95 protein-coding genes, 2 tRNA genes, 1 pseudogene and 1 riboswitch (1 of these 99 cut by a window edge) are annotated in these 115343 nt (G+C 67.2%); of the genes and pseudogenes, 35 read left to right on the top strand and 63 right to left on the bottom strand.

The features are described 5' to 3' along the window. Window positions 1-208: the 3' end of a carbonic anhydrase gene (locus tag BHE75_RS11500; protein ID WP_070933947.1), read on the top strand. 428 nt of this gene lie to the left of the window's left edge; 208 of the gene's 636 nt are visible here — the last part of the coding sequence; its start codon lies off the left edge, out of view; the stop codon is at window positions 206-208. Window positions 209-287: 79 nt separating this feature from the next. Continuing rightward, window positions 288-686, top strand: coding sequence for a hypothetical protein (locus tag BHE75_RS11495; RefSeq protein ID WP_070933946.1), 399 nt, complete (start codon window positions 288-290; stop codon window positions 684-686). A gap of 91 nt (window positions 687-777) precedes the next feature. Here BHE75_RS11495 and ettA read toward each other — a convergent pair whose 3' ends face one another. Next, window positions 778-2457: an energy-dependent translational throttle protein EttA gene (gene ettA / locus BHE75_RS11490; RefSeq protein WP_015456967.1), complete on the bottom strand. Its 1680-nt coding sequence runs from the start codon at window positions 2455-2457 to the stop codon at window positions 778-780. 375 nt (window positions 2458-2832) lie between these two features. Here ettA and BHE75_RS11485 point away from each other — a divergent pair, with 375 nt between their 5' ends. Together BHE75_RS11485 and BHE75_RS11480 are read left to right on the top strand one after the other, a co-directional pair. Next, window positions 2833-4206, top strand: a complete 1374-nt coding sequence (locus BHE75_RS11485; RefSeq protein WP_015456966.1) for a M28 family peptidase — start codon at window positions 2833-2835, stop codon at window positions 4204-4206. A gap of 154 nt (window positions 4207-4360) precedes the next feature. Then, window positions 4361-4600: a hypothetical protein gene (locus BHE75_RS11480; protein WP_015456965.1), complete on the top strand. Its 240-nt coding sequence runs from the start codon at window positions 4361-4363 to the stop codon at window positions 4598-4600. A 111-nt stretch (window positions 4601-4711) separates the two neighbouring features. Here the strand turns inward: BHE75_RS11480 and BHE75_RS11475 are convergent, their stop codons facing one another. After that, the gene (locus BHE75_RS11475) at window positions 4712-5638 is read right to left on the bottom strand and encodes a cation diffusion facilitator family transporter (RefSeq protein ID WP_070933945.1); all 927 of its coding nucleotides are present in this window, start codon (window positions 5636-5638) and stop codon (window positions 4712-4714) included. Between the two features lie 152 nt (window positions 5639-5790). On the opposite strand from BHE75_RS11475, the gene BHE75_RS11470 reads away from it, so the two are divergent. Together BHE75_RS11470 and BHE75_RS11465 are read left to right on the top strand one after the other, a co-directional pair. Then, on the top strand, window positions 5791-6318 hold the full coding sequence (locus BHE75_RS11470) for a hypothetical protein (protein ID WP_015456963.1): 528 nt from the start codon (window positions 5791-5793) through the stop codon (window positions 6316-6318). Window positions 6319-6480: 162 nt separating this feature from the next. Beyond that, window positions 6481-6717: a hypothetical protein gene (locus tag BHE75_RS11465; protein ID WP_015456962.1), complete on the top strand. Its 237-nt coding sequence runs from the start codon at window positions 6481-6483 to the stop codon at window positions 6715-6717. A gap of 108 nt (window positions 6718-6825) precedes the next feature. Here BHE75_RS11465 and BHE75_RS11460 read toward each other — a convergent pair whose 3' ends face one another. The 11 genes from BHE75_RS11460 to BHE75_RS11410 all read right to left on the bottom strand — a co-directional run bounded on the left by BHE75_RS11460 (window position 6826) and on the right by BHE75_RS11410 (window position 20332). After that, a complete protein-coding gene (locus tag BHE75_RS11460; RefSeq protein WP_070933944.1) occupies window positions 6826-7044 on the bottom strand; it encodes a hypothetical protein in 219 nt (72 codons plus the stop codon). Window positions 7045-7152: 108 nt separating this feature from the next. Then, window positions 7153-9744 (bottom strand): bifunctional lysylphosphatidylglycerol flippase/synthetase MprF, encoded by a 2592-nt coding sequence (gene mprF / locus BHE75_RS11455; protein ID WP_070933943.1) that lies wholly within the window; start codon window positions 9742-9744, stop codon window positions 7153-7155. A 5-nt stretch (window positions 9745-9749) separates the two neighbouring features. Then, complete coding sequence (locus tag BHE75_RS11450; RefSeq protein WP_070933942.1) at window positions 9750-10172, bottom strand: DUF2147 domain-containing protein; 423 nt, start codon at window positions 10170-10172, stop codon at window positions 9750-9752. Beyond that, on the bottom strand, window positions 10169-10918 hold the full coding sequence (locus BHE75_RS11445; protein WP_084653493.1) for an AcvB/VirJ family lysyl-phosphatidylglycerol hydrolase: 750 nt from the start codon (window positions 10916-10918) through the stop codon (window positions 10169-10171). Before BHE75_RS11445 ends, BHE75_RS11450 begins: the two co-directional genes overlap by 4 nt. A gap of 105 nt (window positions 10919-11023) precedes the next feature. Beyond that, window positions 11024-14377 carry a glycosyltransferase gene (locus BHE75_RS11440; RefSeq protein WP_070933940.1) on the bottom strand — a complete coding sequence of 1118 codons (3354 nt, stop codon included), beginning with the start codon at window positions 14375-14377 and terminating at the stop codon, window positions 11024-11026. 205 nt (window positions 14378-14582) lie between these two features. Next, window positions 14583-15419 carry an SDR family NAD(P)-dependent oxidoreductase gene (locus BHE75_RS11435; RefSeq protein ID WP_438830620.1) on the bottom strand — a complete coding sequence of 279 codons (837 nt, stop codon included), beginning with the start codon at window positions 15417-15419 and terminating at the stop codon, window positions 14583-14585. Window positions 15420-15427: 8 nt separating this feature from the next. Then, window positions 15428-16276, bottom strand: a complete 849-nt coding sequence (locus BHE75_RS11430) for an SDR family NAD(P)-dependent oxidoreductase (protein WP_070933938.1) — start codon at window positions 16274-16276, stop codon at window positions 15428-15430. 136 nt (window positions 16277-16412) lie between these two features. Further along, window positions 16413-16826 carry a MerR family transcriptional regulator gene (locus tag BHE75_RS11425; RefSeq protein WP_015456954.1) on the bottom strand — a complete coding sequence of 138 codons (414 nt, stop codon included), beginning with the start codon at window positions 16824-16826 and terminating at the stop codon, window positions 16413-16415. 69 nt (window positions 16827-16895) lie between these two features. Continuing rightward, window positions 16896-18581, bottom strand: a complete 1686-nt coding sequence (locus tag BHE75_RS11420; protein WP_070933937.1) for a long-chain-fatty-acid--CoA ligase — start codon at window positions 18579-18581, stop codon at window positions 16896-16898. Continuing rightward, window positions 18581-19879: an OmpP1/FadL family transporter gene (locus tag BHE75_RS11415; protein WP_015456952.1), complete on the bottom strand. Its 1299-nt coding sequence runs from the start codon at window positions 19877-19879 to the stop codon at window positions 18581-18583. The genes BHE75_RS11420 and BHE75_RS11415 overlap by 1 nt, the downstream gene beginning before the upstream one ends. Before the next feature lie 48 nt (window positions 19880-19927). Further along, window positions 19928-20332, bottom strand: a complete 405-nt coding sequence (locus tag BHE75_RS11410) for a DUF2147 domain-containing protein (protein ID WP_015456951.1) — start codon at window positions 20330-20332, stop codon at window positions 19928-19930. Window positions 20333-20513: 181 nt separating this feature from the next. On the opposite strand from BHE75_RS11410, the gene BHE75_RS11405 reads away from it, so the two are divergent. From BHE75_RS11405 to BHE75_RS11395, 3 genes are read left to right on the top strand one after another with little or no spacing between them, the layout of a single operon-like run. Next, window positions 20514-21650: a thiolase family protein gene (locus BHE75_RS11405; RefSeq protein WP_070933936.1), complete on the top strand. Its 1137-nt coding sequence runs from the start codon at window positions 20514-20516 to the stop codon at window positions 21648-21650. After that, window positions 21647-23971: a 3-hydroxyacyl-CoA dehydrogenase/enoyl-CoA hydratase family protein gene (locus BHE75_RS11400; RefSeq protein WP_070933935.1), complete on the top strand. Its 2325-nt coding sequence runs from the start codon at window positions 21647-21649 to the stop codon at window positions 23969-23971. The genes BHE75_RS11405 and BHE75_RS11400 overlap by 4 nt, the downstream gene beginning before the upstream one ends. A 58-nt stretch (window positions 23972-24029) precedes the next feature. Next, entirely contained in the window at window positions 24030-25820 is a 1791-nt protein-coding gene (locus BHE75_RS11395) for an acyl-CoA dehydrogenase C-terminal domain-containing protein (protein WP_070933934.1), read from the top strand. A 69-nt stretch (window positions 25821-25889) separates the two neighbouring features. Here BHE75_RS11395 and BHE75_RS11390 read toward each other — a convergent pair whose 3' ends face one another. From BHE75_RS11390 to BHE75_RS24980, 7 genes are all read right to left on the bottom strand, one after another. Next, window positions 25890-26750, bottom strand: a complete 861-nt coding sequence (locus tag BHE75_RS11390; RefSeq protein ID WP_070933933.1) for a sigma-70 family RNA polymerase sigma factor — start codon at window positions 26748-26750, stop codon at window positions 25890-25892. Beyond that, window positions 26750-27220 (bottom strand): carboxymuconolactone decarboxylase family protein, encoded by a 471-nt coding sequence (locus BHE75_RS11385; RefSeq protein ID WP_070933932.1) that lies wholly within the window; start codon window positions 27218-27220, stop codon window positions 26750-26752. The genes BHE75_RS11390 and BHE75_RS11385 overlap by 1 nt, the downstream gene beginning before the upstream one ends. 134 nt (window positions 27221-27354) lie before the next feature. After that, window positions 27355-27765, bottom strand: a complete 411-nt coding sequence (locus tag BHE75_RS11380) for a VOC family protein (RefSeq protein ID WP_070933931.1) — start codon at window positions 27763-27765, stop codon at window positions 27355-27357. 38 nt (window positions 27766-27803) lie between these two features. Next, the gene (locus BHE75_RS11375) at window positions 27804-28289 is read right to left on the bottom strand and encodes an SRPBCC family protein (protein ID WP_070933930.1); all 486 of its coding nucleotides are present in this window, start codon (window positions 28287-28289) and stop codon (window positions 27804-27806) included. Then, window positions 28273-28620, bottom strand: a complete 348-nt coding sequence (locus BHE75_RS11370; protein ID WP_254684431.1) for an ArsR/SmtB family transcription factor — start codon at window positions 28618-28620, stop codon at window positions 28273-28275. Before BHE75_RS11370 ends, BHE75_RS11375 begins: the two co-directional genes overlap by 17 nt. Window positions 28621-28767: 147 nt before the next feature. Then, window positions 28768-34329: an autotransporter outer membrane beta-barrel domain-containing protein gene (locus BHE75_RS24725; RefSeq protein ID WP_254684549.1), complete on the bottom strand. Its 5562-nt coding sequence runs from the start codon at window positions 34327-34329 to the stop codon at window positions 28768-28770. 92 nt (window positions 34330-34421) lie between these two features. Beyond that, the gene (locus BHE75_RS24980) at window positions 34422-40283 is read right to left on the bottom strand and encodes a beta strand repeat-containing protein (RefSeq protein WP_254684430.1); all 5862 of its coding nucleotides are present in this window, start codon (window positions 40281-40283) and stop codon (window positions 34422-34424) included. Window positions 40284-40447: 164 nt separating this feature from the next. After that, window positions 40448-40527: riboswitch (cyclic di-GMP riboswitch) on the bottom strand. A gap of 191 nt (window positions 40528-40718) precedes the next feature. Here BHE75_RS24980 and BHE75_RS11360 point away from each other — a divergent pair. Further along, window positions 40719-41750, top strand: coding sequence for a helix-turn-helix domain-containing protein (locus tag BHE75_RS11360; protein WP_070933927.1), 1032 nt, complete (start codon window positions 40719-40721; stop codon window positions 41748-41750). Between the two features lie 234 nt (window positions 41751-41984). After that, window positions 41985-49190, top strand: a complete 7206-nt coding sequence (locus BHE75_RS11355) for an autotransporter domain-containing protein (protein ID WP_070933926.1) — start codon at window positions 41985-41987, stop codon at window positions 49188-49190. A gap of 265 nt (window positions 49191-49455) precedes the next feature. On the opposite strand, the gene BHE75_RS11350 is transcribed toward BHE75_RS11355, so the two are convergent. Then, window positions 49456-49532: transfer RNA gene (locus BHE75_RS11350), tRNA-Met, on the bottom strand. Between the two features lie 140 nt (window positions 49533-49672). On the opposite strand from BHE75_RS11350, the gene BHE75_RS11345 reads away from it, so the two are divergent. Both BHE75_RS11345 and BHE75_RS11340 read left to right on the top strand, forming a co-directional pair. After that, window positions 49673-50899 (top strand): NAD(P)/FAD-dependent oxidoreductase, encoded by a 1227-nt coding sequence (locus tag BHE75_RS11345; RefSeq protein ID WP_070933925.1) that lies wholly within the window; start codon window positions 49673-49675, stop codon window positions 50897-50899. Window positions 50900-50999: 100 nt separating this feature from the next. Next, complete coding sequence (locus BHE75_RS11340; protein ID WP_015456933.1) at window positions 51000-51404, top strand: DUF3775 domain-containing protein; 405 nt, start codon at window positions 51000-51002, stop codon at window positions 51402-51404. On the opposite strand, the gene BHE75_RS11335 is transcribed toward BHE75_RS11340, so the two are convergent. The 6 genes from BHE75_RS11335 to BHE75_RS11310 form a co-directional block, all read right to left on the bottom strand. Further along, window positions 51373-51906: a 2'-5' RNA ligase family protein gene (locus tag BHE75_RS11335; RefSeq protein WP_070933924.1), complete on the bottom strand. Its 534-nt coding sequence runs from the start codon at window positions 51904-51906 to the stop codon at window positions 51373-51375. The genes BHE75_RS11340 and BHE75_RS11335 overlap by 32 nt on opposite strands. 38 nt (window positions 51907-51944) lie before the next feature. Further along, window positions 51945-53771, bottom strand: coding sequence for a M2 family metallopeptidase (locus tag BHE75_RS11330; RefSeq protein WP_070933923.1), 1827 nt, complete (start codon window positions 53769-53771; stop codon window positions 51945-51947). 63 nt (window positions 53772-53834) lie between these two features. Next, a complete protein-coding gene (locus BHE75_RS11325) occupies window positions 53835-54590 on the bottom strand; it encodes an alpha/beta fold hydrolase (RefSeq protein ID WP_070935778.1) in 756 nt (251 codons plus the stop codon). Window positions 54591-54674: 84 nt separating this feature from the next. Further along, the gene (locus tag BHE75_RS11320; protein ID WP_070933922.1) at window positions 54675-55124 is read right to left on the bottom strand and encodes a GFA family protein; all 450 of its coding nucleotides are present in this window, start codon (window positions 55122-55124) and stop codon (window positions 54675-54677) included. Beyond that, on the bottom strand, window positions 55121-55756 hold the full coding sequence (locus BHE75_RS11315; protein WP_254684429.1) for a DUF2238 domain-containing protein: 636 nt from the start codon (window positions 55754-55756) through the stop codon (window positions 55121-55123). The genes BHE75_RS11320 and BHE75_RS11315 overlap by 4 nt, the downstream gene beginning before the upstream one ends. 11 nt (window positions 55757-55767) lie before the next feature. Then, complete coding sequence (locus BHE75_RS11310) at window positions 55768-56793, bottom strand: aspartate-semialdehyde dehydrogenase (protein WP_015456927.1); 1026 nt, start codon at window positions 56791-56793, stop codon at window positions 55768-55770. 200 nt (window positions 56794-56993) lie between these two features. On the opposite strand from BHE75_RS11310, the gene BHE75_RS11305 reads away from it, so the two are divergent. Beyond that, window positions 56994-57710 (top strand): hypothetical protein, encoded by a 717-nt coding sequence (locus tag BHE75_RS11305; protein ID WP_070933921.1) that lies wholly within the window; start codon window positions 56994-56996, stop codon window positions 57708-57710. 33 nt (window positions 57711-57743) lie between these two features. On the opposite strand, the gene BHE75_RS11300 is transcribed toward BHE75_RS11305, so the two are convergent. The 8 genes from BHE75_RS11300 to ffh form a co-directional block, all read right to left on the bottom strand. After that, a complete protein-coding gene (locus tag BHE75_RS11300; protein WP_070935775.1) occupies window positions 57744-59957 on the bottom strand; it encodes a S9 family peptidase in 2214 nt (737 codons plus the stop codon). Window positions 59958-60071: 114 nt separating this feature from the next. Beyond that, window positions 60072-60452 (bottom strand): 50S ribosomal protein L19, encoded by a 381-nt coding sequence (rplS, locus tag BHE75_RS11295; protein WP_015456924.1) that lies wholly within the window; start codon window positions 60450-60452, stop codon window positions 60072-60074. A 3-nt stretch (window positions 60453-60455) separates the two neighbouring features. Beyond that, complete coding sequence (gene trmD / locus BHE75_RS11290; RefSeq protein WP_070933920.1) at window positions 60456-61196, bottom strand: tRNA (guanosine(37)-N1)-methyltransferase TrmD; 741 nt, start codon at window positions 61194-61196, stop codon at window positions 60456-60458. After that, the gene (locus BHE75_RS11285) at window positions 61193-61573 is read right to left on the bottom strand and encodes a type II toxin-antitoxin system VapC family toxin (protein ID WP_015456922.1); all 381 of its coding nucleotides are present in this window, start codon (window positions 61571-61573) and stop codon (window positions 61193-61195) included. Before BHE75_RS11285 ends, trmD begins: the two co-directional genes overlap by 4 nt. Further along, a complete protein-coding gene (locus tag BHE75_RS11280; protein WP_015456921.1) occupies window positions 61570-61845 on the bottom strand; it encodes an AbrB/MazE/SpoVT family DNA-binding domain-containing protein in 276 nt (91 codons plus the stop codon). Before BHE75_RS11280 ends, BHE75_RS11285 begins: the two co-directional genes overlap by 4 nt. Window positions 61846-61914: 69 nt before the next feature. Further along, window positions 61915-62385, bottom strand: coding sequence for a ribosome maturation factor RimM (gene rimM, locus BHE75_RS11275; protein ID WP_070935773.1), 471 nt, complete (start codon window positions 62383-62385; stop codon window positions 61915-61917). Between the two features lie 62 nt (window positions 62386-62447). Next, on the bottom strand, window positions 62448-62879 hold the full coding sequence (gene rpsP, locus BHE75_RS11270) for a 30S ribosomal protein S16 (protein WP_070933919.1): 432 nt from the start codon (window positions 62877-62879) through the stop codon (window positions 62448-62450). Window positions 62880-62928: 49 nt separating this feature from the next. Next, a complete protein-coding gene (ffh, locus tag BHE75_RS11265) occupies window positions 62929-64392 on the bottom strand; it encodes a signal recognition particle protein (protein ID WP_191225186.1) in 1464 nt (487 codons plus the stop codon). Between the two features lie 243 nt (window positions 64393-64635). Between ffh and BHE75_RS11260 the strand changes: the two genes are divergently transcribed. Further along, complete coding sequence (locus tag BHE75_RS11260; protein WP_070933917.1) at window positions 64636-66318, top strand: putative bifunctional diguanylate cyclase/phosphodiesterase; 1683 nt, start codon at window positions 64636-64638, stop codon at window positions 66316-66318. On the opposite strand, the gene BHE75_RS11255 is transcribed toward BHE75_RS11260, so the two are convergent. From BHE75_RS11255 to BHE75_RS11245, 3 genes are all read right to left on the bottom strand, one after another. Further along, on the bottom strand, window positions 66291-66896 hold the full coding sequence (locus BHE75_RS11255) for a photosystem reaction center subunit H (protein WP_070933916.1): 606 nt from the start codon (window positions 66894-66896) through the stop codon (window positions 66291-66293). The two genes, BHE75_RS11260 and BHE75_RS11255, sit on opposite strands and share 28 nt — an antisense overlap. A gap of 25 nt (window positions 66897-66921) precedes the next feature. After that, a complete protein-coding gene (locus BHE75_RS11250; RefSeq protein WP_015456915.1) occupies window positions 66922-68841 on the bottom strand; it encodes a potassium transporter Kup in 1920 nt (639 codons plus the stop codon). Between the two features lie 123 nt (window positions 68842-68964). After that, complete coding sequence (locus BHE75_RS11245) at window positions 68965-69450, bottom strand: Lrp/AsnC family transcriptional regulator (protein ID WP_236626827.1); 486 nt, start codon at window positions 69448-69450, stop codon at window positions 68965-68967. Window positions 69451-69585: 135 nt separating this feature from the next. Between BHE75_RS11245 and ald the strand changes: the two genes are divergently transcribed. Further along, window positions 69586-70680, top strand: coding sequence for an alanine dehydrogenase (ald, locus tag BHE75_RS11240; protein ID WP_070933915.1), 1095 nt, complete (start codon window positions 69586-69588; stop codon window positions 70678-70680). Window positions 70681-70804: 124 nt separating this feature from the next. Here ald and BHE75_RS11235 read toward each other — a convergent pair whose 3' ends face one another. From BHE75_RS11235 to ccmC, 7 genes are read right to left on the bottom strand one after another with little or no spacing between them, the layout of a single operon-like run. Next, window positions 70805-71434, bottom strand: a complete 630-nt coding sequence (locus tag BHE75_RS11235; RefSeq protein ID WP_015456912.1) for a cytochrome c biogenesis factor-like protein — start codon at window positions 71432-71434, stop codon at window positions 70805-70807. Beyond that, the gene (locus tag BHE75_RS11230) at window positions 71434-71841 is read right to left on the bottom strand and encodes a cytochrome c-type biogenesis protein (RefSeq protein ID WP_070933914.1); all 408 of its coding nucleotides are present in this window, start codon (window positions 71839-71841) and stop codon (window positions 71434-71436) included. Before BHE75_RS11230 ends, BHE75_RS11235 begins: the two co-directional genes overlap by 1 nt. Beyond that, on the bottom strand, window positions 71838-72377 hold the full coding sequence (locus BHE75_RS11225; protein ID WP_015456910.1) for a DsbE family thiol:disulfide interchange protein: 540 nt from the start codon (window positions 72375-72377) through the stop codon (window positions 71838-71840). Before BHE75_RS11225 ends, BHE75_RS11230 begins: the two co-directional genes overlap by 4 nt. Next, complete coding sequence (locus BHE75_RS11220) at window positions 72374-74299, bottom strand: heme lyase CcmF/NrfE family subunit (RefSeq protein ID WP_070933913.1); 1926 nt, start codon at window positions 74297-74299, stop codon at window positions 72374-72376. The genes BHE75_RS11225 and BHE75_RS11220 overlap by 4 nt, the downstream gene beginning before the upstream one ends. Beyond that, on the bottom strand, window positions 74296-74748 hold the full coding sequence (gene ccmE / locus BHE75_RS11215) for a cytochrome c maturation protein CcmE (protein ID WP_015456908.1): 453 nt from the start codon (window positions 74746-74748) through the stop codon (window positions 74296-74298). The genes BHE75_RS11220 and ccmE overlap by 4 nt, the downstream gene beginning before the upstream one ends. Next, window positions 74745-74876, bottom strand: coding sequence for a heme exporter protein CcmD (gene ccmD, locus BHE75_RS24075; RefSeq protein ID WP_139181710.1), 132 nt, complete (start codon window positions 74874-74876; stop codon window positions 74745-74747). Before ccmD ends, ccmE begins: the two co-directional genes overlap by 4 nt. Next, a complete protein-coding gene (gene ccmC / locus BHE75_RS11210) occupies window positions 74873-75589 on the bottom strand; it encodes a heme ABC transporter permease CcmC (RefSeq protein WP_015456907.1) in 717 nt (238 codons plus the stop codon). Before ccmC ends, ccmD begins: the two co-directional genes overlap by 4 nt. Before the next feature lie 124 nt (window positions 75590-75713). On the opposite strand from ccmC, the gene BHE75_RS11205 reads away from it, so the two are divergent. Then, a complete protein-coding gene (locus BHE75_RS11205; protein WP_015456906.1) occupies window positions 75714-76640 on the top strand; it encodes a DMT family transporter in 927 nt (308 codons plus the stop codon). 56 nt (window positions 76641-76696) lie between these two features. Here BHE75_RS11205 and BHE75_RS11200 read toward each other — a convergent pair whose 3' ends face one another. The 3 genes from BHE75_RS11200 to BHE75_RS11190 form a co-directional block, all read right to left on the bottom strand. After that, window positions 76697-77509, bottom strand: a complete 813-nt coding sequence (locus BHE75_RS11200) for a nidogen-like domain-containing protein (protein ID WP_070933912.1) — start codon at window positions 77507-77509, stop codon at window positions 76697-76699. Between the two features lie 239 nt (window positions 77510-77748). Beyond that, entirely contained in the window at window positions 77749-78798 is a 1050-nt protein-coding gene (locus tag BHE75_RS11195) for a Leu/Phe/Val dehydrogenase (RefSeq protein ID WP_015456904.1), read from the bottom strand. Window positions 78799-78898: 100 nt separating this feature from the next. Further along, window positions 78899-78975 (bottom strand) — tRNA-His (locus BHE75_RS11190). A 119-nt stretch (window positions 78976-79094) separates the two neighbouring features. Here BHE75_RS11190 and BHE75_RS11185 point away from each other — a divergent pair. Continuing rightward, window positions 79095-79508, top strand: a complete 414-nt coding sequence (locus BHE75_RS11185; protein WP_015456903.1) for an RrF2 family transcriptional regulator — start codon at window positions 79095-79097, stop codon at window positions 79506-79508. A gap of 7 nt (window positions 79509-79515) precedes the next feature. After that, entirely contained in the window at window positions 79516-80229 is a 714-nt protein-coding gene (locus tag BHE75_RS11180; RefSeq protein ID WP_254684427.1) for an EthD domain-containing protein, read from the top strand. Here BHE75_RS11180 and BHE75_RS11175 read toward each other — a convergent pair. Genes BHE75_RS11175 through BHE75_RS11165 form a run of 3 tightly spaced genes read right to left on the bottom strand, consistent with a single transcriptional unit; the run spans window position 80214 to window position 83124 of the window. Then, window positions 80214-80960 carry an SDR family NAD(P)-dependent oxidoreductase gene (locus tag BHE75_RS11175; protein WP_070933911.1) on the bottom strand — a complete coding sequence of 249 codons (747 nt, stop codon included), beginning with the start codon at window positions 80958-80960 and terminating at the stop codon, window positions 80214-80216. The two genes, BHE75_RS11180 and BHE75_RS11175, sit on opposite strands and share 16 nt — an antisense overlap. Further along, window positions 80957-82204 (bottom strand): MFS transporter, encoded by a 1248-nt coding sequence (locus BHE75_RS11170; protein WP_070933910.1) that lies wholly within the window; start codon window positions 82202-82204, stop codon window positions 80957-80959. Before BHE75_RS11170 ends, BHE75_RS11175 begins: the two co-directional genes overlap by 4 nt. Window positions 82205-82251: 47 nt before the next feature. Further along, window positions 82252-83124 (bottom strand): helix-turn-helix transcriptional regulator, encoded by an 873-nt coding sequence (locus BHE75_RS11165; protein ID WP_070933909.1) that lies wholly within the window; start codon window positions 83122-83124, stop codon window positions 82252-82254. Between the two features lie 532 nt (window positions 83125-83656). Here BHE75_RS11165 and BHE75_RS11160 point away from each other — a divergent pair. Next, window positions 83657-84214 carry an Lrp/AsnC family transcriptional regulator gene (locus BHE75_RS11160; RefSeq protein ID WP_254684426.1) on the top strand — a complete coding sequence of 186 codons (558 nt, stop codon included), beginning with the start codon at window positions 83657-83659 and terminating at the stop codon, window positions 84212-84214. A gap of 312 nt (window positions 84215-84526) precedes the next feature. On the opposite strand, the gene BHE75_RS11155 is transcribed toward BHE75_RS11160, so the two are convergent. Together BHE75_RS11155 and BHE75_RS11150 are read right to left on the bottom strand one after the other, a co-directional pair. Continuing rightward, window positions 84527-85375: an SDR family oxidoreductase gene (locus tag BHE75_RS11155; protein WP_070933908.1), complete on the bottom strand. Its 849-nt coding sequence runs from the start codon at window positions 85373-85375 to the stop codon at window positions 84527-84529. Further along, window positions 85375-86559 (bottom strand): acyl-CoA dehydrogenase family protein, encoded by a 1185-nt coding sequence (locus tag BHE75_RS11150; protein ID WP_015456896.1) that lies wholly within the window; start codon window positions 86557-86559, stop codon window positions 85375-85377. The genes BHE75_RS11155 and BHE75_RS11150 overlap by 1 nt, the downstream gene beginning before the upstream one ends. Before the next feature lie 137 nt (window positions 86560-86696). On the opposite strand from BHE75_RS11150, the gene BHE75_RS11145 reads away from it, so the two are divergent. The 10 genes from BHE75_RS11145 (at window position 86697) to BHE75_RS11100 (ending at window position 99147) form a co-directional block, all read left to right on the top strand. Continuing rightward, complete coding sequence (locus BHE75_RS11145) at window positions 86697-88172, top strand: acetyl-CoA carboxylase biotin carboxylase subunit (protein WP_070933907.1); 1476 nt, start codon at window positions 86697-86699, stop codon at window positions 88170-88172. Beyond that, a complete protein-coding gene (locus BHE75_RS11140; RefSeq protein ID WP_015456894.1) occupies window positions 88172-88594 on the top strand; it encodes an acetyl-CoA carboxylase biotin carboxyl carrier protein subunit in 423 nt (140 codons plus the stop codon). Before BHE75_RS11145 ends, BHE75_RS11140 begins: the two co-directional genes overlap by 1 nt. Next, window positions 88594-90201: an acyl-CoA carboxylase subunit beta gene (locus tag BHE75_RS11135; RefSeq protein WP_041865032.1), complete on the top strand. Its 1608-nt coding sequence runs from the start codon at window positions 88594-88596 to the stop codon at window positions 90199-90201. Before BHE75_RS11140 ends, BHE75_RS11135 begins: the two co-directional genes overlap by 1 nt. Window positions 90202-90217: 16 nt before the next feature. Next, window positions 90218-91189 carry an alpha/beta hydrolase gene (locus tag BHE75_RS11130; protein WP_070933906.1) on the top strand — a complete coding sequence of 324 codons (972 nt, stop codon included), beginning with the start codon at window positions 90218-90220 and terminating at the stop codon, window positions 91187-91189. Window positions 91190-91307: 118 nt separating this feature from the next. Then, entirely contained in the window at window positions 91308-92309 is a 1002-nt protein-coding gene (locus tag BHE75_RS11125) for a quinone oxidoreductase family protein (protein WP_070933905.1), read from the top strand. 35 nt (window positions 92310-92344) lie between these two features. Then, the gene (locus BHE75_RS11120) at window positions 92345-92809 is read left to right on the top strand and encodes a nuclear transport factor 2 family protein (RefSeq protein WP_070933904.1); all 465 of its coding nucleotides are present in this window, start codon (window positions 92345-92347) and stop codon (window positions 92807-92809) included. A gap of 116 nt (window positions 92810-92925) precedes the next feature. Continuing rightward, entirely contained in the window at window positions 92926-94743 is a 1818-nt protein-coding gene (locus tag BHE75_RS11115; RefSeq protein WP_070933903.1) for a DUF885 domain-containing protein, read from the top strand. Window positions 94744-94812: 69 nt separating this feature from the next. Next, window positions 94813-96915, top strand: coding sequence for a transglycosylase domain-containing protein (locus tag BHE75_RS11110; RefSeq protein ID WP_070933902.1), 2103 nt, complete (start codon window positions 94813-94815; stop codon window positions 96913-96915). Window positions 96916-96970: 55 nt separating this feature from the next. Continuing rightward, window positions 96971-97930 carry an aspartate carbamoyltransferase catalytic subunit gene (locus BHE75_RS11105; protein ID WP_015456887.1) on the top strand — a complete coding sequence of 320 codons (960 nt, stop codon included), beginning with the start codon at window positions 96971-96973 and terminating at the stop codon, window positions 97928-97930. Then, entirely contained in the window at window positions 97921-99147 is a 1227-nt protein-coding gene (locus BHE75_RS11100) for a dihydroorotase (RefSeq protein ID WP_070933901.1), read from the top strand. The genes BHE75_RS11105 and BHE75_RS11100 overlap by 10 nt, the downstream gene beginning before the upstream one ends. A 5-nt stretch (window positions 99148-99152) precedes the next feature. On the opposite strand, the gene BHE75_RS11095 is transcribed toward BHE75_RS11100, so the two are convergent. The 5 genes from BHE75_RS11095 to carA form a co-directional block, all read right to left on the bottom strand. Further along, a complete protein-coding gene (locus tag BHE75_RS11095) occupies window positions 99153-99815 on the bottom strand; it encodes a rhomboid family intramembrane serine protease (RefSeq protein WP_015456885.1) in 663 nt (220 codons plus the stop codon). A 13-nt stretch (window positions 99816-99828) separates the two neighbouring features. Continuing rightward, on the bottom strand, window positions 99829-100305 hold the full coding sequence (greA, locus tag BHE75_RS11090; RefSeq protein ID WP_015456884.1) for a transcription elongation factor GreA: 477 nt from the start codon (window positions 100303-100305) through the stop codon (window positions 99829-99831). Between the two features lie 80 nt (window positions 100306-100385). Further along, complete coding sequence (gene carB, locus BHE75_RS11085; RefSeq protein ID WP_070933900.1) at window positions 100386-103718, bottom strand: carbamoyl-phosphate synthase large subunit; 3333 nt, start codon at window positions 103716-103718, stop codon at window positions 100386-100388. Next, the gene (locus BHE75_RS11080; protein WP_015456882.1) at window positions 103718-104080 is read right to left on the bottom strand and encodes a ribonuclease E inhibitor RraB; all 363 of its coding nucleotides are present in this window, start codon (window positions 104078-104080) and stop codon (window positions 103718-103720) included. The genes carB and BHE75_RS11080 overlap by 1 nt, the downstream gene beginning before the upstream one ends. Then, window positions 104077-105246: a glutamine-hydrolyzing carbamoyl-phosphate synthase small subunit gene (gene carA / locus BHE75_RS11075; RefSeq protein ID WP_070933899.1), complete on the bottom strand. Its 1170-nt coding sequence runs from the start codon at window positions 105244-105246 to the stop codon at window positions 104077-104079. Before carA ends, BHE75_RS11080 begins: the two co-directional genes overlap by 4 nt. Window positions 105247-105381: 135 nt before the next feature. On the opposite strand from carA, the gene BHE75_RS11070 reads away from it, so the two are divergent. The 5 genes from BHE75_RS11070 to BHE75_RS11050 all read left to right on the top strand — a co-directional run bounded on the left by BHE75_RS11070 (window position 105382) and on the right by BHE75_RS11050 (window position 111046). Beyond that, window positions 105382-105834, top strand: coding sequence for a GatB/YqeY domain-containing protein (locus tag BHE75_RS11070; RefSeq protein WP_070933898.1), 453 nt, complete (start codon window positions 105382-105384; stop codon window positions 105832-105834). Window positions 105835-105963: 129 nt separating this feature from the next. After that, a complete protein-coding gene (locus tag BHE75_RS11065; protein WP_070933897.1) occupies window positions 105964-106278 on the top strand; it encodes a GIY-YIG nuclease family protein in 315 nt (104 codons plus the stop codon). Further along, on the top strand, window positions 106275-108161 hold the full coding sequence (dnaG, locus tag BHE75_RS11060) for a DNA primase (RefSeq protein WP_070933896.1): 1887 nt from the start codon (window positions 106275-106277) through the stop codon (window positions 108159-108161). The genes BHE75_RS11065 and dnaG overlap by 4 nt, the downstream gene beginning before the upstream one ends. Window positions 108162-108171: 10 nt before the next feature. Continuing rightward, window positions 108172-110196 carry an RNA polymerase sigma factor RpoD gene (gene rpoD / locus BHE75_RS11055; RefSeq protein ID WP_070933895.1) on the top strand — a complete coding sequence of 675 codons (2025 nt, stop codon included), beginning with the start codon at window positions 108172-108174 and terminating at the stop codon, window positions 110194-110196. Between the two features lie 193 nt (window positions 110197-110389). Then, entirely contained in the window at window positions 110390-111046 is a 657-nt protein-coding gene (locus BHE75_RS11050; RefSeq protein ID WP_070933894.1) for a DUF6975 family protein, read from the top strand. Window positions 111047-111053: 7 nt separating this feature from the next. Here the strand turns inward: BHE75_RS11050 and BHE75_RS11045 are convergent, their stop codons facing one another. The 5 genes and pseudogenes from BHE75_RS11045 to BHE75_RS11025 form a co-directional block, all read right to left on the bottom strand. Further along, window positions 111054-111641 carry a TIGR02281 family clan AA aspartic protease gene (locus tag BHE75_RS11045; protein WP_070933893.1) on the bottom strand — a complete coding sequence of 196 codons (588 nt, stop codon included), beginning with the start codon at window positions 111639-111641 and terminating at the stop codon, window positions 111054-111056. Further along, window positions 111638-112402, bottom strand: a complete 765-nt coding sequence (locus BHE75_RS11040) for an MBL fold metallo-hydrolase (protein WP_070933892.1) — start codon at window positions 112400-112402, stop codon at window positions 111638-111640. Before BHE75_RS11040 ends, BHE75_RS11045 begins: the two co-directional genes overlap by 4 nt. Before the next feature lie 10 nt (window positions 112403-112412). Beyond that, window positions 112413-113189 carry a TatD family hydrolase gene (locus tag BHE75_RS11035; RefSeq protein WP_070933891.1) on the bottom strand — a complete coding sequence of 259 codons (777 nt, stop codon included), beginning with the start codon at window positions 113187-113189 and terminating at the stop codon, window positions 112413-112415. Further along, the gene (gene metG / locus BHE75_RS11030) at window positions 113189-114709 is read right to left on the bottom strand and encodes a methionine--tRNA ligase (RefSeq protein WP_070933890.1); all 1521 of its coding nucleotides are present in this window, start codon (window positions 114707-114709) and stop codon (window positions 113189-113191) included. Before metG ends, BHE75_RS11035 begins: the two co-directional genes overlap by 1 nt. A 90-nt stretch (window positions 114710-114799) precedes the next feature. Next, a pseudogene (locus BHE75_RS11025) lies at window positions 114800-115343 on the bottom strand (DNA polymerase III subunit delta'); the annotation flags it as partial.

Here is a 115343-nt window from a genome sequence, read left to right as displayed (position 1 = left end):
GGCCGTGCACGGCACCGACGGACCGGCGGCGCACCGGGCGATGGAAGAGGCCGCCGTGAAGGTCAGCCTCGACAATCTGCGCACCTTCCCCTGCATCGTGGAACGCGAGCGCGAGGGGCGGCTGCGGCTGCACGGTGCCTATTTCGCCATCGCGGACGGCGTGCTCCATGTGATGGACCCCGACAGCGGCGAGTTCCACCCGGCCTGACATCCGGCCGGGCTCTCACCCGGAACGGGATCGGCGACCGCGACGTTCCTTCCTTTCGACAGGGGAAGGAGGAACGAGGATGCATTTGAGGATTCCCATCGCCGCCCTGCTGGCGTTCGCGGGCGGTGCCGCCGTCGCGCAGACCGCCCCTGCCCCGCAAACCGCCGCGGAAAAAGCCGCCGATGCGCAGGAGGTGCCGGTAACGCGCGGGCTCAATGCCCGGGAGGACAGCCAAGCCTCGGCCCAGCAGGCGGCTTCCGAGGCCGTCCAGGCGCAATATGAGGCGGACATGGCCGCCTATCGCACGTCGGTGCAGGCTCATGCGCAGGCCGTGGCGCAGGACGAGGCCCGCTTCGCCCGGCAGCAGCGCGCCTATGCCGATGCCATGGCGGCCTGGCGCGAGCAGAAGCGGGATTGCGATCACGGCGTGCTGAAGGCCTGCAAGAAGCCGACGCCGAATCCCTCCGATTTCTATTGAGGATTTCTCGGTCCCGCCCGTCGAGGAGGGATGGCGCGGCCGTCCGTTCCGGCCCCTTTGGCCGAATCGTCCGAGCCGCGCCTGCCGTTCTTCAGCGCGTCAGCTTCTTGTAGGCGAGCCGGGTCGGACGATCGGCGGCGTCGCCCAGGCGGCGGCGTTTATCCTCCTCATAGGCTTCGAAATTGCCTTCGAACCATTCGACGTGGCTGTCGCCCTCGAACGCCAGGATATGGGTCGCCAGGCGATCGAGGAAGAAGCGATCGTGGCTGATGACCACGGCGCAGCCGGCGAAATTCTCCAGCGCCTCTTCCAGCGCGCGCAGCGTCTCGACGTCGAGGTCGTTGGTCGGTTCGTCGAGCAGCAGCACGTTGCCGCCCTGCTTCAGCATCTTGGCCATGTGGACGCGGTTGCGCTCACCGCCCGAAAGCTGGCCGACCTTCTTTTGCTGGTCCGGCCCCTTGAAGTTGAAGGCGCCGACATAGGCGCGCGTCGACATCTCGAACTTGCCGACCGTCATCAGGTCATGCCCGCCGGACACTTCCTCCCAGACATTCTTGTTGGCGTCGAGCGCGTCGCGTGACTGGTCGACATAGCCGAGCTTCACGGTGGGGCCGACGTCGATCTCGCCCGAATCGGGCTTTTCCTGGCCGGTGATGAGGCGGAACAGGGTGGACTTGCCGGCGCCGTTCGGGCCGATCACGCCGACGATGCCGCCCGGCGGCAGCGTGAAGCTGAGATCCTCGAACAGCAGCTTGTCGCCATAGGCCTTGGTGAGGTTCTTCGCCTCGATCACCTTGCCGCCGAGGCGCTCCGGCGTCTGGATGACGATCTGGGCCTTGCCCGGCGCGCGGGCATTCTGCTTCTCGACGAGCTCGTCGAACGCGCGGATACGGGCCTTGGACTTGGACTGGCGCGCCTTGGGCGTCTGCCGGATCCACTCCAGCTCTTCCTTGATCGCCTTCTGGCGGCCGGCTTCCTCGCGCTCTTCCTGCTCCATCCGCTTGGCCTTGGCTTCCAGCCAGGCGGAATAATTGCCCTCGAACGGGAGGCCACGGCCGCGATCGAGCTCCAGCACCCAGCCCACGACATTGTCGAGGAAGTAGCGATCGTGGGTGACGAGGATGACGTTGCCCGGATATTCGATCAGATGCTGTTCCAGCCACTGCACGCTTTCCGCGTCCAGGTGGTTGGTCGGTTCGTCGAGCAGCAGGATATCGGGCTTTTCGAGCAGCAGGCGGCAAAGCGCGATGCGGCGCTTCTCACCACCGGAAAGGCTGTCCACCGCCCAGTCGCCCGGTGGGCAGCGCAGCGCTTCCATCGCGATTTCGAGCTGGTTGTCGAGCGTCCAGCCGTCCACCGCGTCGATCTTCTCCTGCAACTCGCCCATCTCGGCGAGCAGGGCATCGAAATCGGCATCCTCGGGCGGATCGCCCATCAGGTTCGAGATTTCGTTGAACCGGTCGATCATGTCGGCGACGGGGCGCACGCCGTCCATGACGTTTTCCTTGACCGTCTTGGCCGGATCGAGCTGCGGCTCCTGCGGCAGATAGCCGACGCGGATGCCTTCGGCCGCCCAGGCCTCGCCCGAGAAATCGGTGTCGATGCCGGCCATCACCTTCATCAGCGTCGATTTGCCGGCGCCGTTGACGCCGATGATCGCGATCTTCGTGCCGGGGAGGAACTGCAGGTGGATATTATTGAAAATCGGCTTGTTCGCGCCGGGGAAGGTCTTGGTGAGACCCTTCATGACGTAGCTGTACTGCACGGCCATCGGCTGTGATCTCCGGAAAAAACGGTCGAGGCTGAAAAAATCCCGCCGCACCTAGCCCAGCGCCGGGCACTTGGCAAACCGGTGCGACAGCCCGGCGTCACCCTTGGGGCAATCCCTCGGCATGTCGGGATATTTTACAGCATATGGGAGGCGGGGTGGCCGGTATCAAGCCGCAGAGCCAGTGGCATGAGAGTTGCTTTCCGGTTGGCCGGTCCTTTGGGGACGCGAAGGCATGGCGCGGCTGCTTCACGCAGGATCGCAGCAAGGCCCGGTAGGGGCCTCGGCATCGGGGGGCGAGCCGAGGCCCCTATTGTTTTGCGGCGGATGTTCCGCCACTTGGGCAGGATCAGCATCTCCAGGGGAGCATCCACCTTCATGCGCCTGCCAGCAGCGATCCTTGCCGCAACCTTCCTTGCCACCCCAGCCCTTGCGCAGACCATGGATGTCGCGGCCCTCCGCGACGCCGCCCTCAAGGACGATATCGCCTGGTCGATCACCGAGGGCCTTACCACCGAGGTCGGCCAGCGGCTTGCCGGCACCGAGGCGGAAGCGCGCGCGCGGAATTGGGCGGTCGTCCGTCTCAACGCCCTGGGCTTCAGCAATCCGCGGATCGAGCCGTTCCAGATGCCGGTCTGGGTGCGCGGCGAGGAAAGCGCGGAGATCGTCTCCCCCTTCCCCCAGAAGCTGGTGCTGGCCGCGCTGGGCAATAGCGGCGCCACGCCCGCCGGCGGCATCACCGCCGAAATCGCGGCCTTCCCTACCCTCGCCGCGCTCGAAGCCGCGCCGGAGGCCCAGGTCCGCGGCAAGATCGTGTTCGTCGATCACGCCATGGGCGCGACGCAGGACGGATCGAGCTATGGCGCGTTCGGCGTCACCCGGCGCAAGGGCCCCTCGATCGCCAGCAGGAAGGGGGCGGCCGCGATCATCATCCGGTCGATCGGCACCGATTTCCACCGCAATCCGCATACCGGCGTCCAGAGCTGGACGGATGGCGTCAAGCCGATCCCGGCCGCCGCCCTCACGCTGCCCGATGCCGAACAGCTCAAGCGCATCCTTGCGCGCGGCAAGCCGGTGACGATGAAACTGGTGCTGACCCCGAAGAATATCGGCCCGCGCGAATCCGGCAATGTGATGGCCGAAGTGCCCGGCCGCGATCCCAAGGCCGGGATCGTGCTGGTCGGATGCCATCTCGATAGCTGGGATCTAGGCACCGGCGCCATCGACGACGCCTCCGGCTGCGGCATCGTGACCGCCGCCGCCAAGCGCGTGATGGATGCCGGCACGCCGCTGCGGACGATTCGGGTGGTATGGTTCGGCGCCGAGGAGGTCGGGCTGCTGGGCGGGACCGCCTATCGGAACGCGCATATCAATGAAAAGCATGCGGTTCTGGCCGAATCCGATTTCGGCGCCGATCGCATCTACCGCTTCCAGACCTATGTGAACCAGGCGGCCATGCCCGTGGTCGCCAGGCTGGCGCAGGCGCTGGAGCCGATCGGCGTGGCCAAGGGAAGCAACACGGCGCGCGGCGGATCGGATATCGCCCCGCTGGCGGCCACGGGCGTGCCCGTGATCTCGCTGAGCCAGGACGGCAGCCGCTATTTCGACCTGCACCACACGCCCGACGATACGCTCGACAAGATCGACCGAATCCAGCTTTCGCAGAACGTGGCGGCATGGACCGCGATGATCGCGACGGTGGCGAATGACCCCACGGAACTGGGGCCGGTGGCGCCCACCGAAGGAGAGTAAATCATCAAAATGACTTGTGCGATGCGGCGCAAGACGGCAGAAAACACGCGACCCTCGCTGAATTTGGCGTTGACGACGACGGGGGCGACGCTATGGGGGCCGCCGGGACGGCGTTCGGGCCGGCCTCTGATAAAGAACTATGGGAGCTGCTCGAATGAAGAAGCTTAGCTTTGTTCTCGCTGCCACCGGCCTGATTGCCCTGGCCGCGTGCAACAAGTCGCCGACTGAAACGGCGGTCGAGAATGTCGCGGATAACGCTGTCGAAGCCATCGAGGCGACCGCCGACAACGCGACCGCGGCGATCGAGAACACCAGCGACAACGCTGCGGCGGCTGTCGAGAACGCTGCCGACAACGCTTCGGCTGTTGTCGAGAACGCCACGAACGCGATGTAATTCGCGCCGCGCCCGGTTCGCTGGGCGTGTGGCAAGAGCGGGCGCCTCCTTCCGGGGGCGCCCGTTTTGCATTCGGCGGCCGGCCTCCGGCGCCGTTGCCTCCCTCTCCCTTCAGCTGGCGGGCGATCCGCTTTCCCGGCGGGCTTGCGGCCGGATGAAGACGTGGGTGACTTCGGGATGCGCGGCGGCGGTTCGCGCCTCGATCTCCGCCACGGCGCGCTCGATCTCCCGCGTGGTGAGGTCGTCGTCGAAATCGAGGCTGATCGCGGCCGTCACCTGATCGGGCGCCATGTGCAGCGTCAGCACCTCATTGACCGCGCAGACGCCGGGCTGGGCCTTGGCCAGGGCGGCGATCGATCCGCTGAGCGCCGGGCTTGCCCGCTCGCCGATCAGCAGCCCCTTGCTCTCGCGCGCCAGGAGCAGCGCCACCACCGCCAGCACCCCGCCGATCAGGATCGATCCGACGCCGTCCAGCCGGGGATCGCCCGTCACCAGGGCAAGCGTGATGAAGATGGCGGCGATCACGATGCCGATCATCGCCGCGCTGTCCTCGAACAGGACCGCGAAGGTGGAAGGGTCCTTGCTGCGGCGGATCGCCGCCCACCAGCCGTCGCCGCCCTTGGTCCGGGAAAATTCGCGCATCGCGACCGTCCAGGACGACGCTTCGAAGACGAACGCGATCGCCAGCACGATATAGTTGATCACCGGGGAGGACATGGTTTCCGGCCGGCGGATGTGGATCAGCCCTTCATAGATCGATACCCCCGCGCCGCCCGCGAAGATCAGCAGCGCGACGATGAAGCTCCAGAAGTAAAGCTCCCGCCCATAGCCGAAGGGGTGGATGATATCGGGCTCGCGCTTCGATTGCCTGATCCCGTAGAGCAGCAGCCACTGGTTGCCGGTATCGACCAGCGAATGCACGCCTTCCGTCAGCATGGAGGAGCTGCCGGTAAAGGTGGCGGCGATGAATTTGGCGATCGCGATGCCGAGATTGCCGGCAAGAGCCGCGTAGATGACCTTTTTGCCGCCGCTCGCCATCCGCCCACCCGATCGCTGCCTGTCGGTCCGTTCCCGGAAAGCCCAACCCTCGCGGCGGGCCGCATGTTCCCCGGCGGGTGGAACCCCGGCCCTATTGCCGACATTTTGATGTCGGATAGTATCAGCCCGATCGGCGCGGCGAGGAGCTTGGAATGAAGATCGCAGATATCGTCAGGCCTGTCGGCTATCCGATCCTTCTGGCCGCCCTGGCATCCGCCTGGCAGGCCGATGCGCGGCCGGCCCAGCAGGATGGCGGCAACGATGTGGAGGAAACCGCCAAGAAGGCCGGGCAGATCGCCACCCAGCCGGTGCGCGACGTGGGCGTGGACAAGAAGGATATTCCGCCCGCGCTCGCCGATGCGGTGCTGGCCCCTTATGCGATGGGCGGCCTCAAGACCTGCAAGCAGATATCCACCGCGATCGGCGCGCTTACCGAGCATCTCGGCCCCGATTTCAAGGGCGGCGAGCCCAAGCGCGAGAACAAGGCCGGCAAGCTGGCCGAAGCGGGCGGCAAGACGGTGGTGAACGCCTTCATCCCCTTCCGGGGCCTGGTGCGGGAGATATCGGGGGCGGCGCCGGCCGAGCGGCGCTATGCGGTCGCGGTCGATGCCGGGCTGGCGCGGCGCGGTTTCCTTCGCGGCCTCTATACGGCGCGCAACTGCAAGCCGGCCCTCCCCTGATCGCAGCAAGGTCGCGAAAAGGATGATGGATATTTCCGCCAGCTAAGGCGTTCGACTGCCGCACGACTCGGCTGTGATCCGCCGTCGTGATGGAAATGAAACGCTAGAAGCCATGGGTGCGAGGCACCGGTTCATTCATTTCGATCGAGAAGGGATGACATCATGAAGACGCTTCTGTTTGTCGCGACCTTGTCTCTATTCGGCGCCGGGGCGGCCTATGCGGCCCCGCAGACCACGGATGCTCCCCCGGCGGATGCCGCCGCACCGGCCGCCACGGCGGACGCCAATGTGCCGCTATGTTCCCGAACCGTGCGGGACAAGTGCATGAACCCTTCGGAGGCCCGGCACCACAAGGCCACGCATGGCAAGGCGAAGAAAACGGCGGCCAAGAAGAAGTAAGGACGGAACTCGTGACCGGGGGGCCGTCGCCCATGGCGATGGTCCCCCGGTCATGTTCAGCGGTCGAGCGGATGGCCCTGGGGCCAAAATGCGCTTTCCCTTATGAGGTTATCGGCCTTTCGTGGCCGATCCGGCAGCGCTGTGCGCGGCGGAGGCCGGGCATTTGACGAACTTGCCCCTGGCATCATGGCAGCTTTGCTTGGCCGCCGCCGCGGGCTTGGGGCAGGTTATGAACTTGCCGTGCGCATCCCGGCAGGAAGCCGCATCCGCGGCCGCGCCCGAAAGGCCGAGCACGAGGCCCGCCGCGAGAAGATGATATGCCTTCATCGGATACTCCCTCGATTACATCCCCCCCATCGCAGAGGATGCGCCCCGATGCCGGACCGGCCGATGGCGTCGGAATGAAGCTTTGGTAATGCGTCGCGGCACGCCCGGTCAGGCGACCAAGGCGAGGCTGGCACGGCGCGCGGCGCTTCTCGAGCTGCCGCCGACAAGGGTCTGCAGGTCGATCAGGGCGCGGGCCAGCCCCACGCCATGGGCGCTCGCGATATAGCGCGGCTCCCAGCGCGGGGCGAACTTGTCCTTGTAGGATCGCAGCCCTTCGAACCCGTAGAAGGCATCGCCGTGGCGGTAGAGGAAGGTGCCGGCGCGGGCCCACATCGGGGCCAGCCGCCGCGCCTCTATCCCGGCAAGGGGGGCAAGGCCCAGGCTGAACCAGCGATAACCCCGATCCCGCCCCCATTTCATCAGCTGGACGAACAGGAAATCCATCGTCCCGTAGGGCATCGTCGCCACATGCCGCATCAGATCAACGGAAAGCTCCTCCCGGTTGGATGTGGCCCAGATATTGGCGAAGGCGACGATGCGGCCGGCATGGCGGACGACGGCGCAATCGAAGCGGGCGAGATAGGCCGGATCGAAGCGGCCGACCGAGAAGGCTTTCTCCATATTCCCCTTCTCGGCAAGCCAGGCATCGGAAACCGCGCGCAGCTCCGCCATCGCGGCGGGCACTTCGGCCGCCGGGAGGATGGCGAATTCGGCGCCTTCCCGCGCGGCCCGGCGCTCGGCATGGCGCAGGCCCTTCATGTCGGGCCCGTCCAGCGCGAAATCCGGCAGGAACACGCGCGCCTCCTCGCCATATTTGACGAGCTGGAGACCGAGATCGATGGCGAGCGGCACGCAATCCATCGATATCTGATAGAGCATGAGGCGCCCCTGCGCGGCGTCCGCCATCTCTCGGATCCGCCACACCAGCTCGGGCCATTCGCCTTGCGGGCCGACGGGATCGCCCATGACGATCCAGCTCTGCCCCTGCACCTGATACATCAGCAGCGCCTGTCCCGTGGCGGAAAACAGGAAGCGCTTGTCCCCGGTGAAGGCCAGCATCGCCTCGGTGCGGGCGCTGGCGGAAATGGCGAGCGCGGCATCGGCGCCGTCGGACCGCCGATCGGCCGGCGGATGGACATATTGGAAGAGCTGGAGCACCGCCGCCGCCGCCAGCACGACGGCCATGGCGAAGCTCGCCCGGAGGAAGCGCGAGGCATCCCCGTTCCAGGCGAACTGCCACCAGAGATCGCTCTGATAGGCGACATGCTTGTAGGAAAAGAAACCGATCCAGGTGGAAAGCCCGACCGCCAGCAGGATGGCGATGATCGCGCGGGGCGAGGCGATCGCGGTCGTGAGCGCGGTGCGCCGGTAGAAGGCCTTGCGCGATAGCTGGAGCAGCGCGGCGATCGCGAGGAGGATCACGGCCTCCTCATAATCCACCCCCTTCGCCAGGGAAAAGGCCGCCCCCGCAAGCAGCAGCGCGCGGCAAAGGTGGAAGGCGCCGTCCAGCCGGCGATAGAGGCCGGGCGCGATCAGCAGCAGGCCGGTGCCGGCGAGGCTGGCGGCGATATGCGAGGCTTCGACGAAGGGCAGCGGCAATAATGCCCGAAGCTCGTGAAGGCGGGCCGGAACCGCCGGCAACGCTCCCGAGATCAGCAGCACCACGCCGCCGATGAAGGTTATCGCGGCGAGAAGCGAGGGCGCGATGCCGTGCAGGACGAACTGCACCGCGCCCATGGCCGCGGCGACGGGGCGGCCGATCTGGCGCCGTTCGTGGACGACCAGCAATGCGGCGGCGACCATCAGTGGCGCCAGATAATAGATGATCCGATACATGATGAGCGCCGCCAGCAGCGACGGCGGCGCGATTTCGGGCAACGCGGCGAGGATGACGGCTTCGAACACCCCTACCCCACCCGGCACATGGCTGAGCAGGCTGGCGATGATCGCCACCGTATAAGCGAGGAAGAAGAGCGGAAACTGGTGGAGGCCGGCGCCGGGGACCAGGACCAGCAGCGCCCCGCTCGCCGCCGCGAGATCGAGCGCGGCGATGGCGATCTGCGCGATCGCCTGGCCGGGGCTCGGATGGGGGAAGCTCCAGCGGAATAGGCGGACGGACCGGCTTTCGCCGCGCAGCTTCCAGATCAGCACCAGCCCCGCGGCGATGATCGTCGCGCCGGCGCAGCGCTGCGCGAAGGGGGACAAGGTGAATATCCCCAGGTCGAGCGCCATCGGATGCGCGACCAGCGCCACCGCCGCCATCGCCACCACGCCCATCCAGAAGGTGATGCTGGCGGTCGCGATGACGCGGACGATCTCGCCCGCGTCCAACCCCGCGCTGCGATAGACCCGGTATCGCGCCGATCCGCCGGTGAGCAGCGCGAAGCCGAAATTGTGGCTGAGCGTATAGCTGGCGAGCGAGGCGAGCGCGGCGGTGCGATAGGGAAGCGGCCGGCCGATGATCCTGAGCGCCAGCACGTCATAGAGCGTCAGCATGAAATAGCTGGCCGCCGTCAGCAGGACGGAGGCTGCGATCTGCCCGGCCCCGAGCGCACGGAAGGCGACGATCACCTGATGGGGGCGGACCTCGGCCAGCAATCCGTGCAATGCCGCCAGCCCGGCCGCCGCGAGCAGGACGATGGCCGCGATCTTCAGGGCCAGCCCGTATCGCTGGGCGAACCGGCGGGCTGTGGCGAGCATCCGGTTCAGGCTCGCTGCCAGATCTGCGACTTGCAGATGAAGCCGCCGAGGATGCAGCCGCTTATCCGCAGGCGATCGTGCCCGCGCAGATCGATGGTGGAATAGAAAGTGCGCCCCATATCGGGCACATAGACCTCGCCCTGCCAGCGCCCCGCGTCGGTGGCGTGGTAATTGCGCAGCAGCTCGGTGCCGATCAGCCGCGTGACCCCGCTGGACTGCGCATCGGCCATGGCCTCGGCATTCACCCAGCTTATCCAGCCGCACAGCCTGCCGCCGCAATCGCCGGTGACGACCTTCACGCTGCCATGCGGGTTGATCCAGGTGCCGGCGATGTCGCCAATGCCGGATGCGGCATGCGCGCCCGTCGAAAGCGGCGCCAGGGCGGCGGCGATCGCCAGCCCGGCCCGCAGCCAGGCCCGGCGGATCATGAGGCCGCTCCCGCACGGGGCGCCCGTGCCGTTGCCAGGATTTCCCGCCAGAGAGCCGCGTGGAGCGCGTCGACGTCGCGATGGAGCGGATGCCCGCCCGGCAGGACCAGCCTGCGCATGTTCGGCTGGTCGAGATGCGGGCAAAGGCTGTCTTCCTCCTCCCGGCCCTGGATGCAGACGGCCGGAACCCAATCGAGCGCACGGGCCGTCGGCAATGCGGGCGCATCGGGCGGCGTCCAGTTGAACAGCTCGGACGGGGAAGCGCGGAATATCAGGCTGTCGGTGGGCACGACCAGCCCCACCATGGCGACCTTCGCGCGCAGCGCGGGCGGCATGTCGACCAGCCCGACATGCAGCATGTCCGCGCCGAAAGACTGGCCGATCAGGATCAGCCGATCGGCGTGGCCGAACGCCAAAGCGCGTCCGGCGGCCGCATCCAGCAGCGCGGCGGCCTCCACCGGCGAACGTTCGTGGCGGAAATAGGTGAGCGAGCTGACCCCCAGCACCGGAATGCCATCCGCGGCAAGGCGCTTCGCAATGCGAGGCCCCATGCCGATGCGGAAGCCCATGTCGCCGGACAGGATCACCGCCACCGTTCCCCGAAGCTCGGGGGGCGACGGCTTTTCCGCCGGCAGCTCGAAAAAGACGGGACCGCCGAAATAGCCGATATAGCCCAGCCATATGGCGAAGGCCGCCAGCGCCGCGAGCAGCGCGCCCACCGCGATTCCTGCCTTCCTTCCACGCATGCGGGCCTCCATGCTCGTCCCATCGCCCGCCGATGCTAGGGAAGCCGCCCTGCCCGCGAGGTGGCCCCACCATGACAATGCGTCCATGCGGGAAACCGGCATCGGTCAGCCAGCGGCCTTCATCTCGACCCGGCCGCTCCGTTCCAGCTTGCCCCAGCCGATCCATGGGCCGCGCAGCGCATTGGCCACCGCCCGGATCACCACCGAATACATGAGCTGCCGGTAGACGAAGCGCTGCGCCACCAGCAGCAGCGCCGGATAGCGGCTTTCGCGGCGTTCCAGCCGATAGGCGATCCACCCGCACGCCACGTCGATCGCGACGAAGACGATCCAGTAGATCGCCATGCGCAGCACGTCGCTCTGCGTCTGCGCCCAGCCATGCTGGTGGATGCGGATCGCGGTGGAAACCAGGCTGGCCAGCAGGGCGAGGTCGATCAGGGGGGAGATGATCGCGAAGCCGATCTGGAATATCCACGCCTGCGGGATGCCGACGAAGGCAAGCCCCGCGGGCCGGCGATCGCGCATCACCGCCCGATGCTTCCACAGGCACTGCAAGGTCCCGAAAGCCCAGCGGAAACGCTGCTTCACCAATGCCGCGAAGCTTTCCGGCGCTTCCGTCCAGGCCACGGCATCGGCGTCATAACCCACGCGCCAGCCATGCCGCTGGATGGCGATGGTGAGATCCTGGTCCTCGGCCAGCGTATCGACGGGGTAGCCGCCGACATCCTCGAGCGCCGCCCTGCGCCACGCGCCGACGGCGCCGGGCACGACCATGATCGCATCGAAGCGCGCCAGCGCCCGGCGTTCCAGATTCTGCGCCGTCACATATTCCACCGCTTGCCAGCGGGTGACGAGGTTGACGCGGTTGCCGACCTTGGCATTGCCGGCGACGGCGCCGATGGAGGGATCGCGGAACCAGCGGGCCAGCAGCGCGATCGTATCCGGTTCGAACTGGGTATCGGCGTCGAGCGCGATGATGATCTCGCCGCACGCCAGTTGCAGCCCGCGGTTGAGCGCGCGCGCCTTGCCACCATTGCTGAGCGTGAGCAGCCGGACGCGGGGCTCATCGGCGAAGGCCGCCCGCACCACCGCGCTCGTTCCGTCGGACGAGCCGTCGTCAATCACGATCACCTCGACCTGCACGTCGCGGCTGGCGAGCACGCGGCGGATCGAATTTTCGATCACGCGGGCCTCGTTGAAGGCCGGGATCAGCACCGATACGAAGCGCGCGGGATCGATGGCGGGCGCAACCGGCCGCTTGCGGCGGCGATTGCCGTCGACGGCCAGGACGGCGAGCAGCACGGCCCGCGCCATGCCGAGCGCGATCGCCAGGAAGAACAGCCATTTCAGCGCGTAGTTGAAGCCCGCGAGGAACAGGAACAGGCCGACATCCATCCGCACCGACAACAGATCGCCGCCCGTGACCGGGGGCATCACCTGATCGGGGGTGAGGCCGGCCAGCCGGGATACCGGGACGAAACTGTAACCCTGCGCCTGCAGGGCATCGATGATCCGCGGCAGGGCCGCCACCGTCTGCGATCGATCGCCGCCGCCGTCGTGCAGCAGCACGATCTGCCCCGAGCGTTCGGCATTGCCGCGCTGCACCTGCGCGAGCGTCGACCGGACAATCCAGTCGACGCCGGGGCGCTTCCAGTCGTCGGGATCGACGTGCAGCCCGACATTGGTATAGCCGGCCTGCTGGGCGGCGAAGGCGGGAATGAGCTCGTCCGCCGTGGTGGGCTCGGCGTCGCCGAAATAAGGGGCGCGGAACAGCCGGATCGATCGGCCGGTATAGGCTTCGACCACGCGCTGCGTGGCGTTCAGCTCCAGCCGGGTGCCGCGCGCGGATTCCTGGGCAAGGTTGGGATGCGTGAAGGTGTGGCTGCCGACTTCGCTGCCCTGGTCGATGATCCGCTTCACCAGCAGCGGATGATCCATCGCATTCTCGCCGATCAGGAAGAAGGTGGCGGGAACATGCTCGCGGCGGAGGATGTCGAGGATCTTGGGCGTCCATTCCGCGTCGGGACCGTCATCGAAGCTGAGCGCGACGAGGCCGGGCCGATAGCCGGTGCGGCGGACGACATAGGGCGTGGGCAGCGCCTGATAATGTTCGTCGACGATCAGGCCGCGCGCGTCGGGCACCATCGCCCGGCGGCCGGCCACCGGCACATGCTCGATCCGCAGGATCTCCCCATTGCCTTCGACATCGACATTGCCGACGGTGTGGAGCGCGCGCATGTCCGGGACGGTGGCGCCGTGGAAGCCGCCGAGCGCCTGCCAGAAGCCGGGGTCCTCGGTGCCCAGCCGCCAGAGCGCCACGCCGGCCACCGCCTTGGCGCGGGCGGCGCGAAGCTGGTTCCAGGCGCTGGCGGCGTCCAGCAGCCACACATTATGGGGAACGCCGTTTTCCTCGTAGCTGAAGGTGGCGTTGCCGCTCTGCCGGTCGAACTGGATCGGCGCCTCGCTGTCATGCGCGGTGAGCCACGCCTCCTCCACCGATCGGGGGTCGGCCCGGCCCGGCGCCGTCCAGTCATAGGCATAGCTGCCCACCGCGACGATCGCCTTGCCGGCGGGAACGATGGCGAGCGCCTCGTCCAGCTGCCGCACGAACCAGCGCTGGCTGGCGATCGGCCCGGCCTCGCCTTCCGGCGAATGTTCATCATAGGCCATCAGCACCAGCCGGTCGGCGGCGGCGGCATAGGCCTTGAGCTGCCAATCGGCATTGCCCACCGGCACCGCCACGGCCAGCAGCCGCCCCTCGACCGCGAGCCTGGCGCGCGCTTCCTTCAGAAAGGCGAGATAGTCGTGCTGGGCGCTGGCGGGCAGGTCCTCGAAATCGAGCATCAGGCCGTCCGCCTTGCGGGCCTGCAGCGCGCCGTCGATCTGCTCCAGCAGCGCACGGCGGAGCGCCGGCCTGGCGAGCAGCGCGGCGGTGCCGGCGCCGTCCCAGCGGCCGTCCACGGCATTCTGCACCATCGGCAATATCTTCGGCCGATGGGGTGTCGCGGCGATCAGCGTATCCAGGCGCGGGTCGGGCGTGATCTGGAGGCGATGGGCGGGGCCGACCACGCTCATCGTGCCCGGAACCAGCCAGTCGAGCTGGCCGATATGGGCACGCAGCGAGGCCCGGCTGGCATCGTCCCAGGGCACGTAGAAGCCGACGGCGATCGGATCGGCCCGCACCGGCAGCGCCTTGCGCGGCAACCAGGAGCCGACGTCATGACGCAGGGTGGCGATGCCGCGCGCGGCGCTGTGGCGAAGATGGTTGACCTGCTGGCGCAGCGGACGGGGCAGCGGGTGCTCCATGGCCAGCGCCAGCGGCTCGGGCACGGGAACGGCCACCACCGTCATGGCGAAGGCGATGGAGGCAAGAACGATCGTGAGGATCAGGGCCAGGAAGGCGCGCTTGGTCCACCGGTCGCGGCGGCCGCTGGCATCGTAGAAGACGGGCTTTTCCAACGCTGATCCCCGAAACCTCTCCCCACCAGGAAGCGGACGGCGCCCGGCCACAGGGGGAAAGACCGGACGCCGCCAATTTCGCGATGACGGGAGGGGGAATCCCGATCGACCCGCTCGTTCTAGGCGCGGCGGGGTGGGAGCAAGATGTGCGCCGGATTAAATCGCGGTAAGATGGGCCGTGCGGCGGCGGATCGGCGCGGGCCTTTCAGTCGCCGATATCGGGGATGGTGTGGGCGTCGCCGATGACGGCCGCGCCGTCCAGCGATCGGAGCGGCGACTGGGTCATGGCCAGCACCTCCCGGCTGTTGGAAACCAACCCGCTCAAGGACGAGGCGACCAGGATGGCGGCGGCTTCGGCCATCATCTCGACGCCTTCGATCCAGTCCGGGTTGTGCGGCGCCGTCATCCGCGCGAGCTGGAGCGCGTTTTCGGACGCGCAGATCTTGTAGGGCTTCACCGCGTTCACATGGATGCCGGTGCCGTGCAGCTCGGCCGCGAGGCCGAGCGTGACGCGATCGAGCGCCGCCTTCGATGCACCATAGGTGACGAGGCCGTGGATGAACTTGGTCGACCCGACATAGGGAATGCGGGGCTGGTGCGCGGTTTCCGAGGTGATGTTGAGGATGCGCCCCCACCCCTTTTCCCGCATCGCCGGCAGTGCCGCCTGGATGAGATCGAGGGGGGCGTGGAAGTTGAGCTCGAACGTGCGCAGCCGCGCCGGCAGGTCGATCTTGCCGGGCGGCGCGTAGGCGGCGATGCCGGCGGCGTTGTTGACGAGGACGTCGACCGCGCCCAGCGCCTCGGCCGCACGGGCGACCAGGGTGGAGCGCGCGTCCTCATCGGTAAGGTCGACCTGGATGGCATGGGCGCGCCGGCCTGCGGCCGCGACCAGCCGGCAGGTTTCGGCGAGGCCGNCGGGGTCGCGGCCCGATGCGGTGACGACGATGTCCGCGCCGAGCGAGGCGAGCCGGCGGGCGATGGCACGGCCGATGCCCTGCGTCGCGCCGGTGACGAGGGCGACGCGGCCGTCGAGGCGGTCCATATGCGCGCTCATGCCCCGGCCCCCAATTCCAGGTCGGGCAGGCTGTGCGCATCGCCGATCACGGACATGCCGTCCGGCCCATGCAGCGGGGATTGCAGCAGAAACAATATCTCCCGGCTGGGCAGCACGAGACCGGTGATCGGCCCCTGGATCAGCAGCAGGGCGGCCTCCGCCATCATATCTGTGCTCTCCCCCCAGTCGGGATGGGCACGCAGCGCGGCCAGCGCGACTTCGGAATTGGCTTCGGTAACGCAGACGCTGGCCGGATAGGTGGCGTTCACCGTGACGCCCGTGCCGTGCAGTTCCGCCGCGAGGCCCACGGTGAAACGTTCGAGCGCGAGCTTTGACGCGCCGTAGACGGCGATGCCGTGCGTATGCTGCGCGGGGCCGGGATAGGGAATGGCCGGCGGCCGGGTGGACGCGCTGGATATGTTGACGACACGTCCCCAGCTCTGCGCCTTCATGTGCGGCAGGGCCTGCTGGATCAGGTCCATCGGGCCATGGACGTTGATGTCGAACATCCGCCGCCGATAGGCGAGGTCCATCGTGCTGGCCGGTGCATAATTATTGGCGGCGGCGTTGTTGACCAGGATATCGATCGGCCCGAACGGCGCGGCGGCGCGGCTTACGGCATCCGCGCGGTCTGCCGCATCGGCCAGGTCGAGGGCGATCGCATCGGCCTTGCCGCCGCCGGCGCGGAGCAGGGCGACGGTTTCGCCCACCCCATCCTCATCGAGGCGCTCGGCCGCGATGAGGACCGCGGCGCCGGCGGTGGACAGCCGGCGGGCTATCGCCCGGCCGATCCCGCGCCGTCCCCCCGTGACCAGCGCAACCCGCCCGGAAAGCAATCCAGCCATATCCCCTCCCCGAAGGATGCCGGCTGCCCGCCGATCATGTGGCGCGAGCATGATGAATCACATTCACCATGGCAACGCCGGGAGGTTGGGGACATTTCCGTGAAAACGCCCTAGTTCGCGAAAAGCGACCCGTTCTTCAATCGTGATGGCGGGCCAGGCGATCCATGGCCGCGCGCTCGATCTCCCGCAGCTCGACGATCGTCTCGTCCAGCGCCACGCGCTGCTTTTCCAGGTCGGCCAGCCGCTCGCGCACCCGTTCGGCCAGCCGCCGCATCTGTTCGGCATGTTCGGGATCGACATCGTAGAGATCGAGGAATTCCTTGATCTCCCGGATGGAAAAGCCGAGCCGCTTGCCCCGCAGGATCAGCTGCATCCGCCCCACTTCCCGGCGGGTATAGATGCGCATGGTGCCCACGCGCTGCGGCGCGATCAGCCCCTTATCCTCATAAAAGCGCAAGGTGCGCTGGGTGACGCCCAGTTCGGCCGCCACCGCCTGTATGCCACACAGACCGGTATCGGCCCGATCCGGGACGGTTACGCCGTTTTTCATCCATCCTCCCCCAACGGCAGGCCCCTTAGCGATTGCGCAGGGCATTCGCCACCCGCCATCGGCGATCCGTCAAGAAACGGATCGCCGCGCCTTTTCCTCCTCCACGAGTTCCTTTTTCGAAAGCTTACCGATCAGCGTCTTCGGCAAGGCATCGCGTATCTCGATATATTTGGGCATTTCGATCTTGCTGATCCGATCGGCGAGGAACGCCCGGATTTCCTCCTCCGTCGCCGTCATTTCCTCGCGCAGGGCGACGAACAGCTTGGGCGATTGGCCGCGATATTTATCGAAGACGCCGATCGCGACCGCTTCCTTGATCGCGGGATGGTGATAGGCCGCATCCTCGATCACGCGCGGATAGACGTTATAGCCGCCGGCGAGGATCACGTCCTTGATGCGATCGACTAGGAAGAGATAGCCGTCCTCGTCGAGATAGCCGATGTCGCCGGTGCGCAGCGCCCCGTCCGCGAAGCAGGCCTCGGTCTCGTCGGGCCGCTGCCAATATCCCTTCATCACCTGCGGACCGCGGGCGCAGACCTCGCCCCGCTCGCCGAGCGGCATGAGGCGCGAGGGCTCGGCCGGATCGCGGATCTCCAGCACCGTGCCGGGGAAGCGCGGGCCGCAGCTATTGTCCTTCACCAGCCCTTCGATCGGGTTGCAGGCGATGATCGGCGAGGCTTCGGACAGGCCATAGCCTTCGACCACGCGCACGCCGGTGCGCTTTTCGAAGGCTTCCCGCACATCGAGCGGCAGCGGCGCCCCGCCCGAGATGCAGGCGCGGATCGCCGACATGTCCGGCAGCTTGCCGTCGGGAACGCCGTTCATGGCGACATAGATGGTCGGCACGCCGAAGAACTGGGTGGGCCTGGTGCGCTTCATCGTGGCGAGCACCTGGTCCATCTCGAACCGGGGCAGCAGGATCATCTCGGCCGCGATCTCGACCGAGAAGTTGAGCACGGTGGTGAGCGCGAAGACGTGGAACATCGGCAGCACGCCCAGCGTGCGTTCCTGCACCGCCCGCACGCCGCCGACATGGGCCAGCATCTGCGCGCTGTTGGCGGTGAGGTTGGCGTGGGTGAGCATCGCCCCCTTGGGCACGCCGGTGGTGCCGCCGGTATATTGCAGCACGGCGACGTCATCGGGGCTCTGCGCCACGGGATCGGGCGCGGCATCGCGCACGACGAGGGCGCGGAAGCCGACATGGCGGCCGTCCGCCGGGATGACGGCATGGTCGCGCCGCTTGAACAGCCGGAAACCCCAGGACTGGAGCGGCGGCAGGATATCCGCCATCGGGCAGACGATGATCTTTTCCAGCCCCGTGCCCTCGGCGACGGCGGCGACCTTTTCGTGCACCACCTTCACGTCCGGCACGGCCATCATCCGCGTGCCGGAATCGCGGATTTGGTGATCCAGCTCGCGCTCCACATAGAGCGGGTTGAAGTTGACGACGATCGCGCCGACGCGCAGCGCCGCGAAATAGAGGATGACGTAGTAAGGCGTATTGGGCAGGCAGAGACCGAAGCGGTCGCCCGGCTTCAGCCCGAGATCCTGCAATCCCCGCGCGGCGCGACTGACCAGCGCGCCGATCTCGTCATAGCGCCAGGTGCGCCCGAGGAAGTCGATCGCGCGCCGTTCGGGCCAGGCCGCCACGGCATCGTCGAGCAACTGGGTAAGGAGCCGGGGACGGATGACAGGCCCCACGCCTGCATCCGCCCCCGCGCCCGGGCGGCTCTCAACGGTTGCCGCCCCGGTCATCAGAAGGTCAACCGGCCGCCGATCGACAACACGATCGCGCGGGCGTTGTTGATCTCGCCATCCACGAGGATCGGGGTCTGCACCGGGCTGCCGGCATAGGCGGCCGTGGTGCGATCGATCTTCGCATCCTTGAAGTGGATGTAGTTGGCCGCGGCATCGAGCGTGAAGGCCTGCGTCACCGCATAAGAGGTGCCCAGCGCGAAGTTCCAGCGGTTGCTGTCCGGCACGCGGGCGTCGCGCTCGCCATTGCGGGTCGGCGTCTGGTCATGCTGGATGCCGCCGCGGATCGTCCACTTCGGCGAGAGATCGTAATCCACGCCGCCGGCGAAGCTCCAGGTATCGCGATAATGTTCGGGGATCGCGACGTTCACGGGATCGCCGAGCCGGATGGCGTCGAACTTGCCCCAGCCGAAGCGCGAGACCTGGCCGTTCAGCGTCAGCGCCTCCGTCACCTTCACCCGCGTGCCGAAGTTGAGTTGCCAGGGGGTGCGGAAGGTGGCGTGGGTGGCGATCGTGCCGTTCTGGCCGGCAAGCGGGCCGAGCAGGCCGCTGGTGATCATCTCGCCCGACAGCTTGTGCTTCACGCTGGACTTGTAGCTGACGCCGAAGGTCGCCGGGCCGTAGGCATATTGCGCGCCCAGCGTCCAGCCGAGATCCCAGCCGTCGCCCTTCAGGTTCTGGTGGCCATCGGGCAGCGCGGCCGAAAGGTTCGGCAGGTAATTGCCCAGGTTGGCCTTGGCATATTCGATGTTGAGGCCGGCGCCGAGGCTGAGGCCAGGCAGCGGCATCACCGCGATCGAGGGCTGGATGTCGTAGGTGCGCAGCCGCGTCTTGTCCGCGGTGTAGCGCGCCCAGCTCGTCTCGTCATAATTGGTGGTGAAGCTGTAGGGCGAGGCGATCGTCAGGCCCACGGCGATTTCCGGGGTGATGCCATAGGCAATGGCGCCCGTCGGCAGATAGCCCTTGTTGATCGGATCTTCCGACCGCTGATCGCCGCCCACCGGCGCCGGCGCCTGGCCGGGGCGCACGATCGCGGTGCCCACATTGTCGAGATCGCCCTTCGGCAGGATGGCGCTGAACCCGATATGCGCGCTGCCGCCCTGGAGGCCGCCGATCGAGGCGGGGTTCCACCACAGCGAGGCCGCGCCCTGATCGGCGACTTCACCCGAGAAAGCACGGCCAGCGCCCTTCACCGACTGTTCCTGCAGATAGAAGCCGCCCGCCTGAGCGCTTCCCGGGGCGATGACCGCCAAGGCAGCAAGGGAGGAAAGCAGAGCTGCCTTAGACACAGCCTTCATCATCAAATCTCCTGGTAATCTTAGCTGGAATGAATGCCGAGCCTCGGCTCAGCGGATGCGCGTCCAGGTCTGTGTCTTGCACAGCGGCCAGACGATGCAGCCTTTCAGGCGGAGCTGATCCGCCCCCACGGGCGTGACCGTGGCCTTGTAGGTGCCGCCATCCTCGGCATTGTAGATGGTGCCGCCTTCCCAGGCGCCGCCACCCCATTTGAACCCCTGCAGGATCTGCGCGCCCAGCAGGCGACGGCCGCGGAGCGACGCATCCTTGTTGTTCGCATCGAGCAGGGCGGGATTGGCTTTGAGGCCATCGGAATCGGCCAGCCGGCCGCAGATGGATTGGCCGCAGCGGGTGATCTCCACCACGCCATGTCGAACCTCGGTCTGCCATCGTCCGACGACGACATCGGGCTGGACATTGGCCGTGGCCGCCAGCGCCACAAGGGTAAACAGCATTATCGGCACCTCTCACCGGAACGTTTTGCCCGTTTCACGGGTCTCACTTGCTCAACGCCGTCTGGCCCCGGCGGTTCGAGAATCGTCTTCTGCAACAAAATTTGATTGACGTATAGGGAAATCTACGCACCCTTAGGAAAGAAATTTCCGCATATGTTGCGACTACGGAGAGACTCGATTCATGCGTAACGTGGTTATCGCGGGCTACGCCCGTTCGCCCTTCCACCTCGCAGGCAAGGGCGCGCTGGCGCGTGTCCGCCCCGACGATCTGGCCGCCAACGTGGTGCGCGGCCTGATCGAGCGGACCGGCGTCGCGCCGCAGGATATCGAGGACATCGTCCTCGGCTGCGCCTTCCCCGAGGGCGAGCAGGGCCTGAACGTGGCGCGCCTGATCGGCCTGCTCGCCGATCTGCCGCTTTCGGTGGGCGGCATGACCGTCAACCGCTTCTGCGGATCCTCGATGAGCTCCGTCCACATCGCCGCCGGCCAGATCCAGCTGGGTGCGGGCGAGGTGTTCATCTGCGCCGGCGTCGAATCGATGAGCCGCGTGCCGATGCAGGGCTTCAACCCCCTGCCCAACCCCGCCCTCGCCGCCCGCAGCGCCGCTTATATGGGCATGGGCGACACGGCCGAGAACGTCGCCGGCAAGTACCAGATCACCCGCGCCGAGCAGGAAGCCTTCGCGGTCTCCAGCCAGCAGAAGGCCGCCGCCGCCCAGTCGGCCGGCAAGCTGGAAGCCGAGATCGTGCCGATCGTGACCAAGGCCGGCACCGTCGACAAGGACGGCACGCTGCGCCCCGATACCTCGGCCGAGGGCCTTGCCGCGCTGAAGCCCGCCTTCGACCAGAACGGCACCGTCACCGCCGGCACCTCCTCCCCGCTGACCGACGGCGCCAGCGCCGTGCTGGTGGCGAGCGAGGAATATGCCCGCGCGCACAACCTGCCGATCCTCGCCCGCATCCGTTCGGTCGCGGTGTCGGGCTGCGCGCCGGAGATCATGGGCATCGGCCCGGTCGAGGCGAGCCGCAAGGCGCTGGCCCGCGGCGGCGTCGAGGCTGGCCAGCTCGATGTGGTCGAGCTGAACGAGGCTTTCGCCAGCCAGGCGCTGGCCTGCATCCGCGATCTCGGCCTCGACAAGGACAAGGTGAACATCGACGGCGGCGCGATCGCCATCGGCCACCCGCTGGGCGCGACCGGCGCGCGCATCGTCGGCAAGGCGGCATCGCTGCTGAAGCGCGAGGGCGGCAAGTTCGCGCTCGCCACCCAGTGCATCGGCGGCGGCCAGGGCATCGCCACCCTGCTGGAGGCCGCGGAATGAGCGAAGCGACGATTCGCAAGGTCTGCGTGATCGGCGCCGGCACCATGGGCGCCGGCATCGCCGCCCAGGTCGCCAATGCCGGCGTGCCGGTGCTGCTGCTCGACATCGTTCGCGATCCCGCCAACCGCAACGCGGTGGCCGAGGGCGCGGTGGCGAAGATGCTGAAGACCGATCCCGCCCCCTTCATGTCGAAGGCGGCGGCAAAGCTGGTCGAAACCGGCAATATCGAGGATCACCTCGCCAGGGTGGCCGAGTGCGACTGGATCGTGGAAGCGATCATCGAACGGCTGGACCTGAAGCAGCAGCTTTACGCGAAGCTGGAAGAGGTGCGCACGCCCGGCACGGCGGTGTCCTCCAACACCTCCACCATCCCGCTCGACCATCTGGTCGAGGGGCGATCGGACGCCTTCAAGCGCGACTTCCTGATCACCCACTTCTTCAACCCGCCGCGCTACATGCGCCTGCTGGAGATCGTGGCCGGCCCGGCGAGCGACGCCGCGCTGGTGGACCGCATCGCCGACTTCGCCGATCGGCGGATGGGCAAGACGATCGTGCGCGCCAAGGACACGCCGGGCTTCATCGCCAACCGCGTCGGCACCTTCTGGATCCAGGTGGGCCTGAACGCCGCCTTCGACCTGGGCATGACCGTGGAGGAAGCGGACGCGATCGCCGGCAAGCCGATGGGCGTGCCCAAGACCGGCATCTTCGGCCTGGTCGATCTGGTCGGCATCGATCTGATGCCGCACCTGCAAAAAAGCCTGACCTCCACCCTGCCGGCTGACGACCGTTACCAGCAGATTGCCCGTTCCTTCCCGCTGATCGAGACGATGATCGCGGACGGCTATACCGGCCGCAAGGGCAAGGGCGGTTTCTACCGCATCAACCGCGCGGAGAATAAGCGCAAGGAAGCGATCGACCTTGCGACCGGCGAATATCGCCCGCAGGCGAAGGCGCCCGAACTGCGCGGCCCCGCCGCCAGGGGCGATCTGGCCGCCCTGATCGCCACGCCGGGCAAGGCGGGCGAATATGCCTGGGCGATCCTGGGCGAGACGCTGGCCTATGCCGCGAGCCTGGTGCCCGAGGCCGCCGACGACATCGTTGCCGTCGATGTGGCGATGAAGCTGGGCTACAACTGGAAATACGGCCCATTCGAGCTGATCGACCGGATCGGCGCGGCGAAGCTTGCCGAGCGGCTGGCCGCCGAGGGCCGGCCCGTGCCCGCGATCCTGACCTTGGCCGGCGACCGCAGCTTCTACCGCGTGGAAGGCGGCCGGCGCCAGTATCTGGGGCTGGACGGCGCCTATCATGACGTGCCGCAGGCCGAAGGCGTGCTGCTGCTGGAGGATGTGAAGCGTAATTCCGAACCGGTGCTGCGCAATGCCTCCGCCGCGCTGTGGGATATTGGCGACGGCGTGGCCTGCCTGGAATTCACCAGCAAGATGAACGCGCTGGACGGCGAGATCATGAAGCTGATCGGCCAGGCGGTGCCGCTGGTGCAGCAGCGCTTCAAGGCGCTGGTCGTCTATAACGAAGGCAGCAATTTTTCGGCCGGCGCCAATCTGGGCCTCGCCATGTTCGCGGTGAACATCGCGGCCTGGGGCGAGATCGAGAAGCTCGTCGCCGGTGGGCAGCTTGCCTATAAGACGCTGAAATACGCCCCCTTCCCCGTGGTGAGCGCGCCGGCCGGCATGGCGCTGGGCGGCGGTTGCGAAATCCTGCTCCACAGCGATGCGGTGCAGGCCCATGCCGAAAGCTATATCGGTCTGGTCGAATGCGGCGTCGGCCTCGTCCCCGGCTGGGGCGGCTGCGGCGAGATGCTGCACCGCTGGCAGACCAACCCCAAGTTCCCGAAGGGGCCGATGCCGGCGGCGGCCAAGGTGTTCGAGATCGTATCGACCGCCACCGTTTCCAAATCGGCGGCCGAGGCCAGGGAATATGGCTTCCTGCGGGCCGAGGACGGCATCACCATGAACCGCGATCGCCTGCTGGCCGATGCCAAGGCCAAGGCGCTTTCGCTGGTCGATGGCTATCGCGCGCCGGAACAGCCGACCTTCCGCCTGCCGGGTGCCGCGGGCCGGGCGGGGATGAAGCTGGCGGTGGAAAGCTTCCACAAGCGGGGCATGGCCACCGATTACGACATGGTGGTTTCCGACACGCTGGCCGAGGTGCTTACCGGCGGCGACGCCGATCTGATCGATACCGTGACCGAAGGCGACCTGCTGGCGCTGGAGCGCAAGGCCTTCATGGCCCGCGTCCGTGACAAGCGCACGCAGGCCCGGGTCGATCACATGCTTTCGACCGGAAAGCCGCTGCGTAACTGATGGATGCCTGCCGGGGCGGAGGCCGAAGCCGGCCGCCCCGGCCACTGGGAAGATACAGATGCAAGTCTATGACGCTCCGCTGCGCGACATGCGCTTCGTCCTCAACGAACTGCACCAGGATGACGGCTTCGGCGATCTGCCGGCGCTGGCCGAATTCACGCCGGACCTGACCGATGCGGTGCTGGAGGAAGCCGCCCGCTTCGCCCGCGAGGTGCTGCTGCCGATCAACCGTTCGGGCGACGAGGAAGGCTGCCATATCGACAATGGCATCGTCCGCACGCCGGCCGGTTTCCGCGAAGCCTATAGCGCCTTCCGCGAAGGCGGCTGGACGGCGCTGGCCGCCGACCCGGAATGGGGCGGCCAGGGCCTGCCGGAAACGGTGAACAAGCTGGTCGAGGAGATGATCTGCGGGGCCAACATCTCCTTCGGCCTCTATCCGGGCCTGACCCACGGCGCGACCACCGCGATCGAAAGCCACGCCGCCGACGAGCTGAAGCAGGCCTATCTGCCGAAGATGGTAAGCGGCGAATGGACCGGCACCATGTGCCTGACGGAGGCGCATTGCGGCACCGATCTGGGCCTGCTGCGCACCAAGGCGGTGCCGCAGGCGAACGGCAGCTACAGGATAACGGGTTCCAAGATCTTCATTTCGGCGGGCGACCATGACCTGACCGAGAACATCATCCACCTCGTGCTGGCCCGCCTGCCCGATGCGCCCAGGGGCGTTAAGGGGATCAGCCTGTTCCTGGTGCCGAAATATCTGCCCGGGGCGGATGGCACGCCGGGCCAGGCCAACGGCGTTTCCTGCGCCAATATCGAGCACAAGATGGGCCTGAAGGCATCGGCGACCTGCCAGATGAACTTCGAGGATTCGACCGGCTGGCTGGTGGGCGCGCCCAACAAGGGCATGGAAGCCATGTTCACGATGATGAACACGGAGCGCGTGTCCGTGGGCGTGCAGGGCCTTGGCGTGGGCGAAGCGGCCTATCAGGCGGCGGTATGGTATGCCCGGGAGCGCATCCAGGGCCGTTCGCTTTCCGGTCCGAAGCGCCCGGACCTGGCGGCCGATCCGATCATCGTGCACCCGGACGTGCGCCGGATGCTGATGACGATGCGGGCCTATAACGAGGGCTGCCGCGCCGTGGGCAACTGGGTTTCCCGCGCGATCGATGCGGAGCGCCATTCCGAGGACGCCGAGGTGCGCCAGCATGCCGCGGACTTCGTGGCGCTGATGACCCCGGTGGTGAAGGCGCTGTTCACCGATTACGGCTTCGAAACCGCGAACCTCGCCGTGCAGACCTATGGCGGCCATGGCTACATCCGCGAGAGCGGCGTGGAGCAATATGCCCGCGATGCGCGGATCACCATGATCTACGAAGGCACCAACGGCATCCAGGCGCTGGACCTCGTCGGCCGCAAGCTGCCCGCCAATATGGGCCGGCTGCTGCGCACCTTCTTCCACCCCGTTTCGGCCTTCATCGAAGAGAATGGCGGCGAAGGCCCGCTGAAGCGGATGGTGGAAGGCCTGCAGCAGGCGTTTGGCGCGCTGCAGCTTTCGACCGCCAAGATCGCGGAAAAGGGCATGAAGGACCCGGAGGAAGCGGCCGCCGCGGCGACCGACTATCTCCGCCTGCTGGGCCTCGTGGCCATGGGCTACTGCTTCGCCAAGGCAGCCAAGATCGCCGCCGCGAAGCTGGCCGAGGGCGGTGACGACGCCGCCTTCTACCAAGCGAAGATCGCGACGGCGGCCTTCTTCTTCGATCGCATCCTGCCGCAGACCTCCGCCTGCTTCCTGGCGATCAAGGCCGGCAAGAAATCGATGATGGGGCTGGACGAAGCCGCCTTCTGATCGCGTTGCGGCGGCCGTGGCGGGCAATCCCGCTACGGCCGCCGCAACGGCAGGGAAATGGCGGCCGCCTCAATGCAGATGGCGGAGCTTGTCCGGGTTCCGCATCACATAGATGGCGACGACCTTGCCGTCCTCGATATCCAACGCCGTGGTCTGCAATTCGCCGTCGGCCTCGCGCGTGACGAAACCGGGAAGGCCGTTGACGAAGCAGGTGCGGACCAGTTCCGAGCCATGTTTCCCGAACAGCACCGCCAGCGATTTCTGCACCTTCATCACCAGGTTGAAGCCGAAGATCGGTGCCGCCGCCGCCGGCCGCTTGCCGCCGCCATCCGCGTGGAGGCTGACGTCCGCCGCCAGCATCGCCCCCAGCCCTGCCATGTCGCCGCTGCGCGATGCCGCGAAGAAGGCGGTGGCGATCTCCAGCCCGCGCTCCTTCTCCACATGGAAGCGGGGCCGCGCTTCCCGCACATGGACGCGGGCGCGGGCGGCAAGCTGGCGGCAGGCGGCGGGATCGCGCCCGATCGTCGCCGCCACCTCATCGAAGCCCTGCCCGAACACGTCGTGGAGCAGGAAGGCCGCGCGCTCCAACGGGGAGAGCCGCTCCAGCGCCAGCATCAGCGGCAGGGTAACATCCTCCCCTTCCTCCTCCTCCACGATCGGATCGGGAAGCCAGGGGCCGACATAGGTTTCGCGGTTATGCCGCGCGGACTTGAGCTGATCGAGGCAGAGGCGCGTCACCGTGCGGCGGAGGAAGGCTTCGGGTTCGCGCACCTCGGCGCGGTCGGCCCCCATCCAGCGGATGAACGCCTCCTGCACCGCATCCTCGGCATCGGCGACCGAGCCGAGCATGCGGTAGGCAACACGCAGCAGCCGGGGGCGCAGCGGATCGAAGCTCGCCGCCGCATCCCCATATACGGCCGCATCGGCCATCAGGCGGCCGCCTTCTGCAGCGCCTTGGCGGCTTCCGGCTCGATCCACAGGCCGAAGCCCACGGCCAGGCGGTTCCAGCCGTTGATGACATTGATCATCAGGGTAAGGTTCACCTGCTCCTCCTCCGTGAACTGCGCCCGCAGCGCTTCATAGGCGCCCTCGTGCGCGTGCCCTTCGGAAAGCCGGGTCAGCGCATCCGTCCAGCCGAGCGCCGCCCGTTCCCGGTCGGTATAGCAGGGCGCCTCCCGCCAGGCCGAGAGGAGATAGATGCGCTGTTCGGTCTCGCCCTTTGCGCGCGCTTCCGCCGTGTGCATGTTGATGCAGTTGGCGCAGCCGTTGATCTGCGAGGCGCGGATCTTCACCAGCTCGATCAGGCTGGATTCGAGGCTGGCGGCCACCGCTATCGACGTGCCCATCCAGTTCTTCATCAACTGAGGCGCCACGGCATAGGGATTGAGCTTGGCAGTCATGTTCCGGTTCCTTTCGTTGGTTCCGGTGCATGACGAGCGAGCGTCGATGCGTGTGACATAGACGCGAAAAAATCCGCTGGCGGCCCCTCGCTTTTCGAGCCGAGCCCCTTGGTCAGACGATATGCGGGGCCCGTTCATTCAGCCGGGGCGGCGTCCGGGTTCATCCATACCAGTTCGAAAACATGTCCATCCGGGTCTTCGAGCGCGCGATTATACATGAAATCCAGGTCCATCGGCTCGCGGGGATCGGCTTTGCCACCGGCGGCGACAGCGGCGGCCACCATGCCGTCGACAGCCTCGCGGCTGTCCTGGGAAATGCAGAGCAGCACCTGGCATGTGGCCTGTGCATCCGGGATTTGCTTGGAGGTGAATGTCGCGAAATAATCGCGCGTCAGCAGGTGGAAGAAAATCTGATCGGACCAGACCATCGAGGACGCCTCGTCATTGCTGAACTGCGCGTTCCTCGTGCAGCCGATCGCCTCGTAGAAGCGGGTGGACCGCGCCAGATCGCTGACCGGCAGGTTGATGAAGATCATCCTAGTCATGGCCTCTCCTTCCCAGTGACGTGGAATTTGCCTTGCGTTTATCCGTCCGCGTGCAGCCAATGTTCGAGGCGGTCGAAGCTCGTCGTCCAGCCATGGCGATGTCCGCCGACGCTGGTTTCCGATTTCAGTCCCGTCTGCAGGAAATCCATCCGGGTGCGCCCGCCGGGAAGCTCACGCAGCAGGACGGTGACGAGGGTGTCCACGGGCGCACCGTCTTCGTGATCGTCGCTTTCCCATTTGAACGTGAACACCAGTTTCTCGGGCGGAACGACCTCGCAATAGCGTCCGCCCTGCCACAGGACACGGCCGTCGGCGGGCGACCTCAAGCAGGCCCGCCAGCGGCCGCCGGGGCTCAAATCCTGCTCGATATGAATGGCGGGCCAGTCGGGCGGCCCGTACCAGGCGATCAGCATCTCCGGGCGCGTCCATGCCCGCCACACCAGTTCGCGGGGCGCATCGAAGATCCGCGTAATGCAAAGCCGGCCCGGCGAGCCAGCACCTTCGCCCTCAGTGGCGCGGGCCATCGCCGTCGCCTGCCTGAAGCTGCTCGAGATAGCCGTCGAGCCGATCGAAGCTTGCTTCCCAGAAAGGACGATACTGCTCGATCCAGTCGGCGATCCCCCTCAGCGCATGGGGGTCCAGGCAGGCGGGGCGGCGCTGCGCGGTGCGGCTGCGGCAGATGAGCCCCGCATTTTCCAGGACCTTGAGGTGGCGGGAAATCGCAGGAAGGCTCACGGCAAAGGGGACGGCGAGATCGTTCACGGACGCCTCGCCCTGGCTGAGCCGCGCCAGGATGGCCCGGCGCGTGGGGTCCGCAAGCGCGGCGAACTGGGCGGAGAGCATGTCGTCTGTCACGGAGGCGCGGTCCTTATTTAACAAGATGATTAAATAAGGACCGCGCCTTGTCAAGGCGAGGGACCGGAATGTCCCTCCCGCATGGGCATTCCGGCCGAAACAGCCGCCATGCCCGGCGACCTATCGAAGGGCCGCCTCCCTTCTCCCTCAGAACCGCAGGCGCACGCCGGCATTAGCCTTCAGCGTGTAGCCGTCGCCGAAATTCGCCAGCGGCGTATTGCCGGTGACCTCGCCGAAGATCGTCACGCGATCGTTCCAGCCATAGCTGCCGCCCAGCCCGATCTCGCTCCACAGCCGATCGTCGCGGCGGCCGATGCGCGTGCCCGAAACGGCGACGTCCGTGCCGTCCAGCCACTCATAGGAGAGGTTGAGCAGCCCGTAGACATAGCTCCGCCGCGTGGTGCCACCGGCGTCCCGGCTTGCCTGATGGTCGATCGACAGGCCCCAGCGCGTCTTGAGGCTGGCGCCCTTGCCGTCGGCGATCTCCGCGCCCACCGGATCGGTGAAGCGATCGAAGCCAACATGGGCGTAGACCATCTGCGCCTGCGGGGTGAGAGTGAACCCGCCGCCCACGATCGAACGCTTGCCGATTTCGAGGCTGAACGCCTGGCCCCGGCCGTCATTGCCGCTGACGAGGCGGCCGAGCGTGTCCGACTTCAGGTCGCTGTCGAACCAGTTCCACTGCGCCTGGCCATCGACATAAAAGCCGCGCGGACCATACCAGCTCAACGTCGCGCCCAGGCCGCGCGCATCGGTGTCGATCGTGCCACGGCCGAAGAGGGACGCGGCATGGCCCTTCGCCTCGCCATAATGCACGGTCAGCCCGGCGACCAGCGCCGCGCCATCCGCCCGCTCGGCCAGCGTGGCGTCCACGCCCATCTGCATCTTCCAGCTATCGACATCGAGGTCGGTGGCGCTGGTCGAGGAGGCCGCGTCCGGCCGGTGCCGCGCGCTTTCCATCCGGGCCCAGATGGCATGGCCCGCGATCGACGCGCCGGACCAGCTGCGATTGCCGACGCGCTGCTGCAAGGTCGGCAGGCCGTTCAGCGCCTGCAGGGTCTGGGCATAGCCTTCATAGACCGGCACGCCGGGCTGGTAGATCGGCTGGGTCGGCACGCCCGGATCGACCGGGTCCACCGGATCGACAGGGTCCACCGGATCGACGGGATCGGTCAGCGCCGAGCGCAGATACCAGTCGCCATCGGCCGGATCGGTGATGCCGTTCTGGTAGAGCCGGTAGCCATAGGCCCCGATCACCACCGCCTGCTGGCCCTGGAACAGATAATCGCCCTGCAACTGGAACCGGCCGTCGGACGCGCCGCCCACCTCGACGATCTTGATGCCGTTCGCGGTCTGCGCGCCCGCCCCGCCCCGGTTGGCGACGGTCACGATGGTCGTGCCGGAGGTCGCCCCCGTCACCACCAGCCGGTCGGCGGCCGATCCGTCGTCGCCCAGCACCGCGTCGATCTCCAGCCGGCCGCCGTCGCCGGCATAATCGCCCGCGATCGTCAGCCGGCCGATGCCGTCTCCGCCGGGGGCGATCACGCCGCCCGCCCGGTTGGTGGTGGCGCCCACCGTGCCGATGCCTTCCAGCCGCGCCCCGTCCAGCACCTCCAACGCGCCGCCGATCCGGCCGTCCACCCGCAGGCTGCCGGCGGCGATCCGCATGCCGCCCGCAAAGGCCGCGCCGTCGCCGTCGAGCCGCAGCGTGCCCGTGCCCTGCTTGGTGAGCGTGCCCGCGCCGGTGATCGCCCCGTCCAGCGCCAGGGTCGTCCCGTCATCGACGTTCAGGCCACCCGTGGCCGCGATATCGAAAGCACGGCTGCTGACGATATCGGCGGTGGTGTGGAGCGTGCCGCCGTCGAGGCGAACCCCGCCCGCCGCCGCGCCGAGATTGGCATCGGCCGCGATCCGCAGCGTGCCGCCGTTGATCGTCGTGCCGCCGGCATAGCTGTTGGCGCCGGTCAGGATCAGCGTGCCGAGGTCGCTCTTCAGCAGCCCGGCCGCACCCGTCAGCTCGGACGCGATGGTCACGCTGATATCGGCCCCCGCCGCCGTGCCGTCGCCGATGCGGATCGCCGCCTCCGGGCCGTTCAGCGTCACCGCGTCGCCCTCGATCCGATAGCCGTCGGTCAGGAACTGCATGCCGGTGACGCCGACCGCGCCGAGGCTGGCGTCCACCGTCACCGTGCCCGCCGCGCCGGAGAAGATGGCGAAGGCGTCGTCGGCGAAGGCCGCGTTCAGATCGCCGCCCGCCTCGGTCCAATTATGGTTGCCCCGGCCGTTCTGCCACACGCCGTCGCCGCCCTGGATCAGGCCGTCGAAGCCCGGTCCCGCGCCGCCATCCCAGAAATTGAGGGTGAGGCCGGCACTGTTGACCAGATTGACCTGCCCCGCCACCGAGGTCTGGAGGAAGCCCGCGCTGCCGCCCGGCAGGACGCCCAGCGCCAGCCCGTTATCGGTCAGCGCGCCGCCATAGCTGATGACGCGATAGATGCCGCCGCCGAAGCTGCCGCCCGCCGGCACGGCCACGTCGAGCGTGCCGTCCAGCACCAGATCGCCGTCCACGACCAGCAGGTCGTTGAGCGATCCGCCCACCGCATTGGCCTGGCCCAGCTCGACCGAGAGGCGCGATCCGGCGCCGAGCGTCAGCCCGCCTTTGATGGTCAGCGTGCCCACGCCGTCGCCCGGCGCCAGCGTCGCCCCGTCGGCGATCGCCACGTCGCCGCCGATCACGCCATGCCCGCCCAGCGTCGCGCCGTTTGCGACCGAGGTGAGGCCCGCCGCGCCCGACTGGTCGCCATTGACCAGCAGGGCGCCGGCCGTGACATGGGTCGCCCCGCCATAAGCATTGGCGCCGGTCAGGACGAGCGTGCCCGCCCCGGCCTGTTCCACGCTGCCCGCGCCGGTGATGGCGCCGGTAAAGACCAGCCGGTCGGCGCGGTCGAAGACGAGCGCGCCGTCATTGGCAACATCGCCGAGGATCGATCCGCTCGTCCCGCCATTGCCGATCCGCAGCGTGCCGCCTGCGATCACCGTGCCACCGGCATGGCCCGCATCGCTCAGCAGCAGCAACGTGCCCGCGCCATCCTTGACGAGCCCGCCCGCGCCCGCGATCGCGCCGTCCAAGGTCAGCAGCGTGCCCGCGTCCGTGCGGAAGGTGCCCGTGCCGACCAGCATCACATCGCGGCCGATGGCGATATCGGCGGTGGTGTTCAGCGTGCCGCCATCCAACACAAGGCCGCCCGCCGCCGCGCCGAGGCTGGCGTCGGCCGCGATCCGCAGCGTGCCGCCGTTGATCGCCGTGCCGCCTGTATAGCTGTTGGCGCCGGTCAGGATCAGCGTGCCGAGGTCGCTCTTCACCAGCCCGGCCGCGCCGGTCAGTTCGGAGGCGATGGTCGCCGTCAGGTCCGCGCCGGCCGCCGTGCCGTCGCCCACCCGGATCACCGCGCCGGATGCGCCCACCAGCGTCAGCGCATCGCCCTCGATCCGGTAGCCGTCGGTCAGGAACTGCATGCCCGCCGCGTTCACCGGCCCCAGGCCGGCGTCCACCGTCACCGTGCCCGTGGCGCCCGCGAACACGGCGAAGGCCCCGTCGGCGAAATTGGCGTTGGGGATGCTGCCGTCGTCCACCCAATTGTCATTGCCGGTGGAACGCTGCCACACCCCGTCGCCGCCATCGAGGATGCCGTCATTCTTGGCGCCGTTGCCGTCCCAGTAGCGGAATTGCAGGCCCGCCTTGTTGACGAGGTTCACCTGCCCCGCGATCGACGTCTGCACATAGAAATCGGGCGAGGGGATGGTGCCGATGGCCAGCCCGTTGTCGGTGAACCCGCCGCCATAGCTGATGACGCGATAGGCGCCGGGATCGAAGCTGCCGCCCGCCGCCGTCCGCACGTTCAGCGTGCCGTCGAGGACGAGGTCGCCTTCCACCACGATCAGGTCGTTGAGCGCGCCGCCCGCCCTATTGGCCTGGCCGAAGCTGTATTCCAGGCTGGCGCCCGCCGCGAGATCCAGCCCGCCGGCGATGGTGAGCGTGCCCGGCGCGCCGCCGGCACCGCCGGGGCTGATCCCGCCGCCCGCCGCCACGACGACATCGCCGCCGATCCGCCCGGTGCCGCCCAGCGTGCCGCCGGCATTCACCTGGGTCAGGCCGGTCGCGGCCGACTGGTCGCCGTTCACGAACAGGCTGCCGGCATTGACGCTCGTCTGCCCCGAATAGCCGTTGTCCGCCGTCAGGATCGTCGTGCCCGGACCATTGTGGCTGACCGCGCCCGCCCCGCTGATCCGCGCCGCGAACAGATAATCCGCGTCGTCATGGTTGAAGGCGATCCGGCTCGCCGCCGTGGTCGTCACGTCGGCCGCGTCGAGCGTGCCCGCATGGGTCGCGGGGCCGCCCTCCACGCCGCCGATGTTGAGCACGGACTGCCCCGCCCCCATCGCCAGCGTGCCGCCGCCGGCCTTCACCGTGCCGCCGTCGGCGATGGTGAGGGTCGCCCGGCTGCCATTGGCGGCGGAGTTGGTGAGGGCCAGCGCGCCGGTCGTCTCGAAGCGGGAGCTGGCCCCGGTGACGATCATGTCCGCCGTCGGATTGTTGACCCCGACGCCGCCGTGGAAACCGATGACGGACGATCCCGCCGTCACCACGCCGCCATCGGCAATGGTGATCGCACCCCGGCGGACGGTGAGCGCACCCCCGACCGTCCATTCGGAACCGGCACCGGCAACCGTCACCTCGCCCCGGCTGTTCGTGGGCAACTGGCCGCCGACATAAACGAGGCCGGACGAGACCATGCTGCCGCCGCCAAGGATATGGACGGCGGCGGTGCCGATCCTCCCCAGGTTGACGATCCCCGACTGGGTGACTTCCGAACCCGCGCCGGTGATGGTCAGGGTGGCACTGCTGTTATTGCCGTTCGCCAGATCCAGCCCGGCAAAGGCCGCGGTCCCCCCGTTGCGCACGGTGAGCGTGCCGGTATTGGCGTTGCTGGCGGCGATGACGGAGTTGGCTGGCCCCGCCACGAGCCGCCCGCCCGCATCGACGATCATCTCGCCGCCGCCATTGACGGTCAGGCTCGCCGTGCCCTCGATCTCGCCGCCGGCCTGCAACAGGAGCGTGCCGGCATTGATGGCGGTGGCGCCGGCATAGCTGCTGGCGCCGGTCAGCGTCAGCGTGCCCGCGCCCTGTTTGGTCAGCGTGCCGCTGCCGGAGATCGCGCCCGCATAAGCGGCGTTGTCGCTGCGGTTGAAGACCAGCGCGCCGCTGTTCGCCACATTGCCGGCGATGCCGCCGCTGGTGCCGCCATTGCCGATCTGGAGCGTCCCGGCCGCGATGGTGGTTCCGCCGGAATAATCATTGGCGTTGGCGAGGATGAGCGTGCCCGCGCCGGCCTTGGTGAGCCCGCCCACCCCGCCGATCGCGCCGTTGACGGTAAGGCTGGTGGCCGGATCGACCAGCAGCGTGCCGGCGCCGTCCAGCGTGATCGCGCGGGCCGTGGCCATGTTGGCCGTGGTCTGGAGCGCGCCGCCCGTGAAGCTGATGCCGCCCGTCGCATCGCCAAGATTGGCATCGCTCGCGATCTGGAGGATGCCGCCCTGGATGGCGGTGCCGCCCACATAGCTGTTGGCCCCGGTGAGCACGAGCGTGCCCGCGTCGGTCTTGAGCAATTGGGCCGCGCCGGTAAGCCCGGAGGCGATGGTCGCCGTCATGCCGGCGCCGGCCGACGTGCCGTCGCCCACGCGGATCACCGCCTGCGGGCCGGCCAACGCCACGGCATCGCCCTCGATCCGATAGCCATCGGTCAGGAACTGCATGCCAGAAGCGCGCACCGCGCCCAGGCTCGCGTCCACCGCCACCGTGCCGGCCGCGCCGCCGAACACGGCGAAGGCGCCGTCGCTATAGGCCGCGTTGACCAGCCCGTTCTCCACGGTCCAGTTGTCGTTGCCATCATTGTTCTGCCAGATGCCGCTGCCGCCGCTGACCACCCCGTCGAAGCGCCCCCGCCCGCGGCACCATCCCAGAAGCGCAGCTCCAGCCCACCGGTGTTGAGGAGGTTCACCTGCCCCGCCACCGCCGTCTGGACGGTGAGGCCGCTGCCCACGTCCAGGCCGTTGTCGGTCAGCGTGCCGGAATAGTTGAACAGGCGATAGAGGCCGAGGCCGAAGCTGCCACCCGCCGGGGCCGAGACGGTGAGCGTGCCGTCGAGGGTGAGGTTGCCCTGCACCTCGACCAGATCGTTGAGCGCGCCGCCCACGACATTGGCCTGCCCCAGCTCGAAATCGAGGAAGGCGCCGCTGTCGAGCGCCAGATCGCCATTGATGGTGAGCGTGCCGGGGCTGTTGCCGGGGGCGAGATGGCCGCCATCGGCCACGAACACGCTGCCGCCGATGATGCCCGATCCGCCCAGCGTGCCGCCCGAATGGACGGTGGTGAGGCCGGTGGCCGCCGACTGGTTGCCGTTGATGAGCAGCCGGCCCGCCATCACGTCGGTGGCTCCGGTATAGGCGTTCGCGCCGGACAGGGTCGTGGTGCCGCCGCCCGCCTGCACCAGCCGGCCCGTCCCCTGGATCAGGCCCGCATAGGTCAGGCTGTCGCTGCGGTTGAAGCCCAGCGTGCCGGAATTGTTGACCGTCGCGCTGGCGATCGATCCGGTGGTGCCGCCCGCGCCGATGAACAGGGTGCCGGCATTGATGTTGGTGAGGCCGCTATAGCTGTTGCTGCCGGTCAGCGCCCAGGTGCCGGCGTCGTTCTTGGCGAGCGTCGTCACGCCGGTGCCGGCGTCGCCGATCGATCCCGCCAGAATGTTGGTGTCGGCATTGGTGCCGCCCAGCGCGATGGTCCGCGCCTGGTTGTTGCCCGCCAGTGTCACCGGCCCGGTATCGGTGAAGACGATCGCCCCGGTGCCGGAGGATTCGAGGAAGGTGGTGCCGGCCGACAGGGTGAACAGCCGGTTGGTGGTGTCGCCCGCGCCGGTGTAGCGCAGCGTCGATCCGTTGCCGATCACCAGATTGGCGGCCGCGGCCGAGGATGCGCCAAGGCTCGACGCCAGCCCGCCATCGGCCAGCTTGTCCACGCCCAGCACGCCGCCGTCGATGCGGGTGACGCCGGTATAGCTGCTGCCGGCATTGGTGAGGATCCAGGTGCCCGCCCCCGTCTTGGTGAGCGAGGTGGCGCCCGCGCCGCTGTCGGTGATCCCGGCCGCCAGGCGGTTGTTGCCCGTATTGGTGCCGGTCAGCGTCAGCGCATGGCTGGTGCCGGATGTGAGGAAGGTGATCGGCGCGCTGCTGGTGAAGGCGATCGCGGCTGCGCCCGATGCGTCCAGCGTGCCCGTGGCCCCCAGGGTGAACTGGCGATCGGTGCTGCCGCCAGCGCCGGCATAGCGCAGCGTGCCGCCGTCCAGCACCAGATTGTCCGCCCCCGCGCCGGATGCGCCGATCGAGCTGGCGACCCCGCCATCGGTGAGGCAGGAAACCTGAAGCACGCCGCTCCGGATCGTCGTGGCGCCGCCATAGCTGCTCCCGCAACCGCTCAGCGTCTGGACATAGGTGCCGCCCTTGACGACGCCGCCGCTGCCGGTGATCGCGCCGGCGAAATCGACGGTGCCGGTGCCGGGGGCCGTCAAGGTCATGGTGCCGCTGCCGAGCAGCACGTCGCCGCCGGCCGCCCCGCCGCCTTCCAGCGCGCGGACGTTGACGGCAAGGCCGTTCAGGTCCAGCGCCGCGCCGGCCGCATTGCCCAGCCGGACATTGCCCGCGCCCAGCGAAGCCGCCGATCCCAGCCGCAGGACGCCCGCGTCGATCTGGGTGATGCCGTTATAAGTGTTGACGCCGGACAGCAGCAGCGTGCCCGCGCCGGACTTGACGAGCGCGCCCGCGCCCGTTGCCACGCCCCGGAACTCCAGCGTCGTGCCGGCATTCACCACGTTGAACGTGCCGTTGCCGGTCAAGGTGAAGCCGCGATCGATCGAGACGGATGCGCCTGTATAGGCCAGCGTGCCGCCGCCGAAGACGAGGTTCGCCGAACCCGCGCCCGATGCGCCGATACCGCTCGCCTGCCCGCCATCGGCCAGGCAATCCACGCTGACCATGCCGTTCAGTCGGGTGACGCCGACATAATCGTTGGCGCAGCCGTTCATCGTCTGGGTGTAGCTGCCCGCCCCGCGCGTGAAACCGCCGGTGCCGGTTATGCGGCCTGCGAAGATGCCCGAGCCGCTGGTGGTGGTGAGCGTGTTGCCGCCAAGATCGACGGTGCCCGCGCCAGTGAGGATCGAGGCGGAGAGGTCATAACCGCCAAGCTCCAGCCTGGCGCCGGTGGCGATGGCGATGGCATTGCCCGGATGGCCCAGCGCCTGCGCCGATCCCATCCGCAAGGTGCCGCCATTGATGGCGATGCCGCCCGACTGGCTGTTGGCGCCGCTCAGCACCAGCGTGCCGGCGCCTTCCTTGCGGAACTGGGCCGTGCCGATCACCGCGCCGCTCATCGTCAGCGTCGCGCCGCCATCGGCGACGCCGATGCCGCCGCCGCCCGCGCCAAGGGTGAAGCCGCGATCGGTATCGGCGGTGGCACCGATATAGTTGAGCGTGCCGCCGGCCAGAACGAGGTTGGCGGATTCCGCGCCGGACGCGCCGATGCTGCTGGCGATGCCGCCGTTGGCGAGCGTGGATGCCGCCAGCGTGCCGCCATTGACGGTCGTGACGCCGACATAATTGTTCGCGGCATGGCCAAGGGTCAGCGTGCCCGCGCCGGTCTTGGTGAAGCCGGCATCGTCACCGCTCGCCACCTGCCCGTTGAAGCGCAGGTCGGCGGCGGCGCCGCTCACCTCGATCCCCCGCGACGGACCGCCGTTGACGAGCGTGAAACCGCGATCGCTGGTCGCCGAGGCGCCGGTATAGCGCAGCGTGCCGCTTTCGATCACCAGATTGGCCGAATCCGCGCCCGATGCGCCGATCGCGCTCGCCACGCCGCCATTGGCGATGCTGTTCACCGCCAGCGTGCCGCCGGCCAGGGTCGTCGCGCCGCTATAGCTGTTGGCCCCGGTCAGCGTCGCCAGCCCCGTGCCGGCCTTGGTGAAGCCGATCGCTCCGCCATTGTCGACGATGCTGGAGGCGATGGTGAAATTGCCGCCGCCATTCTGCTGCAACCCCAGCACGCCGCCGCCGGCGCTGCCGGTCAGCGATCCGCCGGCGATCCGCTGGTTGTTGGCGCCCACCGTGCCGGCGACGATGATCGTGCCGTCCACCCCCAGCGTCCGTCCGGCGGCGATGGTGATGAGGTTGGGATTGGGCGTGGGATCGGCCACCGTATAGCGCAGGCCGCCCAGCTGCACGTCGCCGCTCACCGTGCCGTAGAAGCTGTCGGCATTGCCGTTGTCGTCGGTGATGAACTCGCCGTTCAACCAGGTGCCGGCATCGTCCTTGGCGCTATAGTCCGCCGTGGTGAAGGCCGTGATCTGGCCGCCCACCACCTTGGCATAATCGGCACCGTTGACCGTCGCCCAGCCGCCCAGGCTGGTGTTGCTGGTGGTGATGATGGATCCGCCCGTCAGGGTGAAGTCCACCAGCCCGCCGCTATGGCCGATCGCGCCGAGATTGACGGTCATGCCGCCGCCCGCGCCCGCCACGGCGGCGATCCGGTTGCTGCCGGCCACCACGTTCAGGCCGCCGAAGCTCTGGCTGTTGGCCTCGCCCGCAGCACCCTGCAGGTTCAGCACGCCGCCGGACAGAGTGAGCATCGATCCGTTCGCCAGAATATCGGCGGCCGGCCCGCCTGCGGGCGAGAAATCGAGCGTCAGCGCGCCGCCATTGATGGTGGTGCCGCCGGCATAGCTGTTGGCCCCGGTCAGGGTCAGCGTGCTCGTGCCGCGCTTCACCAGCCCGCCGCTGCCGCTGATCGTGCCGTCGTAACGGCTGCTCGCGGAACCCGCCACGGTCATCGTCGCGCCGCCCAGCGCGACAGTGCCGCCCGTCCCCGAAAGCGCGGTGAAGCCCGTGTCATGGCCGTTGAGGTCGAGCGTCCCGCCATTGACGATCGCCGCATTGGGCGCGCCGAAGGCCGAAGCGCCGCCCGCGATCAGCGCGCCGCCATTCACGGTGACGGTGCCGACATAACTGTTGGCGCCGGTCAGCAGCCAGCGGCCCGATCCTTCGGCAAGGATGCCGCCCGCGCCGGAAATGCCGCCGGAAAGCGTGTTGGTGCCGCCAAAGCCGCCCCCCAGCGTCAGCACGTCCGCAGCACCGCCCGGCTGGAAGGCGAAGTCGCCGCTCAGCGCCAGCGCGCCGGCACCGTCATTGGCGAGGATGCCGTTGCCGTCGACGGCAAAGGCGCGATTGCTGGCATCGCCCGCGCCGATATAGGACAAGCGCCCGTTGCTGAGCGTGATGCCGCCATTGACGCCCGTTCCCAGCGCGCTGGCGGTGCCGGCATTGCGGAGCGAGCCGGCCCGCACCGTCACATTCTGGATCGTGCTGGCGCCGCCATAATCGTTGACGCCGCCCACCAGGATGGTGCGCCCCGTGCCGGTGCTGCCGTAGACGACGCCGATCTGCGCATTGTTGCTGCTGATCGTGCCCAGCAGGTCGATATCCGCGGTGTTGGCGTTGAAGAAGATGAAGCGCGGCGTGGAAGCGGCATGGCTGTTGCTGATATTGCCGGTCAGCGTCAGCTTGCCGCTGCCCTGATTGTTGATGCCGGACGTGCCGGTGCCGCCGGTGATGAGCTGCCAGTCGCGGTTGGAGCTGTCGCCGCCGCCGATATAGCTGGCGTTCGCCGAATAAGTGGCGTTGCCGTTGACGACGATCGTGCCGTCCGCCGCCGTCACCGGCGCACCGAGCGCGCTTGCCAGCCCGAGATCGGCGATCGAGGTGAAATTGTAGGTGCCCTGGCCGTTCAGCCGCGTCTGGCCCTGATAGTCATTGGCGTCGTTGCTGAGCGTGATGCCGGCCGCGAGCGTGAGGCCGCCCGCGCCGGTATAGCGCGCGGCGCCCGTGCCCGCGCCGCGGATCGTCACCTGCCCGCCGGCCAGGGTGACGACGCGGCTGGCCGCCATCGCGGTGCCGTTGCTGGTCAACCCGGCGCCGCCCGCCAGAGTGATGCCGTTTCCGGCCGCGCCCAGCGCGGCATCGGCGTTGAACCCCAGCCCGCCGCCCAGCACGTTCACGCCGCCGCTGAACTGGTTGACGCCCTCCAGGTTGAGCGTGCCCGGCCCGTCCTTGATCAACCCGGCGCCGCCCGCCAGAACGGAGGCGATCGTCGTCGTGACCCCGGTGTCCGTCGTGATCGTCGGGGTGGCGCCGGCCAGGGTAAGCACATTGCCGGTCAGGACATAGTTGTTCGTCATGAACCGCAGGGCATTGGCGGTGATCGGCGCGGTCAAGGTCACCGTGCCGGCGGTGCCGCCGAAGATCGCCCTGTCCAGCCCCGCATTGGTCCAGGCGCCATAAGGGCCGCTCACCCCGTCGCTGCTGGGGCTCCACAGGGATGACGAAACATTCCAGCCGCCGTTTCCACCGACACCGACGGCCGTGCCGTTGGCATCCCAATAGCGATCGGCCGCGCGCACGGCGGAGCCCGTCAACGCCAGCACCGAGAGCGAGGCGCCGCACAGCATGCGGAAGGCAGCCCTGGAAGTGCTCCGCCGCTTCGCCTCATGATTAGCCGATGTCATTGTGGAACCCCGTGTCGGTAAGGCGCGCATATGCGCCCGGCCCCCGGACGGAACCGCCCGGAGGAACGCATGCGCCGATGTTGGAAAGGCTTGTGCCGGAAAGGCCGTGAGAAAGCCCGGACCGGCCGTCGATCGCGCGACTAGAACGTCATCCCTGCACCCCCTGTTGCAACCCCGCTACCTTGAACGCTCAAGGCCGGAGGCTTTGCGTCCCGCCGTCACCGACGGTTTGCCCTCGCTGGCGTCGCAAGATCGGTCCGCGATCTTTTTGTCACCTTGCTGCCCGTCAACCGGAACGGGATGACAGGGCCGAAATATTATGCCTTATTACAATATCTTGTAATAGGCGCGTCTGTCTCCCTTTACTTGCCGCATTGTCTCGATCGGTAGGATTCCGGAATGGCTGGCGAGAATCGGAAGGGTTAGACGAAAGCCATGAAGAAGGGGGTCAGCGTATCGACCGACCATATCGAGCCCTCGCTGCGCAGCGAGTTCTGGCGCGAAATGGCGCGCCCGCTGTTCGAGCTTCTGCCCCTGGAGCCGGGCGAGGATCATTATCGGGGCGCGGTCCAGTCCGTCCCCTTCGGGCGGATGACCCTCGCTTCCATTTCCTTCAACCGCCAGCATTATAACCGCAACCGCCGGACGATCCTGCGCAGCGGGCTCGACGATTATCTGCTCCAGCTCGTCGTCGCCGGCACGCTCCGCGCCGATTGCGACGGTATCCCGATCGCGGCTGACGTGGGCGACATCTGCGTCTTCGATCTCGCTCGCCCCTTCACCAGCCGGGCGGAGCCGGGCTCCCGCATCACCATGCTCGTGCCCCGCGATCCCATCGACCGCGCGGCCGGCGGGCGCAGCCTGCACGGCCACAGGCTGGCGGCGGACACGCCCGTCACCCGGCTGCTGGCGGGCTGCCTCACCCATTTCCACGCGGTCGCGGGCGATCTCGATCAGGCAGACGCGGCGGCGATGGAGGACAGCGTGGCCGGCCTGCTCGCCGCCGCCCTCACCCGCAAGCCGATCGTGCACGGCGATGCCGCGCCGATCGTGTCGGAGGGCATCCGCCGGCGGATCGCCCGCCATATCGACGATCATATCGCCGACACCACGCTGTCGCCGCGCAGCATCATGCGGGAATTCCAGATCTCCCGCGCCCATCTCTACCGTCTTTTCGCGGAGGAAGGCGGGATCGCCACGCTGATCCGCGACAAAAGGCTCGACGCGGCCTTTCGCTTCCTGGCGCTGGAACGCAACGCGATGCTGCCCATCGCCGATCTCGGCTACCGGCTCGGTTTTCCCAATCCCAGCCGTTTCTCCAAGGCATTCCGCGCCCGCTTCGCCATGACCCCGCGTGAGGCGCGGAACGGCGGGGCGGAAAATCTCAATCAGATCCTTGGCGGAAACGATATCCACCATCACCTGGCCGACGTGATCGCCCGGATCCCGCCTTCCCGGCGCGGTTGACCCTTTAGAGCAAACGCGCCTTTCCTGCTTGACGGCCTGCCGCCCGGAGCGAGCTGATCGTTATGATCGGATTGTGCCCCGCATGCGGGGGTGGCCGGGGAATCCCCCAGCGTCCGGCACCCGCGGCCAAGCCCGTCACGCCCCCCGCCCGTTAACGGATTATTTCGTCATATCATAGAAATGGCGGCGCTCGTGCCGTTCATCGGCGATCCGGGTATCGGCAGGGGGAAATAGATGGTTTCGGGCAAGGGCAGCGTGGCACGGTCGGTCACGCGATATCATCGCTATCCCGGAATCCGCCATCGGCACCTGCTCCTCACCACCGCCATCGCCACTTTTTCCGCGATGGCGGCCCCCGCCCATGCGCAGGGCATGACGGCGGTAGGGGATGTGACTCCGATACAGGCTGGTCCGAGCTGGGTAATCCCGGGTCCCCTCATCGTCGGCGATAGCGGCACGGGTGGACTGGACGTCAACGGCGGCAATATCATCAGCGATTCCGGCATAATCGGCAGGTCAGCCTCCTCGACGGGGGCGGTGACCATGAGCGGCGTTTCCTTTTGGTCAAACAATGGCGATCTCATAGTCGGCGGTTCCGGCACCGCCACGCTGGCGATCAGCAACTTTGGCCAGGCCACCGCCTCACAAATCAGCATCGGCTCTTCCAGCGGCTCTTATGGCGGCGTGACCGTGACTGATGGCAGCGCACGCCTGACGAGCGCAGGCATCTTGCGAATTGGCGAGGCGGGAAGCGGCTATCTGACCGTGGACACCGGCGGTATCGTCCACGCGTCCGCCGTCATTGTCGCAGAGCAGGCAGGCAGCGCCGGCGGCCTCGACCTGAACGGCTCGCTCAACATCGCATCCGGCATGGTCGAAACCGGCTATATCGCGAAGGGGTTGGGTGCCGGGACGATCACCGCCAATGGCGGCGGCTTTCGGGCGACCCAGACGATAGCCGATTATCTCCAGAATTTCGGAAACGTCACGATCGGTGCTGGAAGCATGGTCGTCGATACGAGCATCTATGATATCGGCATCGGCGCCACCACCGCGCTCGTCGGCTCCGGCGGTATCGTCAAATGGGGTTCCGGCACATTGACGTTGAACGGCTCCGGCAACACCTATGCCGGTGACACGGTGCTGTATGAAGGCACGCTCAGGGCTGTCGGGGAGAATGCGTTCTCCCGCAACAGCTCTGTCGAGTTGAACCTGGCCTCCAGGCTCGATCTGAATGGCTACAACCAGACGATCGGCGCACTGACCAGCACAGGTCCCGGCACCGTGACCAACAGCGGCGGCAGGGCGGCGGTGCTGACCACGGTGGTGCAAGGCACCAGCCCCGCCGCCTCCTTCTCCGGAAGCCTCCAGGATGGCGCAAGCCCCCTGGGCCTGACCAAGACCGGCTTCGGCACCATGATATTGTCCGGCAACAACACCTATAGCGGCGCCACGACGATCGACCAGGGGACGCTGCGCGCCGACGCGTCCGGTGCGTTGAGCCACAACAGCGCCGTGACGGTCGGCTATTCCGGCACGCTCGATCTGGGCAGCTACAGCCAGGATATCGGCTCACTGGCCGGCAACGGCACGGTGACAAATAGCGGCGGCGTGCTGGTGCAGCTGTCGACCGGGTACGATAACAGTTCGACCACCTTCTCCGGCACTATCCATGGCGGCGGCCTGGGCCTGGTCAAGACAGGCAGCGGGGTGCTGACCCTGACGGGCACCAACACCTATTCCGGTGGCACCGGCTTGCTGGGCGGGGAACTGACGGTCGGCAACGACTGGGCGCTCGGCACAGGGGGCCTCGTGGTCCTGGGCGCCGGCACGCTGTCCGCCGCCTATAATACCGCCGTCACTCTGCCCAACAGCGTCGATATCCACGCCAACCTCACCATAAGCGGCAACGGCAATCTGGGGCTGAATGGCATGGTGGGCGGCGGCGGTTCGATCATCAAGAACGGTGGAGGCAATCTCACGCTGAACGGCGCCAACCTGTTCAGCGGCGGCATGAATCTGGTATCCGGCAGCCTGACGCTCGGCTCCAACACCGCATTGGGCTTGGGCATGCTGCGCGTCATCGGTGGCGGCACGCTGGATGCAAACACCGCCATCGCCCTCTCCAACGATGTCGACCTTCAGACCGCCCTCGCCGTCGGCGGCACCAACGATCTGGCGCTGAATGGCATCGTGAGCGGCGGCGGTTCGATCATCAAGACAGGCGCCGCCGATCTGACGCTGAATTCCAGCAATTCCTTTTCGGGCGGCGTCCAATTGATGGCGGGCAGCCTGACGCTTGGCTCCGTGTTCTCTCTCGGCACGGGCGCATTGACCGTCGGCGGCGCCGCAACGCTCAAGTCCAATACCAATGCCCTCCTTTTCAATGACGTGACGCTCGACGCCAATCTCAGCATTGTCGGCGGTTACTATATTGAAATGAACGGCTCGATCGGCGGCACCGGCAGCCTCACATATAATGGCACCGGCGTGCTGGCGCTGAACAGCTCCAACGGCTTCACCGGCGGTTTCAACCTGGCCGGCGGCACCATTGCCATCAGCACCAATGCGGCGTTGGGCAACGGCATATTGCATGTCACCGGCGACGCCAGCCTTAGCGGAAGCCTGGCGGGCCTTTACGTGGTCAACGCGATCAATCTCGATGCAGGCAAGACGCTCGACCTGAACGGCGGCAACGACCTGACGATCACAGGCATGATTTCCGGCGGCGGCAATCTGCAGATCAGCAACGCTTCCGTCACGCTCCTGGGCGCCAACAGCCATGCCGGCGCCACGACCATATCGTCGGGCAGCACGCTCTACGCAAACGCCACGGGCGCGTTGAGCAACCTGAGCGCGATAACCGTCGATACAGGCGGTCGGCTCGATCTCGGCAACGACGACCAGACCATCGGCGCGCTGGCCGGTGCCGGCTCGGTTACCAGCGGAGGCCCGGGACGGGTGCTGACAACCGGCGGCGACAACAGTTCCACCATTTTTGCCGGCGATCTGCAAAACGGCGCCGGCACCTTGGGCATCACCAAGATCGGCAGCGGCACCATGACGCTGTCGGGCACCGCCAACAGCTATACCGGCGCCACGCTGGTATCGGGCGGCACGCTCAACGTGAATGGATCGATCGCATCGAGCAGCCTGCTGACGGTGGCCAGCGGCGCGCGGCTGGCGGGATCGGGCACGGTGGGCAGCACGACGGTCCAATCCGGCGGACGGATCGCGCCCGGCAATTCGATCGGCACGCTCAACGTGGCGGGCGATCTCACGCTGGCGAGCGGATCGATCCTCGATTTCGAACTGGGAAGCCCGGGTGCTGCCGCGAATCCGGCGGCCGGCACCAGCGACCGCATCGCGGTGAGCGGCAACCTCGTGCTCGACGGCATCATCAACCTCGGCCAGAGCGGCACGCCGGCCGACGGCGCGGCCGGCCTCGGCTATTATCGGCTCATCTCCTATAATGGCACGCTGACCGATAATGGCCTGACCATCGGGACGACGCCCGCCCTCGCCGATCCCGCAGCCTATCAGATCCAGGCCGGATCGGGCCGGGTCGATCTGTTCGCCGCCGCCGCCGGCGATGACACGATCCAGCATTGGCAGGGCGGAAACGGCACCTGGGATGCGGCAGGCACCACCTGGCTCAACCAGAACGGCGTGATGCCAGTGGCCTGGGCGGGCAAGAACGCCGTGTTCAAGGATGCCGGCAGCTTCGCCGGCGGCACCATCGCGGTCAGCGGCGACCATAGCTTCCAGGGGCTCCAGTTCGTCGACACCGGCTATGCGCTGGCCGGCGCCGGCCGGCTCCTGATCGACGGCTCCGCCCGTGCCGACGGCAATGCCGAAATCCGCGTGCTCGGCGATTTCGCCGTCGTCGACACCGTCATCGCCGGCACCGGCGGCCTCACCAAGACAGGCGCGGGCGACCTCTATCTGCGCGGCATCAACAGCTATGCCGGCGGCACCCGCATAGCCGACGGCACGGTTCTGGTGCTCCAGGATGCCAATCTCGGCGCCGCCGCCGGCGGAATCACCTTCGACGGCGGCGCGCTCGTCTTCCAGGGCAGCCTGTCCAGCAGCCGGGGCATCACCCTGAACGCGGATGGCAATTTCGATACGGTGGGGCAAATCCAGGTCACGCTCGGCGGCGCGATTTCGGGCTCGGGCGATCTGGTCAAGACAGGCAGCGGCCGCCTCGTCCTCAACGGAGCCAACAGCTACACCGGCGACACTCTGGTCGAAGCCGGCTCGCTGGCCGGCGACAGCGCCTCCATCCGCGGCGATATCGCCAATGGCAGCCTGGTCGACTTCCATCAGCTGAGCGATGGCAGCTTCGCGGGCGATATAGCGGGGCTGAACGGCGCGAACGGCCTGATGTATAAGGATGGCGCCGGCGTCCTCACCCTGACGGGCACGTCCAGCCTCGGCTGGCACATCGTCGAAGGCGGCCTGATCGCCACGGCGGGCAACTTCACCGGCGATGCCGTCATCTCCGGCGGCGCGGCGTTCACGCTGGCGGGCAGCGGCGCCGCCACCTATGCGAACCAGATCTTGGGAACCGGCGCGTTCAACCTGTCCGGTTCCGGACGGCTCACCCTGACGGGCGACAGCGCGGGCTTTGCCGGCACCAGCAGCGTCCTGTCCGGCACGCTGCGCGTCGATGGCGCGCTGGGCGGCACGGTCCAGGTCGGCACCGGCGGCTCGCTGGAAGGCACGGGCCAGCTCGGCGCGGTCGATGTCTCGGGCTCCGGCGCGCTGATCGGCCGCGCGGGCGATACGCTCACCATCGGCAGCCTGACCTTGGGCAACGACGCCAATGTCGTGGCGCTCCTGGGAACCCCTTCCTCGTCGGCGCTGTTCAGCGTGACGGGCGATCTCACCCTCGATGGAAGGCTATCCGTCACCGATGCCGGCGGCTTCGGCGCGGGCGTCTATCGACTGTTCGATTATGGCGGCACGCTTGTCGACAACGGCCTCGTCCTCGACATCCTGCCCACCGGCGTCGGCGCCGGTGATCTGGCGATCCAGACCGCACTTGCGGGCCAGGTCAACATCATCTCCTCCGCCGGGGCCGACCTGCTGTTCTGGGATGGTAGCGACGCCACCCGGCACAATGACGGCGTGATCGACGGCGGCGACGGCATCTGGGCGGCAAACGGCGCCGCCTGGACCAACGGCAACGGCCTCGCCTCCGGCGCGATGCGTCCGGCGCCGGGCTTCGCCATCTTCCAGGCGGCCGGCGGCACCGTCACCCTTGACGACAGCGCCGGCGCGCTGGCCATTTCGGGCATGCAGTTCGCTTCGGACGGCTACAGGCTGTCAGGCGATGCGCTCGGCCTCGCCGGCACCGGCGGCCGCACCGTGATCCGCGTCGGCGACGGCTCCGCCGCCGGGGCCGCGATGACGGCCACGATCGCCTCCGAACTCACCGGTGCCAGCGATCTGGTCAAGGCCGATCGCGGCACCCTCCATCTCACCGGCACGAACAGCTATACCGGCAACACTCTGGTCGAAGCCGGCACGCTGATCGGCAACAGCGCGGCGATCCGCGGCGATATCGCCAACGCCGGAACCGTCATATTCAACCAGGGGAGCGACGGCAGCTTCACCGGCGCCATCGCCGGCCTCGAAGGCGTGGCCGGCACGATGGTCAAGACGGGCGCCGCGACCCTGACGTTGACCGGCGCGTCCAGCCTCGACTGGCGGATCGAACAGGGCACGCTAGCTACCACCACGCAGGGCTTCTCCGGCAATGCCATGATCGCATCGGGCGCGACCCTGCTGTTCGATCAATCCGCCAGCGGCCGCTATGCCGGCAGCCTCAGCGGCGCCGGCACGCTCGCCATCGACGGCGGCCAGCATATCGAGCTGACCGGCGACAGTCGCTCTTTCGCAGGCGGCATCGATGTCAGGAACGGCAAGCTCATCGCCAGCGGCAGCTTCGGCGGCCTGCTGCGGATCGGCGCGGCCGGCATCGTCGGCGGCAACGGCACGCTGGGCACCACCGCCGTCGAGGCCGGCGGCATCATCTCGCCCGGCAATTCGATCGGCCTGCTTACCGTCAATGGCGACATCAGCTTCGCGGCGGGATCGACCTATCAGGTCGAAGTCGATCCCACTGGCAGCGCCGCGGATCGCATCGCTGCCACCGGTCGCGCGCTCCTGAACGGTGGCACCGTCGCCCATATCGGTTTCTCCGGCGATTATCGGCCGAACGCCAGCTACACGATCCTCACCGCGGCGGGCGGCATCCAGGGGCAGTTTGCCGATGTCACCTCCACTTACGCCTTCCTCACTCCCTCGCTCAGCTATTCCGCCAATGCCGTGACGCTGACCCTTGATCGCAACGATATAGGGTTCGCGTCGGTCGGCGTAACCGGCAACCAGCGGGCGACCGCCGGCGCGGTCGAAGCGCTGGGCATGGGCAACGCCCTCTATCAGGCCGTGGTCACGCTCACCGCCGATCAGGCGGCCACCGCGTTCGACAGCCTCTCCGGCGAGATCCACGCCTCGCTGGGCGCGGTGCTGACGGAGGACAGCCGCTTCATCCGCGCGGCCGCCTTCGATCGCATGCGCAATGCCGGCGCCGCGGTGGACGCCCAGCGCGGCACCAACTGGTGGATGCAGGGCATCGGCTCCTGGGGCCGGATCGACGGCAATGACAATGCCCGCCGGGTAAAGCATTCGGCCGCCGGCCTGTTGATGGGCGTCGATGCGATCGCAGCCGAAACGGTGCAGCTGGGCCTGTTCGGCGGCTGGCAGAAGGGCGACGCCGATCTGCGCGCCGCTTCGTCCGATGCCGATATCGACAGCTATCATCTCGGCCTTTACGCGGGCGCAGATACCGGCCGGTTTAGCCTGCGCAGCGGCTTCGCCTTCAGCTGGCACGATGCGGACATCACCCGCGACGTGCGTTTCGAAGGCTTCAGCGATACGGCCAAATCCCGGCGGCAGGCATCCACCGCGCAGGGCTTTGCCGAGATCGGCTACCGCTTCACGCTGGGCGGCACCGCGATCGAGCCGTTCGCCGGCATCGCCCATGTCTCGGTCGATAGCGAGGCAACCCGCGAACAAGGCGGCGCGGCGGCGCTCACCCTCGCCCATGATGTGATGACCACCGATTTCACCACCGCTGGTGCGCATATCCGCCGGGCGTTCGACCTCGGCTCCATGGGGATCGACCTGAACGTCACCGCCGGCTGGCGCCACGCCTTCGGCGATCGCACCCCCGAAGCCGCCCTCGCCTTGGCCAATGGCGGCCGCTTCCTGGTCAGCGGCACGCCCATCGCAAAGGATGCACTATCCACCGACATCGGCCTCGGCCTGGCACTTTCCAGCCGCGCCCGCCTCGACATCGCTTATACCGGCGATGCTGCGGCCAGCGCCCAGAACCACAGCGGCAAGGCCACCTTCTCGCTCGCATTCTAAGCGATTCCGATCGATCGCCGGTTCGCGGCACCCTCAACTGTCGCGAACCGGCCTAGTTTTATTTCTGTCGCGATTTTTTGAGCTGCAAGAGATTCCAATCGCTTGGGAATCGCTCAGGCAACACGCCCGCTCAACCCGCATGTTCACGCGCGAATCCTCACACGCTCGATGGCTTCGCTTAGCTTGGTCGCCCATTTGCGCATGGCAAGCAGCGGATAGGCCGGAAAACTACCAGTTTTTACGCGGGAAAGGGTGTGTCCAACGTTGGTAGCGGAGGAGGGACTTGAACCCCCGACACGCGGATTATGATTCCGCTGCTCTAACCAGCTGAGCTACTCCGCCCCAATCGGGCCGCCGGCGAACGCTTCGTCGCCGGGCGTGGGCGGGCCTATAGGCAGGCTCGCGGCACCGGTCAACTGGCGTCGCGCAACTTCGCGCGATACAGGCATTTCCGGGAATCGGATGCGAGGGGAAACAGAAGCGTGGACCATTATGACGTTCTGATCGTGGGTGCCGGCCATGGCGGCGCGCAGGCGGCGCTGACGCTGCGGCAGCAGAAGTTCGAAGGCACGATCGCCCTGCTGGGCGACGAACCGGAGCTGCCTTATGAGCGCCCGCCCCTCTCCAAGGATTATTTTTCGGGCGAGAAGACGTTCGAGCGAATCCTGATCCGCCCGGCCGCCTTCTGGGAAGAGCGCAACGTCGATCTGCTGCTGGGCCGGCGGGTCGTGTCGGTCGATCCGGCGGCGCATAGGGTGACGCTGGCCGACGGCAGCAGCCTCGGCTACGGCAAGCTGATCTGGGCGACGGGCGGCTCGCCGCGGCGGCTGACCTGCACCGGCCATGACGTGAAGGGCGTGCACGCCGTGCGCACGCGCGCCGATGTCGACACGATGATGGGCGAGCTGGCGACCACGAATCGGGTGGTGGTGATCGGCGGCGGCTATATCGGGCTGGAAGCGGCCGCCGTGCTATCCAAGCTGGGCAAGCAGGTGACGGTGCTGGAGGCGCTGGACCGCGTGCTGGCGCGCGTGGCGGGCGAGCCGCTGTCGCGATTCTACGAGGCGGAGCACCGCGCGCACGGCGTGGACGTGCGGCTGAACGTGGCGGTCGACTGCATCGTCGAGAAGGACGGCCGCGCCGTGGGCGTGCGCCTGGCGGACGGCACCGAGCTGCCGGCCGAGATGGTGATCGTTGGCATCGGCATCATCCCGGCGATCGAGCCGCTGATCGCGGCCGGCGCCGCCGGGGGCAACGGGGTGGACGTGGACGGCCAATGCCGCACCAGCCTGCCCGATATCTTCGCGATCGGCGATTGCGCCGCGCATGAGAACGGCTTTGCCGGCGGCGCCCGCATCCGGCTGGAATCGGTGCAGAACGCCAACGATCAGGCCACCATCGTCGCCAAGGCGATCATGGGCGGCGACGATGTCTATTCGGCGGTGCCGTGGTTCTGGTCCAACCAATATGACCTGCGCCTGCAGACGGTTGGTCTTTCCATCGGGCACGACCGGATCGTGATGCGCGGCGACCCGGCAGAGCGCAGCTTCTCCATCGTCTATCTGAAGGACGGCAGGGTGATCGCGCTCGACTGCGTCAACGCGACCAAGGATTATGTGCAGGGTCGCGCGCTGGTGGCCGGCGGAATCGCCCCGCCGCTGGACCAGCTCGCCGATGCCGGCGTCCAGCTGAAGACATTGGCGGCCTGAGGCGGGAACCGGCGGGCCTTCCCCTCGTTCCCGTTTCGATTTCGGGGCGGCACCGCCGCGGGCCGCCCCACTGCCGAAAAGCTGGCGGAAGGAGGCTGACATGGAATTGAACGTCCCACTGGAAAGTGTCTGCCGGCTGATAATCCGCGCCCGGGAGCTGGAAGCGCAGGTGCCGGCGATCGAGGCGGACGGGGAGGATGATCCCACCGATACCGACGATCCCATGGCCGTGCTGGAGGACGAGGCCAATGTCGCCATCGAGGATGAGGTGCGGACCTTCCTCGACGACATGGCGGACGACGAGATCGCCGACGTGCTGGCGCTCGCGTGGATCGGGCGCGGCACCTATGACGCCAGCGAATGGGAGGATGCGCAGGAGGAGGCCTTGAACAGCGAGGAAGACCCGGTCGACCTGCTGCTCGATATGCCGCTGCTCGCCGCCTATCTGGAGGCCGGGCTGTCCGCGTTCGATCTCAGTTGCGAGGGGATCGGCCAGATCGATTGAAGGGATGGCGGCCGATCGCCACCCATCCGCCATCCTCGTAGCGCCACAGGGACAGGCCGGCGATGGCGATCGGGCCGGGCCGGAAGGAACGGGCCATTTCCCTTTGCAGGGCGGCGGCGGCGCTGGCATCCACCTTGTTCTGGATGGTGATGTGCGGGCGCCAGGGCGCGGCATCCGGGGGCGTGAGATAGCGATCGAAGGCGTCGGCCAGCCGGGCGCGGATCGCCTGCAGCCCCGGCGAATCGACGCGGAAGGCGGTGCCCCGCGCCAGCTTCATGATCCCGGCGATGCGTGCCGCGGGCGGCGGCGCATGCCGGGTTTCCGCGGCCAGCCGGCGGCCGGCCTCCTCCGCCAGGGACGGCGCAAGGTGATGGAACAGGGTGAGGTGTGCGGGCACCCGGTTGCGATCGGCCGGGTAATACGCGCGCCGCAGGGCATCGAGGCGGGCGAGATCGGCGGGCCCCAGATCCGCCGTCACGATGATCGGGCCGCGCGGCGGCAAGGCCCCTGCCCCATCCGCCGCGCCTGCCCGCCTTTGGCTCACCAGCCGCAGGTCTTGCCCTTGTTCTGCTGTTCCAGCCACGTCATCAGCGGCTTGAAATAGGCGATCATCGCCGTGCCATCCATCTCGCGGCTGCCGGTGAAGGCTTGCAGCGCGTCCGGCCAGGGCTTCGACATGCCCATCTCCAGCATCTTGTTCAGGTTCGCGCCGACTTCCTTGTTGCCGTAGAAGGAACAGCGGTGGAGCGGCCCCTTCCAGCCGGCCTGGTCGCACGCGGCCTTGTAGAACTGGAACTGGAGGATGCGCGCCAGGAAATAGCGGGTGTAGGGCGTGCTGGCGGGCACATGATATTTAGCACCGGGATCGAAGGCGTCGGCTCCGCGCTCCACGGGCGGGGTGATGCCCTGATATTGCAGGCGGAGCGCCGTCCACGCCTTGTTGTAATCCTGCGGCGCGATCGACCCGTCGAACACGCCCCAGCGCCATTTATCGACCAGCAGGCCGAAGGGCAGGAAAGCGACCTTGTCCATCGCCTGCCGCAGCAACAGGCCAATATCCTTGTCCGCCGGCGGCACCTTCGCCGGATCGAGCAGCCCGATCCGAACGAGATAGTCGGGCGTGATCGATAGCGCGATCGCATCGCCGATCGCCTCGTGGAAGCCGTCGTTCGCGCCGTTCAGGTAGAGATAGGACTGCTTGTTATAGGCGCGCTGGTAATAATTATGGCCCAGCTCGTGGTGGATGGTGGTGAAATCGTCACCATTCACCTTGATGCACATCTTGATCCGCAGATCGTCCTTATTGTCCACGTCCCAGGCGGACGCGTGGCAGATCACCTCGCGATCGGCGGGCTTGGTGAACTGGGAGTGCTGCCAGAAGCTGTCGGGCAGCGGCGCGAAGCCGAGCGAGGAGAAGAAATTCTCGCCGCCCTTCACCATCTTCAGTGCATCATAGCCCTTGGCCTTCAGCAGATCGGTCGTGTCATAGCCGACGTCGCCGGCGCCGGCCGGGGCGACGACGTCATAGATGTTGCCCCATTCCTGCGCCCACATGTTGCCGAGCAGATCGGCGCGGATCGGGCCGGTCCTGGGCTGGACGCCATCGCCATATTTCTCGTTCAGCTTGGTGCGGGTGTAGCAGTGGAGCTGATCGTAGAGCGGCTTCACCTGCAGCCAGAGCTTGTCCGTCAGCCTGGCGAACTCATCCGGCGACATATCGTAGTTGGAGCGCCACATGGCGCCGAGATCCTTGTAGCCCAGCTCCTTCGCGCCCTGGTTGGCGATTTCGACCATGCGGGCATAATCGGCCTTCATCGGCTTGCCGACATTGTCATGCCAGCTCGCCCACATTTCCTTGAGCTGGTCCGGGTTGCGGACTGTGCCCATCTTCTCCTCGATATCGGAGCCGTTGATCTCCTTGCCGGCCAGCGTGCCGCGGCCCTTGCCGTAGGTGGAGCTCATCCGGGTGGACAGCGCGTTCAATTCGGTCGCGGCCCCCTCGGTCGCGGGCGCCGGCAGGACGATGCCCTGGCGCAGGATATCGAGCTTGCGGCGGGTATCGAAGGAAAGGCCCGCGACCTTGTCGTAGCGGGCGGCCTCCTTGGCGAGGCGCACGGAGGCTTCGGTATTCTTGGCGCCGAACAGGGTGTTCAGGGCGTCGGTATCGTCGGTGATGTAGGTGGCGTTGACCCAGGCGACCTGCGCGGTCGGGATGGAAAGATCAAACAGCTCCTTTTCGGCCGCCGCCACGAAGCGATCGGCATCGGTGGCGGTGGGCGCGGCATCCTTGGCGGCGAAGGCGGCGGCGGAAACGGCGAGTGCGCCGAGCGCCACGGCCGAAACGGCGGCGCGGAACGGGATTTTCATGGAAAAGGCCCCCAAAGGTCTATTTGCGATTGCGCGCACAATCGCTCCGGCGGCCCCGGCCGGTCAAGCCGCCAGGAAATCCCGGATCGCCTGGCCAAGCTCGGGCTTCACCACCGCGCTCATATGATTGCCGGGGATCGGCTGGAAGCGCGCGCCGGGAATGGCATCGGCCAGCGCCTCGCCCGATCCGTTGTCGTCATCCTCCCGCCCGGTGACGACCAGCACGGGACGATCGAAGGCCGCCAGCTCCTCGGGCGTGGTATCGACGAAGGTTTCGAGGATGTTGAGCAGCGCCACCGGATCGCCGCCCGTGGTCTTGAGGAAGGCCTCGGTCATCCATTCGCCCGATCCGCGTGGAAAGCTGCCGAGATTGGTGAGGACCTTGCGGAAATAATCGCCGCGTCCGGCGGTGTGGAGGATGCCATCCAGCCCCATGCCGCACAGGACGACGCGGCGCGGCGCGGCGCCCTTCACCAGCATGCGCACGCTCGTCCGCCCGCCCAGCGAATAGCCGGCGAGATCATAATCGGCGAGGCCGAGATGATCGACCAGCGCCAGCCCGTCATCGGCCAGCACGTCGCGGGGATAGGCGGCGGGATCGTGCGGCTTGGCGCTGTCGCCATGGCCGCGCAGGTCCGGCATGATGACGCGGAAACCGGCGTCCGCGATCAGCACGGCGTGGCCATAGCGGATCCAGTTGGTGAGGGCGTTGGAGAAATAGCCATGGATCAGCACCAGCGGCCGCCCCTCGCCCGTTTCCTTCCAGGCCAGCTCGGTGCCGTCCCTGCCGTTGAAGCGGCCTTCCTTCACGTCCGTCATGCGATCGATCACCCGGTAAATCCTGATGCCGCGTCCCCTACCCGCTTGAGCGCGATCGATCCACCGTTCCGGCCGATCGGCGGATCAATCCGGCAGCCGGCCGGTCGCGGCAACCCAGCGATCGGTGAGCGGCTGATGCTCGTCCGCGCGCATGCCGGGCAGATGGCTGGTATCCTCCCATGCCGCGAGCTTCGTATCGATCGCGAAATTGGAGGTCGGGCGGAAGAAGCCCGGATCGTCGAACGAACCGACGGTGAGATCGATGTTCGTCCCGTCCAGATAGGTGAAGCCCAGCGGCGTGCCGCATTGCGGGCAGAAAGGCCGCCGGGCGATGGGCGAGGACTGATACCAGTCCGGCTCCCGCGTCGCCCAGCGGACATCGGCCTGCGGGACATTCTTGAACGCGACCGAGACATTGCCCGTCGCCCGCCGGCAATAGGTGCAATGGCAGAGATAGGCTTCGTCGTCGCGGATCACCGCTTCGTAGCGGATGCGGCCGCACTGGCAGCCGCCGGCCATGAGCTTCTCCGTCATGCCGCCCGCCGCCGCAATTCCACCGCCGCCATCGCCAGCGCTCCCAGCATCGCCATCGCCATGTCTTTCTGGGCATCCCAGATGTCGCCCTGCTGGCCATTATAGGCATCGGCGGCACCCCCGGCCATCACGAGCGTGAGGCCCCACTCGAATATCTCATAGACGGCGCTGGCGGCCGCAACGAAGCCCACGCCGAGGCAGGCCGCCGCGAACGGCCCCGCGCCCTGTCGCCGCGCCAGCTCCATCGCGGCGGGGATGCTCGTCACCCCGAAGGCGAGGTGGACGAGGCGGTCATAATGGTTGCGGGTCGTCCCCAGGAGATCGCCGGTCGAGACGCCGAACAGCGCCGACGCCCATGCGTCATAGGGAACGTTGGAATAGGTATAGCGGCCGCCGAGCGTGTGGAGCAGCCAGAAGGCAAAGAGGAAGGCGACGGCGCGGGTCGAGAGCGGCCAGCGCGCCAGAAAGAGCGGCGCCGCTGCGATCACCGCCACGGTGGGCAGGTGATGCAGCGGCGCCACTTCAGGAAAGGGCTGCGCGACATTGGCCAGCAGAACGGCCAGTGCGAGCAGCCCGATCATCCACCGCTGGGCGACCGGCAGGGACCGCCAAGCGGCGCGATAGCCGGTCACTGCGGAGGGCCTCAGCCCTTCTTCAGATGACGGCGGCCAAGCAGCTCCGCGATCTGGACGGCGTTGAGCGCGGCGCCCTTGCGAAGATTATCGGACACGCACCAGAGGGCCAAGCCGTTCTCCACGGTCGGGTCCTCGCGCACCCGGCTGACGAAGGTGGCGAAATCGCCGACGCATTCGACGGGGGTGACGTAGCCGCCATCCTCGCGCTTATCGACCAGCATCACGCCCGGCGCCTCGCGCAGGATCTTTTGCGCGTCCTCGGCCGAAAGCTCGTCCTCCAGCTCGATATTGATCGATTCGGAATGGCCGACGAACACCGGCACGCGCACGCAGGTGGCCGTTACCTTGATCTTCGGATCGAGGATCTTCTTGGTCTCCACCACCATCTTCCATTCTTCCTTGGTGTAGCCGTCATCCAGGAAGACATCGATGTGCGGGATCACGTTGAAGGCGATCTGCTTGGTGAACTTCTTCGGTTCGGCCGGATCGCCAACGAAGATGTTGCGCGACTGTTCGAACAGCTCGTCCATCCCCGCCTTGCCGGCACCCGACACCGATTGATAGGTGGAGACGACGACGCGCTTGATCTTCGCGGCATCGTGCAGCGGCTTCAGCGCCACCACCATCTGCGCGGTCGAGCAGTTGGGATTGGCGATGATGTTGCGCGCCTTATAACCGTCGATCGCATCCGGGTTCACTTCCGGCACGATCAGCGGCACATCCGGGTCCATGCGGTAGAGCGACGAATTGTCGATCACCACGCAGCCGGCGGCAGCGGCCTTCGGCGCATATTCCTTGGTCGCGGTCGATCCCACGGCGAAGAGCGCGATATCCCAGCCGGTGAAATCGAAATGCTCGAGATTCTTGACCTTGAGCTTCTGGCCCGTCTCGCCGAACTCGATCTCATCCCCCGTGGAGCGGGAGGATGCGACGGCGGCGATCTCTTTAATCGGAAACTCGCGCTCGGCCAGAATGTTGAGCATTTCGCGCCCGACATTCCCGGTGGCTCCGACGACGACTACCCGATAGGCCATTATACTCGCTCCAGTTGGACATGAAGGCCGCACATGCGGCCCGGCGCGGGTTTAGGGGAGCGGGCGCAGATGTCCAGCCCGCAGAGCTTTAGCCGCCAAAAGCGCGCCTTGGCCGGCGGCGGCTGGATCGAGCCGGGCATTTGCTTTAGCCCTTGGCCAGCAGCCGGCCAGCAGCCGGCCAGCATCGCGGGAGGCGCCCCTTGCGCAATATCGACTTCAGTTCGTGGCAGAGCGTGCTGGCGACGCTCATCGGGCTGGCGCTCGTCACCCTGATCGGCGTCAGCATCCGCCTGGTGGTGATGTTCACCATCCAGCAGCGGCGGGAGCGGATGAACCGCCAGATCAACGAGCGACTGCGGACCCTGATCGCCGCCTACAAGACGCTGGGCGGCTCCTTCACGGGCAATCTGGCGGTCGATCCGGCGCATCTGCGCGATCTGCGGCGGCGCGCGGAACCGGACGGCGAAGGGGAGACCGTGCCGGCCGCCGGGGCGGAAGGATCGGACAGGGCGCGGCGCATCCGCGACGCGGTGGAGGCGGCGCTTTCCGACATCATCCTGCTGGGCACCGAGGAACAGGTGCGGCTGGCGGAACGCGCCGCGCGCGAGCTGGTCGCGGGGCACCCCGTCCACACCCATGATCTGGTGATCTCGCTCCGCGATTTCATCCGCGAGGCGCTGGACCTCGATCCGATCCCGGCCGGGCTTGCCATCCCGATGCAGGGCCCCACCCGCCCCTCCGGCGCAAGCGGCGGGCGGAAGGGCGAAAGCGGCAGGGGGGAAGGCCGGCAAGGCGGTGGCGGCGGAATGGGCGCCGGCATGGGTATGGGCATGGGGATCGGCGGCGGCGTCGGCCTGGCAAGCGGCGCGAACGCGGACGATCCGCTCGCGCCGGACCAGCAATCCTCCACCCCGTGACGCCGGGAGGGGCGGCGTGGAGGCCCCCTCCCCTTATTTGGCGGCCTTCACCGTGCGGTTCAGGAACGCTTCGATCGTCCGCCACAGGTGCAGGCTGGTCGCCTGCCCGGAGATGGAGTGGGTCTTGCCCGGATAGACCATGGTTTCGAACGGTTTGGACGCATCCTGCAGCTTCGCCATCAGCGCGGTCGAATGTTCGAACAGCACATTGTCGTCCGCCATGCCATGCACCAGCAGGAGCGGATCGGCGATGGCGGTGGCATTATCGAGGGCGCTGGCACCGTCATAGGGCGCCTTGTCCTTCGCCGGATTGCCGAGATAGCGTTCCGTATAGGCGGTATCGTAAAGCTCCCACCGGGTGACGGGGGCGACCGAGACGCCGGCGGCGAAGGTGCCGGGGGCCGCCTCCAGCAGCTTCAGCGTCATATAGCCGCCATAGGACCAGCCCATCACCGCGACCTTGGCCGGATCGACGAAGGGCTGGGCCTTGAGCCATTCCACGCCCTTCAGCTGATCGGCCACCTCCGGCTTGCCCATCTGCAGATGGATCGGATCCTCGAACGCCTTGCCGCGATCGCCCATGCCGCGATTGTCGAGCATGAACACCACCCAGCCCTGCTGGGCGAGATATTGCATGCGGAGATCGAAGAAATCGCGCTTCACCGTATGCGCATGCGGCCCGCCATAGACGAAGACGAAGGCGGGCGCCTTTTCCCCCGGCTTCAGGCCGGGGGGGACGAGCATCGCATAATCGAGGTCGGTGGCGCCATCGGCCGCCTTGATCGTGCCATAGGCCGGCTTCACCAGATCGCCGACATAAGGGGCGAGCGGGTGGCTGCCCTTGACCGCATTCTCCTCGATCCAGGCAAGCCGCTTGCCGGCGGCATCGGCCAGCCAGACCTGCTTCGGCTGATCGGGCCGGGTGGTGGTGACGATGGCGCGCGCGGCCGCGCCGTCCATCACCGCATCGTTCCAGGTGCCGGCCGCGGTCAGCCGGCGGGGTTCCCCGCCCTGCCGATAGTCGAGCGCGTAGAGATGCTGTTCGAGCGTGCTGTCCGCAAAGCCGGTGAAGAACAGCTGGCCGGCCTTCTCGTCGACGCCGACCAGCTTCTCCACCGCCCATTTGCCGTGGGTAAGCTGGCGGAAGGCGCCGTCCTTCCACAGATAGAGATGGTCATAGCCGTCCCGTTCGGACGACCAGATCAGGCCGCCGTCGCGCAACGCGTGGAGATTGCCGTTCACATTGACCCAGGTTTCCGCCGTCTCGCTGAACAGGACCGTGGAAGCCCCGGTGCGGGCGTCGACGCGCAGCATATCGAGCCTGTCCTGCGCGCGATTGAGGCGCTGGACGAGGATCGCGCTCGCATCCGGCAGCCAGTTGACGCGGGCGATGTAGATATCGGGATCGGTTCCCAGATCGGCCTTCACCCGGCCCGAACCGTCCGGCTTCATAAGCCACAGATCCACGGCCGCATTGGGGGTGCCGGCGCGGGGATAGCGCTGCTGGAAAAGGGTGGTGCCTTCCGCGCCGATCGCCGCGCGGGACGAGACCTCGACCTTGCTTTCATCGACGCGGGCGACCGCGATCAGGCTGTCGTCCGGCGCCCACCAATGGCCGCGGCGGCGATCCAGCTCCTCATTGGCGACGAATTCGGCGACGCCCCAGCTCGTCGTGCCGCCGCCATCCGTGGTCAGGGCGCGATCGCCGCGGCTGGCGATATCGATGACGTGAAGATTGCCTTCGCGGACATAGGAGACGAAGCGCCCCTTGTCGCTGACGGTGGCGTCCAGCTCCGTTTCCGGGCTGTCGGTCAACCGCTGCACGCCGCCGGCGAGGTCTGCGAGGTAGAGATCGCCATCGAGCGGAACCAGGATATGCTGGCCGTCCGGCGCCCAGTCATAAGCGACGATGCCCTTGCTGCCGCCGATGCGCAGCCGTTCGCGCTGCATCTTCTCGGCCTCCGACAGCGCGGCCCCCGTGCCGACCTTCCGGGAATCGACCAGCATGCGCGCCTTGCCGGTGCGCGTGTCGATCGCCCAGAGATCGAAGCGCTCGGCATCGTCCGGCCGGTTGCGCAGCAGGGTGGCGAGGCGGCCGTCGGGCGAAAGCTTCAGCAGGCGCGGCGTCGGTCCGGCGATGGCCGGGCTGGCGAACAGCCGCTCGAGCGTGATCTTCTCGGCAAAGGCGGTAGAGGGGACGAGGGCTGCGGCCGCGATCAGGGCGGCGGGGGCGAGAATGCGGAGCATCGCCGGCTTATCGGGATGAAGCGCCGGGGAGGCAAGAGGGAGGATGCCCCGCAAGAAAAAGGGCACGGATGGCATGCCACCCGCGCCCGATTTTTCGAAGATGCGCTGAAGCGATCAGGCTTCGGCGGCAACCCGCGTGTCGCGGCGCTCGGCGATGCGAGCGGCCTTGCCGGTGCGGCCACGCAGATAATAGAGCTTCGCGCGACGGACGACGCCGCGACGAACGACCTCGATCGATTCCACGTTCGGCGAATAGAGCGGGAACACGCGCTCGACGCCTTCGCCGAAGGAAATCTTCCGCACGGTGAAGGACGAGCCCATGCCCTTGTTCGAGCGCGCGATGCACACGCCCTCATAATTCTGGACGCGGGTGCGCTCGCCTTCGACGACCTTCACGCCGACGCGCAGCGTGTCGCCCGGACGGAATTCGGGAATCTTCTTGGTTTCGGTGATCTTGGCGATCTGCTCGGCTTCGAGCGTCTGGATGAGGTTCATGGCTCACCGCTCCTTCTTCTGTTGCCGCGCGCCAGAGGGAGACTGGACCCGAGCACCCTCGTGGCGCTCCCAAAGATCCGGCCTCCTTAGCCTTGTATCCGTCTCGGCCATGGCGGTGCGCCACGCCTCGATCTTCGCATGATCCCCAGATCGCAGCACTTCGGGGATCGTGCGCCCTTCCCACTCGGCAGGTCGGGTATAATGCGGATATTCGAGGAGGCCGCTTTCGAAGCTTTCCTCGTCCCCGCTTGAAGCGGCGCCCATTACGCCGGGAAGCAGCCGAATGCAAGCATCCAGCAGCACCAAAGCGGCCATCTCGCCGCCCGAAAGGATATAGTCGCCGATCGACACCGGCTCGATCGGCCGGGCTTCGAACAGACGCTCGTCGATTCCCTCGAAACGGCCGCAGAGGATGATTGCGCCGGGGCCGGCCGCCAGATCGCGCACGCGCGCCTGGGTGAGGGGGCGGCCGCGCGGCGTCATCGCCAGCACCGGCACGCCGGGCTGGCGATCCATGGCATGATCCACCGCCCGGGCCAGCACATCGGCCCGCATCACCATGCCCGCGCCGCCGCCTGCCGGCGTATCGTCGACCGAGCGATGCTTGTCCGTCGCGAAATCGCGGATCTGCACGGGATCGCAGACCCACTTGCCCTCGCCCAGCGCGCGGCCGGCAAGCGAAAGCTCCAGCGGACCGGGGAACATCTCCGGGTAAAGGGTGAGGATCGTGGCGGCGAAAGTCATGGCAATGTCCAGTTCTCGACCGTCAATCCCGGGACATCCGAGAAGTCACCTTCATTGTTGGTGATGATAGTCGCCCCGATGCTCAGCGCATGCGCCGCCAGCAGCCTATCGAAGCGGGCGCGCCTAAACGGCAGTTGGGCATAGGCCCGGGCGGCCGCCTCATCGAAAGGAAGTAGAGGAATGGCTTGGATGAAAGCAGCCAGCACATCTCGCGGCGGCGGCTTGCCATTGCTTGAACCAAGGGCGACCTCTGCAAAACTGATCGCGGAAATGCCCACCTCGCCTGGCTCGCATTGGGAGAGGCGCCGGCCAAGCCCCTCATATCGCGCCGTCATGGCGTAGACGGCACAATCGGAATCGATCAGGAATCGGATCACGCTTTGTCGCGAGCCTCTTTTTCGCGACGCGCGATCGTGCTCGGCCGCTCCTCGAAATCCTCGCGCAGCGGAGCTTCCAGCCAAGGCGCTTTCCCCCAGAAGCCGCTGATGTCGAGATTCTTCTTCGGCGGCTCGACAGGCTCGAAGGTGAATTTCGCCTGCTCCTCGCGCACGATCATCTCCTGCCCTTCCTTGAGGCCGAGCGCCTTCGGCAAGCGCAGTGCCAGCGAATTGCCGGACTTGAATATCTTGGCGCGATATTCCTCGCCCATCACGATCTCCGTATATACAAAATGTATATACGCTTGTTGCCACGGCCTCGCAACCTGCGGGGGGTGCACCTACTCCACGAAGGCGGGATCGATCAGCAGGCGATCGGGCTCCACCGTGACGGCGGCGGCGACGGGCACCATGAAGCGCTTGCCGCCGGGCCGCTCGATCTCGACGATGTCGCCGGCGCCGAAATTCTCGACCGCCACCGCCGTGCCCAGATCGACGCCATCGGCGACGCAGGGCAGGCCGATCAGGTCGACATGATAATATTCACCCTCCCCCAGCGGCGGCAACTCCGATCGGGGGACGGTGAGCGCCACGCCCCGCAGCGCCTCCGCCTGATCGCGATCGGCGATCTCGGCGAAGCGCGCCACGGCGCCGTTGGAGCCGGGCCGCACGCTTTTCAGCGTGAAGGCGCGGTCTCCGGCGTGAAGCGTGGTGTAAGGCGCAAGATCATCGGTGAAGAGCTTGAGACGCACTTCGCCCTTTATGCCGTGCGCGCCGATGATGGCCGCCAGCGTCACGGGGCGATCGTGCATCCCATCCATTCCCTTCACCAGGATGAGGCGCGCGGCGTGCGGCCCCGCGCCTCATGCCGCAATCAGCCCTCGGCGGCTTCCGCAGCCGGAGCTTCCTCGGCCGGAGTTTCGGCGGCGGGCGCTTCCTCGGCCGGGGCGTTGGCGGCTTCCTCGGCAGCGGCGAGCTTGGCCGCACGCTCCTCGGCGCGCTCCTTGGCCTTCTCGCCCGGCTCGGCCTTCTTCGGGTTGTTGCGGGCCGCACGCTCCTTCACGCCGGCGGCGTCGAGGAAGCGGGCGACGCGGTCGGTCGGCTGCGCGCCGACGGCCAGCCAATGCTTCGCGCGCTCGACATTCACGGTCACGCGGGCGGGATCGTCCTTGGAGAGGAGCGGATTGTAGGTGCCGATCTTCTCGATGAAGGCGCCGTCACGCGGAGCGCGCGAGTTGGCGACGACGATGCGGTAGTAAGGACGCTTCTTGGCGCCGCCACGAGCGAGACGGATGGAAACGGACATGGTGACTTCCTTCTGTTGAACTGGATTGGATTGAACGGTTTGGGAATGCTTATTTCTTGCCGAACTTGTCGAAGCCGGGCGGGAGCGCCCCGCCGAGGCCGGGCAGGCCGCCGGGCGGAAGCTGCGGCATGCCGCCGCCACCGCCCATCAATCCGCCGAGGCCGCCGCCCAGCCCCCCCTTGCCAAGGAGGGCGCCCAGGCCCTTGAGGCCGCCCATCTTGCGGATCTTCTTCATCGCGGTGGACATTTCCTGATGCATCTTCAGGAGCTTGTTCACTTCCTGCACGGTGGTGCCGCTGCCCTTGGCGATGCGGATCTTGCGCTTGGCGTTGATGATTTCCGGCTTGGTGCGCTCCTTGGGCGTCATCGACGAGATCATCGCATCCATGCGGACGAGGATCTTGTCGTCGACGGCGCCGGAGGACATCGCCTGCTTCACCTGCTTGACGCCCGGCAGCATGCCGGCGAGCGCGCCGAGGCCGCCCATGCGCTTCATCTGGTTGAGTTGGGCGCGCAGGTCGTTCATGTCGAACAGGCCCTTGGCCATCTTGGCGGCGAGCGCCTCGGCCTCCTCGACCTTGATCGTCTCCGCCGCCTTTTCGACGAGGCTGACGACATCGCCCATGCCGAGGATGCGGCCGGCGACACGCGCGGGCTGGAACGGCTCCAGCCCGTCGAGCTTCTCGCCGGTGCCGGCGAACTTGATCGGCTTGCCGGTGACGGCGCGCATCGACAGCGCGGCGCCGCCACGGGCATCGCCGTCCATCCGCGTGAGCACCACGCCGGTAAGCGGCACCTGTTCCGAGAAGCTCTTGGCGACGTTGACGGCGTCCTGGCCGGTCAGCGAGTCGACGACGAGCAGGATTTCATGCGGGGCCGAAACCTCGGCAACCGCCTTCATCTCCTCCATCAGCGCCTGATCGACGTGGAGGCGGCCGGCGGTGTCGAGCATCACCACGTCGAAGCCCTGGAGCTTCGCGGCCTGGAGCGCCCGCTTCGCGATATCGACCGGCTGCTGGCCGGCGACGATCGGCAGGGTGGCGACGGACGCCTGGGTGCCGAGCGTGGCGAGCTGTTCCTGGGCGGCCGGGCGATTGACGTCCAGCGATGCCATCAGCACCTTCTTGCGGCCCTTTTCGGTGAGCCGCTTGGCGATCTTGGCTGTCGTCGTCGTCTTGCCCGAGCCTTGCAGGCCGACCATCATGATGACGGCGGGCGGCGTGACATCGATATCGAGGTCCGATGCCTCGGCACCCAGCATCTCGACCAGCGCATCGTTGACGATCTTCACGACCTGCTGGCCCGGCGTCACCGATTTCAGGACCTGCTGGCCGACGGCCTTCTCGGTCGCCTTGTCGACGAACTCGCGGACGACCGGGAGCGCCACGTCCGCCTCGAGCAGGGCGATGCGGACCTCGCGCATGGCCGCGCGGACATCCGCCTCGTTCAGCGCGCCACGGCCGCGCAGACGGTCGAAAACGCCGCCAAGCCGTTCGCTCAGACTTTCGAACATCGCCACACTCCGGCCGTTAAACCCTTCCATCCCGCTCCAAACGCAAATACGCCGGCGGGCGAAACCTCGCCGGCCAGCGTGCACCCTCGGGCGCTTCAACGTCGCGTTCGATGCGGAACGAACCGGGGCCGCCTAGCCGATCGCGGGCGCGAACGCAAGGCAGGCGAGCTGCCGTTACGGCAATTGCGCGGTTCCATCCCCTTTTTCTTGCGGGTTTAACAGAATTTGCACCCCTTGGGGCCGATGGAGAGCCATCACACCCAATGGGAGCGGTCCTTGGCCTGGCGCATCTGGCGGCGCAACGCGCGAAAATTGACGGGGCTGACGAGCGCCCGCCGCGATATGGTGACGGGCGGGATCACGGTCGCAGCGATCCTGCTGTTCGCCTGGACGGGCGGGACGATGATGGGCCGCTTCTTCGGCAGGCTGATGGGCGACGTGGCGGTCAGCGACGGCGATCGGCTGCTCACCACCGCCGTCATCCTCAACATCGCCCTGCTGCTGTTCGGCTGGCGGCGCTATCGCGACCTGCAGCATGAAGTGTCCGAACGCGCCGTGGCGGAGGAACGCGCCCATTCGCTGGCGGCAAGCGATCCGCTGACCGGCCTGCTCAACCGCCGGTCGCTCGGGGACGGCGGCGCTGCGCTGCTGGCAAGGGCCGGCCGGAACCGCGCCATGGCGGTGATGATGATCGACCTCGACCATTTCAAGACGGTGAACGACCTGCACGGCCACGGCGTCGGCGACAAGCTGCTGAAGGCCTGCGCCGCCGCGATCGAGGGCGCCCTGCCCCCCGGCGCGCTGGTCGCCCGGCTGGGCGGCGACGAATTCGCCTGCGCGGTCCTGACCGAGGCCGGCAGCACCGCCCATATCGACGCCATGGCCGACGGCATCGCCGCCCGCTTATCCTCCCCCTTCGATCTCGACGGCGCGCGCGCGCATGTGACTGCCTCGATCGGCATCGCCCGGTCGGAACGGGAATGCGGCGAGATGGAAGCGCTGATGCGCCGCGCCGACATCGCCATGTATGCGGCGAAGCGCGGCGGCCGCAATCGCGTGGCCTGGTTCGATACGTCGATGGAGCGCGAGCTGCAGCTACGCAACGCCATCGAAGCGGGCCTGCGCGACGGCATCCCCAAGGGCGAGTTCGTGCCCTATTACGAACAGCAGATCGATCTTTCGACCGGCAGCATACAGGGCTTCGAGGTGCTCGCCCGCTGGGACCATCCGGTGCAGGGCGTGATCGGCCCGGACATCTTCATCCCGATCGCCGAGGAATGCGGGCTGATCGGCGATCTTTCCACAGCGGTGATGCGGCAGGCGTTCGAAGAGGCAAAGGGCTGGGACCCGGCGCTGACGCTTTCGGTGAACATCTCGCCCAGCCAGCTCAAGGACCCGTGGCTGGCGCAGAAGATCGTCAAGCTCCTCGTCGAGACCGGCTTTCCCGCCAGCCGGCTGGAGATCGAGATCACCGAGACATCGCTGTTCGACAATCTCGGGCTTGCCCAATCGATCATCGGCAGCCTGAAGAATCAGGGCATCCGGCTGGCGCTCGATGATTTCGGCACCGGATATTCCTCCCTCGCGCATCTGCGGGCGCTGCCCTTCGACCGGATCAAGATCGACAAGAGCTTCGTGCTGTCGATGACAGACAACCCCGAAAGCGCCGCGATCGTCACCGCCATCACCCGGCTGGGCGAAAGCCTGAGCCTGCCGATCACCGCCGAGGGGATCGAGGATGCGGGCATCATCGAGCAGCTGAAGGCGATCGGCTGCCACAAGGGCCAGGGTTGGCATTATGGCAAGCCGATGACCGTCAACCAGGTTCGCCGGCTGCTGGCGGAACATGGCATGCTGTTGCCCGGACGCGGCCCGGCGGCCGGCCCCGGTGTGGCCGATTATGAAGGGCCGCGCATCTTCGGCTGAGGAAGGTCCGCTGCGGCGGCAGGCCAGCATGCCGGGTCCACTTCCGGCAAGGCGGCGAGCGCCGGTTCCGAAAGGGCCGTTCGGAAGCCGTCTCCCTCGGGCGTGACGGCATCCCAGCCAAGGGCGCGAAAGCTCTCCCCGATGCCGGCGACGCCGCCTATGCGGACAAGCAGATAGGCGATCCTGCCGCTCGCGACCTCTGCCGTCGCGCCCGCGACGGAGCCGAGATGGGCACCGTCCAGCCCCTTCAGCGGCTGCCCTTCCATGGCGGTTATCGCGAACAGATCCGGCACGGCAGCGGCGCGGCTGCGCCTCCGCGCCGCCCTGGCGCCATCGTCGAGCCGGGCTTCGCGCCCCAGCCAGCGCCAGATGCCGATCAGGTTGACGCCCGAAAGGAAGATATTGGCCGCCAGCAGGTTCCGCTGGCCGGTGGAGATCGCCACCACCGTCCATGCCACCGACCCGATCGTGAAGACCACGAACCCCCAGCCCGTGATCCGCGAGCCGAGATTCGCAGCCGTCATCATTGCCGCGACCATCGTCGCGGCCGGGGCGATCCAGCCGGCGATATCCTCCATCCGCGTCCCGCCTTTCAGGTGGAGACTAAATCTCCACCTGGCTGCCGAGTTCCACCACGCGGTTGGTGGGCAGCTTGAAGAATTCCATCGCGCTTTCGGCGTTGCGCAGCATCCAGGCGAACAGCTTTTCCCGCCAGATCGCCATGCCGGGGTGGGACGAGGGCAGCAGCGTCTGCCGGGCGAGGAAGAAGCTGGTGTCCATCATCTTGAACTTCGGCCCGCAACCCGTGACGCTGGCCAGCCCCTGCGGCACATCCGGTTCCTCCATGAAGCCGAAGCGCAGGACGACGCGGTAGAAGCCCTGATCGAGATCCTCCATCGCGACCCGGTTGTCGGAATCGACGAAGGGCATGTCCTCGATCTTCACGGTGAGCAGGATCACGCGATCGTGCAGCACCTTGTTGTGCTTCAGATTGTGGAGCAGCGCGTGGGGCACGCCTTCGGGCGTGGAGGTCATGAACACGGCGGTGCCGGGAACGCGGGTGGCGGAGCTGACCGCCGACTTCACGAACACCTTCACCGGCATCGCGGCTTCGCGCATCCGCTCGATCATCAGATAGCGGCCCCGCGCCCAGGTGGTGAGCAGCGTGAAGGCCACGAAGCCGACGAACAGCGGGAACCAGCCGCCATCGGGCACCTTGGTGAGGTTCGCCGTGAAATAGGCGATATCCACCAGGAAGAAGATCGCGACGAGGAAGCCCGCCCACAGCTTGTTCCAGTGCCACAGGCTGAACAGCACGACCGCGAGCAGGAAGGTATCGACCAGCATCGCGCCGGTGACGGCGATGCCGTAGGCGGCGGCGAGGTTCGACGAGGTCTGGAAGCTCAGCACGAGCAGGATCACCATCACCATCAGCGACCAGTTGATCACCGGGATGTAGATCTGGCCGACCGTGCTGGCGCTGGTGTGGGTGATGCGCAGGCGCGGGATGAAGCCGAGCTGGATCGCCTGATGGGTGACGGAGAAGGCGCCGGTGATGACCGCCTGGCTGGCGATCACGGTGGCGGCCATCGCCAGCAGCACCAGCGGCAGGCGGAACTCGTCGGGCGCCAGCAGGAAGAAGGGGTTGTGGATCGCCTCCGCCGCGGTGGCGGCGTCCATCGCCAGGATCATCGCCCCCTGCCCCAGATAGTTGAGCATCAGCGCGGGCAGCACGAAGGCCATCCATGACACGCGGATGGGGTTGCGGCCGAAATGGCCCATGTCGGCATAGAGCGCCTCGGCCCCGGTGACAGCCAGCACGACGCTGCCGAGCGCGAGGAAGGCCGTCCAGCCGTCCGTCCAGAAGAAACGGATGGCGTATAGCGGGTTGAGCGCGCGCAGGATGGTGGGATCGGCGGCAATATGGATGAGGCCGAGCGTCGCCAGCGCCAGGAAATATATCACCATGATCGGCCCGAACAGCATGCCGACCCGGGCGGTGCCGTGCGACTGGATCATGAACAGCACGATCAGGATACCCACCGAGATCGGCAGGACGAGCGGCTGGAACCCGCTTTCGACGACGGTAAGGCCTTCGACCGCCGACATCACCGACATGGCGGGCGTTATCATGCAATCGCCGAAGAACAGGGCGGTGGCGAACACGCCCAGCAGGATGATGCCGTTGGACCAGCGCTTGTTCTGGGCGCGGCGGTTGATCAGCGCCAGCAAGGCCAGGCTGCCGCCTTCCCCCTTATTGTCGGCCCGCATGATGATGGAGACATATTTGATCGTCACCACCAGCATCATCGACCAGAAGATCAGGCTGAGGACGCCGAGGATATGCAGCTCGTCCGGCGTGAGCGGATGATGGCCCGCGAAGGTTTCGCGGAAAGCGTAGAGCGGGCTGGTGCCGATATCGCCGAAGACGACGCCGATGGCGCCCAGCGAAAGTTTCAGCAGGCCGGCGCCCTCGGGCGCGTGGCCGTGACCGGCATGATGCTCGATCGATTCACTGCTCATCGAAGAATGGACCCTGTTCTGTCCACGGAACGGCGTCCACCCCTATTGCCCCAGCAGGCGGCGACCGGCGCGGCCCCTAGCATGGGGCCATGCCCCCCGCAACGCCCGCCGGATCGGTCCACCTCAGGCAAGCATCGCATCGGCTTCGCTCCGCGTGGGAATCGACCGCAGCACGAAGCTGCTGTTGATCGTGCTGACCGCCGGCAGCTTCCCCAGATGTTCCCGATGGATGCGTTCATAATCGTCGAGGTCGCGGCAGATGATCTTCAGCCGGTAATCGTTGGCGCCCGACACGAGGTTGCATTCGACCACGCCGATGATGCCGGCGACCGCGCGCTCGAACTGGGCAAGTTCCTCCTCCACCTGGGTGTTGAGGGTGATGTCCACCAGCGCCGTCACGCGGAAGCCCATGCGGCGCAGGCCGAAGCGCACGCCATAGCCGCTGATCCGGCCCGTGGATTCGATCGCCTGGATGCGCCGGGTGCAGGCCGACTGCGAAAGTCCTACCCGCTCGGCAATGCGGCTGACGGAGGTTCGCGCATCGGCCGCGAGCATCTTCATGATGCCGCGATCGACTCGGTCGATCTGCCCATCCGGGCTTCCTTGCATCAATCCTCCGATTTTCGGGGCCTTCATGACGGAACCATGCGTATATCCTGATGAGCAGCACCCATCTTTGCACGGATTTGCGGGCGCTATCGAGTTATATTCCTTTGCCATCAGGATTGCGATGGAGAGGCGGTCATGCGGATCGGCATACCCAAGGAAATAAAGAACCACGAATATCGCGTCGGCCTGACGCCCGCCTCCGTCGCGGAGCTGGTGGCCGCGGGCCACGAGGCCGTGGTGGAGACCAAGGCCGGCGACGGCATCGATTTCAGCGACCAGGATTATATCGACGCGGGCGCGCGCATCGTCGCGACCCCGGCCGAGGTGTTCGCCCAGTCCGACATGATCGTGAAGGTGAAGGAGCCGCAGCCGGGCGAGATCGCGCTGCTGGAGCCGCGCCACATCCTTTTCACCTATCTACACCTCGCCGCCGACAAGCCGCAGGCCGAAGGGCTGATGAAATCCGGCGCGACCTGCCTCGCCTATGAGACGGTGACGTCCAGCAATCGCGGGCTGCCGCTGCTGAAGCCGATGTCCGAAGTCGCCGGCCGCATGTCCGTGCAGGTGGGCGCGCATTATCTGGAGAAGGAACAGGGCGGGCGCGGCGTGCTGCTGGGCGGCGTGCCCGGCGTGGCGCCGGCGCGCGTCGCCATCCTGGGCGGCGGCGTGGCGGGCGTGAATGCCGCGCAGATGGCCGTCGGCATGCGCGCGGACGTCACCATCTACGACATCAATAACGAGCGGCTGGCCGAGCTGGACATGTTCTTTTCCAGCCAGATCAAGACGGCCTATGCCTCCAAGGCGGCGATCGCCGAGGCGGTGCGCAAAGCCCATCTGGTGATCGGCGCCGTGCTGGTTCCGGGCGCGGCCGCGCCGAAGCTGGTGACGCGCGACATGCTGAAGACGATGAAGCGCGGTTCGGTGATGGTGGATATCGCCATCGACCAGGGCGGCTGCTTCGAAAGCAGCCACGCCACCACCCATGACGACCCCGTGTTCGTCGAGGAAGGCGTGATCCATTATTGCGTGGCCAACATGCCGGGCGCGGTCGCCCGCACCTCCGCCTTCGCGCTGAACAACGCCACCCTGCCCTTCGCGCTGAAGATCGCCAATCTCGGCGCCGAAGCCGCGATGGCAGCCGATCCGCACCTTGCGGCCGGCCTCAACATCTCCGCCGGCAAGATCCGCCACGCGGCCGTCGCCGAAGCCCTTAACCTGCCGTTGAACTGACTTCCCCCCNCCCCCCGTCAGTTCCGGCAGGAGGCCGGGATCGCCTTCCCCCAGTCCCTTATCCGGGGAAGGCGATCCCGGCCTTGTCGTATCCGCAGCCTTTCCTAGGAATGTGGTTCTGGGCTTAACGCCCCATCTGCGCGCGCATCATCTCGAGCTGACCGAGGCGCTGTTCGATATCGCCGCGCCAGGGCGCGTTTTCGGGGCTGCGCGCCAGCAGCCCGCGCCAGATCGCTTCCGCCTGATCGAACTGGCCGGCCTGGGCGAAGGCGAGGCCGAGGAAAAAGGGTGGCCCCGGATGATCGGGCTGGATCTGCGCCGCGCGATCGAAGGCGAGCTTCGCCGCCGGCGACATGCGGCCATCGGCATAGACCACCAGCGCATTGCCCAGCCCCACCCAGAGATCGGCGCTGCGCGGATTGCGGTTGAGCCCGGCGCGGAGCGTGGCGATGGCATAGGCATCGAGGCCCTGTTCATGCAGGTTCTGCGCGGCCTGGAGGACGTTGGCGTCGCCGCCCACTTCCGGGAACATCGCCGCCCGCTCCTGCGCCGTCGCCGTATCCGGCTGGCGCGTCGCGGCGCGGGGCGGCGTGGGGCTGCCGGCCAGCGTGGGGCTGCCCTGCCAGGCATAGCCCGCCAATCCGAGGAACAGGGCCGCGCCCGTCAATTCCAGCCCGCCGCGCGGCAGTCGGCCGAATTTCCACAGCAGGCCGAGCACGGCCAGCGCCATCGCCGCGATGATCGCCCAGCCCATCAGTGCTTCCTTTTCCTGAACCGGCCGCGGGCAAGCCACGCGCCCGCTGCGATCAGCACCGCCGGCAGCACCCAGAGCGGCCATGTCAGCCGATCGAGCGGCGGATCGTAGCTCACCCAATTTCCATAACGCTCGATCAGCCAGCCGCGCACCTGATCGGGGGTTTCGCCGGCGGCGATGCGACTGCGGACGAGCGCGCGCATGTCGCCCGCCATCTCCGCATCCGAATCCGCGATCGACTGGCCCTGGCAGACGAGGCAGCGCAGCGTCTTCATCAGCGCGGCGGCCCTGGCCTCCTGCGCGGGATCGGGAAGCTGGCTGTAGGCAAGCTCGGCCGGGGGCATCGCCGAATCCGCCAGCGCGGGCGCCGCCATCGCCATGGCCAGCGGGATCGCCAGCCGCCTCATCGCGCCGCCTTCACCGCCGCCAGGATGGCGGGCACGTCCTCGGGCCGGATCTCGCCGATATGCTGGTGGCGGATGATGCCCTTGCCATCGACGACGAAGGTTTCGGGCACGCCGGCGGAACCCATCGCGATCTGGACGGCGCTCTGCGTGTCGCTGCCGATCCGCTGATAGGGATTGCCCCAGCGACCGAGGAAGCCGGCCACATCCTCCGGCCGATCGCGGATGGCGATCGCATCGATCTTCACGCCAGCTTCGGCCAGTTGGGTGAGTTGGGGCGCCTCCGCCGCGCAGGGCACGCACCAGCTTGCGAAGACGTTGAGCAGGCGCGGCTCGCCCTTCGCGAAATCGGCGGTGGAAAGGCCCTGCATGCCCGGCGCGCCCGAGGGCAACACGAATTGCGGCAGCGGCTTGCCGACCATCTTGGACGGGATCACCCGGCTTTCCGGCCGGATCAGACCGGTGGCGAAGGCGCCGACGAAGATCAGGAACAGGATCAACGGCGCCCACAGGATGATCCGCACGGTCCGAAGCTTCATGCCCAGGCCTCCTGCGCCAGGCGGCTGCGGCGTTCGCGCAGCACGCGGCCGAGCAGCGAAAGCGCGCCGCCCAGCGCGATCAGGCCGCCGCCGATCCAGATGAGGGTCACCCACGGCTTCCACCACAAGCGGAGCTGCCAGCGGCCCTGATCGTCCGAATTGCCGAGCACGACATAAAGCTGGCCATCGAGCACGGTGGTGATCGATGCCTCGTTGGTTTCGGTGGGCGGCGCATAGAACATGCGCGACTGGGTGGTGAGCCTGCGTGCGGGCGACGTGCCGCGCGTGGCGGTGAGCGTGGCTTCCACCGCCGTCCAGTTGGGGCCGGCCACGGGCTCGACGCCATCGAAGCGAACCGCCCAGGGGCCGACATGGTGGGTTTCGCCCGGCCGGGCAGCCACCAGCGTTTCCTTGGTGAAGGCGGTTTCGGATGCCATGCCGACCAACGCCACGGCCACCCCCAGATGCGCGATCACCATCCCCCAGATGAACAAAGGCGTGCGGCGGAGCTTGCGCTTCCACAAGGGCGCCACGCTGGCCGCGGCGACGCCCGCCGCCAGCACCAGCCCAAGCAGCGGGAAGATGCCGATGGGCGGCGCCCAGACGGTCAGCGCCAGCAGCGCCAGCGCCGTCAGCAGCGCCGGCACGGCGAGGCGGGCAACCAGCGGCCGCCAGTCGTCCCGCCGCCATTTGAGCAGCGGGCCGGCGGCCATCACCACCATCAGCAGCAGCGCGATCGGCCCGGCGGCACTGTTGAAATAAGGCGGGCCGACCGAAAGCTTCTCCCCCGTCATCGCTTCCGCCATCAGCGGATAGAGCGTGCCGACCAGGACGATGCCGAGGATGGCGGAGAGCAGCAGGTTGTTGACGACCAGCGCCCCTTCCCGGCTGACCGCCTCGAACTGCGATCCTTCCTTCACCGTGCCCACGCGCAGGCCGAAGAGAGTGAGCGCGCCGCCGATATAGATGACCAGCAGGCCGAGGATGAAGGCGCCGCGCTGCGGATCGACCGCGAAGGCGTGGACCGAGGTGAGGATGCCGGAACGGACGAGGAAGGTGCCCACCATGCTCATGGAGAAGGCGACGACGGCCAGCATCACCGTCCAGGCGCGCAGGCCGTCGCGGGTGGCCAGCACCGTCACCGAATGGAGCAGCGCCGTCGCCGCCAGCCACGGCATCAGCGAGGCGTTCTCCACAGGGTCCCAGAACCACCAGCCGCCCCAGCCCAGCTCATAATAAGCCCAGTAGCTGCCGGCGGTGATGCCGAGGGTGAGCATGATCCACGCCGCCAGCACCCATGGCCGCATCGCGCGGGCGAAGGCGGGGCCGACGTCGCGGGTGACGAGCGCCCCGACCGCGAAGGAGAAGGCGACCGACAGGCCGACATAGCCGAGGTAGAGCGTCGGCGGATGGAAGGCGAGGCCGGGATCCTGCAGCAGGGGGTTGAGGCCGTTGCCCTCGGCCGGCGGCGGGCTCACCCGTTCGAACGGGTTGGAGGCGAAGAGCAGGAAGGCATAGAAGCCGAGGCCGATGAACGCCTGCGCGCCCAGCGTGGCGATCAGCGTGCGTTCGTTGAGATTGCGTTCGAACAGCGCGACGGCGCCGCCGGCCAGCGCCAATATGGTCACCCACATCAGCATCGAGCCTTCATGGTTCCCCCAGGCGCCGGCGAAGCGATAGAGCAGCGGCTTGGCCGAATGATCGTTGGCGACGACCAAGGCAACGCTGAGGTCCACGCGCACGAACAGGATGATGAGGCAGGCGAAGGCGATGGCGACGAGGATGCCCTGCACCACCGCGATCGGGCGCACGCTCGCCATCAGCTCGCCCCGGCCGCGCAGGCCGAGGACCGCCAGCAGCAATTCCAGCCCCGCGAGCGCCGCCGCGAGCCAGAGCGCGGCGAGGCCGGCCTCCGCGATCATGGCTGCCTTCCCTGCCTGGCGGCCTTGTCCTTTTCGGATTTCATCGCGCTTTCCATCTGCGGCGGCATGTAGCGTTCGTCATGCTTGGCCAGGATATTGTCCGCCACGAAGATGCCGTCCGCGCCCAGCCGCCCTTCCGCGACGGCGCCCGATCCTTCCTTGAACAGATCGGGGGTTATGCCCCTGAAGCGCACCGGCGCGGTCGCCCCCTCGTCCGTCAGCAGGAAGCGAATGGTGACGCCATCGGCATCGCGGGCGATCGATCCCGGCACGACCATGCCGGCGAGCCGCATCGGCTTGTCGACCGGCACCTGTCCCTTCGCCACCTCGCTCGGCGTGCGGAACAGCGCCGCGGTGTCCTTGAGCGCAGACATGGCGAGGAAGGCCGCGCCGATGATCGCGCCGACCGCGACGAGCGCCAGCACGAGGCGCTGATGCTTCGCCTTCATCGCGATTTCCTGACGGCGTCGGCCCGCGCCTCGGCCCGGCGCATGGCGACATAGCTCGCCAAGGTCAGGCCGGCGAGGCCGGCGATGGTGATGGCGTAGGCGGCGATGATGAAGGGCCAGTGGTTCATGCGTCGGCCATCCGCTTCAGCCGGGCCTCGATCCGCGCCTCGGCAAGCAGGGCGCGCATCCGCATCAGCACGATCGCGCCGAACAGCATGGAAAAGCCGATGAGCGCGATCGGCAGCGGCCACAGGATCGACGGATCGATCGTGTTCTTGGTGAGCGTGATGCTGGCCGTCTGGTGGAGCGTATTCCACCAGTCGACCGAATATTTGATGATCGGAATGTTGATTGCCCCCACAAGGCCGAAGATCGCCGCCACCCGGCTGCCGCCCGCCCGATCCGCCGTCGCGCCGGCCAGCGCGATATAGGCAATGTAGAGGAACAGCAGCACCAGCATCGAGGTCAACCGCCCGTCCCATTCCCACCAGGTGCCCCAGGTCGGCCGGCCCCAGATCGATCCGGTGACGAGGCAGATGGCCGTGAACAACGCGCCCGGCAGCGCGACCGCGCGGGCCGCCACCGCCGCCAGCGGATGCCGCCAGACGAGCTGCATCAGGCTGGCGACCGCGATCCCCGTCCAGCCGCCCATGCCGAGCCAAGCCGAGGGGACGTGGACATACATGATCCTGACGCTTTCCCCCTGCAACTGCTCGGGCGGCGTGAGAAAGAGGCCGGAAAGGAGCGCGATCGCGGTCAGCACTGCGCCGCCCCAGCCAAGCCAGGGCGTCAGCGGACGGGCGATGCCCAGAAATCGATTGGGATTGGCGAAGATATGCATGCGTGGAGCGTGCTATTAGAGCAGGTCGCCGCGCTGGGGAAGCGGGCCGGCATGCGACAAAATATGCCCGCCGTTTCTTTTTGGCTGTTTTCCTGCCCGGCCAGGCCCCCTATGGCCGGCCGCGATGCCGACCGCCACGATCTCCGCCCCGCGCCCCGCCGACCATCCGATGCGCGGCATCCTGCTTCGGATCGGTTCGGTGGTGATGTTCGGCATCATGCAGGCGGCGATGAAGCTGGCCGGCGAACATGGCGTGATCGCGATCGAGATGGTGTTCTACCGATCGATCTTCGGCCTGCCGATCGTGCTGGCATGGCTGGCGATCGGGCCGGGCTTCGCCACTATCCGCCCGAACCGGCCGCGCGCGCATGTGTGGCGATCGATCATCGGGCTGTCGGGCATCACCCTGAATTTCACGGCGCTGATCCTGCTGCCGCTGGCGGACGCCACCACCATCGGCTTCACCGCCCCGATCTTCGCGACGATCCTTTCGGCGCTGCTGCTGCACGAACATGTCGGCCGGCACCGCTGGCTGGCGGTGGCGATCGGCTTTCTCGGCGTGGTGGTGATCACCCGGCCGGGGGCGGCATCCGGCCTGCCCGCGATCGGCATCCTCGTGGCGCTGGGCGGCGCGGTCGGCACATCTGCGGTGACGGTGACGCTGCGCCAGCTCGGCTCCACCGAGACGGTGGGCGCGATCGTATTCTGGTTCTTCGTCGGCTGCGCGATTGTCGGCGGCATCGGCACGGCGATCTGGGGCAGCGGGCATGACGCCGCCACCTTCGGCCTGCTGACCATCGGCGCCTGGGCCGGCGCGGCGGCGCAGCTGCTGATGACGGCATCGCTGCGCGCGGCCCCGGTATCGACCGTGGCGCCGTTCGATTATCTGCAGATCATCATCGCCATCAGCCTGGGCTGGCTGATCTGGGCCACGGGCCCTTCGCTCGCCACCCTGGCGGGCGCGGCGATGATCGCCGGCAGCGGCCTCTACACCGCCTATCGCGAACATCGCCTGCGCCGCGATTCGGTGGCCGCGACGCCGCCCGTCTGACAGCCGGAAAAATCTGCGGTGCGATGCCCGGCGGACATGCCGCCGGGCACTCGCGATCAGGCGAAGACGACGCGCACCCGCTGGCGGCGGCGCATCGATACGCCGACCACGCCGAAGCCGATGAGCATCATCGCCCAGGTCGTCGGTTCAGGAACGCCGGACGGCACCGGCTCCAGATTCGCGTTGAACCAGATATATTTGTTCTGGACCACGCGGTTCAGGCCGGAGGAAAGCGAGCCTTCCAGTATCGTGGCATTGCCGGCCCCGTCACCGAAGCCGATGGCCGCGACCTGGCTGGTGTCCGTCTGGTCCCAACCCATATTCTTGTAGAAGAAGCCGATCTGGCCTTCGTTCGTCGGGATGACGAAATCGTCGCTGCGCAGCACGAGCTGGAACGAGTTGAGCAGATCGGATCGCCCATTATAGCGGCCGACATTGTCCCAGGTGACGATGAGCTGGCCGGGGGTGTCGAGCTGGTAATGCACCACCCCGCTATTCGCGCCGCGCGTATCGACATCCCCGAAGAACACCGAAACCAGCGGCGCATTGGCACCCGTCGGCCCCGTCGGCACATAAGCCGATATGCCGGCGCCAAAGCTGACATTGCCGTTATTGTTGATGTAGAGCGAGCTGTAGGTGTTGCCATACAGCGTGAAGTTGAAGCCGAGATCGATCGGCCCGCTGAAGCCGTCGTCGTTCCGGCCGCTAGGATTGCCGATCCCCGGCGCGTTGCCGCCCCCGGTCATCACTACGATATCGCCGATATTATCGGTGTAGTAATTACCGGAGGACGTTAGCGACGACGCCGGAACGACAGTCGTATCCGCATAGGCGGCGCCCCCGACGAACATCGCCGACACGCCAAGCATGAATACTGAAAAACGCACAGGTCACCTCCCGTTGGGCGCGACCCCGGTTGAACACGTTATTATGTGGTTAATGCTCTGGCAATGATTATCATCAACGGCGATCGATCGTCCAGACAAATGCGACCTTCCCGGCAGGCCGAGTCCCTTATTCCGAAATGAAGAAACCCGCGCCCCGGCGGCCCATGCAAGACGGGCCGACGAAATTCGCCGGCCCGCCAGTTGCTTGCAAGGAATAACGCTCAGTGGCGGCCGATCAGGCGCCTTGCGATGCGGTCCGCCACTTCGGCGGAAGGATCGCCCGTCTCCGCGCTTTCCTGCCAGATCTGTTCGAGCCGGCCGGGGATATGACCGATTCGCCGTTCGACTTCGGCGCGGTCTGCGCCGCCCAGATATTCCAGGCCGACATTGATGATGCCGCCCCCGTTGATGACATAATCGGGCGCATAGAGGACGCCGCGCGCATGGAGGCGCGCGCCATCTTCCTTGGTGGCGAGCTGGTTGTTCGCGCCGCCGGCGACGACCGGCACCGAAAGCAGCGGAATGCTCGCTTCATCGAGGATGGCGCCCAGCGCGCAGGGGCTGAACACATCGGCCTCGACCCGGGCGATATCGCCGGCGGCCACCGTCTTCGCGCCCAGCTCCTCGGCCAGCCGCTCAGCGCGCGCCGCATCGACGTCCGCCAGCGTCAGGCGGGCGCCTTCGGCCGCGAGCCGGCGGGCAAGGCCGCCGCCGACGCTGCCGACGCCCTGGATCGCCACATGCACGCCGGCCACGTCATCCCGCTTCAGCGCACGGCGAATCGCCGCCTTCACGCCCAGGAAAACCCCCAGCGAGGTGAAGGGGCCAGGATCGCCGCCGGCCGCGTCGCTGCCCACCGGCAGGCCCGCGACATGGGTGGTTTGCTTGCGCACCTCGACCATGTCCGCATCGGTGATGCCGACATCCTCGGCCGTCACGTAGCGCCCACCGAGCGATTCGACCGCGCGGCCGAAAGCCGCCAGCATTTCCGGCGTCTTGGTGCGATTGCGATCGGCGAGGATCACGCCCTTGCCGCCACCCATGGGCAGGCCAGCCATGGCGTTCTTGTAGCTCATCCCCCGCGACAGGCGCAGCGCATCGGTGATGGCGTCGGCCCGATTCGGATAATGCCAGAAGCGCGTGCCGCCAGCCGCCGGGCCGAGCGCGGTCGAGTGAATCGCGATGATCGCCGTCAGGCCCGATGCCTGATCACGGAACAGATGGACGCCCTCATGGTCGTCATAATCGGGGAAATCCCACGGCGCTGTCATCGACTCGACCTCTAGAAATTTTATTTCGCATTGCTGCAATAAAGTTTCTGGTCGAGAAAATCATCCCCAAAATCATCCGGCTTCCCAAGCCATAAGGTGATGGGGCGATCGACGGGGATCGAACCCGCAACCTCCGGTACCACAAACCGGCGCTCTAACCGATTGAGCTACGATCGCCACGACATTGCGTCGGTGGGCGGCTCCATAGGGGCGGTTATGCCACATCGTCAAGGAAAGGTTGCACGCCCTTTTCGCAATGCTTGCACTCCGCCACGGGCAGCGCCAAAGAACGCGCCGTGCTTTCTCAACGAACCCGATATGCAATACGCGCGCTCCTCCATCTGGGGGATCGTTATGGCGAGGGTCCGGTGCAGCTTCCGGAGATTGCGGAGGCGCAGAACATCCCGGCGAAATTCCTCACCGTGATCCTTTCGGAAATGAAGCGGGCCGGGCTGGTGGAGACGCTGCGCGGCAAGGAAGGCGGCTACTGGCTGGCGCGGCCACCCGAGGAGATCACCTATGGCGAGATCGTGCGGCTGACGCGCGGATCGTTGGCGCTGGTGCCCTGCGCCGCCCGGCTGGCCTACCATCCGTGCGAAAATTGCGTGGACGAAGCGACCTGCCGGCTGCGCGCGGTGATGCTTTCCGTCCGAGATGAAACGGCCAACATCCTCGACCGCGTATCGCTTTCGGAGAAAATGGCGGTTTAATTCCGATTTGATCGCGATTTCCTGCCGGGCGATCGATCCCGATCGCCCGGAAATCGCGCCATCGGACGGCGAAAGCGCCACCGGCTCCCGCCTGCTCCTTTCCCTCGACCGGGTTCGGGGCCAGCATCGCGGCATGATGAAATCGATCGGCTTCCTGCCCCGCCTGGCCGGCATCGCGCGGCCTGATTTCCGCAATTATTACGAGACCCGCCACGCCCCGCTGGCGGACAGCTATTTCCATTTCGCCGGCTATGTCCGCAATCATATCGTCGACGGGCAGGAACCCGGCTTCGATTGCATTTCCGAATTCTGGACGGCCGATCCCGCGGCCATCGCCACGCTGCTGGCCGGCGAGGCCGGGGAAAGGATGCGGGCGGACGAGCGCAATTTCGCGGATTCGCCCAACATCCGCCCCGCCCTGGCCGAACCCGCGCCGACAGGCCGCCTCGTGCCGCTCGGCCCACGCACCGTCCAGCTCCTCGGCGGGCATGACAATGCCAGGTTGATCGCGGCGGTCGCCGCATCGGCCGGTGCGGAGGCCGTGACGCTCGATTTCCTGACGCCGTTCGACGCTGCGTCACGCGCGCCCTGCGACGCCCTGTTGATTCGGGAGGGCACGGCAGCCGCCGCCCCCTCCCTGCCATCGGGCTGGACGCTCCTTGCCAGCCTGCAGGTGGTGGCCGAAGGAGCGCTGCCGATATCGCCTCAGCCCGCCGTCTGACCGCCATCCACCGGCAGCATGATGCCGGTAATGAAACGGGCGTCGTCGGATGCCAGGAAGGCGACGGCGGCGGCCACGTCCTCCGGCTGGGCAAGCGGCGCCATCTTCGGCGACATTCGCAGGATAAGGGCGAAATCCACGCCCTCGATATCGCCCATGCCGCCCGCGATCAGCGGCGTATCCACCCCACCGGGGCAGATGGCGTTCACGCGGACCTGCCGCGCGGCATATTCGATCGCGACCGTGCGGGTATAGCCGACGACGCCGGCCTTGGTGGCCGAATAGGCCGAGGCATAGGCCGCGCCCACGAGCCCCGAAGCGGACGCCATGTTGACGATATTGCCCTGGGTCTTCTCCAGATGGGGCAAGGCCGCCTTGGTGAGGTGGAAGATCGATGACAGGTTGATCGCGACAAGCTGATCCCAGCTTTCATCGCTGATCTCCGCCGCGTGGCCGAAGCCGCCGATGCCGGCGATGTTGCACAGCACGTCGAGCTTGCCGTGCCTGGCGACGACATGCGCGACGAGATCGCGGCACGAGGCGGCGGACGCGGCATCGAACTGAACGGCACTGGCCCCGGAAAGCCCGGATGCGGTCTCTTCCGCCCCCGCCAGATTGCGATCGGCGCAGATCACGATCGCGCCTTCGCTGGCCAGCCGCACCGCGCTTGCGCGGCCGATGCCCGATGCGGCGCCGGTAACCAGGGCGACCTTGCCCACCATGCGATTCATGCGTCACTCTCCTCGGTTGAAAGATTGCGCCCCCGCGTTTCGGGCAGCGCGAACAGGATGACCGGGAGAGCCGCGAAGCAGCTCAGCCCCAGCCAGAAGCAGGTCGTGCCAACGGACCCCCAAAGGCGGGAAAGCGAACCGATCAGCAGCGGGGCGCCCACCATTCCCCAACGCCCGATGAGGTTATGGCACCAGCCATTGGCCGCCGCCCGGACATGGGTGGGAAACAGCTCGGCATTGAGGGTGAAGCATATCGTCCACGTGCCCAGCATCGCCTGGATGCCGACATAGCAGGCCGCGATCGCCAGCCAGCCGGTGGCGGCGTAACAGATCATGACGAGAAAGCCGTTCGCCACGAAGAACAGGGCCGCCGTCGCCCGCCGACCGATGCCGTCCATCAGGAAGCCGGCGGCAAGATAGCCGAAGAAGGCCGATCCCAGGCCGAAGGGCGCGATCAGCGCGAGGTCTGCCGCCGTCCAGCCGCGTTCGTTGAGCACATAGTAAGTGAAGAAGAAGGTCGATACGACGGCGCTGAAATTGACGATCAGCCATAAGAGGCTCATCGCCACGAAGCGGCGCCTGAGGCCGGGCGCGACCAGCATCCGCAGCTCTCCCAACACGTTGGACGGCGCAGCCTTGCGCGCTGTGAAAGCCGGCGTTTCGCCAAGCCGGAACCACAACAGAGGCAGGATGATCAGGGGCGCCCCACCGACAAGGAACAGCCCCCGCCATGACAAGGATGTATCGAGCACCGTCGCCAGCAGGGCCGCCGGCAGCGCCGCGCCGAAGCTGCCGCAAGCCCCGAGCAGGCCGGCCGCGCGGCCGCGCAGCGCGGGCGGCAGGCTTTCCGACACGATCAGATAGGCCGTGGCGATCTGGGAGACCAAGGCGATGCGGGTGAGCGCCTGCACCAGCGTATAGCTTTCGATCGTCGGCATCAGGATCGTTGCGAGCGATCCGATCGAGAAGGCCCCGGCCGAAAGCAGCAGCACCGGCCGCCGGCCGAAGCGGTCGCTCAGCCGGATCACGAACCAGGCCGCGATCGCGCCCAGCCCGATCACCGAAAGCGATCGGCCCAGCCCCTCCGCATCCACGCCATAAGCCTTGCCGACGAAAGGCAGGACCACGCTGGTCAGGCTGATGTCGAAGCCCTCGAACATCACCACGAAGGCGAGCATCGCGATCAGGCCGATATCGGCCGCGCGCAGGCGTTGCGGAGTTCCCTCCGCCCGGTGAGGCTTCATCGGCGGATCACGGATGAGGGCGCGGGGGCCGCAATGCCATCGGCCGGTCAGCGCCCGGCCGAGGCGCGCGCGCGATAGTCCCGGGGGGTTTCGCCGAAACGGCGGCGGAAGGCCGCAGAAAAGCTGCCCTGCCGTTCATAGCCGAGCGAGACGGCGAGCGACTTCACCGGAATGGTGGTTTCCCCCAGCATCCGCGCGGCGCGGGCGAAGAGCGTCCGCTCGACATGCTCCATCACCGTCGATCCGCGCGTCGCCTTGAAGGCGCGCATCAGATGGCGGCGGCCGATGCCGCACAGCGATGCAAGCTCTGACACGCTGGGCACGGGCTTGCTTTCGTCGGCCAGCCGCTGGTCGATCCGCTTGAGCTGCCAGGGCGCGAGCGTGCCGGCCCTGTGGAAGCCGCGCTCGCGCACCAGCTCGAAATGGCGGGTCAGCTCCGCCAGCAGGACCATGCCGAGCCCGCGCACCAGCATCTCGCGCGCCGTGGACGGCCGGCTGACCGCGATGGAAAGCCGTTCCAGCGTGGCCAGCACCGCCGCGTCGCGAACGTCGATGCAGGCGGCAAGCTCGTCACCGCTGGCATTGGCGCCAAGCCCGGTCAGGCTTTCGAAAATATCCGGGTCGAAACGGCAGATCAGCAGCCGCCGTTCCGCATAGCCGGTGGACTGGACGTGGACGGCAAGGTTGGCGGGCACCAGTACCGCCGCGCCGAAGGGCACGAAGGAACGGTGCGATCGCGGCTCGCCGAAGCAGCCGCGCACCGGATCCTCCCCCTGTCCGGTCGGCAGATAGGCGATCGAAGGATAGTCGACGAGATGGGTGCGGGTGAAGGGGCCGGTATCGGGCTGCGAAAGCACATCGAGCCGGAAATCGCCGACGGCGAAATGCTGTTCGATTGCTCCGGCCTGATCCTTGTGCATGACCCAGCTATCCTCCACGAACGAACGCGGCGACCGGCCTTTCTGGCCCTGCCCGATTATCCGGGCGCCGTCCGCTGAGCGATCTTGCTGGCAAGACTATCATCTGTTGGGCCGCAATCAACCTTTGCGGCGCGCCGCTCCGCCCCGCAATATCCGCGTCGCTGCGTCCATGCTGCCACAACATGCCGCAATGCGGAATATAGCGAACGAACAATTGCGCATTTGGCCGGACGGCAAAGGCTTTCCCGCGCGNCGGGGACGACCAATCGAGACGTGGAGGGGATATGGGCCGCAAAGGTGATGAGGTTCGCCCGCGCTGGTGCGTAGTAACGGGTATCGGCGTTCCGATCCGCTAAGGTGATCCGGTCGTTTCGATGGAATGGGGAAGCCGGAATGAGAATTCTTCAATGGATTCTCCGAAGTCCGGCAGGAATGCCCCGAACTTCCGTCGCGACGATCAACAGGCAAGATGAATTTCGATTGCAGGGGGATCGCTTGAGCGAAGATAAGGGCGCCGTCTTCGGTGAAAACTATGGCGGGAACGGCCATGGAGCAGGATTATTCGGGCCATCGCGGCCGTCTCATATATCGCGCTTCATCGACGTCTGATCCGGCGATGGTGAAGAAGGCAGGGGCGCCGTTCGATATTGACGGCCTGGACGAGAAGATCATCGCCGCACTTCGCTGCAACGGCCGGATCGCCACCCGCGATCTCGCGACCGAAGTGGGCGTGAAGGAAGCCACCGTCCGCGCGCATCTCAGGCGGCTGGAGGATAATGACATCGTGCGCGTGGTCGCGATGCGCGATCTGGCGGCGCTCGGCTATAATTGCGTGTCCGCCGTCGGCATCCAGGTGCGCGGCCGTCCCGCCGCCGACGTGGCGGCCGAGCTGGCGGAGATGGAACAGGTTATCACCGTGGCCGTGGCGATCGGCATCCACGACCTCGAGGTCCAGCTGGTCGCACGCGATGTTCACGAACTGGACCAGCTATTGACTGGCGTGATCGCCAAGGTGCGCGGCGTCGACCAGATATTCCCGTCGGTCGCGCTCAAGGTGATGAAATATGTATCGGAATGGGCTCCGTTCTAAGCGGCGCGGGCACATTCCGGCCAACGCCGCGCGGGCCTGCCTGACGACCGGAGCATCGGTTGGGGGGCGCCATTTCGCCAGCCTCCCTCCCCGTCATTCCCGCGAAGGCGGGAATCCAAGGATGCGGTTGGCTCGATGGAGTCGATGGCGCCCGACACAATGGATTTCCGCCTTCGCGGGAATGACGAAGGGGGCTTTCAGAGTTCATTTCTCCGGCCGGAGAGGCGCGCGATGAAAGCCGAAACAGATCCTGCATGACGATCAGGGAATGGCGACGCCCCATTCCCCAACCCTCCTCGCCCGCCCAGGCGCTCAGATCCTGAAGAAATCCGGCTTGGGGATGGTCCACTGATCGCCCCAGAGCTGGTTGCCGCCATCGATCGTCAGCACCTCGCCGGTGATGAAGCCGCCGGCATCGCCGGCGAGATAGCAGACGGCATTGGCGATATCCTCGACCTGGCCGAAACGCCGCATCAGGTTGGTGTTCGGCATCTCCGCCCGTGCCTCATCCGAATAGACGGCCATGCCCTCGGTGGCGATGATGCCGGGGGACACGCAGTTCACCCGGATGTTGAGCGGCGCCCATTCGATCGCGACCGTCTTGGAGCCGTAGATCACACCCGCGCGCGCCGCGCAGGTATGGGCGACGCCGGGCATGCCCCGCCAGATGACGGTGGCGACGTTGACGATCGATCCCGGCAGGCCGGCATCGCGCCATTTCCGGGCGGCCGCCTGCATCATGTACCAGGTGCCGTTGAGGTTGGTGTCGATCACCGCCGCCCAGCCCTTGGACGAAAAATCGATCGCCGCCTGCGGGAACTGGCCGCCGGCATTGTTGACGAGGATATCGACCCGGCCGAAATGCGCCCACGCGGCATCGAACATGGCGGCAACCGCCTCGGGATCGCGGATCGACAGCGGATGGACCAGGGTTTCGGCGGCATAGCGGGAAAGGCCGGCGGCCGTCGCCTCCAGCTTTTCCGCCTTGCGGCCGCACAGCACCAGCTTGGCCCCCAGCCTCGCGAACCAGTGCGCCACCGCCCGGCCGATGCCGCTGCCCGCGCCGGATACCACCACCACCTTGCCCGCGAACAGGCCCGGCGCCAGCGCGATCGGGATCGTCGCGAGTTCCTCGTCGCTGCGCCCATAGACCTCGCTCATCAGCGCAGCAGCTCGCCGGCGATGATGAGCTTGCGGATCTCGCTGGTGCCGGCGCCGATCTCCAGCAGCTTGGAAGCGCGGTAGAGCCGGTTGATCTCCGCCTCGCGCATATAGCCGACGCCGCCGTGGATCTGGACCGAATCGGAGATCACGCGCGTGCAGGTTTCCGCCGCATGGAGGATCGCCGCCGCCGTTAGCTTGTGGATCTCGCCCCGGCCGCCGCCATCCTCGCCGATCGCGTTGCATTCGGCGAGCGTGCGGTAGCAGAGCGCCTTCATCGTCTCGACGCCCACATACATCTCGGCCAGCTTGCCCTGAACGAGCTGGAATTCCCCGATCGGCCGGCCGAACTGGGTGCGCGTCCTGGCATAATCGATGGCGAGATCGAGCGCGCGCTCGGCCATGCCGACATTGAGCATCGCCACCACGGCGCGTTCGAGATCGAGGCCGCTCATGACAATGCCGACGCCGCGATTTTCCACGCCGACGAGATTTTCCGCCGGCACCTCGCAATCGTCGAACACCAGTTCCGCGGTGGTCGATCCGCGGAAGCCCATCTTGTCCAGCTTCTGGGCGACCTTGAAGCCCTTGAAGCCCTTTTCCACGATGAAGGCCGAAATGCCCTTGGTGCCGGCTTCCTTGTCGGTCCGCGCATAGACGAGGATCACGTCCGCCACGGGCCCGTTGGTGATATAGAGCTTGCGGCCGTTGAGCAGATATTTGCCACCCTCGCGGCGCGCCGTGGTGGCCATGGAGCCGAGCGCGTCGGAGCCTGCGCCCGGCTCGGTAAGGCCCAGCGCGCCGATCGCGGACCCGTCGCACAGGCCCGGCAGGTAACGCGCCTTCACCTCCTCCGATGCATTGCGGGCGATATTGTTGAGGCAGAGATTCTCATGCGCGACATAGCTCAGCGCGATCGAATGGTTCCACCGCGCCAATCCTTGCGCGATCAGGCCCGAGGTGAAGAAATCGCTGTCCGCGCCGCCGAAGCGGGCGGGCGCGGTGACGCCCAGGAAGCCCATGCGGCCAAGCTCCGGCATCGCTTCCGGCGGCCACCATTCCTCATCGTCCATCCGCTGCTGAAGCGGGGCGAAGCGATCGCGCGCGAAGGCGCTGGCCGTATCCAATATCTCCTGCTGCTCCGACGTCAGAGCAAACCCGCCCGGGAAGATGTTCGTCCCCAAATCCAGCTCCCTTCGCCCTTCCTTCATCGAGGGCCTTGACGTTAAAATGAACGCCATTCACTATTATGTCAATCAAGGCCGGGCAGGCCGAAGCCGGAAAGCCGGGAGTTGCGTACGTTGGGGAGGATCAGAGCGGGATGACCGCCTTTCCATTCGAATCGGTGCTGATCGCCAATCGCGGCGAGATCGCCGCGCGCGTGGCGCGCACGGTGAAGGCGCTGGGCCTGCGCGCGCTGCTGGTGGCGCACCGCGTGGACGAGGGATCGCCCGCGCTCGCGCTGGCCGACGACGTGCGCTGGATCGAAGGGCCGACGCCGGTCGCCGCTTTCCTCGATATTCCGCAGATCATCGCGGCGGCGCGCGACATGGGCGCCGGGGCGATCCATCCGGGCTATGGCTTCCTTTCGGAGAATGCGGGCTTCGCGCGCGCCGTGGCGGCGGCCGGCATGATCTTCGTCGGGCCGGAGCCGGACACGATCGAGCTGATGGGGGACAAGGTGCGCGCGCGCGCCTTCGTCGAACAGCATGGCTTCCCCGTCGCACCCTCGGCCATCGAGGACGATGATCCCGCGACCTTCGTGGAACGCGCCCGCGCGCTCGGCGCGCCGATCCTGATAAAGCCTTCGGCCGGCGGCGGCGGCAAGGGCATGCGCATCGTGCGCGACATGGCGGTGCTGGAGCAGGAGATCGCGCGCGGCCGGAGCGAGGGCGAACGCTATTTCGGCGACGGGCGACTGTTCGTCGAACGCTATATCGAACGCCCCCGCCATATCGAGGTGCAGGTGCTGGGCGACGCGCATGGCAATGTCGTCCACCTGTTCGAACGCGAATGCTCGCTGCAGCGCCGTTTCCAGAAGATCGTGGAGGAAGCCCCCTCCCCCGCGCTCACGCCGCAGGAGCGCGAGCGGATCTGCGAGACGGCCGCGGGCGTCGCGCGGGCGGCCGGCTATCGCAACGCCGGAACGGTGGAGTTCATCTACGGCCAGGGCGAATTCTACTTTCTGGAGATGAACACCCGCCTCCAGGTGGAACATCCGGTGACGGAAGCGATCACCGGCATCGACCTGGTGGAGCAGCAGCTCCGCATCGCCGCCGGACAGCCGCTGGCCTTCGATCAGGCCGAGGTCACGCGCTCCGGCCATGCGATCGAGCTGCGCATCTGCGCGGAGGACAGCGCCCGCGATTTCGCGCCCACGACCGGCCCGGTGCTGCGGCTGGCGGCGCCGGCCGGCGCCCGCTTCGACGGCGGGGTCAGCGAAGGCGGGCGGATATCGGCGGCGTTCGATCCGATGATCGGCAAGCTGATCGTCCAGGGCGAAGATCGCGCCGAGGCGATCGCCCGTGCCGACAGGGCGCTGGCCGGCCTGGTGCTGCTCGGGCTCAAGACCAATATCGGCTATCTCCGCCGGTTGATGGGCGATCCGGCCGTAATCGCGGGCGACATCCATACCGGCCTGATCGGCGAAAGGACCGAACTGGCGGCGGAGCCCGTGGCCGACGAGGCGACGCTGGCCCGGCTGGTCGCGATCGCCGCCCGGCACGTGCCCGAACTGGTGCGCGAGGCGGCCGAGATCCCGGCGATGCACGCGGCTATCGGGGGGTGGCGGAACTGATGCCCGGATTTTTCCTGATCGACGGCGTCGCCCATCCGGCGGCGCTGGCCCCGGCGGACCTGAAAGCACCGCCGCCGGAAGAGGCGATCGTGGCGAGGGACGGGGACCATATCTGGGTCCATGTCGATGGCGCCGCGCACGAGCTGGTCTGGCAGGACCCCATCACCCATTTCGAGGAGGAAAGCGCCAGCGGCGGTGATGACGTGGCCCGCGCGCCCATGCCCGGATCGGTGATCCAGGTGGCGGTGACGGACGGCGACAGCGTCGCCGAGGGCGAGATCATGATGGTGATCGAAAGCATGAAGCTGGAAACCGCCATCAAGGCCCCGCGCGACGGCGTGGTGATGACGGTGCATCGCGCCATCGGCCAGACCTTCGAACGCGATGCCGCGCTCATAACCCTGGAAGCAATCGCCCTATGATGCGCCGCATCCACAGCCGGATCGACACGTCCGGGACGACCTATCAGGCCAATCGCGCGCACAATCTGCGGATGGTGGCGGAACTGCGGGAGAAGCAGGAGGCCGTCCGCAATGTCCGCCCCCAGCGCGACCGCGATCGGCTGGACCGGCAGGGGAAGATGTTCCTGCGCGACCGCCTGGAGGCGCTGCTGGACCCTGGCACCCCGTTCCTGGAGCTTTCCACGCTGGCCGCCAACATGGCGTATGACGGCGATGTGCCCGGTGCCGGCCAGCTTTCCGGCATCGGCGTGGTTTCCGGCCGCGAGGTGGTGATCCACGCCGACGACGCCTCCGTAAAGGGCGGTGCCTGGTATCCGCTGTCGGTGAAGAAGATCGTCCGCACGCTGGATATCGCGATCGAGAATCGGCTGCCGGTGGTGCATCTGTGCGATTCGGCAGGCGGCTTCCTGCCCTTGCAGGCCGAATTCTTCGCCGATCGCTATCATGCCGGGCGCATCTTCCGGAACCAGTCCATCCTTTCCAAGATGGGCGTGCCGCAGGTGGCCGTCGTCATGGGCCATTGCACGGCGGGCGGGGCCTATATCCCCGCGCTCAGCGATTACAACGTCATCGTCCGGGGCACCGGCGCGATCTTCCTGGGCGGCCCGCCGCTGGTGAAGGCCGCGACCGGCGAGGAAGTGACGGTGGAGGAACTGGGCGGCGCCGACATGCATACCAGCGTGTCCGGCACGGCGGACTATCCCGCCTCGTCCGAACGGCACGCCATCGCCATCGCGCGCGAGATCGTCGGCCGCTTCACCCGCGCGGAAAAGGCGCAGGTCGATTGGGCCGAGCCCGAGCCGCCATATTACGATCCGCAGGAACTCTACGGCATATTGCCGCAGGACAGCCGCACCACCTTCGACATGCGCGAGGTGATCGCCCGCATCGTCGACGGCAGCCGCTTCCACGAATATCAGCCGCGTTACGGCGAGACGCTGGTCTGCGGCTTCGCCCGCATCTGGGGCTATCAGGTCGGCATCCTCGCCAATAACGGCGTGCTGTTCAACGACAGCTCGCTGAAGGGCGCGCACTTCATCCAGCTCTGCGACAAGAACCGCACGCCGCTGATCTTCCTGCAGAACATCACCGGCTTCATGGTCGGCCGCGAATATGAACGGCGCGGCATCTCCAAGGATGGCGCCAAGATGATCATGGCGGTTTCGGGCGCGTCGGTGCCCAAGTTCACCGTCAACTGCAACGGCGCGTTCGGGGCCGGCGTCTACGGCATGTCCGGCCGCGCCTTCGACAGCCGCTTCCTGTTCAGCTGGCCGCAGGGGCAGACATCGGTGATGGGCGCGGAGCAGGCCGCCAACGTGCTGACCGACATCAAGCTGCGCCAGCTCGCCCGTAACGGCGATACGCTGACGGCGGAGCAGATCGACGCGATCCGCGATCCGGTGATCGAAGGCTATAAGCGCGAACAAAGCGCTTATTACGCCACGTCCGAAATTTGGGACGACGGCTTGCTCGATCCGGTGGACACGCGCAACGCGCTCGGGATAGCCATCAGCGCGGCGCTGAACGCGCCGATCGAAGACCCGCATTATGGGGTCTTCCGCCTGTAGCGATCGGGAGAAGACCATGACTGTCGAGACGCATTCCGCCAGCCTGCATCTCGTCGATCCCGAGCTCCGGGCCGCGCTCGATGCGTTTCCGACCTTCGACCTGAACGAAGACCTGCTACCGGTCATGCGCGCGCAAGGCTTCGGCGTGGACGTTCCCCCGCCGCAGGGGCCGGCGGCGGGCGTTGCGGTGGAGCGCATCACCGTGCCGGGGCGCGATGGCGGGCCGGACGTGTCCTGCCTGCTCTACACGCCCCCCGGCCGGACCGGGCAGAGCGGCGCCTATCTCCACATCCATGGCGGCGGCTATGTGCTGGGCGATGCGGCGATGAGCGAGCTTTCCAACCGATCGCTGGCGGCCGCGATCGGCTGCATCCTGCTCTCGGTCGACTATCGCCTCGCCCCGGAAACGCGCTGGCCCGGCGCGGTCGAGGATTGCTATGCCGCGCTCGGCTGGCTGCATGCCAATGCCAACCGGCTAGGCGTGGATCACCAGCGCATCGCGATCGGCGGCGAAAGCGCGGGCGGCGGCCATGCCGCATCGCTGGCGTTGGTCGCGCGCGATCGCGGCGAATATCGCATCCGGCACCAGCATCTGATCTATCCCATGATCGACGACCGGACGGGATCGACCGTGCCCGCCCTGCCCTATGCCGGCGATTTCGTGTGGACGGCCGCCTCCAACGCCTTTGGCTGGTCCGCCCTGCTCGGCCATCCCGCCGGCACCGGCGAGCCGCCGCGCAATGCGGTGCCGGCGCGGGTGGAGGATCTTTCCGGCCTGCCGCCCACCTTCCTCGGCACCGCCGCGCTCGACCTCTTCGTCGGCGAGAATCTCGATTATGGCCGGCGGCTGATCGCCGCCGGCGTGCCGACCGAGCTGGTCGTGGCCCCCGGCGCCTATCACGGCTTCAACGGCTTCGCGCCCGATGCCGCTGTCTCGCGCGGCTTCAACAGCGCTAGCCTGGAGGCGCTCCGCCGCGCTATCGGCTGAGTCTCTACGCATTTTGGCGCATTTGGCGCAATCTGGAAGTAGTTTGCGCTTGCGGATGCCCCGCCTGCCCACCGATTAGTCACTCCAGGCCGCAAATCGGCAATATGGGAGAGACGGAATGGGCGATCTGATGCAGGCGATGGTGCTCGACGAGTTCGGCGGGCCGGAGGTGCTCCACATCGCCGCGATCGAACGCCCCCGCGCCGCGCCCGGCAATGTCGTGGTCGAGGTGGCCTATGCCGGCGTCAACCCCGCCGACTGGAAGGCCCGTGAGGGCTGGCTTTCCCGCTATTTCCAATATCAGTTCCCCTTCGTCGTCGGCTTCGACGCTGCCGGCATCGTCGCGGAGGTGGGCGAAGGCGTCACCGGCCTGAAGGTGGGCGACCGGGTCGTCACCGCATCCAACCAGGGCATGGGCGAGCGCGGCTCCTACGCCCAGTTCGTCGCCTCCGTCGAAGAACGATGCGTGAAGCTGCCCGATCATGTCGCGCTGGTCGATGCTGCCGCGATGCCGACCGCCGCCATCACCGCCTGGGAGGCGGTGTTCGATGTCGGCGGCACCGAGGCGGGCTCCATCGTGCTGGTCAATGGCGGCGCGGGCGGCACCGGCAGCTATGCCATCCAGCTTGCCCGCATGGCCGGCGCCCGCGTCGCCGCCACCTGCGGGCCTGCCAATATGGATTATGTCCGTGGCCTGGGGGCGGAGCTGGCGATCGATTATCGCCAGGGCGATGTTGCCGATGCTGTGCGCGCCTGGGCGCCGGAGGGCGTGGACCTCGTGGTCGACACGGTCGGCCAGGGATCGCTGCTGGAGGCGGTGGAGTTCACCCGGAAGGGCGGCGTGATAGCGCCGATCGCCACCTTGATCGCCGACGAGCCGACCATCGATCCCGCCCGTGCCGAGGCGCGCGGCGTGCGCGTCGTGCCGACGATTTCCAGCCACGCCAACCAGCCGCGCCAGCTTGCGGCGCTGGTGGCAGCGCTGGCCGAGGGCAAGATCCACGCGCCGGAAATCACGCTGATGCCGCTCGATCAGGCCGGCGAAGCGCATCGGAAGATCCAGGCGGGCCATGTGCGCGGCAAGATCGTGCTCGTGGTGAACGAAGCGCTCGGCCGCTGAGCGCCTTCCCCTCCCCACATTCGAAAGGCTGCCCCATGTCGCTGCAATATCTGATCGACAAGGATGCGATCGAACAGGTCTATGTCCGCTATTGCGAGATCGTCGACGCCAAGACCTTCGACGACATGCACGAGGTGTTCACCGAGGACGCGACCGGAGATTACACCCAGGCGCTCGGCCCCGGCGTGATCAGCCCCGACCGCGCCAGCCTGATCGCATCGATGCACGCCAATCTCGGCCCGGATTCCAATTGCGGGGCCACCCATCACAATGTCGGCAATTTCCGGGTGCGCGTGGATGGCGATCATGCGCACGCCAAGGTCCATTATTATGCCGAGCATCTCGGCCAGGGCGATTATGCCGGCGAGCAATATTCGATGTGGGGGCAGTATGAGGACGATCTCGTCCGCACCGTTGACGGCTGGCGGGTGAAGGCGCGCGTCTACACATGCGCCCTCTCACGCGGGCCGACGGCGGTCACCAGCGCGCGGGTCGGTTGAGGTTCCCGAAAACCCGCTTTCGACGAACGGCATAAAGTTGGCGACGAACGGCTTGGCCTTGACCTGCAAAACATGCAGTTTCGCCGCCATCACGCTTGTTTCGGAGACAATCCCATATGGATCGCCGTTCCTTCCTGGTCTCGTCCGGCGCGCTGGCGCTCGGCGCCGCCCTGCCCGCGCCGCTCTTCGCCAAAACCGATGCCGATGGCGCGCTCAACGCGCTGCTCGACAGCTTCTTCTACGAGAGCCTGGAGGACAGCCCCGAAGCCGCGACCAGCCAGGGGCTGGACAAGGGCCCGCGCGCGGCGCTGAAGAGCAAGCTCAGCGATTATTCCACCAGCGGGCGGGCCAAGCGGCTCGTGCGCGCCAAGGATCAGGCGGCGCGGCTCGCCCGCGTCGACCGCGCGGCGCTCTCCTCGCTCGGCCACGTCAATTATGACGTCACCGAATATATGCTGGCCCAGGACATCAAGGGCCTGGGCAAATATCCCTTCGGATCGGTGGACGGCATCTGGTCGCCTTATGCGATCAGCCAGCTCGGCGGCGCCTATCAGGGCGTGCCCGATTTCCTCGATTCCCAGCATGGTATCGAGAACAAGGCCGATGCCGATGCCTATCTCGCCCGCCTCGACGCCTTCGCGACCGTGCTCGATCAGGACAGCGAGCGCCAGCGGGCCGAAGCGGCTTATGGCGCGGTCGCCCCGGATTTCTCGCTGGACCTGACCATCGCCCAGCTCGAGGCGCTGCGCGGCAAGCCGGCGGCGGAGACGGTGCTGGTCCAGTCGATCGCCCGGCGGACCAAGGAGAAGGGCATTGCCGGCGACTGGGCGGCCCAGGCCGCGAAGATCGTTTCCGGCAAGATATTCCCCGCGCTCGATCGCCAGATCGCGCTGGTGAAGCAGCTTCGCGCCACCGCCAGCAGCGACGCCGGCGTGTGGCGCCTGCCCGAAGGCGCGGCCTTCTATGCCGATGCGCTCGCCAACAGCACCACGACCACCCTGTCGCCCGAGGAAATCCACCAGATCGGGCTGGAGCAGGTGGCGGAGCTGACCGCGCGGATCGATACGATCCTGAAGGCGGAAGGGATGATGCAGGGCACCGTCGGCGAACGGCTGACCGCGCTCAACGCCGATCCGAAGCAGCTTTATCCCAACACCGACGAAGGCCGCGCCGCGCTGCTCGCCAGCCTGAATGCCGACATCCACAAGATGACGGCGCTGCTGCCCCGCGCCTTCTCCACCCTGCCCAAGGCGCCGATCGAGGTGCGCCGCGTGCCGGTGTTCATCCAGGATGGCGCGCCCAACGGCTATTATAATCCGGCCGCGCTCGATGGATCGCGCGACGCCATCTACTACATCAACCTCAAGGACACGCATGACTGGCCGAAATACGGCCTGCCGGCGCTGACCTTCCACGAAGCCGTGCCCGGCCACCATCTGCAGGGCAGCCTGGCACAGGAAACCCAGGGCATCCCCATCCTGCGCCGCCAGACCTTCTTCTCCGCTTATGGCGAAGGCTGGGCGCTCTATGCCGAAGGCGTGGCGGAGGAACTGGGTGCCTATGGCGACGATCGCCTCGGCATCGCCGGCAGCCTCCAGTCCCTGCTGTTCCGCGCGGTGCGGCTGGTGATCGACACCGGCATCCACGCCAAGCGCTGGACCCGCGAGCAGGCGACCGACTACATGGTCGCCAACACCGGCTTCCCGCGCCCGCGCTCGCTGCGCGAGGTGGAGCGTTATTGCGTGTGGCCGGGACAGGCCTGCAGCTACAAGGTGGGCCACAACAAGTGGGTGGAGCTGCGCAAGCGCGCGGAGGCCGAGCTTGGCGACAGGTTCGACCTCGCCTGGTTCCACGATGTGCTGCTGGATGGCGCCATGCCGCTCACCATCCTGGAAGCCCGCGTGAACGAACGGATCGCCGCCCGCAAGGCCTGACCCGGCCGATCGGGTATCTCGACGCGCATCATCGCCCGTGTTAGCTGGGTATAACAGCATGACCTGGCGATGATGCGCGACGACGACCCTTACGACCTGGAATGGACCGAACCCGAGGAGGATCGCCGCGCGCCGGCATCCCCCCGGACCACGGACAGAAAGCCGCCACAGCGCGGGGCGGCTGCCCCCCGCGCCTTCTGGAAGCGCTGGCGCTTCTGGAAACGGGTGGCCCAGGCTGGCGCGCTGATCTTCGTCCTGTTGGTCGGCTGGCTGGCGATAACCGCGCCGCTGTCGCGATCACTGAAGCCGATCGCGCCGCCCAGCATNACCCTGCTTTCCAGCGACGGCAAGCCGATCGCCCGCAAGGGCGCGATCATCGACAAGCCCGTGGTGGTGGCCGATCTGCCGCCGCATGTGCCGCAGGCCTTCATGGCGATCGAGGACCGGCGCTTCTACAGCCATTGGGGGATCGATCCGCGCGGCATCGCCCGCGCGGCCTGGCGCAACACCGTGGCGGGCGGCGTGCGCGAGGGCGGCAGCACCATCACCCAGCAGCTCGCCAAGGTCGCCTTCCTCGATTCCGATCGCACCGCCGCCCGCAAGCTGCGCGAGGTGCTGATCGCCTTCTGGCTGGAAGCGCGGCTTTCCAAGGACGAGATCCTGTCGCGCTATCTTTCGAACGTCTATTTCGGCGACAATGTCTATGGCCTGCGCGCGGCCGCCCTCCATTATTTCAACCGCCAGCCGGAAAAGCTGAACGTCGCGCAGGCGGCGATGCTGGCCGGGCTGCTGAAGGCGCCGTCCCGCCTCTCCCCAGCCGTGAACCTGAAGGGCGCGCGCGAACGCCAGCGCGTGGTGGTGGCCGCCATGGCGGACGCGGGCTTCCTTACGCCCGCGGAGGCCGCCGGCGTCCCGCCGGCCTCGCTCAACCTGCGGCCGCTCAAGATGCTGCCGAGCGGCACCTATTTCGCGGATTGGGCGCTGCCCGCGGCCCGCGACAATGCCGGCGCCGTCTATGCCGAGCAGGAGGTGAAGACCACGCTCGACAGCCGCATCCAGCGCGCGGCGGAGGCGGCGGTGCGCCGCGCCGGGCTGGGCAAGGCGCAGGTCGCGCTGGTGGCCATGCGGCCGGACGGCAGCGTCGTCGCCATGATCGGCGGCAAGAATTATGCGGACAGCCCGTTCAACCGGGCCACGCAGGCGCGGCGGCAGCCCGGCTCCACCTTCAAGCTGTTCGTCTATCTCGCCGCGATCCGCCACGGCCTGACACCGGACAGCCTGGTGGAGGACGAGCCGATCACCATCGCCGGCTGGTCGCCCAAGAATAATGACGGGCGCTATCGCGGCAAGATCACCCTGCGCGAGGCTTTCGCCCGATCGAGCAACGTCGCCGCCGTCAGGATCGCGAGCGAGGTGGGCATGGACAATGTGATCCGCGCCGCCCGCGACCTCGGCATCACCAGCCCGCTCGCCGCCGACGATACGACGCTGGCGCTGGGCACATCGGGCGTGACCCTGCTGGAGCTCACCTCCGCCTATGCCGCCATCGCCGCCAACGCCTATCCGGTGAAGGCGCACGCCCTGCCCGACAAGGAGCAGAGCTGGTATGACGCCTTCTGGGATCGGCCCCGCGCCTTCGACGGCGAAACGCGGGCGATGCTGCTCGACCTGCTGGGCGCGGCCGTGCGCGAGGGCACCGGCCGTTCCGCGACCTTGGCGATCGACGCCTTCGGCAAGACGGGCACCAGCCAGGATAATCGCGACGCCATCTTCGTGGGCTTTTCCGGCGATCTGGTGGCCGCCGTGTGGGTGGGCAATGACGATAACAGCCCGCTGGGCGGCATCGCGGGCGGCGGCCTGCCGGCGCGGATATGGCGCGATTTCATGAGCCGCGTCGTCGATGGCGCCGCGCCGCCGGTGGTGGAGCGCGCCCCGGCGCCGGCTGCCGAGCCCGATCCGATCGGCGACCTGATCGAAAACCAGGTCGACAATCTCTCCATCGCCGTGAACGGCGGGATCGGCGATGTCGACGTGGGGCTGCGGGTGGGACCGGACGGGCTCACCATCTCGGCCAATCCCGGCAATAATCGCCCGCCCGAGGAACGGCGCGGCCCCGGCCCGGCGATAGCCCCGCCGCCGCCCGTGCCCGAACCGGTGCCGAACGGGCAGTGAGGCCCGCCGCCTCCGGCCTTGAGCTTCCGGCGCGCCGCCTCTAGACGAAACGGCGATGCCGACCGATCCGCACCCTTTTCCGCACCGTCACCTGACGGGCATCTATGGCCTGCAACCCTGGGAGATCGCTTTCCTGCTCGACGAGGCCGAGCAGTGGATCGCGCTCAATCGGGGCACGGCCAAGCATGATGACCGGCTGGCGGGGCTGACGCTGATCAACGCCTTCTTCGAGAATTCGACGCGGACCCTGCTGTCCTTCGAAATCGCCGGCAAGCGGCTTGGCGCGGACGTGGTGAACATGCAGGTCGCCGCATCCAGCGTGAAGAAGGGCGAGACGCTGATCGACACCGCCATGACGCTGAACGCCATGCGCGCGGATGTGATCGTGATCCGCCACGAGGCATCCGGCGCGGTGCAGCTCATCGCGGACAAGGTGGACTGCCCGGTGCTGAACGCCGGCGACGGGCGGCACGAGCACCCCACCCAGGCGCTGCTCGACGCGCTGACCATCCGCCGCCGCAAGGGACGGATTGATGGCTTGCGCGTCGCCATCTGCGGCGATGTGCTGCACAGCCGGGTCGCCCGGTCCAACATATTGGCGCTGACCGCGCTCAATGCCGAAGTGCGCGTGGTCGGCCCTTCCACCCTGCTGCCGCCCGCGATCGAGCGGATGGGCGTGACCGCCTTCACCGATTTCGATGCCGGGCTGGATGGCGCGGACGTGGTGATGATGCTGCGGCTGCAGCGCGAGCGGATGGCGGGCGGCTTCGTCCCCTCGCCGCGCGAATATCATGCGCTCTACGGGCTGACGCCGGAGCGGCTGGAGCGCGCCGCGCCGGATGCGCTGGTGATGCATCCGGGGCCGATGAACCGGGGCGTGGAGATTTCATCGTCGGTGGCGGACGATCCCGTGCGATCGGCGATCACCGAACAGGTTGAGATGGGGGTGGCGGTGCGCATGGCCTGCCTTGACGTGCTGACGCGCGCGCGCCGGGGAGTTCCGGGATGGAACTGAAACCGATCGCCATCGTCAACGGCCGCCTGATCGAGGCGGACGGCACCACCCGGCCGGGCGGCGTGCTGGTGCGCGACCGCAGCATCGCCGCCATCGGCGAGATCGAAGCGGCGGGCGTGGAGACCATCGATGCTAGGGGCGCGCTGCTGGCGCCGGGCATCGTCGACCTCGGCACCTTCGCCATCGACCTGCCGGCCTTCACCGCCGGCGGCATCACCCGCGCCGCCCTGATGCCGGACCAGTCCCCGCCGCTGGACGATGCGGCGCTGGTGCAGCGCGCGGCCGCGGCCGGCAAGCCGGACGTGTGGATCCACCCGATCGCGGCGGCCACCCGCGCGCTGACGGGCGAGGAACTGGCCGAGATCGGCCTGATGAAGGCGGCGGGCGCCTGCGCGGTCGCCACCGGGCGCGGCTGGATCGCCGATTCGGGCGTGATGCTGCGGCTGCTCGGCTATGCCGCGTCGCTCGACATGCCGGTGATCGTGCATGCCGAGGATGGCTGGCTGGCCACCGGCGCGGTGGCGACATCGGGCGAAACCGCGACACGGCTGGGCCTGCCCTCCGCCCCGGCCATGGCCGAGGCGATGGCGATCGCGCGCGATCTGATGCTGGCCGAGGAAACCGGCGCGCGCATCCATTTCCATCAGGTGACGACGGCGCGCGGGTTCGACCTTATCCGCGCCGCCCGCCAGCGCGGCGTGCGCGTGACCTGCGGCATCACGCCGGCGCACCTGCTGCTTTCCGATACCGCCATCGGCCAGTTCCGCACCTTCGCCCGGCTTTCGCCCTCCTTGCGCGAGGAGCGGGACCGGCTGGCGGCGATCGAGGCGGTGCGCGACGGCACCGTGGACATCCTCTGTTCCGCGCACGATCCGCAGGGGCCGGAAGCCAAGCGCCTGCCCTTCGTCGATGCCGAACCCGGCATGGCCGGGGCGGAGACGCTGCTGACGCTGTCCCTCACGCTGGTGCGCGACGAGGTGATCGGCCTGCCCCGCCTGTTCGAGCTGCTTTCGGCCAATCCCGCGCGGCTGCTGGGCCTGCCGGGCGGGCAGCTGGAGACGGGCGCCGAGGCGGACCTGATCCTGATCGATCCCGATGCCCCGTGGCGGATCGATGCCGACCGCATGGCCGCCAAGGCCGGCAACACGCCGTTCGACGGGCTGCCGGTTCAGGGCAAGGTGCTGATGACGATCAAGGGCGGCCGGCCGCTCCGCTGAGGCGGTCAGGCCCGGCGGTAGCGGAGCAGCAGCAGCGGCTGGGCGAGAGCGAGGCCGGCGAAGAAGCCGCCGATATGGGCGGCGATCGCGATGCCGCCCCCGCCCGATCCGCCCCAGGAGGCGAGGCCGACCATCAGTTGCAGCAGCACCCAGGCGGCCGCGAGCCACAGGGCGTTGGCAAGCTGGTTGAGCCGGCGATTGGCGAAGGTGCGGCGTTTCTCGCCATAGAGGAGCGCGTAGGCGCCGATCACCGCGGAGACCGCGCCGCTGGCGCCGATCATCGGCCAGGGCTCGGTCGGGCCGGCGAGAAAATGGCCGAACGCGGCGACATAGGCGCCGACGACATAAAGGATCACGATCCCGCGCGCGCCGATGGCGGCTTCCACGAAGCGCCCGCACAGCCCGAGGATCAGCATGTTGAAGGCGATGTGGATGAAACCGCCGTGCAGCAGCGTGGCGGTGAGCGGCGTCAGCCAGCGCGGGGCGAAGGGAATGCCCCGGACCGACATCTCAAGCGTGGGCGCCACCCCGCCGATCGAAAAACGGGCGGGGATGAACCCGCCCGCATAAGCGGCGATATCGCCCAGGCCGCTCCACGAGACGAGCAGCCAGGACGCGATCGTCACGCCCAATATGGCCAGCGTTGCGCGGGCGGGCGGCAATTGCATCCGCCGCCGCTCCTCAGATGAACTCGATCTTGGAGACCAGATAGTAGCGATCGCCGGAAGGCACCGTCACCTCCACCTCGTCATCCACCTTGCGGCCGATGAGCGCGCGGCCGAGCGGCGAGTTGTAGGAGATCCTGCCCGACTTGGCATCCGCCTCGGTCTGGCCGACGATCTGGTACTTGATCGGCTTCTCATCCTCGTCGAGCAGGTGGACGGTAGCGCCGAACACCACCTTGTCCCCCGAAAGCGTCGTCGGATCGATCACCTGCGCGCGGCTCAGCCGGTCCTCGATATCGGCGATCATCGCCTCGATCTGGCCCTGGCGCTCCTTGGCGGCATGATATTCGGCATTTTCCGAAAGATCGCCATGCGCGCGCGCTTCCTCGATCGCGTCGATGACCTGCGGCCGCTCCAGCTTGAGGCGCGCGACCTCCTCTTCCAGCATCCGGTAGCCTTCCGCCAGCATCGGCAGCTTTTCGACGGTCGCCATCAGCGAAACCCCTTCAGTAAAATCTTGTCCCCGGGCGGTTCCAACCGGTGCCGCCCGCACTTCCATCGACGATGTGGGGATCAGTCGTGCGAAGTGGAATAATATGATTGGAGCGGCTGCACTTCAAGGTCTCGTTCTTGCAGTGCAGCGATGGCCTCCACCGCCGCGACGCTGGCGGCCGCCGTGGTGAAATAAGGCACCTTGCCGAGCAGCGCGGAAGCGCGGATCGACTGCGAATCCTGCAGCGACTGCCACCCTTCGGTGGTGTTGAAGATCAGCTGGACGCCGCCATCCTTGATCCGGTCGACGATGTGCGGCCGGCCCTGCTGCACCTTGTTCACCGCTTCCACATCCATGCCCAGGCCATTGAGATAGGCCGCGGTCCCGGAAGTGGCGATGACCTTGAAGCCCAGCTTCAACAGGCCCTGGACGGCGGGGACGACGACCGCCTTGTCGCTATCCTTGACCGAGACGAACACCGTGCCGGATGCCGGCAGGACGGTGCCCGCACCAAGCTGTGCCTTGAAGAAGGCGGTGGCAAAATCCCTATCGATTCCCATGACTTCGCCGGTGGACTTCATCTCCGGCGAGAGGACGGGGTCGACGCCGGGGAAGCGCGCGAAGGGGAATACCGCCTCCTTCACCGCGATATGATCGATATGGCGGTCGATCTTCGGCAGGTCGGCGAGCTTCTCGCCCGCCATCACGCGCGCGGCGATCTTGGCGATGGGCGCGCCGATGGCCTTGGCGACGAAGGGCACGGTGCGGCTGGCGCGGGGGTTGACCTCGATCAGATAGACATCGCCGTCCTTGACCGCGAACTGCACGTTCATAAGGCCCCGCACCTCGAGCGCACGGGCGAGCGCATCGGTCTGCCGTTCTATTTCCGCGACGATCTCCGCGCTCAGGCTGTAGGGCGGCAGCGAACAGGCGCTGTCGCCCGAATGGACGCCGGCCTCCTCGATATGCTGCATCACGCCCGTGACGACGACATCGGTGCCGTCGCCGATCGCATCGACATCCACCTCGATCGCGTCGCGCAGATACTGGTCGATCAGCACCGGCGACGATCCGGAGACCTGGACGGCCGTATTGATGTAGGTTTCCAGCTGGGCGGGATTTTCCACCACCTCCATCGCCCGGCCGCCAAGCACGTAGGACGGACGCATCAGCACCGGATAGCCGACGCGCTCGGCCACGGCCAGCGCCTCCTCCCGGCTGCGGGCGATGCCGTTGCGCGGCTGCCTCAGGCCGAGGCGGCCGACCAGATCGGCGAAACGCTCGCGATCCTCGGCAAGGTCGATCGCATCGGGGCTGGTGCCGAGGATCGGGATGCCCGCCTCTTCCAGTTCCTGGGCGAGCTTCAGCGGCGTCTGCCCGCCGAACTGGACGATCACGCCTTCCAGCGTGCCGTTCGACATTTCGACATGCAGGATTTCCAGCACATCCTCGGCGGTCAGCGGCTCGAAATACAGGCGGTCGGACGTGTCATAATCAGTCGAAACCGTTTCCGGGTTGCAGTTGACCATGATCGTTTCATAGCCGGCCTCATCCAGCGCGAAGCAGGCGTGGACGCAGCAATAATCGAACTCGATGCCCTGCCCGATGCGGTTGGGACCGCCGCCGAGGATCACGACCTTTTTCCGGTCCGAAGGCTGGCTTTCGCATTCGGGCGCCCCAAAGGACGGGGCCTCGTAGGTCGAATACATATAAGGCGTCTTCGCCTCGAACTCCGCCGCGCAAGTATCGATGCGCTTGAAGACGGGGCGAACGCCCAGCCGGTGGCGCAGCGCGCGAACGTCCTTTTCGGTGACGCCGCCGGTCAGCGCCGTCACCGCATCATGAACGATGCCGCCGCCCCGCGCATGGGCGCTTTCCATGCCACGCAGATGGGCGGACTGGAGCGCGAGATAAGCGAGCCGCTTGTCCGAAAATCCCATGGCCTTCAGGCGGCGCAGCCCTTGCGCGTCGCGCGGCAGGCCTTCTTCCATCACCTGCTTCTCGGCGGCGACGATCTCGGCCAGCCGTTCCAGGAACCAGGGATCATATTTGGCGATGCGGTGAACCTCATCGACCGAGAAGCCCTCGCGCAGCGCCTGGGCGGCGACGAGCAGGCGATCCGGCGTCGGCCGGGCGAGTTCCGCCTCAATGACAGCGCGTTCGGCGCCTGCCAGCGCCTCGACGAAGTTGAAGCCGGACAGGCCGGTTTCCAGGCCGCGCAACGCCTTCTGCATCGATTCGTGGATGTTGCGGCCGATCGCCATCACCTCGCCCACCGATTTCATGGCGGTGGACAGCAAAGGCTCGGCGCCCTTGAACTTCTCGAACGCGAAGCGCGGGATCTTGGTGACGACATAGTCGATCGTCGGCTCGAACGAGGCCGGCGTGGCGCCGGTGATGTCGTTGTCGATCTCGTCGAGCGTATAGCCCACCGCCAGCTTGGCGGCGACCTTGGCGATCGGGAAGCCCGTGGCCTTGGAGGCCAGCGCCGAGGACCGCGAGACGCGCGGGTTCATCTCGATCACCACCAGGCGGCCGTCCTTGGGGTTGACCGCGAACTGGACGTTGGAGCCGCCGGTCTCCACCCCGATCTCGCGCAGCACCGCGATGCTGGCGTTGCGCATGATCTGATATTCCTTGTCGGTCAGCGTCAGCGCCGGCGCGACGGTGATGGAATCGCCCGTATGGACGCCCATCGGATCGACATTCTCGATCGAGCAGATGATGATGGCATTGTCGTTCCGATCCCGGACGACCTCCATCTCATATTCCTTCCAGCCGAGCAGCGATTCCTCGATCAGCACCTCGGTGGTGGGCGAGGCATCGAGACCGCCGGTGACGATCTGGATGAACTCCTCGCGGTTATAGGCGACGCCGCCGCCGGTGCCGCCCATGGTGAAGCTGGGGCGGATGATCGCCGGCAGGCCGGTGTGCTCCAGCGCGGCCAGCGCCTCGTCCACCGTGTGCGCGACGGCGGAACGGGCGCTTTCCAGCCCGATCTTGTCCATCGCTTCCCGGAACTTCTGCCGGTCCTCGGCCTTGTCGATCGCCTCGGCATCGGCGCCGATCATGACGCAGCCGAACTTCTCCAGGGTGCCGTCGTTGAACAGCGCGAGCGCGGTGTTGAGCGCCGTCTGGCCGCCCATGGTGGGCAGCACGGCGTCCGGCCGCTCCTTCTCGATGATCTTGGCGACGACGGCGGGCGTGATCGGCTCGACGTAGGTGGCGTCGGCCATATCCGGATCGGTCATGATCGTCGCCGGGTTCGAATTGACGAGGATGATGCGATATCCTTCCTCGCGCAGCGCCTTGCATGCCTGCGTGCCCGAATAATCGAACTCGCACGCCTGCCCGATGACGATCGGACCCGCGCCGATGATGAGGATGGATTTAATGTCGGTGCGTTTGGGCATCAGTGGGTCAATCCGGTTTGAGCGACACATCCCCAGCCATCATATTCGAGGCCGAACATCGCTTCGATCTGCAGGCAAGTAATCGTTAGGGCTTTGATGGCGTCCGCGTCGGCGGTCTGCACGCGCTGGAGGAAAAGCCAAGGCTCTCCATCGTCCGATGGCTCGGTTTCGATCACCTCGAACCCCAGCTCCTCCGCGGCATCCGCCAGATCGTCAAGAGCATCGGGAGGCCCGCGGAAGCTGACGTCCACCGCCCTTGGAATATCGGGCCGGTCGCCATTTTCGCGAAGATTCGCCAATACGTCCTGATCCGCCCGCCATTCCTCGTTCAGCCGCGCCGGATCGACCGGCGGCAGTTTCACGCCGCCTTCTCCAACGATGCGACGAACTTCTCGAACAGATAATGGCTGTCCTGCGGGCCGGGGCTGGCTTCGGGATGATATTGCACGCTGAACGCGGGCGCGTCGGTAAGCTCCAGCCCGGCGAGCGAGCCGTCGAACAGGGAGATATGCGTGGTCCGCGCGTTCGCCGGCAGCGTCTCCGCATCCACCGCGAAGCCGTGGTTCATGCTGGTGATCTCGACCCGGCCGTCATCCGAACGCTTGACCGGATGGTTCGCGCCGCGATGGCCCTGGTGCATCTTGTAGGTCGTGGCGCCAATGGCGAGGCCAAGGAGCTGGTGGCCGAGGCAGATGCCGAAGATGGGCTTGCCGATCTTCAGCAGCTCCCGGATCACCGGCACGGCATATTCGCCGGTCGCGGCGGGATCGCCGGGGCCGTTGGAGAGGAATACGCCATCGGGCTTGTGGGCCATCACCTCGTCGAAGCTGGCCGTCGCCGGCACCACCGTGACGCGGGCGCCGGCATTGACGAGATTGCGCAGGATGTTCCGCTTCAGTCCGTAATCGATCGCCACGACATGCGGGCCGGCGGGGTTGGCGGAATGGGTCGCATAGCCCTGGCCCAGCGTCCAGAGGCCGTCATCCCACTTGTAGCTCTGGGTGGAGGAAACCTCCCTGGCGAGGTCCATGCCCTCCAGCCCAGGCCACCCGCGCGCCTTGGCCAGCAGCGCCGTGATATCGAATTCGCCCTTCGCATTGTGGGCGATCACGCCGTTGGGGGCGCCCTGGATGCGGATGGCGCGGGTGAGCGCGCGGGTATCGACCCCGGCAAGCCCGATGCGGCCGTTCGACTTCAGCCAGGCATCGAAATTCTGGATCGAACGGAAATTGGACGGCGCGGTCACGTCCTCGCGCACGATCAGGCCGAGCGCCTGGGGGTTGGTCGCCTCCACATCCTCATGATTGGCGCCGACATTGCCGACATGGGGGAAGGCGAAATTGATGATCTGCCCGGCGAAGGACGGATCGGTCATGATTTCCTGATAGCCGGTCATCGAGGTGTGGAAGCACACTTCGCCCACGGCGTCGCCCTCGGCACCGAACCCCCGGCCCCAGATCACGGTTCCATCGGCCAGAACCAATACGCCAGTGGCACCTTCTGGGCGCGCGTGATCGGTCTCGGCCATTTGGAGGCTCTCCTGTTGCTGGGGCGGCGGGTAAACGGCGGGGTTCCTAGGAGGGTGGTCGGGCAGGGTCAATCTATTAAAATTCTGCAACGGACGCTATGCTGATCGCTTTCCCGGACCATCTCCCGAGGCTCCATGATTCGTGACGACATAAAGGCGGGCCTGGTGTCCGCGATGAAGGCGCGCGACGCCGAGAAGACCGCAGCTATCCGCCTGATCCAGGCCGCCATCAAGAATCGCGACATCGAGGCGCGGACGGGCACCGCGCCCGCCGACGACGATGTGCTGGTGACCGAGGTGCTGCAGAAGATGGCGAAGCAGCGCCGCGAATCGATCGAGATGTTCGAGAAAGGCGGCCGCACGGAGTTGGCCCAGGCGGAAAAGAGCGAGCTCGCCGTGATCGAGGGCTTTCTGCCCGCGCAGATGGGCGAGGACGAGGCCAAGGCCGCGATCGCCGGCATCGTCGCGGAGCTTGGCGCGACGTCGGTCAAGGATATGGGCCGGGTGATGGCTGCGGTGAAGGAGCGCTTCGCCGGCCAGCTCGACATGAGCAAGGCCAGCGGGCTGGTGAAGGGAGCGCTTGCTTAAGGCCGCGCGGGCATTCTCTTCCTTCCGTTCGTGTCGAGCGCGGTCGAGACACGCAAACGCCGTCGGCCGCGGCACGTCCCTCGACTTCGCTCGGGACGAACGGGTGGGCAATGCGAGTGGGGAAAGGGGATGGCGTTCTGGGTCTATGTCCCGCGGTGCAATGACGGCAGCGACTATACCGGGCACACGGACGATCTGGATTGGTGGCTGGCGGAACATCAGCGCGGCGGCCATTGCGACTTCGCGAGTCGGCGCCGCCCCGTGGCATTGATGTGGTCGGACCATTTTCAGACACGGCTTGAAACGCTCGACAGCGACCGGCGGATCAAGTCCTGGTCGCGGGCCAAGAATGAGGCGCTGTTCCAAGGCGATTGGCAGGCGGTATCCCGCTCCGCCCGGCCTCCCGCTGAACGCCCTCCTCTTGGCAGGGAGGGGGAACGTTGAGCCTTTCGCCGCAATTCCTCGACGAGCTGCGATCGCGCACGCTGCTTTCAGCGCTGGTCGGAAAATCGGTGAAGCTGGAGCGCGCGGGCCGGGAATTCCGGGCCTGCTGCCCCTTCCACAACGAAAAGACGCCGAGCTTCTACGTCAACGACGATAAGGCCTTCTATCACTGCTTCGGCTGCGGTGCGCATGGCGATGCCATCCGTTTCCTGACCGAGCATAAGGGCCTACCCTTCATGGACGCGGTGAAGGAGCTGGCCGCCGCCGCCGGGATGGACGTGCCCGCCGCCGATCCGCGCGCGGCGGAGAAGGCCGAGCGGGCATCCGGCCTGCATGAGGCGATGGCGGAGGCTGCGGCCTGGTTCGTCGAGCAACTGCACGGCATCGCCGGGGCCGAGGCGCGGGACTATCTGCGCAAGCGCGGCGTGGATGCGGCCGCGCAGGCCGCGTTCGGCATCGGCTTCGCCCCGGATTCGCGAGGAAAGCTGAAGGCGGCGCTTTCCCGCTTCGGCGACGACAAGCTGGTCGAGGCCGGCCTCCTGATATCGGTGGAGGACAAGGAACCTTATGACAGGTTCCGCGGCCGGCTGATGATCCCGATCCGCGATGCGCGCGGCCGGGCGATCGCGTTCGGCGGCCGGATCATCGGCCAGGGCGAGCCCAAATATCTGAATTCCCCGGAAACCCCGTTGTTCGACAAGGGGCGGACGCTGTTCAACCTGGACAAGGCCGCCGCCGCGACCCGCAAGGCCGGGCGGGTGATCGTGGTCGAAGGCTATATGGACGTGATCGCCATGGCCCAGGCGGGCATCGGCGAGGCGGTCGCCCCGCTCGGCACCGCGCTGACCGAAGGGCAGATCGAGCGGCTGTGGCGGCTAGCCGAAACGCCGATCCTGTGCTTCGACGGCGATGCCGCCGGGCAAAAGGCCGCGATCCGGGCCGCGCTGCGGGCGCTGCCGATGATCGAGCCGGGCCGAACCCTGCGCTTCGCCACCCTGCCCCCCGGCCAGGATCCCGACGATCTCGTGCGAAATGGCGGCCGGACGGCGCTGGAAACGCTATTGGAGGGAGCCGAACCGCTGGTCGAGCGGTTGTGGAAATATGAGCTTGCCGCAGCCCCGCTCGATACGCCCGAAGCCCGGGCCGGACTGCGCAAACGGCTTGCCGACCACGCCGCGACGATTCGCCACGGCGACGTGCGCGGCCAATATCTCGCCGATTTCCGCCGGCGCTTCGATGCGCTTTACGAACGCACCTCCCCTGCCCCGCGCTTTCAGCCGGGCGGCGGCTGGCGGGGCGGACAGGCGGGGCGCGGCGGACGCGGCGGCCCGTTTCGCGGAAAACCGCCCGAAGCCCCGCCTTCGGCCGTCACCCGATCGATCGGCAACGGCGGGTTGGGTCCGCTCGAAAGCCGGGCGGTGCTTGCCGGGATGCTGCGCCACCCCCAGATCATCGCCCATCATGCCGAGACGATCGCGGCGCTGCCGATCGCCGACGAAAAGCTCGCCCGGATTCGCGATGCGATGCTCGATGCGGCTTTTGCTGCGGAAACGCTTGATTCGGACACATTGGGAACCATATTGGGACAAGTGGGTCTGGCTGGAGCGATGGAAGCGCTTCGTGCGCCGAACGGACTTGCCTTTTCCTTCCTTCGCGGCAATGCCGATGCGGGGCGCGCTCGACGCGATCTCGCGGCGGCGATCGAGGCGTTGGCGGCACGGCCCGAACTCGACGCGGCTCTGGCGGCGGTGACGGCGAGGTTGATGGCTTCGCCCGACGAGGCCGGCTTTGCCGAGCAGCGTCGCCTTAGGGCGGCGCGCGATGCGGCGGATCAGGCGCTGGCCAGTTTGGCGGCCGGCGAAAGCGGCGCGGATAGTAATTAGGGTTGGTCGAATGGCGAAGACGAACATGGCGGAAACGGCGGAGAAGAGCGAGGGCGGCGATGCGCCGCTGATCGACCTCAACGAGGCGTCGCTGAAGAAGCTGATCGCCCGTGCCAAGAAGCGCGGCTACATCACCTACGACCAGCTCAACGAGGCGCTGCCGCAGGACCAGATGTCCTCCGAGCAGATCGAGGATGTGATGTCCGCCCTTTCCGAAATGGGCGTCAACATCGTCGAGAATGAGGAAAGCGGCGAGGAGGATCAGCAGGAGGACGGCGACGACGAGGTCGTCGGCGTCGACGAGGGCGATGGCGCCCCCGTCCTCACCCAGGTCGCCAAGAAGGAAACGGTCGATCGCACCGACGATCCCGTCCGCATGTATCTGCGCGAGATGGGCGCGGTGGAGCTGCTGTCGCGCGAGGGCGAGATCGCCATCGCCAAGCGCATCGAGGCAGGCCGCGACACCATGATCCTGGGGCTGTGCGAAAGCCCGATCACCTTCAACGCCATCATCGACTGGTCGACCGCGCTCAACGAAGGCACGATGCAGCTGCGCGAGATACTCGATCTCGATGCCATGCTCTCCAAGGGACCGACCGCCGAGCAGGTGGAAAGCGCCGAGGACGAGGACGGCGAGATCAGCGAGCAGAGCACCGGCCCTTCCTTCAAGGAGGAGGACGAGCCCGAGGAAGCTTCCGCCGACGACGACGAGGATTCGATGACGGAGCGCCGCACGCCGCGGCCCACGGAAGACGATGACGACGACAATACGCTGAGCCTCGCCCAGATGGAGGAGCAGCTCAAGCCGATGGCGCTTGAGAAGTTCGCGACCATCACCGAGCTCTACAAGAAATTCCACAAGATGCAGGTCGCCCGCCTGGAGGCGATGGGCGCGGGCGGCGAGCTGCCGGCCGCGGAAGAGAAGAAATATCAGAGCCTGCGCGAGGACCTGACCGCCGAGGTGGAAAGCGTCCAGTTCCATGGCGCCAAGATCGAATATCTCGTCGACCAGCTTTATTCGTTCAACCGCCGGCTGATGGCGCTGGGCGGGCAGATGCTGCGCCTGGCCGAGCGCCACAAGGTGCAGCGCAAGTCGTTCCTGGACGCCTATGTCGGCCACGAGACCGAGGAAGGCTGGCTGGATCGCGTTGCCGGGCTCGACAAGAAATGGGCGGCCTTCGCGGCGGCCGAGGCCGCGCCGGTGGAGCGCATCCGCGCCGAGATCACCGAGATCGGCCAGGCGACCGGCATGTCGCTCCCTGAATTCCGCCGCATCGTCAACATGGTGCAGAAGGGCGAGCGCGAGGCGCGGATCGCCAAGAAGGAGATGGTGGAAGCCAATCTCCGCCTCGTCATCTCGATCGCCAAGAAATATACCAATCGCGGCCTGCAATTCCTTGATCTTATTCAGGAAGGCAATATCGGTCTGATGAAGGCGGTCGATAAGTTCGAATATCGCCGCGGCTACAAATTCTCCACCTATGCGACCTGGTGGATCCGGCAGGCGATCACCCGTTCGATCGCGGACCAGGCGCGGACGATCCGCATCCCGGTCCACATGATCGAGACGATCAACAAGCTGGTCCGCACCAGCCGCCAGATCCTGCATGAGATCGGCCGCGAGCCGACGCCGGAGGAACTGGCCGAGCGGCTTTCGATGCCGCTCGAAAAGGTGCGCAAGGTGATGAAGATCGCCAAGGAGCCGATCTCCCTCGAAACGCCGATCGGCGACGAGGAGGACAGCCATCTGGGCGACTTCATCGAAGACAAGAACGCGATCATCCCGGTGGACGCCGCCATCCAGGCCAATCTGAAGGAAACGGTGACGCGCGTTCTCGCCAGCCTCACCCCCCGCGAGGAGCGCGTGCTGCGCATGCGCTTCGGCATCGGCATGAACACCGATCACACTCTGGAGGAAGTGGGCCAGCAGTTCAGCGTGACCCGCGAGCGCATCCGCCAGATCGAGGCCAAGGCGCTCAGGAAGCTGAAGCACCCGTCGCGCAGCCGCAAGATGCGCAGCTTCCTCGACCAGTAAGCCGCCGACGGCGGTTTCGAGGCACCGGATCGCCGCCTTGGGGGATGCCCCAGGGCGGCGATTTTCGTTTCGGATCCGGTTAACCCTTATATCCGAATAACTAATCCGTCATAAACCTCGCCTTTACGGGCTTTGATATAGATGCGGGGGCATCGAGGAATACACGGATCATCCGTGTTTTCAGGAGTAAGCGATGCCCCTGCCCGCAACCGACCCCATGGGACCGAGCCGCCTGGCGACGTCGCTACTGGCCAATGCCGCGGTCGAGGGCAGCGGCGGGCACCCCTATGTCGCCTCCGCGGAGCTGCGCGAGGGGGCGGATGCCATCCGCAACCTGGCCGACGTCATCCACCATCTCTGCCTGCTGCACGGTCGCCATCCCGGCGTGATCGACCTTGCCGCCGAACGATCGCCAGATGACCTGGCCGGCTGGATCGGTGATTCGGCCGCCGCCTTCGCCGAGGAACGCGGGCTGCTCACCCGGCTGGTGGTGGCCGCCCCACCGCTGCCGAGCACGCCCGGCCAGGCGGAATGCGAGGCCGCGCTGCTCGCCCAGCGCCATGCCCTCGAAATGCTTGCCACCTCCGAACGCCGGGGCTGCGCGCTGGGCACGGCGCTGGCCCTGCTGCTCGACTGGGTGGCGATACGCGAGATACTGGACCTTGCGGCCACGCGGCTCGGCATCGCGATCGAGCCGGCTCGCCTGCCGACGCGCGCCGCGATCGGCGATTTCGCGGGCCGCATCCCCCCGGTATTGGAGCGCGCGGTGGGCTTTGGCGCGGGGCAGCTCTATCACCAGCAGCGCGGGCTGTGGGACCTCCTGGAATCGCGGGAACAGGCGCGCCGGTAACGCCGGCTCAGGGCTTCAGCACCAGCGCGCGGCCCTCGACGCCCCAGCCGGACAGCGAGTTGAGGAAGTTCATGCCGAGGACATTGATGTCCGCGAACTCGGCCGCGGTGGTGGCGCGCACGTCCGCGCGGCGGATCGGGCCGACGCGGAGATCGGCGATGCGCACCCGGCGGGCCATGACGGTGCCGTTGGCGGTGACGACGGGGGTTCCGAACGGATCGTCGGCGGGATCGATACCGGCGGCGCTGGCGGTAGCGGCCGAAAGCGCCGTGGTGGTGGCGCCGCTATCAACGAGGAAGCGGGTCTCCACGCCGTTGACGCTGCCGCGCACCCAGAAATGGCCGTCATCCCCCATGGGGATACGCAGCGTTTCGCCGACGACGGTGCCGCGATCGGGGTGGATGGCGAAGCGCAGCCGATCGCCGATGTCATCCTTGAACGAGAAAGCGAGGAGCAGGAGCGCGAAGATGGCCAGCCAGCCGAGCGCCATCTTCGCCGCCCGCCCCAGCGGCACCCGCCGGGCGACAAACGCGCTGCCGACGAGGACGAGGCACATGGCGGCGGCCACCATCTGGAGGGCCTGATCGCCGTTCATGGCGCGACCACCAGGCCATCATGGCCCGGCACCACCTTGGGCGGCAATTCGGCCAGCAAGCCGGCGTAGTCCATCGACTGATCCATATGCGTCAGCACTCCCTGCCCGACCGACAGCCGATCGATCCATGCCAGCGTATCGCCCAGATGCATATGGGTGGGATGCGGCCGGCGGCGCAGGGCATCGACGATCCACAGGTCCAGCCCGCGATAAAGATCGGCCATCGCCTCCGTCATCGCATGAAAATCAGTTGCATAGCCGATAGTCTTATCATCGGATGAGAAGCGGAGGCCGACGGACGTGATCGTGCCGTGGGGCTGATCGACGCAATCCACCGCGATGTCGCCGATCATCAGCCGATCCGGCAGATCATGGCCGACTACGATCGGCGGGTAACCGTCCTTGCCCTCGAACGCATAAGCGAAGCGCAGGCGCAGCCCCGCCAGCGTCCAGGGCCGGGCATAAGCGACGACCGGGGCGCCCCGCGCGTGGAAAAGCTGCCGCAGATCGTCGATCCCGTGGCAGTGATCGGCATGGTCGTGGGTCCAGATCACCGCATCGACATCGGCGATATCGGCATCGAGCAGCTGATCGCGCAGGTCGGGGCCGGTATCGACCAGAATGCGCGTGGTGGCGCTTTCGACTAGGATGGACGCCCGGCGGCGGCGGTTGCGCGGCTCGGCGGGGTCGCAATCCCCCCAGTCATTGCCGATCCTCGGCACGCCGGAAGAGGTTCCGCAGCCGAGGATATGGACCTTCACCGCCGCGGCCTCATGCCCTGGCCTTGCCGAAAAGGGCGAAGAAATTGGCCGAGGTGGCGCGGCCCAGCTCCTCGATGCTCACCCCGCGCAGATCGGCGAGGAAGCGGGCGGTATCGGCGACGAAGGCGGGCTCGCACGTACGGCCACGATGCGGCACCGGCGCGAGGAAGGGCGCATCGGTTTCGATCAGCAGGCGATCTTCGGGTATCGTCTTGGCAGTGGCCTGCAAGTCCTTGGCATTCTTGAAGGTCGCGATGCCGGAGATCGAGATATAGAGGCCGAGATCGAGCGCGATCCGGGCGAAATCGGCGCTGGCGGTAAAGCAGTGGATCACGCCGGGAAAGGCGCCTTTCGCCATCTCCTCCGCCAGGATGGCGGCGCTGTCCTCCTCCGCATCGCGGGTGTGGACGATCAGCGGCAGGCCCGTCTCGCGAGCGGCGGCGATATGGGTGCGGAAGCTGGCCCGCTGCCGATCGCGATCGGAATGATCATAATAATAATCGAGGCCGGTTTCACCGATGCCGATCACGCGCGGATGGGCAGCCATCGCCACCAGCCGGGCGGTATCGACCGCCGGATGGGCATCGGCCTCATGCGGGTGGATGCCGACCGACGCCCACACATCCGCCTCCCGCTCCGCCGTGGCGATGATGTCGCCCCATTCGCGCTCGCGGGTCGAGATGTTCAGCATCGTCGCGACGCCCGCATCCCGCGCCCGCGCCAGCACGCTCGCCTGATCCTCGACCAGGCCGGCATAATTGAGGTGGCAATGGCTATCGACGAACATCAGCCTTCCTGTTCCACCCAGCGCGGAAACACGCCCTGCGGCGCCGGCAGCGCCGTGCCGGGGGCGATCGGGGCGGCAAGCGCCGCGAAATCGCGGGCATCGGCGGGCTGGGCGAGTTGATCGAGCAGCTTGTCCGCGCTTTCCGGGATCGCCCAGCGAACGAGGATGGCGAGCACGCGGATCGCCTCCGCCGTGGCATGGAGGATGGCATCGGCCGCCGCCGGGTCCGTCTTGCGCACGGCCCAGGGGGCGCTGTCGGCGAAATAGCGGTTCGCTTCCGCCACGCCTTCCCAGATGACCTCCAGCGCGCGGTGGATGGCGAGGCCGGCCATCGCCTCCTCCACCCGCGCCAGCAGCGCCGCCGCGTCCAGCACTGGAGCGGGCGCGCCTTCGCCCGGCACCACGCCGCCGCAATTCTTGGCGATCATCGACAGGCAACGCTGGGCGAGGTTGCCGAGGCCGTTGGCGAGATCGGCATTGGACCGGGTGACGATCGCGTCATGGCTGTAGGAGCCGTCCTGGCCGAAGCTGACTTCCCGCAGCAGGAAGTAGCGAAGCTGGTCGACGCCATAGGTGCGCGCCATCTCCATCGGATCGACGACGTTGCCCAGCGACTTCGACATCTTCTCGCCCCGGTTGAGCAGGAAGCCGTGGCCGAACACCTGGCTAGGAAGCGGCAGATTGGCGGACATCAGGAAAGCCGGCCAGTAAACCGCGTGGAAGCGGACGATATCCTTGCCGATGATGTGAAGATCGGCTGGCCAATATTTCCTGTAAGCCTCTGTATCCTCTGGATAACCCACACCGGTCAGGTAATTGGTGAGCGCATCCACCCACACATACATCACATGGCCCGGCGCATCGGGCACCGGCACGCCCCAATCGAAGCTGGTGCGCGAGATCGACAGATCGGAAAGCCCGCCCTTCACGAAGCTCACCACCTCGTTGCGGCGGCCTTCCGGGCGGATGAAATCGGGGTTCGCCTCATAATGCGCGAGCAATCGATCGGCATAAGCGGAAAGGCGGAAGAACCAGCTTTCCTCGACGGTCCATTCCACCGGCGTGCCCTGCGGCGACAGCTTCTGGCCGTCCTCGCCGGCCACCAGCTCCTTCTCGTCGTAAAAGGCCTCGTCGCGGACCGAATACCAGCCTTCATAGCGGCCGGGATAGATATCGCCATTGGCCGCCATCGCCCGCCAGAGCGCCTGGCTGGCCTCGTAATGCGCGGGCTCCGACGTGCGGATGAAACGGTCGTTCGAGATATTAAGAACGCCCGTCATCTCACGAAAATAGGATGACATTTCGTCCGCAAGCTCGCGCGGGGAAATGCCGCGGGCGCGGGCGGCCTGATCCATCTTCAGGCCATGTTCGTCCGTGCCGGTCAGGAAGAATACGTCGCGCCCTTCCATGCGGCGGAAGCGGGCGATCGCATCGGTGGCGATCACTTCATAGGCATGCCCGATATGCGGGCGGCCATTGGGGTAGGAGATCGCGGTGGTGATGTAGAAAGGTTCGGCCATGCCGGCGCTTTAGCGCGAACGGGCCACGGAAATCACCATATTGTTGCGATGGCGGAAATGGAAAATGGCGGGAAGGCGCCCTGCCCGGCTTCAGCGCCCGTGCGCCGGGGCAAGGCCGGCAGCCATCGTCGCCAGTTCGAACACGGTGGTCTGGGGATCGAGCGACAGACGCACCGCCCCTTCGGCCAGAAGACGCGCTTTTTCCCAGAGCGCGATGGCGGTCATCAGCGCATCACCGCTCCGCTGCTTTGCCTCGCCGGCGATGAAGGCGGGCAGCCTTTCCAGGAAAAGCTCGTAGCGCGGCTGCGCGGCCTTGAGCGCAAGGGACTTGGCCAGCGCGATCCGTTCCGCCCCGGAAGGATCGCCATGCCGGGCCAGTTGAGCCAGCGTGCGATCCATCCCGGCGAGATCGAGCCCGGCATAACGCAGCGCGCGGCCCGGCGCGCCGCCGCCGTCGGCGACCAGCGCCGCAACCTCATCCCCGGCGATGTCCGGCAGCATCCGGCGGATCGCCACGGTCATGACATCGTCGTCCAGCGGACCGAAACGGATCAGGCGGCACCGCGATCGGATGGTGGGCAGCAGGCGGCCCGGCGCGTGGCTGATGAGCAGGAACAGCGTATCGGCGGGCGGC

Source organism: Edaphosphingomonas haloaromaticamans, from assembly GCF_001853345.1.
Taxonomy (GTDB): domain Bacteria; phylum Pseudomonadota; class Alphaproteobacteria; order Sphingomonadales; family Sphingomonadaceae; genus Sphingomonas_E; species Sphingomonas_E fennica.
The sequence above is the reverse complement of the archived record's forward strand: the minus strand, read 5'-3'. Positions and strand labels throughout refer to the sequence as shown.

Bases quoted from the DNA above. Each gene is read 5' to 3' on its own strand.
- BHE75_RS11495 (WP_070933946.1), top strand. From the start codon at position 288: ATGCATTTGAGGATTCCCATCGCCGCCCTGCTGGCGTTCGCGGGCGGT.
- ettA (WP_015456967.1), bottom strand. From the start codon at position 2,457: ATGGCCGTGCAGTACAGCTACGTCATGAAGGGTCTCACCAAGACCTTC.
- BHE75_RS11485 (WP_015456966.1), top strand. From the start codon at position 2,833: ATGCGCCTGCCAGCAGCGATCCTTGCCGCAACCTTCCTTGCCACCCCA.
- BHE75_RS11480 (WP_015456965.1), top strand. From the start codon at position 4,361: ATGAAGAAGCTTAGCTTTGTTCTCGCTGCCACCGGCCTGATTGCCCTG.
- BHE75_RS11475 (WP_070933945.1), bottom strand. From the start codon at position 5,638: ATGGCGAGCGGCGGCAAAAAGGTCATCTACGCGGCTCTTGCCGGCAAT.
- BHE75_RS11470 (WP_015456963.1), top strand. From the start codon at position 5,791: ATGAAGATCGCAGATATCGTCAGGCCTGTCGGCTATCCGATCCTTCTG.
- BHE75_RS11465 (WP_015456962.1), top strand. From the start codon at position 6,481: ATGAAGACGCTTCTGTTTGTCGCGACCTTGTCTCTATTCGGCGCCGGG.
- BHE75_RS11460 (WP_070933944.1), bottom strand. From the start codon at position 7,044: ATGAAGGCATATCATCTTCTCGCGGCGGGCCTCGTGCTCGGCCTTTCG.
- mprF (WP_070933943.1), bottom strand. From the start codon at position 9,744: ATGCTCGCCACAGCCCGCCGGTTCGCCCAGCGATACGGGCTGGCCCTG.
- BHE75_RS11450 (WP_070933942.1), bottom strand. From the start codon at position 10,172: ATGATCCGCCGGGCCTGGCTGCGGGCCGGGCTGGCGATCGCCGCCGCC.
- BHE75_RS11445 (WP_084653493.1), bottom strand. From the start codon at position 10,918: ATGCGTGGAAGGAAGGCAGGAATCGCGGTGGGCGCGCTGCTCGCGGCG.
- BHE75_RS11430 (WP_070933938.1), bottom strand. From the start codon at position 16,276: ATGGCTGGATTGCTTTCCGGGCGGGTTGCGCTGGTCACGGGGGGACGG.
- BHE75_RS11425 (WP_015456954.1), bottom strand. From the start codon at position 16,826: ATGAAAAACGGCGTAACCGTCCCGGATCGGGCCGATACCGGTCTGTGT.
- BHE75_RS11420 (WP_070933937.1), bottom strand. From the start codon at position 18,581: ATGACCGGGGCGGCAACCGTTGAGAGCCGCCCGGGCGCGGGGGCGGAT.
- BHE75_RS11415 (WP_015456952.1), bottom strand. From the start codon at position 19,879: ATGAAGGCTGTGTCTAAGGCAGCTCTGCTTTCCTCCCTTGCTGCCTTG.
- BHE75_RS11410 (WP_015456951.1), bottom strand. From the start codon at position 20,332: ATGCTGTTTACCCTTGTGGCGCTGGCGGCCACGGCCAATGTCCAGCCC.
- BHE75_RS11405 (WP_070933936.1), top strand. From the start codon at position 20,514: ATGCGTAACGTGGTTATCGCGGGCTACGCCCGTTCGCCCTTCCACCTC.
- BHE75_RS11400 (WP_070933935.1), top strand. From the start codon at position 21,647: ATGAGCGAAGCGACGATTCGCAAGGTCTGCGTGATCGGCGCCGGCACC.
- BHE75_RS11395 (WP_070933934.1), top strand. From the start codon at position 24,030: ATGCAAGTCTATGACGCTCCGCTGCGCGACATGCGCTTCGTCCTCAAC.
- BHE75_RS11390 (WP_070933933.1), bottom strand. From the start codon at position 26,750: ATGGCCGATGCGGCCGTATATGGGGATGCGGCGGCGAGCTTCGATCCG.
- BHE75_RS11385 (WP_070933932.1), bottom strand. From the start codon at position 27,220: ATGACTGCCAAGCTCAATCCCTATGCCGTGGCGCCTCAGTTGATGAAG.
- BHE75_RS11380 (WP_070933931.1), bottom strand. From the start codon at position 27,765: ATGACTAGGATGATCTTCATCAACCTGCCGGTCAGCGATCTGGCGCGG.
- BHE75_RS11375 (WP_070933930.1), bottom strand. From the start codon at position 28,289: ATGGCCCGCGCCACTGAGGGCGAAGGTGCTGGCTCGCCGGGCCGGCTT.
- BHE75_RS24725 (WP_254684549.1), bottom strand. From the start codon at position 34,329: ATGACGGCGACCATCGCCTCCGGGCTTACCGGCGCGGCCCAATTGCTC.
- BHE75_RS24980 (WP_254684430.1), bottom strand. From the start codon at position 40,283: ATGACATCGGCTAATCATGAGGCGAAGCGGCGGAGCACTTCCAGGGCT.
- BHE75_RS11360 (WP_070933927.1), top strand. From the start codon at position 40,719: ATGAAGAAGGGGGTCAGCGTATCGACCGACCATATCGAGCCCTCGCTG.
- BHE75_RS11355 (WP_070933926.1), top strand. From the start codon at position 41,985: ATGGTTTCGGGCAAGGGCAGCGTGGCACGGTCGGTCACGCGATATCAT.
- BHE75_RS11340 (WP_015456933.1), top strand. From the start codon at position 51,000: ATGGAATTGAACGTCCCACTGGAAAGTGTCTGCCGGCTGATAATCCGC.
- BHE75_RS11330 (WP_070933923.1), bottom strand. From the start codon at position 53,771: ATGAAAATCCCGTTCCGCGCCGCCGTTTCGGCCGTGGCGCTCGGCGCA.
- BHE75_RS11325 (WP_070935778.1), bottom strand. From the start codon at position 54,590: ATGACGGACGTGAAGGAAGGCCGCTTCAACGGCAGGGACGGCACCGAG.
- BHE75_RS11320 (WP_070933922.1), bottom strand. From the start codon at position 55,124: ATGACGGAGAAGCTCATGGCCGGCGGCTGCCAGTGCGGCCGCATCCGC.
- BHE75_RS11310 (WP_015456927.1), bottom strand. From the start codon at position 56,793: ATGGCCTATCGGGTAGTCGTCGTCGGAGCCACCGGGAATGTCGGGCGC.
- BHE75_RS11300 (WP_070935775.1), bottom strand. From the start codon at position 59,957: ATGCTCCGCATTCTCGCCCCCGCCGCCCTGATCGCGGCCGCAGCCCTC.
- rplS (WP_015456924.1), bottom strand. From the start codon at position 60,452: ATGAACCTCATCCAGACGCTCGAAGCCGAGCAGATCGCCAAGATCACC.
- trmD (WP_070933920.1), bottom strand. From the start codon at position 61,196: ATGACTTTCGCCGCCACGATCCTCACCCTTTACCCGGAGATGTTCCCC.
- BHE75_RS11280 (WP_015456921.1), bottom strand. From the start codon at position 61,845: ATGGGCGAGGAATATCGCGCCAAGATATTCAAGTCCGGCAATTCGCTG.
- rimM (WP_070935773.1), bottom strand. From the start codon at position 62,385: ATGCACGATCGCCCCGTGACGCTGGCGGCCATCATCGGCGCGCACGGC.
- rpsP (WP_070933919.1), bottom strand. From the start codon at position 62,879: ATGTCCGTTTCCATCCGTCTCGCTCGTGGCGGCGCCAAGAAGCGTCCT.
- ffh (WP_191225186.1), bottom strand. From the start codon at position 64,392: ATGTTCGAAAGTCTGAGCGAACGGCTTGGCGGCGTTTTCGACCGTCTG.
- BHE75_RS11260 (WP_070933917.1), top strand. From the start codon at position 64,636: ATGGAGAGCCATCACACCCAATGGGAGCGGTCCTTGGCCTGGCGCATC.
- BHE75_RS11255 (WP_070933916.1), bottom strand. From the start codon at position 66,896: ATGGAGGATATCGCCGGCTGGATCGCCCCGGCCGCGACGATGGTCGCG.
- BHE75_RS11250 (WP_015456915.1), bottom strand. From the start codon at position 68,841: ATGAGCAGTGAATCGATCGAGCATCATGCCGGTCACGGCCACGCGCCC.
- BHE75_RS11245 (WP_236626827.1), bottom strand. From the start codon at position 69,450: ATGCAAGGAAGCCCGGATGGGCAGATCGACCGAGTCGATCGCGGCATC.
- ald (WP_070933915.1), top strand. From the start codon at position 69,586: ATGCGGATCGGCATACCCAAGGAAATAAAGAACCACGAATATCGCGTC.
- BHE75_RS11235 (WP_015456912.1), bottom strand. From the start codon at position 71,434: ATGGGCTGGGCGATCATCGCGGCGATGGCGCTGGCCGTGCTCGGCCTG.
- BHE75_RS11230 (WP_070933914.1), bottom strand. From the start codon at position 71,841: ATGAGGCGGCTGGCGATCCCGCTGGCCATGGCGATGGCGGCGCCCGCG.
- BHE75_RS11225 (WP_015456910.1), bottom strand. From the start codon at position 72,377: ATGAAGCTTCGGACCGTGCGGATCATCCTGTGGGCGCCGTTGATCCTG.
- BHE75_RS11220 (WP_070933913.1), bottom strand. From the start codon at position 74,299: ATGATCGCGGAGGCCGGCCTCGCCGCGCTCTGGCTCGCGGCGGCGCTC.
- ccmE (WP_015456908.1), bottom strand. From the start codon at position 74,748: ATGAAGGCGAAGCATCAGCGCCTCGTGCTGGCGCTCGTCGCGGTCGGC.
- ccmD (WP_139181710.1), bottom strand. From the start codon at position 74,876: ATGAACCACTGGCCCTTCATCATCGCCGCCTACGCCATCACCATCGCC.
- ccmC (WP_015456907.1), bottom strand. From the start codon at position 75,589: ATGCATATCTTCGCCAATCCCAATCGATTTCTGGGCATCGCCCGTCCG.
- BHE75_RS11205 (WP_015456906.1), top strand. From the start codon at position 75,714: ATGCCGACCGCCACGATCTCCGCCCCGCGCCCCGCCGACCATCCGATG.
- BHE75_RS11200 (WP_070933912.1), bottom strand. From the start codon at position 77,509: ATGCTTGGCGTGTCGGCGATGTTCGTCGGGGGCGCCGCCTATGCGGAT.
- BHE75_RS11195 (WP_015456904.1), bottom strand. From the start codon at position 78,798: ATGACAGCGCCGTGGGATTTCCCCGATTATGACGACCATGAGGGCGTC.
- BHE75_RS11175 (WP_070933911.1), bottom strand. From the start codon at position 80,960: ATGAATCGCATGGTGGGCAAGGTCGCCCTGGTTACCGGCGCCGCATCG.
- BHE75_RS11170 (WP_070933910.1), bottom strand. From the start codon at position 82,204: ATGAAGCCTCACCGGGCGGAGGGAACTCCGCAACGCCTGCGCGCGGCC.
- BHE75_RS11165 (WP_070933909.1), bottom strand. From the start codon at position 83,124: ATGCACAAGGATCAGGCCGGAGCAATCGAACAGCATTTCGCCGTCGGC.
- BHE75_RS11160 (WP_254684426.1), top strand. From the start codon at position 83,657: ATGGCGGGAACGGCCATGGAGCAGGATTATTCGGGCCATCGCGGCCGT.
- BHE75_RS11155 (WP_070933908.1), bottom strand. From the start codon at position 85,375: ATGAGCGAGGTCTATGGGCGCAGCGACGAGGAACTCGCGACGATCCCG.
- BHE75_RS11145 (WP_070933907.1), top strand. From the start codon at position 86,697: ATGACCGCCTTTCCATTCGAATCGGTGCTGATCGCCAATCGCGGCGAG.
- BHE75_RS11140 (WP_015456894.1), top strand. From the start codon at position 88,172: ATGCCCGGATTTTTCCTGATCGACGGCGTCGCCCATCCGGCGGCGCTG.
- BHE75_RS11135 (WP_041865032.1), top strand. From the start codon at position 88,594: ATGCGCCGCATCCACAGCCGGATCGACACGTCCGGGACGACCTATCAG.
- BHE75_RS11130 (WP_070933906.1), top strand. From the start codon at position 90,218: ATGACTGTCGAGACGCATTCCGCCAGCCTGCATCTCGTCGATCCCGAG.
- BHE75_RS11125 (WP_070933905.1), top strand. From the start codon at position 91,308: ATGGGCGATCTGATGCAGGCGATGGTGCTCGACGAGTTCGGCGGGCCG.
- BHE75_RS11120 (WP_070933904.1), top strand. From the start codon at position 92,345: ATGTCGCTGCAATATCTGATCGACAAGGATGCGATCGAACAGGTCTAT.
- BHE75_RS11115 (WP_070933903.1), top strand. From the start codon at position 92,926: ATGGATCGCCGTTCCTTCCTGGTCTCGTCCGGCGCGCTGGCGCTCGGC.
- BHE75_RS11105 (WP_015456887.1), top strand. From the start codon at position 96,971: ATGCCGACCGATCCGCACCCTTTTCCGCACCGTCACCTGACGGGCATC.
- BHE75_RS11100 (WP_070933901.1), top strand. From the start codon at position 97,921: ATGGAACTGAAACCGATCGCCATCGTCAACGGCCGCCTGATCGAGGCG.
- BHE75_RS11095 (WP_015456885.1), bottom strand. From the start codon at position 99,815: ATGCAATTGCCGCCCGCCCGCGCAACGCTGGCCATATTGGGCGTGACG.
- greA (WP_015456884.1), bottom strand. From the start codon at position 100,305: ATGGCGACCGTCGAAAAGCTGCCGATGCTGGCGGAAGGCTACCGGATG.
- carB (WP_070933900.1), bottom strand. From the start codon at position 103,718: ATGCCCAAACGCACCGACATTAAATCCATCCTCATCATCGGCGCGGGT.
- carA (WP_070933899.1), bottom strand. From the start codon at position 105,246: ATGGCCGAGACCGATCACGCGCGCCCAGAAGGTGCCACTGGCGTATTG.
- BHE75_RS11070 (WP_070933898.1), top strand. From the start codon at position 105,382: ATGATTCGTGACGACATAAAGGCGGGCCTGGTGTCCGCGATGAAGGCG.
- BHE75_RS11065 (WP_070933897.1), top strand. From the start codon at position 105,964: ATGGCGTTCTGGGTCTATGTCCCGCGGTGCAATGACGGCAGCGACTAT.
- rpoD (WP_070933895.1), top strand. From the start codon at position 108,172: ATGGCGAAGACGAACATGGCGGAAACGGCGGAGAAGAGCGAGGGCGGC.
- BHE75_RS11050 (WP_070933894.1), top strand. From the start codon at position 110,390: ATGCCCCTGCCCGCAACCGACCCCATGGGACCGAGCCGCCTGGCGACG.
- BHE75_RS11045 (WP_070933893.1), bottom strand. From the start codon at position 111,641: ATGAACGGCGATCAGGCCCTCCAGATGGTGGCCGCCGCCATGTGCCTC.
- BHE75_RS11035 (WP_070933891.1), bottom strand. From the start codon at position 113,189: ATGTTCGTCGATAGCCATTGCCACCTCAATTATGCCGGCCTGGTCGAG.
- metG (WP_070933890.1), bottom strand. From the start codon at position 114,709: ATGGCCGAACCTTTCTACATCACCACCGCGATCTCCTACCCCAATGGC.